Here is a 114,274-nt window from a genome sequence, read left to right as displayed (position 1 = left end):
CGCCATGGGCCTGATCGCCGTCGGAATTATCCTGAGCATTGTGGGCAACACGTCCGGCAACCAGGGACTGGCATTGGCATCGCTTCCGCTGATCGGCGTCGGCCTGCTCCTGCACGTTGCGGGGCTCGTGGTCCGCGGCCAGAAAATCCGCAAGGACTACAGGAAGTAAACCAACCCTTCGGGCCGATAGGGTTGGATCATGAGTATCAATCCGGACCTGCAGGGCCGAAGCTACCCTGCCGCAGAGGTATACGACGTCGGGCGCGAAAAGATTCGCGAGTTCGCCCAGGCCGTGAAGGCAACCAACCCCGCGCACTTTGACGTGGAGGCGGCCAAAGCCCTCGGACACAGCGACCTCGTAGCCCCGCCAACGTTCGCCATCATCGTCGCCCAGCGCGCAGACGCGCAGCTTGTCCAGGACCCAGAGTCCGGCATCGACTTTTCCCGCGTGGTCCACGCCGACCAGCGGTTTACGCACCACCGCGCCATTGTTGCCGGTGACCGTCTCGTGGCCGAACTGCATGTCGACGGCGTCCGGGCCATGGGTGGTGGGGCCATGATCACCACACGCTCCGAAATTTCCACCGAAGCGGGCGAAAAGGTCGCCACCACCACCTCATCCATCCTGGTCCGCGGAGAGGGACAGTAACCATGAGCCTCACATTCGAAGAACTTGCTGTTGGCCAGGAAATCGGTACCCGCAGCATCGACGTCACCCGCCAGGACCTGGTCAAGTACGCGGGGGCCTCGGGCGACTTCAACCCGATCCACTGGAACGAAGCCTTCGCTACCTCGGTTGAACTGCCCGGAGTTATTGCGCACGGCATGTTCACCATGGGAGCCGCAGTGCAGCTGGTGAGTGACTGGGCGGGCGACCCGGCCGCCGTCGTCGATTACCAGACCCGCTTCACCAAACCAGTCCTGGTCACGGACACCACCGGCACGGACGAACCCGGCGCTGTCATCGACGTCACCGGCGTGGTGGGAGCCCTCGACGCCGACGCCCGCACCGCACGTATCGACCTCACTGTCGTCGCCGGCGGACAGAAAGTCCTCATGAAGTCGCAGGCGGTCGTGAAGGTCTCTTGAATCAACCGAACCCTTCCCCGCAACGCGCCACTGCGACCCAGATGCTCCAGTGGCGCGTCGCTGTCCTGACGTCCTATGCGGCCAGCGGCGTTGCGTTCGCCACGTGGGTGTCGCGGCTCCCGGCGATCCGTGACGGACTGAACCTGACCCCCGGCGGCATCGGGCTTCTGCTCATGTGCATGACCGTGGCGTCGTTCATTTCGATCTCCGCATCCGGGCTCATCGTGCTGCGGCTCGGGCCCAAACTCACCAGCTGGATTGGAAGCTGCATGGTGGGGGCGGGCCTGGTCACCGTTGGGGTCGGGGCGTCCATCGCGGCGAACCCCGCGGTTGTTGCCACGGGTTTGGTGGTACTGGGCCTTGGCACTGCCAGCTGGAATACGGCGTCCAACGTCGAAGGCGCAGCCATGGAGCGGGCTCTGGGACGGCACGTCATGCCGCACCTCCATGGCGCCTTCAGCCTCGGTACTGTCGCGGCTGCGGGGTTTGGTGCCTGGGCCGCCGCCGTGCACCTGGCCGTGTTCTGGCATTTCCTCATCGCGGGCGTCGTAGTGACGGGCTCCGTGGTGACCGCAGGATTCTTCTTCCGGGCCGAGAAGACTGCGGCGCCGGCCCGTGCTCCGCGTCCGGAGGAAACCGATACTTTCCAGGACCCTTCTACTGGACCGTTGCCCATTATTACGGCGGAAACCGGGACCGCGGCTGCACCACTGGACAACAAACGGCTCGTGGCCCTTGCTTGGCGTGACCGTCGAACGCTGCTGATCGGCGTACTGGTCCTCGGCCTGGCATTGGCCGAAGGGGCTGCTGGAGACTGGGTGGCTTTGGCACTGTCCGACGGCTACGGCCAATCGGACGCGGCAGGAGCGGTTGGCTACGGACTGTTCGTGACGTTCATGACTATTGGACGCTTCGCCGGCACCGTCATCCTTGACCGCTTTGGGCGGGTAGTGGTGATGCGCTGGTGCTCGGCCACCGCCGTCGTGGGTCTGGCGCTTTTTGTCTTTTCTCCGGCGCCTTGGCTTGCTTTCGTGGCGCTGGCTGTGTGGGGCCTCGGTGCCTCGCTGGGGTTCCCGGTGGGAATGTCCGCCGCAGCTGATGACCCCGTGCACGCTGCCGCCCGCGTTTCCGTCGTCTCCACCATTGGCTACGGTGCGTTTCTGTGCGGACCGCCGCTCCTTGGCCTGCTGGCCGAACACTTTGGCATCCTCCACTCCCTGCTTGCACCTCTTGTGATGCTGGTTGTCAGCTTCTTCCTGGCTCCCCTCGCCGGCCAAACCACAAGGAAGTCCATGGAGCCCAACGAAGCCCGTTAGGCTTGATTGGTGACCCAGACGCTGCTTTCCGAATTGACCACCGCCGCTGTTGGCGGCCCCGCAGGAAACTTTGTGGAGGCCCGCACCGAGGCTGAAATCATCGACGCCGTACGGTCGGCTGACGCTGCAGGCGAAAAACTCCTCATCATCGGCGGCGGATCCAACCTCCTGATCTCGGACGACGGCTACCCCGGTACAGTCCTGAAGATCGCATCCGAAGGGTTCACAGTGAACTCCGAGGACAGCTGCGGAGGCGTGTCGGTGGTGGTACAGGCCGGCCACAACTGGGACGCCCTGGTCCAACACGCCGTCCTGCACGCATGGTCCGGCTTGGAAGCACTGTCCGGCATTCCGGGTGCCACAGGAGCTACGCCCGTGCAGAACGTGGGAGCTTACGGTGCCGACGTATCTCAAACCATTGCGGCCGTGCGGACCTGGGACCGTGAACGCAACGCCGTGCAGACCTTCACCAACTCCGAGCTCAAGTTCGGATACCGCGACTCCATCCTCAAGCAGACCACGGTGGAGGGCTCGCCACGCTACGTGGTCCTGACAGTCGAGTTCCAGTTGCCGCTGGGTCGGATGAGTGCCCCTATCCGGTACGCCGAGCTGGCCCGGGTGCTGGGCGTGGAGGCAGGCAAGCGCGCCTACTCCAACGATGTCCGCCGTGAAGTCCTCCGGCTCCGGGCCTCCAAGGGAATGGTACTGGACGCAGAGGACCGGGATACCTACTCCACCGGCTCCTTCTTCACCAACCCGATCGTGCCCGCAGAGCGCGCCGCGGGGCTGCCCGCGAACGCACCGCAGTACCCCGCCGGAACGGATGGACTGGTGAAGCTCTCCGCCGCCTGGCTCATCGACCAAGCCGGGTTCGGGAAGGGCTTCGGGCTTGAAGAGGGCAGTGTTTCCGGGGGTCGGGCGTCCCTGTCCACCAAGCACACGTTGGCCATCACCAACCGTGGTTCAGCCTCAGCTGCGGACATGGTGGCGATCGCGCGCGAGGTGCGGGCCGGCGTCGTCGAACGTTTTGGTATTGAGCTGCACCCGGAGCCGCTGTTGATCGGTGTGTCCCTCTAAGGCGCGTTCGCTGGAGGGCTCCCGGGGATCTTGCCCCTCGGCGGTCCTAGCGTGTTCGCCGCTCGGCGATCGGCAGGACCTTGTTGAGCAGCAAGAACGTCAGCCCGCAGCTGATGGAGCCGAGAAGGAATATCTGGCTGAACGCGATGCTCTGGGGCGAGGGACCACTCGGCATGAACAGCCCGGCTGCAGCGAAGCCCACCAAGCCCAGGAGCATGACGACGGACCCGAGCAGGAAGCTGCGGACCTGGGCGGCCGCGGCCGGGTAGAACCACGGCTCGGGGGCGTCATCATCACGATCGGACACTGGCTGGCTGGCCGCAGCCGTTCCAATGAGGAGCGCGGCCGTAGCCGTTGCGACCAGACTGACGGTTTGGATGGCCTGCATCGATGGAGAAAGGCTGACGCCGGTCCCGACGGCCACGATCAGCCCGGCACCAAGTCCAACGAGCGTGCAGAACCAGCCGGCGGTAGCCAACCACCGGCTCATCGGCCGCACGAACGGAGCGAGGTCACCAAAAAGCATGAACTCATCCTAGGTTCCCCTGCTGGGTGACGGCTGGGAGGCACGGCAAGGTTCCCTGTGCCCGAACGCGCTCTTAGGATGAAGCATGCCTACACCGCTGACTCCCCGCGTCATGGGCCGGCTCCGGCTCGCCAGCCAGGGCCTGCTGGCCGGAGGCTTCCCCGGTATCGCCGACGCTGTCCGCTGGATGACCGCCATGCAGGCCCAGGATCTGGGAATGGCTTTCTGGGCTGTGGGGCAACGCGTGCCCGGTATTGCGGCCTCGGACGTCCGCGCAGCGCTCGACGCCGGGACGGTGGTTCGTTCCTGGCCCATGCGCGGGACCCTGCACCTGCTGGCACCCGAAGATCTGCGCTGGATCCTGGGGATCACCAGCGGTCGGCTGGCAACCGTCGTGGCGGGGCGGCACCGCGAACTGGCCATCACTTCCGACGACATCAGCCACTGCCGGGACATAGCGTACAAAACCGCCGAAGTCCTCAAGACAGGAGAGGGTGCCGCCGGGGCAACCCGCGAACAGCTGTTCACCGCTTTTGAGGAGGCTGGCCAGCCCACTACCTCCCAGCGGGGCATCCACATCCTGGGAACTTTGTGCCGCGAAGCGTGGCTGGTCCAAGGACCCATGGCGGCCTCTGGCGGAAAAGCCGGCGTCCAGCAACTGTTTGTACCCTTCGAGGACTGGATTCCGGAGTCCAGGGACCTGGGCCGTGAGGAAGGGATAGCCGAACTCCTCTTCCGGTACTTCCGGGGCCACGGTCCGGCGACCATCAAGGACTTTGCGTGGTGGAGCCAAGTGCCGCTCACCGAGGCCCGCGCTGCCTTGGCAGTTGTGCGGGACCGTTTGGTTGAGCTTCAATTCCGCGGAGCCAGCTACTGGCTGTCACCCCAAGCGGCAACAATGCTCGACGACGGCGTTCCCGGCTCCCGCTCGCTGCTGGCACTGCCTGGGTTTGACGAATACCTTCTCGGCTACCAGGACCGCAGCCTGGTTCTCGCCCCGGAGTACGCCGAACGGGTGGTGCCGGGGAAGAACGGCGTCTTCAAGCGCGTCATCGTGTCCGGGGGCGACGTAGTGGGGACCTGGGCCCGGACGACCTCCGGGAAGAACGCCGGGGTGGTCCCGGAACCGTTTGCAGGCGAGCTTGGTCCTGCCGCCGAGCGGGCGTTCCAGGCTCAGGGACGGGCGTACCTGAAGTTCATGGCGAGCTGAGGCCGGCCCGCTGTTCCGTTGCTGGGGGTAGGTCTGGGTGGTCCGTTGCCGGCCCGCTGTTCCGCTGCTGGCCAGCGACGTTGGAGCGGGTTGGCGACGGGTTTGGGTGGGGCGGTGGGCGTGGCTCGGGGGGTGGGCCGGGTGATCCGTTGCTGGCCCGCTGATTCGTTGTTGGCCAGCGACGTGGGAGCGGGTTGGCGACGCGTTTGGGTGGGGCGGTGGGCGTGGCTCGGGGGTAGGTCTGGGCGTGGGCCGGGTAATCCGTTGCTGGCCCGTTGTTCCGTTGTTGGCCAGCGACGTTGGAGCGGGTTGGCGACGGCTTTGCCGACGCAGCGGGATGCCGGCGCACTCCCTGGCACCCCGACTCCGATGAGCTGGTCGGGGTTGTCCACATACGGGAACTGACCCATGGTGGGCTATGTCCGCGCGCCCGGACGATGGACAGATGCAAACAAAGAAACTTGACCACCACATCTCCCGCTTCTGGCCCGGCACCCCGGTAGCGACAACAGCAGACTTGTCCGGACTCGGCTTTAGTGATCGGGTGCTCACAACTGGCGTCCGCTCCGGGAAACTGATCAGGCTTAGGCGTGGTGCCTACGTCAGGGCCCAGGATTGGCATCGGCGAAAGCCATGGGAACAGGACCTGCTGCGGATAGAGGCGCATCATCGTGGTGCGCGGACAACCAGTGTCTACAGTCATGCCAGTGCCGCCCGCTTGCACGGATGCTCGCCTTGGGACAGTGGGGCCCAGGTGCACGTGACCACACCGTTTTCCCCGTCCCAGGGGAGCTCTGGTGACGATGTTGTGGCCCACGGAGGTCCGCTGTCGGGTACTGAGATCGTCGAGGTGCTGGCCCCCTGGCAAAGGCCCATCCCGATCACCAGCCTTGAGCGCACCGTGGTGGACTGTGCACGGACCTTGGACTTTGAGCGGGCTCTGGTCATCGCGGACCAAGCTCTTCGAAAGGGTGCTGATCCGCAGGTTATGCGGAATTACCTCAGCACCGGAGCGATCACGCGGGGTGCCCGACGCTTGTGGCGGATCCTGGACGCCATGGATGGGAGGTCCGAATCGGTAGGGGAGACGCGCACACGTGCGCTTCTGGACCGGCTCGGCATCGTTGGCGCAGACCTTCAGGTAGAGGTCACGACGCCCACCGGAACCTACAGGGGAGACTTCGGCTGGAGGGACCACAAGCTCATCCTTGAGTTCGATGGTCGAGCCAAGTACTTCGACTACGCACCAACTGAGGACGTCATATTCCAGGAGCGGCGGCGGGAGAAAGCCCTTATGGCAATGGGCTGGAACGTCATCAGGATCGAGTGGGGAGACCTCAGCAGGCCCTGGGAGGTTGAGCGTCTGCTCAAAACCGCCTTGGCCAAGGCAGGAAGTCGAAAACCCGCTGTTCCGTTGCTGGGCAGCAACAGAACAGCGGGTTAGCGACGTTCGGGGCGGGCGGGTACTAGAGCTTGCCCGTCGCGATGTTGAGCATACGGCGGAGCGGCTCGGCTGCACCCCACAGGAGCTGGTCGCCCACGGTGAAGGCGCTGATGTATTCCGGGCCCATTTCGAGCTTGCGGATACGGCCCACGGGGATGTCCAGCGTGCCGGACGCAGCCACCGGGGTCAGGTCCGCCATGGAGGCTTCCTTGGTATTGGGAACAACCTTGGCCCACTCGTTGTCCTTGGCCAGAAGGTTTTCAATCTCGGTGACGGACAGGTCCTCACGCAACTTGAGCGTCAGTGCCTGCGAGTGGGAGCGCATGGCACCAATGCGGACACAGAGACCGTCCATGGCGATGTGGTCCTTGCCGGCGGTACCGTTTCCGGTGCCGAGGATCTTGTTGGTTTCTACGCCGGCTTTCCACTCTTCCTTGGATTGGCCGTTGCCGAGGTCGGCATCGATCCAGGGAATCAGGGAGCCAGCCAACGGGACGCCGAACTGGGTGGCGTCAACGCCGGTGCGCTGTGCCGCGAGGACCTTGTGGTCGATCTCCAGGATGGCGGAGGCGGGATCTTCCAGTTCACTGCTGACCTCGTTGTTGAGGGTGCCGAACTGGTTCAGGAGCTCACGCATGTGGCGGGCACCGCCACCGGAAGCGGCCTGGTACGTCATGGACGTACCCCACTCCACGAGGTTGTTCTTGAAGAGGCCGCCGAGGCCCATCAGCATGCAGGAGACCGTACAGTTTCCGCCGATGAAATCCTTCACCCCGCCGGAAAGGCCTGCGTCTATGACGTCGCGGTTGATGGGGTCCAGCACGATGATGGAGTCGTCGTTCATGCGCAGGGTGGAAGCAGCGTCGATCCAGAGGCCGTCCCAGCCACGGCTGCGGAGTTCACCATGAACCTGCTTGGTGTAGTCGCCACCTTGGGCGGTGACAATAATAGGCAGCTTGGCCAGCGTCTCAATATCGAACGCATCCTCGAGCTTGCCTGCCCCCTCAGCGAAGGACGGGGCGGCACCTCCTGCATTCGAGGTGGAGAAAAATACCGGGTTGATGTTGGCGAAGTCGTTCTCTTCCTGCATGCGCTGCATCAGGACGGAGCCGACCATGCCACGCCAACCGACCAGTCCAACGGACGGATTAGCTGCTGTAGTCATTCACCAAGTCTAAACTTTCGGAGCGGACTGCCGCTGTTGGTTACGTCACGGGCGGGACGCACGACGACGACACCCGGCCAGGCGGCCGTTCCAACCTCCACGCCCGCTTCCGGCTGGAAAGCTAGTTGCCGGCTTCATGCTCCTGAACCAGAGCAGCTTTGCGTGCCCGGACGGCGAAGAATGAGCCAAACGTGAATACCTGGGTCACGATCACCAGGATGATGATGCCCACGATCTTGTTTCCGCCCAGGATCATCGTCAGGCCCACGATGGCGGAGATCAGGGCAAAGAGCGGCAGCAGCATGTAGCCCAGCACGAACAGGGTTTCGGGTTTCTTCAGCATGCAGTCGTTCCTAGCGTTCGTTCCGGCGCCACGATGTGAACCGGTAGTTTGTACCATTTTTGGCGGTGAGCCAGCCCTCGGCCGGCGCCATGGTGTCAAAAGTCCAATCATCACCGAGTTCAGGCGCGAAAGTGTCGCCGTCGAAGTCGGCATCGATGATGGTGACCACTGCAAGGTTGGCGAGGTTCATGGACTGCTCGAAAATCTCTGCGCCGCCGATAATCCACACCTTCTGGCCGCCGGGCGCGAACTGGGATTCCAGGAGGGCCTCGTCAAGCGAGGAAACCACCAGTGCACCTTCTGCTTCTGGCGTGGAGGCCCATTCAGCGTTCCGGGTCACTACGATGTTGGTGCGCCCTGGCAAGGGGCGGTACTTCGCGGGGAATGACTCCCAGGTCTTGCGTCCCATGATGACGGGGTGACCGGTGGTGAGTTGGCTGAAGTGCTTCAAATCTTCCGGCAAGTGCCACGGCATGCTGCCGTCCTTGCCGATCACGCCAGCCTTGGTTTGGGCCCAGATCATTCCGATCCCGGTCAGGGCGGCAGCCGTCTCCTGGGTAAAGATGACGCCGGGGAGTTGCGCGGGAACGTCGGCGGAAGGCGTGCTCATACGGCGATCGGCGCCTTGATGGTGGGGTGGTGGCGGTAGTCCACAACCTCGAAGTCGTCCAGGGTGTAGTCGAAGATCGTGTCAGGTTTGCGGAGGATCTTCAGCTGCGGGTATTCGTACGGTTCGCGGCTGAGCTGCTCGGCAACCTGCTCCACGTGGTTGTCGTAGACATGGACGTCCCCACCCGTCCACACGAACTCACCGGGTTCGAGGCCCAACTGCTGCGCGACCATGAGCGTCAGCAGGGCGTACGAGGCAATGTTGAAGGGGACGCCCAGGAAAGTGTCCGCCGAACGCTGGTACAACTGGCAGGACAATTTGCCGTCTGCCACGTAGAACTGGAAGAACGCATGGCATGGTGGCAAGGCCATGTCCTTGAGCTCGGACACGTTCCACGCGGACACAATGTGTCGTCGTGAATCCGGGTTGCTGGCCAGGCCCTTCATGACCTCGGATATCTGGTCGATATGTCCACCGTCAGGAGTGGGCCAGCTGCGCCACTGGACTCCGTATACCGGCCCGAGCTCGCCGTCCTGATCCGCCCATTCGTCCCAGATGGAGACGCCCTGGTCCTGCATCCACTTCACGTTCGAGTCGCCGCGGAGGAACCACAGAAGCTCCACTGCCACGGACTTGAAGTGAACCCGTTTGGTGGTGATGAGGGGGAAGCTTTCGGCAAGATCGAACCTCAACTGACGGCCGAAGACGCTGCGCGTCCCGGTTCCGGTGCGGTCCGACTTGTGCGTGCCGTTGGCCATGACGTCGCGTAGAAGGTCTTCATAGGGGGTGGGGATACTCACGGGTCCAGCTTACTTTGCCGGGGCGGGTTGGCCATCACGGAGGTGGCATGTCGAGGGCGGGGAATAGCCTGGATAAGTCCCCTAACAGGGGTCACAGCGGTAATGACGGCGATCGCTGCCAGCACCATTCCGAGGGTAACCGCGGGGCTTGGCGCGAGCGGATAGATCCCCGTGGCGGGCACGAACAGCCGGTACCAGGCATCGCCTGAAGTCATGAGGAGAAGGGCCGATTGCCCGAGGCAGTAGGCGCTCAACGTCCTGATGATGCGGTACATGGAGATTGCCCTCAGGGCGGCGTCCAAGCCAGTGTCGCCGTCGTCTTCGGGAACACCACGACGTCGGCGGGCAGCAAGGATAGCAACGGCACCTGCCGCAGCGACCAGCAAGGTCCCGGTTACGGCAGCCGGCCATGTCGCCGCAGCGAATGGTTGCCCGGCGTGGATGGCCACGACGAAGGTGAGGGACGCAACGAACAGCAGCGCACTGGCCAACGCGAAATACGACAGCCCGCGGGATACTGGTCGTAACGGCCACCTGACGGGTGCCTCCAGGGTTCCGTAATTTCGTCCGATGAGAATGTCTCCTCCCCAAATGGTTGCCAGGAGGAATGCCGCCACCAGCCCCAGCGCAAGGGGTGCCACCCACGAATTTTGGGGTTGGGTCAGCGCGTACATTGCAACGAAACCCACGGCGGCCGCCAGCCTTCCAAGCATGCCGAGCGCAACGCCGATGCTGATGGTTAGCCGGGCTGCTCCGTGAGTTCCAGGGTGAGCACGGATGGCCCATACGCTGGTGGACTGCCCTGCAGTGCAGAGCGAAGGCAAGCGGGGAACCGGCCACAACAACATCACCAGCAGTACCGCCATATTGACCACGCCCAGGGCATTGAACCAGGACGATTGCCACGCGGATCCGGTTTCTGGTTGTGCCGCGAAATTCCCGGCAATGGTGGCAAGGCCGGCCGCAATGGTTGCCACCGTGCGCAGGAGGCGGTTGGCTGCGATGCCACGGAGTGTTCGGTCGTCGTCGGCGTCGAGCGCTTCCAGCTGGCGGCGGCGCCCGATCAACCACAGCAACAGCAGGGTGCCGGCGGCGAGAACCAGCAGCGCGCCTCCGAGCCACGCGGCCAGCTCCCAGCCCGGAATCCTGCCGTCCTGTCCTTGACCGTAGTATCCGGTGTCGACGTCCTGGGACTGTGGCGGGGTAGCTGAAGGGGCCACCGGGGTGTGTCCGGGAAGGGTGGCAACCCACGCTAAGACCACGGCCGTGAAGGCGAATATCGATGTGGTGGTCCAAGCGAGCCGTCGGGGGAGGAACTCCCAGCCCGGGCGTTCGGTAAACCTGCGTTGCCCCTTGGCCGCTGGATAGCTGGACTGGCCCAGGGCATGGATGGCGAGGCAGGCGAGGATGGGCCATGCCAGGGCGGTGCCGATCTGTTCAGGAGTTGCTTGAGCAGCCGGCACGGTCGTGTTTCCGGGCAGGATCCCGGCGTTCATGGCCCCTTGGAGCGAGCTGGCCATCCAGCCGATGATTCCCACCCAGAGCCCATGCGAGGCCAAGGACCGGGCATCGGGCTTTGACCACACCAGCATCCGAAGGAACAGGTACACCACGACAGCCCCGATACCCGGTCCCAGCACTGCAACCACAACAAGACCCCCAAGTCCTTGAAACGAAGTTCCTACGATTCGTCACAATGAGTCGGGGGTCAAGTCATACGTCAGTCGTCGAAGGGTTTGACCTGCTCCACGGAGACGATCTTCCGTTCGGCCCCCCGCGCTACCTGGCACACGATGACCTCGCCGGGGGCCAGGTACGGGTCCGCGCTTGGCAGGACTGCCCGCAAAGCCGAAGGCATGTGCTGTCCCAATTGCTTCAAAGCCGTAGGCAGTGCGGGTCTGTGCGTGCACACAGCTATGGGCACCTGTTTGTCGAACAACGACTCAACAGCGGCCGCAGTCTTTTTGGGGGAGCGCTGATGGTGGTGTTCCGTGAGGGCTTCCACCAGCTTCACCTTGGCCCCACTGGCTTTGGCGTAGGGTGCGATGGTGGCGACGCACCGCACCCACGGGCTGGTGACGACACGCTGGGGCTTCCACACGCCAAGGAGGCGCTGGACGGCCACAGCCTGGCGCTGGCCGGTTGCCGCCAGCGGCCGGTCACCTTCGGCCTTGGTCCATGAGGACCGGGGCTTTGCCTTGGCGTGGCGGATCAGGATCAAAGGCCACGTGTCCAGCTCGCCACGGACGTGCGCCTTTTGAAGGTATTCCAGTGGCTCCACGTCGCTCGGGTTGCTCAGGAATGTGGCGGCCCGGTCCGGGGTGCACCACATGACGCTGTCCACCTCTTTCCCATCAGGGCGCAGCTGCGCACCATTGACCTTGATGGCCCAGTACCGGACCACCTTCAGCCCGGCAGCCACGTGGTAGTGGATGGGTGGGAGCGGGATGCCCAGGGTGGCCTGAAGCCCGATCTCTTCCCAGACTTCGCGTGCGGCGCATTCGGGAACCGTTTCGCCGGCGTCGAGCTTTCCTTTGGGCCAGGACCAATCGTCGTAGCGCGGCCGGTGGATCAGGAGCACCTCAAGGGCACCCTTGTTGAGCCGCCAGGGGATGCCTCCGGCCGCAACAACGGCCACCGACTCGCCAGGGTGATCTGTTTGATCGGCCACGGGGGTATCGCTGTTCAACTGCTTCTCTACCGCCGTGCCGATGCTCGCTGCCGGGAACGCGATTCCAGGAGCCATGACTGCATATCCAACAGCGGTTTGCCGTCGGCGTCCAGGTGATGACGCGTCCAGTGGCCTTGGTTGTCCAGGTGCCAGCTCGCTGTTCCGTCGTCAACGTAGCGTCGCATCAGGTCCATGACCGTCGTAATGTCTTCCTTGCTTGCCAACTGCACCAGGGCCTCCACACGACGGTCCAGGTTGCGGTGCATCATGTCGGCCGAACCGATGTACACCACGGGCTCGCCACCGTTCCCGAAAGCGAATACGCGGGAGTGTTCCAGGAACCGGCCAAGGATGGAGCGGACGGTGATGTTCTCGCTGAGTCCCGGAACCCCGGGACGCAACGAGCAGATACCGCGGACGACGACGTCGACCTTCACGCCAGCCTGCGAGGCGCGGTACAGGGCATCGATGATCGCTTCGTCCACCATCGAGTTGACCTTGATCTGCACCAGGCCGGGGATACCTGCACGAGCATTGCGGATTTCGGTTTCAATCCGTTCCACCAACCCGGCACGCACCGAGCGGGGCGCCACCAGCAGCCTTTTGAACGTTGACTTGGGCGCGTAGCCGGAGAGCTGGTTGAACAGCTTGGACAGGTCTTCGCCGACCTGTTCGTTGGCGGTGAGCAGCCCCAGGTCCTCGTAGTACCGGGCGGTGCGCGGGTGGTAGTTGCCCGTTCCGATGTGGCAGTAACGGCGCAGGCCGTCCACCTCCTGGCGGACTACCAGCGACAACTTGCAGTGCGTCTTCAGTCCGACGATGCCGTAGACCACGTGCACGCCTGCCTGTTCCAGCTTCCGTGCCCAGGAAATGTTGGCTTGCTCGTCAAAGCGGGCCTTGATCTCAACCAGGGCCAGGGCCTGCTTGCCTGCCTCTGCGGCATCGATCAGGGCGTCCACGATGGGGGAGTCGCCGGACGTCCGGTACAGGGTCTGCTTGATGGCCTGCACCTTGGGGTCCGCCGCAGCCTGCTCCAGAAAGGCCTGGACCGAGGTGGAGAACGAGTCGTACGGGTGGTGCAGCAGGATGTCCCTGCGGCGCATCGCGGCAAAGACGTTGGCTGCCTTGGACGTTTCCGATTCGTTCAGGTACCGCGACGTGTGTGGCACGTGCTTGGGGTAGTGGAGGTCGGCGCGATCGATGCCGCTGATCGCTGACAGCCCACGCAGGTCCAAGGGTGCCGGCACGGAGTAGACCTCGGACTCCTCGACGCCGAGTTCACGGATGAGCAGTGCCTTGATGTTCGGGTTGATGTCCGTGGTGACTTCCAGGCGCACGGGAGGACCGAAACGCCGGCGCAGCAGTTCCTTCTCCAGGGCCTGGAGGAGGTTCTCGGCGTCGTCCTCTTCAACTTCGAGGTCCTCGTTGCGGGTGACGCGGAAAGTGTGGTGCTCCAGGACTTCCATGCCGGGGAAGAGCTTGTCCAGGTGCACGGCAATAACTTCTTCGAGGGCGATGAACCGGGCCACGCGTCCGGGGATGGCGCCGGCACGCGGACCGTCCACGGAGATCAGCCGGGGGAGCTGGTCCGGAACCTTGACACGGGCAAAGAGTTCCTTCTCGCTGACCGGGTTACTGACAATGACAGCAAGGTTCAGGGAGAGCCCGGAGATGTAGGGGAACGGGTGGGCGGGGTCCACGGCCAGCGGGGTCAGGATGGGGAAGACCTTCTCCTGGAACATGGCGCTGATGCGGTGGCGGGCATCCTCATCAAGTTCATCCCAGTGCATGATGTGGATGTGCTCGTAGGCCAAGGCGGGGCGGATTTGTTCAGCGAAGACCCGCGCGTGGCGTTCCTGCAGCTTGTGGGCCTCCTCGCCGATCTGCTCCAGTACCTCGATGGGGCTCAGCCCGGCGGGGGACGGGACGGCAAGCCCGGTAGCGATACGCCGTTTGAGGCCAGCCACGCGAACCATGAAGAACTCGTCAAGGTTGGAGGCAAAAATGGAGAGGAAATTGACGCGTTCCAGCAAGTAAAGGTCCGGATCTTCGGCAAGTTCCAGGACGCGGGAGTTGAACGCCAGCCAGCTCAGCTCGCGATCAAGGAAACGGTCCGGGGAGATGTCCCCTTCAGGCTCCAGGCTTGGTGCGAACTCAGGAATATCGATGCGGTCTTGTGTGGCACGCGAGGCCGGGACCTCCGATGATCCGAAGCGCGGAGGCAACGTAGCGCCCTTCGAGGTGGATCCGGCGGTGCCGACGGGGTCCGGCTGCATGGGTTTCTCCTAAGCTCAGGACAGGGTTTCCTCCCACATTACAAGCAATTCGGGTGCCCGAATCCAAGATGTCCCGGCATTCGCACCAGGTTAATCCTTGGCGACCGGACCGTACATGACATCGGTGTCCCATCGAACGAAGCCAAGCTTCTGATACAGGGCTACCGCAGCCTCATTGTCGGCGTCCACGTAAAGCATCACAGCGTGCAGGCCCTTCCCCTGGAGATAGGTGATTCCGGCCACGGTAAGGGCCTTGCCGAGGCCCATGCCTTGGGCTGCCGGGGTCACCCCCACCACATACACCTCGCCGATGGCCGGGTGCGGACCCTGCCGCGGATGGACCTTGGTCCAGTGGAAGCCCAGCAGTTCACCGTCGTCATTGGCGGCCAACAGGAAGCCTTGGGGGTCGAACCAGTCCTCGGACTTGCGGGCCTCAAGGTCCGCCAGAGTCATCGAACCTTGCTCGGGGTGGTGTGAGAACGCCGCCCGGTTGGCGTCGAGCCATGCCTGCTCATCCTGGCCCGGGACGAAGGCGCGCAGCGAGACCCCGTCCGGAAGGCCGGCGTCGGGCAGTGCAGAAGCAGAAGACATGAGCCGCATTTTCCACAGCTCACGCACCGGCCGATAACCGAAACGGGTGGCAAGCCCGGCAGCGGCTTCATGGTTTCCGTGGGACCAGGCGCTGATGCCGTCCAGGCTCCGCTTTTCCTGGAGCGCGGCCAGCAGCCGGCCCGCCACCCCTTGGTTGCGGTAGCTCGGGTGGACCGCCAGCTCCAGCACGCCGCTGCCGTCGGGGTCTTCAACCACGACGGCGATCCCCGCCAGATCTTCTCCGGTCGCCGGATCTGAATCCTCGTCAGGGGCATAGATGGCGAACGACAGAACGGAAGATTCACCCGAGTCGGCGCCGCGCAACATCACCAGGGTCTGCTCCGAGAGCGGAGGATTCCCATCGGATTCCTCCGCCGCAGCAGCAAGGGTGGTGAAGTCCTTGAGGAGTTCGGCGTCCAACGCGCCGTTGACGATCAAGACGGGCCAGTTCTCCGGATGCGCGTGACTCATGATGCAAGGCTATACGCCACGGGCAAACAGCGGGATTTGAAGTAACCGCTAAACAGGGATAGTCTCTATATCTCGTTCGGCTTTGCGGTAGCCCGCAGCAGTGAACGCGAGGGGGATCCACCAGTGGGGTGGCCTCGATACGTTCGACCCGTATGTCCTCCACAACAGAGCAAGGAAAAGGCTGGAATCCGCAGGGATTCCGGCCTTTTCTGTATCAGGTCCGCATCAAAACGTGCTCAGGCTTCGGAGAGTTCGTCGTCGGGAAGGCGAACCAACGTCAGCCGGTAGCCGACGTTGCGGACGGTGCTGATCAGGTTTTCGTGGTCCACGCCCAACTTGGCGCGAAGGCGCCGGATGTGGACGTCCACAGTCCGGGTGCCCCCGTAGTAGTCGTAGCCCCACACTTCGGTCAGCAGCTGTTGGCGGGTAAACACGCGCCCTGGGTGCTGTGCCAGGTACTTAAGGAGTTCGAACTCCTTGAAGGTCAGGTTGAGCGGTTGGCCGTTGACGCGCGCTGTGTAGCTCGCCTCATCAATAACGACGCCGGCCGCCCGGATCTCTGTCTGGGTTTCCTCTTCGCCGGTGACGGCCCGAGCCATGGCCAGGCGGATGCGGGCCTCGACCTCGGCCGGTCCCGCGGAGTCCAGCACGATGTCATCAACAGCCCACGCAGACGAGACGGCAGCCATGCCGCCTTCGGTGAGGATCAGCATCAGGGGTGCGCTGAGGCCGGTGGCCTTCAGCAACTGGGTCAGGGAGCGGGCACCCACCAGGTCTTTACGGGCATCCAGGAAGACGATGTCCGTGGGATCGGTTTCCAGCAAGGCTGTGGGTTCCGCCGGGAGGATGTGCACACGGTGGTTCAACAGTTCCAAGGCAGGCAGAATGTCCACCGAAGAGCCGGTGCTGTTCGTTAGGAGCAGGATGTGCGACATAGTTCCTCCAATGGGCTTTACGCGCATCATCGGGCGTCGAAACCGGAGTCTCACCGGTCGGTCACAGCACGCAGGCCGCCTCTTCCCGTTGTAACGGGATCAAGGCATACACTGTGCGCCGTTGAAGTCTGAGTATACCCACCTGGGCCCGGCCAGACAGGGATTCGTGACGGGCAGGGGGCGGAATTACGACATATTGGCCTGGGTTAAGGCAGGATTGTCGAGAGGTCGTAAGGCGCATCGGATTGAGGTCGGCACACAGTGAAGTCTTGGAGCATCGGGGTATTCGGACTCGTGGCGCTCGCAGCCATCGTGGCCAGCACCTTCGTTTCCCGGGAAGCCATGGTGGGCGTGGGCATCGTGGCCTCTGCAGCCGTGGGCATCGGGTGGCCGCATTTCCTGGCAGTTCCGGCCAAGAAGACCCTGGCTGCCGTCATTGGGCTTTCGGGTGTGGGGTCGGCTGTGGCCGCGGCTTACATGCCGGCACCGGGTTTCCTTGATGGCACGCCCGCTTTCGTGGCTTTGGGCGTCATGGCAGTTTTCGTTGTCCAGCTTGTCCGGGGCACGGGCCAGGCCCAACGCCTCGAGTCGACCCTTGGCTGCTGCGCCGGCGTCCTCCTGAACTGCCTCGGCGCAGGCTGGATTGCCGGTGCCCGTTTCAACGGGGTCAAGGAAATGGTCCTCGTGGCAGGGCTGAGCGCTGCGGTTGCCCTGCTGGTGGGAATCATCCGTTGGCCTGACCGTATCGTGGCCCCGCTCGGCGTGGTCATGGCGGCCCTGATGGGTCCGTTGGCCGGCCTTGTCTTCTCGGACATCGCAGTGCTTCCCGCAGCGCTGGTGGGTGTCGTCGTCGGATCGGTGCTGGTCAGCTTCCGGCGGATGACCACGTTGCGGCGCGGCCGGCTTAATCTTGCTGCCGCGATTGGCATGGGTGTCGCACCCGTATGGGCCGTGGGCGCCTTGGCTTACTTCATCGACAAACTTCTCATCTACTAACGGTTAGGATGGCATCATGTCTGTTCTCGCATATGAAATCTTCTTCCTCGTTCTCCTCGGCCTGGCAAGTGTCGCGATGGCATGGTTTGCCGGCTATGTCGTATACCGTCTGTTCCAGGGACAGAAGTAGGACCTTTGGTCCTGCAGTCCCAGCAAGGTTGCCGCTGTGCCTATTGAGATCCCAACTGACCTGACGCCTGAACTCGTCCCCCTTTCCTGGCTCATTGGTGAGTGGGAAGGCCGTGGACGGCTAGGCAGTGGAGACGAGGATTCCGAGCACTTCGTCCAGCATGTCTCCTTCACCCACAACGGCCTTCCGTACTTGCAGTACAGGGCCGAAACCTGGCTCAGTGACGACGCCGGCGCAAAGCTGCGCCCGTTGACGGTTGAGACGGGTTTCTGGGCCTTGGAGCGAAAGCTTGAAGAGGGCGACGGCGGCCCGGGACTGATTCCGGCCGACATCGTTCCTGTGCTCAAGACCGCGGACGAGGTGGAGGAGCGCCGGAACGACGACGGCGGCTTCGACATCTCGGTGTCGATTGCTCATCCCGGTGGCATCACCGAGCTCTACTATGGCCAGATCAAGGGGCCCCAGATCCAGCTCAGCACCGACATGGTGATGCGCGGGAGCCATTCCAAGGAGTACACCGCAGCTACCCGGATCTTTGGCCTGGTTGATGGCAACCTGCTATGGCGCTGGGATGTTGCTGCCAGTGGCAAGGCCCTCGAAGCGCACGCCTCGGCTTTCCTCAACAGGGTTTCCTGACAAGAGGTCTTCCTGACAAGAGGTCTCACTGTACGTTCCGCCCAGCAACCAGCAAAAGGAGCAGATAGTGAACACCAACCTCAAGCCCCAGGGCTACGAGGGCCTGAAGGCCGTCTTCTTCAATGGCACCCTTAAGCCTTCGCCGCAGTTGAGCAATACCGATGGCCTGATCAGCATCAGCCGCGCCATCATGGAAAAGCAGGGCGTTTCCACCACCCTCATCCGCACGGTGGACCACGACATCGCCAGCGGCGTCTACCCGGACATGCGGGAACATGGTTGGGCGACGGACGAATGGCCCGAGCTCTACCCCGCAGTGCGGGATGCCGACATTGTGGTGGTTGCCGGTCCTATTTGGCTGGGTGACAATTCATCGCAGACCAAGAAGCTGATCGAACGCCTGTATGCCCATTCCGGCGAGTTGAACAGCAAGGGCCAGTGGGCGTTCTACCCGAAAGTCGGCGGTTGCCTCATCACTGGCAACGAAGACGGTATCAAGCACTGCGCCATGAACGTGCTGTACAGCCTCCAGCACGTCGGCTTCACGATCCCGCCCCAGGCCGACGCCGGGTGGATCGGTCCCGTGGGTCCGGGCCCCAGCTACCTGGACGAAGGATCGGGTGGCCCCGAGAGTGATTTCACCAACAGGAACACCACGTTCATGACGTGGAACCTCCTGCACATGGCCAAGATCCTTCGGGATGCCGGCGGGATCCCCGCGTACGGCAACCTTCCGGCGGAGTGGAAAGCCGGCACCCGTTTTGATTTCGAGAATCCGGAATACCGCTAAGCCGCAAGGACTTCTACTACATATGACTTACAAGAGCCCCCTGTTGTCGCGCCCTGGCGCGGTCGAAGATACCGGCCTCGACGCCGGTGTCGCAGCGCATTACGGTGAACCCCTGCGGGAGCAGCGCGCCCTGGCGACCGGAACCGCCGTCGTCGATCTCTCGCATCGCGGGGTGGTGACTGTGTCCGGCCCGGACCGGCTCAGCTGGCTCAACACGCTGTCGTCGCAGCAGCTCACCAATCTGCAGGCCGGCGTCTCAAGCGAGTTGCTGCTCCTCAGTGTCCAAGGCCGCATTGAATTTGATGCCCGGGTCATTGACGACGGCGCGACCACTTGGCTGATCGTCGAGGCGGCAGAAGCAGGTCCCTTGGCCGAGTGGCTGAACAAGATGAAGTTCATGCTCCGTGTCGACATCGATGACGTCTCTGAGCAGTGGGCGGTGGTGGGTGCTACCAAGCCCGTAGAGCAGTTGTCGTCGAGCCTGGTGTGGGAAGATCCGTGGCCGCATGTCAGCCCGGGCGGCTATGCCTACAGCATCGTCCCGGAGGAGTCCCACCCGGGCCTCGAGCGGCCCTGGTTCGAGTACCTGGTGCCGTCCGCTGAGCTGGAACACGCCGTGGATGGTCTGCCGTTGGCGGGCGCGATGGCCGCGGATGCCCTCCGTGTTGCTGCGTGGCGGCCGAGGCTTGGCGCTGAGACTGACGAGAAGACCATTCCCCACGAATTGGATCTCCTCCGCACCTCCGTCCATTTGAACAAGGGCTGCTACAAGGGCCAGGAGACCATCGCGCGGGTCCATAACCTGGGGCACCCGCCGCGGCGCCTCGTGTTCCTGCAGTTGGACGGTTCGCAGCACACGTTGCCGGCAGTCGGCAGTGTCGTATTTGCCGGGGAACGCAAGGTGGGTACCCTGACATCTGTGGCGCAGCACTTCGAAATGGGGCCAGTGGCCTTGGCTGTCATCAAGCGGTCAGTGTCGGCTGAAGAAGCCCTGACAGTGATGGACGGTGACGAGTCTTACACCGCTGCCCAGGAAGTGATCGTCGCCCCCGACGCCGGCCAGGTCGTCGGGCGCCAGACCGGATTCCTGAAGGGACCCCACCGATGAGCCAACCCACCAACGCCGGTACCGAGGGCGGCGCAGACGACGACGCCTTGGCACTCGCCCACGCTCTGTTCGATGCTGCCCGTGAAGGAAACACGGACTTACTGAGGGGCTACTTGGATGCCGGTGCTCCGGCGAACCTGACCAATGCCGCAGGGGATTCCCTCTTAATGCTGGCCGCCTACCACGGCCACGACGAGGCCGTGCAGCTGATCCTCCATCACGGCGCTGACGTCAATGCGGCCAACGACCGCGGCCAGACCCCACTTGCCGGCGCTGTTTTCAAGGGCTACACCAGCGTCGCACGGGTCCTGCTGGATGCGGGTGCGGACCCCGACGCCGGTCGGCCCACCGCCCGCGAGGCTGCCGCGATGTTTGCCCGGGCGGAGATTCTGGCACTCCTGGGCTGAACCACCACTAGAACGGCCCGGTCGCCATGGCGGCCGGGCCTTCTTGCGCCCTACTATTCCACGTGGAATAGTTGTTGTGGAATATATGAGGGGAAGGCGCTGGATGCCCAAAGCTGCAGAATTGACGCCACTCGGTGTGGCGTCGTTGGCTCTTCTGGCCGAAGGGCCAATGCATCCCTACGAGATGTACCAGCTGCTCATGGCCCGCCATGAAGACCGGCTGGTCAAGGTTCGTCCGGGTACGCTGTACCACTCGGTCGGCCGCCTCGAGGAAAACGGACTCGTGGAGGCCACCGGAACCGAGCGGGAAGGTAACCGGCCCGAGCGGACGACGTATCGGATTACGGATGCCGGCCACCAGGCCTTGGACTCGCGGCTGCAGGCCATGCTGTCTACGCCCGTCAATGAGTATCCGGTTTTCCCCCACGCCATCGCCGAAGCCCACCACCTGCCGGCCCAGGTGGTGGCCGAATTGCTGGAACAACGGGTGGTGGCACTCACCGCCGACCTCGACTTCCTGCTCCATGCCGAGGACGTCGTGACTGGCAAAGGACTGGACCGTAAGTACTGGATTGATATCTCGTACCAACAGGCCATGCGCCGTACGGAGATTGCGTGGATCCGCGGTCTCCTCGAGGAGTTGAGCAGCGGGCAACTGCCCTGGGATGAACCCCGGCCAACTCCTGTCGAACTTTCAAACAAGCCTAAGGAATCCCTTGGAAAACGTAGCTAAACCGTGGCCCGCGCTGTGGTCACTCGTCGTGGGGTTCTTCATGATCCTCATCGACACCACCATTGTGTCGGTCGCGAATCCGCGCATCATGGAGGGCCTCAACACCGACATCAACGCCGTCATCTGGGTCACGAGTGCCTACTTGCTGGCCTATGCGGTGCCCCTGCTGATCACCGGCAGGTTGGGTGACCGGTTCGGTCCCAAAAACCTCTACCTGATTGGCCTGGTGGTGTTCACCCTGGCTTCCTTGTGGTGCGGCCTCTCGGGTGATGTCACCATGCTGATCGCCGCCCGTGCAGTCCAGGGGCTGGGTGCTGCCATGATGACACCCCAGACCATGGCCGTCATCACCAGGATCTTCCCGCCGGACCGTCGGGGTGCCGCCATGGGCCTGTGGGGTGCCACTGCAGGCATGGCAGTCCTCGTGGGCCCCATCCTCGGTGGTGTCCTGGTGGACAGCCTCGGATGGGAGTGGATCTTCTTCGTCAACGTTCCCATCGGACTCGTCGCCTTCATCCTGGTGACCCGTTTCGTGCCGAAGCTGACCACGCACAGCCACACCTTCGACGTCGTCGGCGTGCTGCTTTCCGCCGTGGGCATGTTCCTGCTGGTCTTTGGTATCCAGGAGGGACAGACCTACAAGTGGGGCACCGTTTCCGGTGTCATTTCGGTGTGGGGACTCATCATCACGGGACTTGTTGTGCTGGCCCTCTTTGTCGCATGGCAGTGGATTCTTGAGCGCCGCGGCGGTGAGCCATTGCTTCCGCTGGGCCTGTTCAAGGACCGGAACTTCTCGCTGGGCAACACCACCATCATGGTCGTTGGCTTTACTGTGACCGCGTTTCCGTTGCCTACTATCTTCTACTACCAGACGGTTCGCGGCCTGACGCCTACGCAGTCGGCGCTGCTCATGATCCCCATGGCCGTGATTTCCGGTGCGCTGGCGCCGTTCGTGGGCAAGCTGATCGACCGTGCCAACCCGCGGTGGTTCGCAGCCTTCGGCTTGCTGTGCTTGTCGGGTGCCTTGTTCTGGACGGCGTCCCTGCTGGGTCCTGATACGCCCATCTGGATGTTCCTTTTGCCGAGCGCTCTGCAGGGTGTTGCCAATGGCTTCATTTGGGGCCCGGTCTCCAATGCCACCACACGCAATCTGGATCCCCGCCAGGCTGGTGCTGGTTCAGGTGTCTTCAACACCACCCGCCAGATTGGCGCTGTACTGGGTTCGGCCGCTATCGCTGCCTTGATCCAATCCCGCCTGGCCGCGGAACTGCCGGCAGCACCGGCCGGTGCACCGGCCGGCGAAGCGTCCATGGGCGGCGTCCTGCCGGACTTCCTCCACGCAGGATTCTCGACGGCGATGAGCCAGTCAATCCTGCTGCCCGCCTTTGCCGTCCTGGTCGGCGCCATCGTGGCGTTGTTCTTCGCGAAGCCGAAGTCCGTATCAGGTTGGGGTGGCAAGGCTCCTGCACAAGCCGAGGAAGCGAACGCCGAACTCCAGAGCTAGCAGTGGTGTTCTTGTGCAGCTGACGTGCTCATTGGCGCTTCTTTGGGCCGTCAGCTGTACAAAACTTCCGCGAGGAGTCAGCCGAGCCGAACGCTTGCGTGGAGACCGCCCGTGGCGAAGCCAAGGTGGCGGGCCATCGCAAGTGCTCCGGTGTTGCTGACGTCGGACTTCCATTGGAGCGTAAGGCCAGCTGCGAGGGCTTCGTGGGCGGCGATGGAAGCAGCCAGTGTTCCCAGGCCGCGCCGGCGCCATGGCGGAGCAACCAGCACACCCATGTCGGCCAGTATCCCCTCCCACTCGGAGTAGGCTCCGCAGGCCACAGGCGTGGATTGCTCATCTGCCGGATTCATGATGGTGAACCGGTGTTCAAGGCCTTGGAGTCCCACTTCGTTCACGTCATCCGGAGGGCACAGCCCTTCCAGGAGGATGGCTTCGGGGTTGCCCGGCGAGACCATGAGGTCGTCCGAGGGCTGTTGGAGCGGCAGATCGTCGGCGAAGAACAAAGCCGACGATCCCAGTCCGTGCCCCCCATGTGAACGGGTGAGGGTCAACAGCGTCACATGCTGTGCGAGGTCCGTGTCCGGGATCCCTGCTGCCGCGTCCAGTGCCCATTGCGGTCCCACCAGGGCTGACACCCCGAACAACCGCAGAAACACAACGTCGCGGGCGGCCTCGTCCACACGGGTGATTCTGTGGGCAGGTTCTCCCGGGGCAGCCCCGGTAGAGGCGAGCCTGGCAGCGGCGGTGGCGAAAGCGTCGTCGTCGAGCCCTAAATGGCGAGCCCACGCCAGCTGGATAATTGCAGCGGACGTGGGCTCTAATGTCATGGATTCAGCCTAGCGGACTAGCCGAACAGCACTGACGCTTCGTCGTAGCGGTGCTGGGGCACAGTCTTGAGCTTGCCCAGGGCTTCCTCGAAACCGACGTGCGAGATGTCCGTTCCCTTGAGGGCGACCATGGTGCCCCAGCGGCCTTCAACCACGGAATCGATGGCGGCCATGCCAAGGCGGGTCGCCAGGACACGGTCATCGGCGGTGGGGACGCCGCCGCGTTGGATGTGGCCCAGGATCGTGGCACGTGTCTCGATGCCCGTGCGGGCCTCAATCTCGGGGGCGAGCTGGTCGGCGATGCCGCCAAGCCTCGGACGGCCGAAGGTGTCCAGGCCGCGCTCGGAGTGCGGGGATTCCATGTGGTCAGGTACGAAGCCTTCGGCGACAACCACCAGCGGGGCACGGCCGCGGTCGTGGGCTTCCTGGACCCACTCGGTGATCTGTTCGATGCTCGCCTTCTGTTCCGGAATCAGGATGGCGTGGGCACCGGCTGCCATTCCGGCGTGCAGGGCGATCCAGCCGACGTGGCGGCCCATGACCTCGGCGATCATGCAGCGGTGGTGGGATTCACCGGTGGTGCGAAGCCGGTCGATGGCCTCAGTGGCAATCTGCACGGCTGTGTCGAAACCAAAGGTGTAGTCGGTGGCGTCGAGGTCGTTATCGACGGTCTTGGGGACGCCGACAATTTTCAGGCCGGCATCCGTGAGCCGCTTGGCAGCAGCCAGGGTTCCCTCGCCGCCGATGGCGATGATCGCGTCAATGCCCAGGCGCTCCATGTGCGCCTTGATGACGTCCGGGCCGCCGCCGTTTTCGAAAGGATTGGTCCGGGAGGTGCCCAGGATGGTTCCGCCCTGCTTGGCGATACCGCGGACCATGGTGCGCGGGATGTCGATGACATCACCTTCAACAACTCCACGCCAGCCGTCGCGGAAACCCACAAACTCCTGGCCGTGGATCGCGATGCCTTTGAGGACTGCACCGCGGATTACTGCGTTGAGGCCGGGGCAGTCGCCGCCGCTGGTAAGAATGCCAATTTTCATGTTTGCTCACTCATGGCTTGGAGGAATACGTCAGAGCGCCACGCTGAGCTCCCCATGATTGTAGACGGGCATGTGGGGTGGGACACAAACGGTTACTTTTTAACCTGGCCGTGCGGTATTGGAAACGTGCCTGAAAACAAGCAGAAGCGCCCTGCCGGCAGGCAGGGCGCTTCTCTGCGATTCAGGCTATTACCTGGAACGCTGGCTGATGAAGGATTCGAGGGCGATTTTGCCCTGCTGGTCCGGCAGGATGAGCCAAGCCAGGATGTAGACCACGAATGCGGGCCCCGGGAGCAAGCAGAAGAGCAGGAACGCGACGCGGACGTACGCCACGTCCACGTTGAGCTTGGCTGCGATCCCTCCGCAGACGCCGCCCAGCCAACGCTGTGGCCCACGCTTCAGGCCGAAACCCCTGACGATGCTGAAGAACTTGTCCATGGCTACACACTTCCTTGTTGTGGATGCTTTGTCACGTGCACGGCCAAGTCACCGTGCCGAACTCTTTGATTTGGCTGAACCCTTGCGGGCGGACAAAAGGCCGCCGACTATCAATGCCGCACCGGCTCCAATCATGAGGCCGATCAGCACATAGGTGCCGTTCAGTGCCACCCAGCCAAGAGTGGAAACGACGATCAGGGCGGCCAAGGCGATGACGATCAAACCCCACACCATTGTTCCGATCCTGGCCTGGTGGGGCTCATCGTCGTCCTTGGGCTCCACCCGGTACGTGGGTTCCAGCGGTGGCGTCAAGGGAATCTGCTGGAGTTGAGGCTTGGGCACGGCCTGGGTGGGACGGGTTTCCTTGGGCAGGGCCTCCGTCGGTTGTGCGTCGCGTGCCTCTTCCGGCTGGTTGGTACCCATGTCAGTGTCCTTCCTGGATGGTCACGTTGCTGAACGTGCCGTCAATTTTCACCACAAGGTTGGCTCCGGGCTTTTCCGTGTTGTAGACGGTGGTGTCGTCCTGGAGGCGGCCACCGCGGTCCGAGCCATGTTCGTTGAGGTTGCCGAATGTCATGTCGGCTTGGACTTCCACGGGCACGTTGTCCGGGATAACAACGGTCACGTTGCTGGCGGTGGCGTCTACGGGGACCACCACTTCGGAGATCAGGGGCGCAGCCAGGGTCATATTGCTCAAGTCCAAGCGGCCTTGGGCTCCGGTGACATTGATGCCCTGGCGCGCCTGCTCCAGGCTGGTGGGTGTCCAGTTCACGTCGTGGAAGCTGAAGCGGTCGCCGTTCCGCGGAACCACGTTGAAGATTCCGCCGATGATGAGTGCCACGATTGCCAGGAATCCCAGGAACCCCGATGTCCGTCCACGGAGACCTGCCACCAGGATGCCGATGCCAAGGACTGCCGCACCCGTGGCCCAAACCACGGCGTTGGCGGAGCTGCCCAGCTCAATGACGTTGCCGGCGTCGAGCGCCTTTAACGTTCCGCCGGCCAGCAGCGCGGCTCCGGCAGAGACTGCGACGATCGCGGGACCGGGCCCTTTACGCTTCGGGGCAGCGGGTTTTGGCTGCCAGCCCTGCGGGGGAGTAGGTCCGTAGGGCGGACGCGGGTCCGAAGGGCCGAACGGGCCGGAGGGTGGAACGGGGCCCGAGCCGTAGCTGCCGGACGGATTCGGACGCCCGTGGTGCGTGGTGCCGGCTTGGGCCGGGCCGTAAACAGGAACGCCGGTGTTGGTCCCCGTCGCCGTCGCGGCGCTGTAAGTGGTGGGCGTGCCGTAGGCGGGCGAACTGCCCGGAGCCGTTGCGTAGTTTTGCTGCCCTACGGGCGGAGTCCCCTTCGACGCCTTATTGCGTTGGACCAGGAAGTAGATCAGGTAGAAGACGCCGCCCACCCAGAAGAGGGTCCAGAACAGGCCGGGCAGTCCATCCCATCCCCAGCCCCAGAAACCGCGCCCCAGGCCCGGCAGGCCGATGATGGTAGTGATCAGCGCGCCCGTCATGCCACCGGACCAGCGGCCCGCTGCAGCTTCCTGTACGTGGATCCGGCCATCGGGTTCCGGCAGGAGTGCCCAGGCAACGCCATAGAGGAGCACGCCCACGCCGGCAAAGAGCGCCAGGACAATGAAGATGCCCCTCACGATCAGGGGGTCGATGCCGAACCTGTGGGCTACGCCGCTCGCGACGCCGCCGATCCACCGGTCCGGACCGCGGCGGATGCCCTGGCTGCGGATCCAGTCGAAGAAGTTCTGCTGGGCAGGGGACGTGTCCCCGCTGGTGGGGGCGCCCTTTCCGCCCTCGGGACCCGTGCCCGCAGGAGCACCGGTGTAGGCACTGGAGCCGGACGGGCCGGCATTGCCAGGCGTTCCGGGTTCCTCTGGGTTCATGCTGTTCGCGTTCATACTTCGATCCTGCCGTTCCGTGCCCCGTGCCCTCTACTGGGGGATACCCTGAATGATCCCTGAGAGACCCCCGAACCACGCTGGTTTCCGGTTCGGGGCACCTGATCCGTGCTTGGATTGATACATGACAACCGCTGTACAACGTCCCGCGCTGGTTCGCAGCAGCGACCGCATGATCGCGGGCGTGTGCAGTGGATTGGCCGACCACCTGGGCTGGCCCGTCAAATACGTACGGCTCGGCATGATCTTGGCTTGCTTCGCCGGTGGGGCGGGCGTGGCCTTTTACGCGTGGCTGTGGACCATGGTTCCCACCGCGGATGAGAACGCCAAGCGCAACGCCCGCCGACCGGCGTCGTCCATTGCCCCGGCGGTGAGCCTGCCGCCCGTGCCGGTACCCGGCGTCGGCCCCGCCACTGCAGCGTACGACGCCGGAGGGTCGGCGACCGTGCCCGGTGACCGTTCTGCCGGTGGCACGGCTGCTGCCGGACCAACGGCCGGACCAGGGGATGGAGGTACCGCCAGCCCGGCTGGAGCACCGTATGGCTTCGGCGCTGCCTCCGCTGAAGACCGGTGGGGCGGGACAGCGCTGGCCTCGTGGTTCTCCTTCCGTCGGATCCAGTACGGCAAGGAAATCCTGTTGGGCGCCGCCTTGCTGCTGGTGGCGGCCATCCTGATCGCGCGCCAGTTCGGCGTGGACGTCCCGTTGGGGACGCTCATTCCGGCTGCGGCCATCCTGGGTGGTGCGGCGATCGCCTGGATGCAGCTGGACGAGACCCGCAGAGCCGGCCTGGTGGACAAGACGAAGGCCGACCAAGCCGGTGGCTGGGTTCGCTTGGCAGCAGGCCTGGCGCTGGTGGTGGCCGGTGTCCTGGTGATGGTGTCCGGCTCGGGTTCGTGGGAGCAAACGTGGCTGGCGCTGCTGGCATCCGTGGCTGTTTTGGGTGGGGTGGCCTTGGTGCTCCTGCCGTGGGGCCTGAAGTTTTGGAAAGACCTGGAAACCGAGCGCGCCGGACGGGTACGCGAGACGGAGCGGGCCGAGATCGCGGCGCATCTGCACGACTCTGTCCTCCAGACCCTGGCCCTGATCCAACGCCGGGCCGGTTCCGAACAGGACGTGGTGCGCCTGGCAAGGGCGCAGGAACGCGAACTCCGTGCCTGGCTCTTCAGCGACGCCGCCAAGGAATCCGGGCTCCTCGCCGACCGCATAAAATCCGTGGCGGCCGAGGTGGAAGATTCCCACGGCCAGGCGGTCGAGGTCGTAACAGTGGGGGATACCGCCATGACGGACCGGCATGAAGCCTTGGTCCAGGCTGCCAGGGAAGCGATGCTGAATGCGGCGCGGCATGGTGGCGGAACGGTCTCTGTGTACATGGAAAGCACGGCTGGCAGCACGGAGATTTTCATTAAGGATCGCGGCCCAGGCTTCGATCCGGATGCCGTCCCCGAAGACAGGTTGGGCGTGAAGGAATCGATCATCGGCCGCATGAAGCGGCACGGCGGTTCAGCGGTAATCACCAGTAGCAGTGCAGGCACGGAAGTCCGCTTGGCGCTCCCTTCGGCAACCGTGGAAGCCGGGGAACAACGGACCAGTGATGTTCGGAATGGAGAATCGAAGCAATGAATACCAACCCTGACAGTGACGCGGGACGCAGGGTGCGGGTGGTCATCGTGGATGACCACACCATCTTCCGCTCCGGGCTCAAAGCCGACCTCGACGAACGCATGGACGTGGTGGGCGAGGCCGGCACCGTGGAACAAGCCATCGCTGTTATCGCGGAGAAGCGCCCGGAGGTGGTGCTGCTTGACGTGCACCTTCCGGGTGGCCTGGGTGGGGGCGGCCGGGAAGTCATCGCCGGTTCGAACGCTCTGCTGGGTACCACCAGCTTCCTGGCCCTCAGCGTCTCCGACGCAGCCGAGGACGTGGTTTCCGTGATTCGCGCCGGCGCGCGCGGCTACGTTACCAAGACCATTTCGGGCAAGGAGATTTCCGACGCCGTGATCCGGGTGGCCGACGGTGACGCCGTCTTCTCGCCACGGCTGGCGGGCTTCGTGCTCGATGCCTTTGGGACGGCTCCGGCGGACATCGCGGACGATGAACTGGACAAGCTCTCTGCCCGGGAACTGGAAGTCATGAGGCTTATCGCGCGCGGTTACAGCTATAAGGAAGTGGCCAAGGAACTCTTCATTTCCATCAAGACCGTTGAAACGCATGTGTCCGCGGTCTTGAGGAAGCTGCAGCTCTCCAGCCGGCATGAGCTCACCAAGTGGGCGGCCGAGCGCCGCCTCCTCTGACGCTCTCTCACGTCCCGCCCCCTTGGGCCGAACGCTCTCTCACGTCCCGCCTGCTTAAACGCGAACGCTCTTCCACCCGCCGGGGTTGGAAGAGCGTTCGCCGTCAGGACGGACCGTTATTTGGCTTTACCCAGGAATTCCTGGATGCGGCGGACGCCCTCGGCGAGGTCTTCGTCTCCAAGTGCGTAGGACAGGCGGACGTAGCCGGAGGGGCCGAAAGCTTCGCCCGGAACGATGGCAACTTCAACTTCGTCGAGGATGAGCGCCGCCAGTTCAGCGGAGGTTTCCGGGCGGACAGGGCCGTTGGACGTTTCGAATTCCTTACCAAGCAGGCCCCGCACGTCAGCGTAGACGTAGAAGGCGCCTGTCGGCGTCGGGCATTCAACGCCGTCGATGGCGTTCAGTCCGGCGACAATCGCCTTGCGGCGGCGGTCGAAGGCCACCTTCATTTCGTCGACGGCGGTCAGCGGGCCCGTGAGGGCAGCGGCGGCCGCGACCTGCATGATGTTCGAAACGTTCGACGTCGCGTGCGACTGAAGGTTGGTTGCGGCCTTGATGACATCTGCCGGGCCGATCATCCAACCGACGCGCCAGCCGGTCATGGCATAGGTCTTGGCGACACCGTTGAGGATGACTACCTTGTCATCGAGCTCCGGGGCGGCAGTGGCGATCGAGGTGAACTCAACGCCGTCGTAGGTGAGGTGTTCGTAGATTTCGTCGGTGACCACCCACAGGCCCTTGGCCGCAGCCCACTTGCCGATCTCCGCAACCTGCTCCGGGCTGTAGACAGCACCGGTGGGGTTGGACGGAGAAACGAACAGCAAAATCTTGGTCTTGTCCGTGAGCGCCGCTTCCAGCTGCTCAATCGTCACCAGGTAGCCCTGCTCGGGGCCGGCGAAAACTTCCACAGGCACGCCGCCTGCGAGGCGGATGGCTTCCGGGTAGGTGGTCCAGAACGGGGTGGGGATGATGACTTCGTCGCCCGGGTCAACCAAGGTTGCGAAGGTGTTGTACACGGCCTGCTTGCCACCGTTGGTTACCAGGACCTGGGAAGGATCAACCTTGTAGCCGGAGTCCCGCAGGGTCTTGTCGGCAATGGCTTTCTTCAGCTCGGGAAGACCGCCTGCGGGGGAGTAGCGGTGGTACTTGGGCTGGCTGGCCGCTTCAATGGCTGCTTGGACAATGTAGTCCGGCGTAGGAAAGTCGGGTTCGCCCGCGCCGAACCCGATCACGGGACGTCCTGCGGCCTTCAATGCCTTGGCCTTGGCATCAACGGCAAGGGTGGCGGATTCGGCAATGGCGGAGATTCGCTGTGAAATGCGGGCGGCAGTTGTTCCGGCTGACATCTAGGTACCGTTCTTCGCAGGCAGCTCATGGGCTGGATGATGGGATTCGACGTAAACTACCTTATGCTGTTCTGCGGAGCTCCCGGGTGCCTGCCGGAGTTTGTGACTGATGTTGCTGGTCACAGGCTTTATCCAGGATCCGGAGGTGCTTGAACAGGCCGGTTCGACTATCGCGAAATTCTTGCGTAGACTGGTTCACCGGTGTTGAAAAGCACCGCAGGCTGAAGTGCGGCCTGAAACATGGATTCATTCCATAGGGTAGTGGCGCAATTGGTAGCGCAGCGGTCTCCAAAACCGCAGGTTGCAGGTTCGAGTCCTGTCTGCCCTGCGCAAGCTGTTCCGGCGGAAACGCCGGAACACGCGCAGCAACCATGGCTCTGATCAGAGTCGGGTCAACGACTTTGCAAGGTGAGTGAGGACCAGGTGACCGAAACAGCTGCCAGCAGCTCAAAGGGCCGTCCCGCCAAGAAAGCCGATCGCGGCTTCTTCGCCCGTATTGCACTCTTCGTCCGCCAGGTCATTGGTGAACTGAAGAAGGTTGTTGCCCCCACCCGCAAGGAACTGATCAACTACACGCTCGTGGTGCTGGTGTTCGTGGTCATCATGATGGTCATCGTCAGCCTGCTGGATATCGCCTTCGGGACCGGTGCCAGCTGGGTCTTCGGTGGGTCAGGCATCAAGGACCGCTAAGCGGATCTGTCCGCAAACTGTGTCAATTCCTCCGGATAGACAGGGTTTGCGGAATTGAGCCATTTAAATAGGCATGTTAGGCAATGAGGAAGCAGGAGACCAAGTGTCTGAGCAGGAGCTCGAGGTAAACGAGACTGAGCAGGAAGCAACTGACGACGCCGCAGCTGAAGCTGTGGAAGAGTCCGAGGTTGATTCCGCTGCGCCCGAATCTGCCGACGCCGACGATTCCGAAGACGCTTTCGAGGCTGACGTGGATGACGAGTCGGATGACGCATCCGCCGATGTCGAAGACGAGGACGACGCTGCGGAAGATTCCGACGGCGATGCCCTGGCTGCCGCTGCTGCTGCAGCACCCGTGGATCCCGCCGAGGAATTCAAGGGCAAGCTGCGCCGCCAGGAGGGTGACTGGTACGTCATCCACTCCTACGCCGGTTACGAGAACCGCGTGAAGGCCAACCTTGAGACCCGCATCCAGACCCTGGACATGGAAGATTACATCTTCGAAATCCAGGTGCCCATGGAAGAGGTTGTCGAGATCAAGAACGCGCAGCGCAAGGTCATCAACCGCGTTCGCATCCCCGGCTATGTCCTGGTCCGCATGGACCTGACCGACGCTTCCTGGGGCGCCGTCCGCCACACTCCCGGTGTCACCGGCTTCGTGGGCAACGCCCACAACCCGGTTCCGCTGCGCTTGGATGAGGTCTTCTCCATGCTCGCCCCGGTCTTCGAAGAAGAGCAGGCAGAGCAGGGCAAGCCGGTCAACAAGCAGAACCAGGCTCCCGTGGCCGTCGACTTCGAGGTCGGCGAATCTGTCATCGTCAAGGAAGGCCCCTTCGAGACCCTCCCGGCCACGATCTCCGAGATCAAGCCCGAGTCCCAGACCCTGGTGGTGCTGGTCTCGATCTTCGAGCGCGAAACCCCGGTGACGCTCGCATTCAACCAGGTCACAAAGATCTAGCTGATTCACAAATTTCGCTCCAGCCCTGCCTGCTTAGCAGTTCGGGAGCGGCCGGCCGCCTTGCCATGGCGGCCACCAACCTGGGACGCGCTCCTGTGTCCCAGGAAGCTATTGAGAGAAGGACCCTACATTGGCTCCCAAGAAGAAGGTCACCGGCCTCATCAAGCTGCAGATCCAGGCAGGTGCCGCTAACCCGGCTCCGCCGATCGGTCCTGCGCTTGGCCAGCACGGTGTCAACATCATGGAATTCTGCAAGGCGTACAACGCTGCAACGGAATCCCAGCGCGGAAACGTTATCCCGGTTGAAATCACGGTTTACGAAGACCGTTCCTTCACCTTCATCACCAAGACCCCGCCGGCTGCAGAGCTCATCAAGAAGGCTGCAGGCGTTGCCAAGGGTTCGGCTACCCCGCACACCGTCAAGGTTGCCAAGCTGACCCAGGCTCAGGTTGAAGAGATCGCTTCCACCAAGATGGAAGACCTCAACGCCAACGACATCAAGGCAGCTGCCCTGATCATCGCAGGCACCGCCCGTTCCATGGGCATCACGGTAGAGGGCTGATCCCAGCTTTCACCCGCCGGGCAACCGGCATTTGAACATTGAAATGTCGTGAGGATCCTTGCCGGATCCCATGACTGTGGCAGGACCCAGCGCGGTCCGCAGACCACAACTGCACAAGGAGAAACAGCAGCATGGCAAAGCGCAGCAAAGCATATGAGGCAGCCGTAGCCAAGATCGAGGCTGGCAAAATCTACGCCCCGGTCGAAGCTATCAACCTCGCGAAGGACACCAACCCTTCCAAGTTCGACGCAACCGTTGAGGTAGCTTTCCGTTTGGGCGTTGACCCGCGTAAGGCCGACCAGATGGTTCGTGGCACCGTCAACCTGCCGCACGGCACCGGTAAGACCGCCCGCGTCCTTGTTTTCGCAACCGGTGACAAGGCTGAAGCAGCAATCGCTGCCGGCGCCGACTTCGTTGGTTCCGATGACCTGATCGAAAAGATCGCAGGCGGCTGGACCGACTTCGACGCCGCAGTGGCAACCCCTGACCTCATGGGCAAGGTTGGCCGCCTCGGTAAGGTCCTCGGCCCGCGTAACCTCATGCCGAACCCGAAGACCGGTACGGTTACCCCGGACGTCACCAAGGCTGTCAACGACATCAAGGGCGGCAAGATCGACTTCCGCGTCGACAAGCACTCCAACCTTCACTTCATCATCGGCAAGGTGTCCTTCGACGCCAACAAGCTGGCCGAGAACTACGCAGCTGCACTGGAAGAGGTGCTTCGTTTGAAGCCGTCCGCTTCCAAGGGCCGCTACATCCAGAAGGCTACCGTTGCCACCACGTTCGGTCCGGGCATCACCGTTGACCCGAACGTCACCAAGGTCCTCACCGAAGCGTAAGCTTCAGGAGCCCTTGCTCTGAACATGAAGGACCGTCCGGCTTAGCCGGGCGGTCCTTTTGTTGTCATGCCTGTTCCTTGCGGGAGGTGGGCCGTAGGCTGTGGTGCGTGTCGACGTCGAACATTTCAGCACGTGGGGAGCTGTCCGTAGAACGGATCGCCGTCCCCAAGAGTCCCGCGGCCGGTGGGTCGGCCGACTTCAGCGCTTTCCAGCAGTTGGCGGAAGCCCACGAATTGGAGCTGTGGGGCAACCTGGACCGCTGCGCCACCTTTGCCGAGGCGGTGCTCTTCTGGCAGGGCAACAGCTACGAAGGACGGCAGGTTTTCCTGGCCCGCCTGGACGGCACCGTTGTGGGTAGTGGAACCCTGACACTGCCCTTGAGCGAGAACACGACGACGGCGGGCGTGGACGTCGTGGTCAGCGCGCCTTATCGGCGGCGTGGCTTTGGGTCGCTGATCCTCAAAGAATTGGAGGGCATTGCGAGGGGACGGGGACGTGTGTCCTTCGATGCGTATTGCGGTGCGCCCATTCAGCTTGTAGCGCCTGGCACGGAAGTCCTGGAGTCGAAATCGGGTGCAGGTTGCGTGCCCTTGAACGCTGCGGCAACCCGGTTCGCCCTGCACCACGGCTATTCGTTGGAACAGGTCGAAACGAGCAGCCTGCTGCCCTTCCCGGCGCCGGAAGCACTGCTCCGGAAGTGCGAAGCGGAAGTGGCGCCCAAAGCATTGGGCTACAGCCTCGTAACGTGGCGGGGGAGCTGCCCGGAGGACCTGGTGGACACCTTTGCCAGGCTCAAGGGCTTGATGAGCACAGAGGTCCCGATTGCCGGGTTGGGCTGGGAGGGTGAAGAGTGGGACGCTGCGCGGGTGCGCCAGGACGAAGTCACATGGCAAGCAAGTGGTGGGGACTCGCTGACGGCGGCGGCCCGGCACGATGCCACGGGTGAACTGGCAGCCTACACGGTTCTCACTTACCGTGACGCGAGGCCTGCCGTGATCTACCAGGAGGACACCTTGGTGGCTCCGGGACACCGCGGGCATGGCTTGGGAATGATGGTGAAGATCGCCAACCTGCGGAGCGCCAAGGACTCCTGGCCGGACGCCACATCGGTGTTGACATGGAACGCCAATGAAAACCGGCATATGCTGGCCATAAATATCGCCCTGGGATTCAAGCCCTCCGGCTTTGAAGGCGAATGGCAGAAACGGCTGGGATGACTGTAGACGAGGCGAAGACCGTTCAGATCGAGCAGCTGTGGGTGCCTGACACCCTGGACAGCCCTGATGCCAATGATTTCCTGGCCGCCGTGGAAGTTGGGCGCAGGGTCCGCATGGAGACATGGGGGAGTGACGATCTCGCGTACACCCCCTTGGAGAAGCTGCTGGAGTTTTCCGATCCTTACGAGCGCCAGATCATCCTGGTGGCCAAAGTGGACGGCGACATTGTGGGCACCGTGGATATTGCCTTGCCCCTGGCGGACAACATGGACCTGGCCGAGTTCACCCTGGACATCCTTCCTGAGTTCCAGAGCCGCGGCGTAGGACGCCAGTTGTTGGAAGCAGCCGAGGAGCTGGCGCGGGCCGAAGGCCGCACCATGGTCCTGGTGGACACCAACCACCCGGCCACATCCCTGACGGAGATTCCCGAGGACCAGCTGATCCCCGGCAGTGGTGCGGGCTTCGTTCCGGTCAGCAGCCGTGAGGTGGATTTCGCGAAACGGGCCGGCTACACGCTGCAGCACATCGAGCAGTTCAGTTCCTGCATTCTGCCGCTCGATTCCAAACTGGCGGCCACCCTCCAGTTGGAAGCAGACGAGGCCAACGGCGGACGCTACGCACTGCACCACTGGACGGACCGGTGCCCTGAGCCCTGGTTGGAGGCCGTTGCCGCCTTGGAGAACGCCGCCGGGGAGGTGGTCCGCGACGACGAGGACAGCGAAGCCCCCGGTCTTGAACCCACGGGCATGGTGTTCGATCCCGTCGTCCTGCGGGAGACCGAGGACGCAGCATTGGCGCAGGGCCGGCGAACGGTGGTGACCGCCGTCGAGCACCTGGAGAGCGGACGCATCGTGGGCCTGACCACCATCAGCGTCCTGGCGCACCGCCAGGATGTGGTGTTCCAGGACGACACACTGGTCCTGCAGGAACACCGGGGCAACAAGCTGGGCCTGCTGATCAAGGTGGCAAACATGGAAAGGCTCAGCGAGCAGTTCCCTGATGCCCGGGTGATCTACACATGGAATGCGCCCGAGAACCGCTACCTCCTCACAGTGAATAAGCAGCTTGGATTCGCGACGGCGGGTGTTACGGGTTTGTGGCAGAAGGAACTTCCGGGGCGGGCATCCGGAGCAACGACGTCCGACTAGGCAGCCCCCGATTTGGTTTGCTGCACAGTCTCCCGTAATCTTGAAGTACCAAAGACCGTCGGTTGATGGGAATCCACTCTTTCGAGCTCAGCTCAATTCTGCAGCTGCGCCCCTGAGGCACAAGTGAATTCCTTGACGAAGGACCCTGAACATAGGGCGGCCGGCGCAGGTGAACGAAGCAAGTCTCCATGGATCAAACCATGTTGAGCCAAGCCCCGTGCATCTGCGCGGGGCGTTTTTAGTTTTAGCTCTCGTGAGCGGGGACCCGGAAGACCGGCTTTTATCCCCGGAAGGAGGGTTATGACAACGCCTAGCAAGGTCTCCGCAGTTGCAGAGATCACCAACGATTTCAAGGAATCGAACGCGGCTGTCCTGACCGAATACCGCGGGCTCACTGTTGCACAGCTCAAGGAACTGCGTGTTGCACTCGGCCAGGACACCAAGTTCTCGGTCGTCAAGAACACCCTGAGCGCCATTGCAGCCAAGGAAGCTGGAGTTGAAGCATTCAACGATCAGCTTGCCGGCCCCACTGCAATCGCCTTCATCAAGGGTGACGCTGTTGCTGCTGCAAAGAGCCTGACGGACTTTGCCAAGGCCAACAAGCAGCTGGTCATCAAGACCGGCGTCTTCGAAGGCAAGGCATTGGACGCAGCAGGAGTTGCCGCACTGGCAGCCCTCGAGTCCCGCGAACTGCAGCTTGCCCGCGTTGCTGGTGTCCTCAAGGCTCCCGCATCCGCTGCTGCACGCATCATCGACGCTCTGCGCCTCAAGCTTGAAGAAGAGGGCGGCGCATCTGCACCGGCCGCTGAAGAAGCCCCGGCCGCCGAAGAGGCTGCAACAGAGGAAGCTCCGGCTGCTGAAGAAGCACCGGCCGCTGCCGAAGCTGCAACCGAAGAGAACTAAGTTCTCCCCTCAATCAAACTCTGGTGCCTGGACCGGTTTAGCCCGGATCCGCACCAACTAATGGAAGGACGCCACCATGGCGAAGCTCAGCAACGAAGAGCTCATTGAAGCTTTCAAGGAACTGACCATCATCGAGCTCTCCGAGTTCGTCAAGCTCTTCGAAGAGACCTTCGAAGTTACGGCTGCTGCTGTTGCAGTTGCTGGCCCCGCTGCCGGCGGTGCTGCTGAAGCTGCTGAAGAGAAGACTGACTTTGACGTCATCCTCGAAGCTGCTGGCGACAAGAAGATCGCAGTGATCAAGGAAGTTCGCGCCATCACCTCCCTCGGCCTCAAGGAAGCCAAGGACCTGGTTGACAGCGCACCGAAGGCTGTTCTCGAAGGCGCCAACAAGGAAGCTGCCGAGAAGGCAAAGGCTCAGCTCGAAGAAGCTGGCGCAACGGTTACCCTCAAGTAACTCGTTTTGCTTGTGGAAGCCCCGTTCGGTTCGCCGGGCGGGGCTTCCTGCTTTAAGCACCAACGCGGGGTCACTTGCGGCCCATCCCCAGGGGGATTTACCGGCCGTAAGTGACCCCGCGTTGACCTAGGAAGGTTCGCTGATGTCCGCCACGGTCGCCCCGAGTGCCGCAGTAAGCGAGTCGGCGTCCACGAAAGCGCTGCGGCCATGCGCGCCCGCGCCCATAGAGATTCGACGCCCCGTGATGGTGGCGTCGGCGTACACCGGCCACGCGGTGGTACTGCCCAAGGGCGTAATGGTTCCGCGTTCGTAGCCGGTGGCAGCCAAAGCGATGTCGGCGTGGGGGAGCGAGAGCTTGTTGACGCCCACCAATGCGCGCAGCTTCGGCCAGGAAATCTGGCGATCCCCAGGAATGAGGGCGAACAGGAAGCTCCCATCGCGGTGTTTGACCACCAGCGACTTCACGATGTCCGCGGGGCTGATGCCCAGGATGCCAGCCGCCTCTTCGAGGCTGCGGGCAGCGGGACGTTCGACGACGTCGACGTCCAGTCCGCGGGCGGCGGCATCCTTTAGGAAGCGCTCGGCTCCGTCCATCACGTTTTCAGACATGCTGTCTCCTATCAGTCGCGGTACAGGAGCAAGGCCTCGCCCTGCCCGCCGCCACCGCACAGGGAAACGGCGGCTTTGCCCGTCCCCCGGCGCTTGAGTTCGTGGGCTGCGTGGAGGGCCAACCGGGCACCGGAGGCGCCGATGGGATGCCCGAGTGCGATGGCGCCGCCGTGGATGTTGCACTTTTCCAGGGGATAGCGGAGGTCCTTCAAAGACTGGACAGCCACTGAACCGAACGCTTCATTGATCTCGATGAAGTCCAGGTCCTCTGCCGTCCACCCCGCCCGCTTCAGCGCCTGGGCGATCGCATTGGACGGCTGGGAGTGCAGGGAATTGTCAGGTCCGGCCACCTGGCCCGGCTTACCGACCACGGCCAGGTACTCCAAACCGTTGTCCTCGGCGAAGCGGCGACTTGCCAGCACCAGTGCGGAGGCGCCGTCGGACAGGGGAGAGGAATTGCCGGCTGTGATGGTGCCGTCCGTGGCGAAGGCTGCCTTGAGGGGTGCCAACGTTTCCACGGTGGTGTTCGGCCGCACTCCTTCGTCCGTGGTGAGGACCACCGGATCGCCCTTGCGCTGCTTCACGCTGACCGGAGCGATTTCGACGTCGAACGTCCCGTCTGCGATGGCCGCGGCGGCCCGCTGGTGTGAAGCGGCCGCGACCTCGTCCTGGGAGGTGCGGTCAATGCCGAGCGTGACGTTCTTGGTTTCGGTGGAAAGACCCATTGACTGGCCATCGAAGGCATCGGTGAGGCCGTCGTGGGCGGCGACGTCCAGGGCCTGGATGGCTCCGTAGGTCCATCCCTGCCGGGAACCCGGCAGGAGGTGGGGAGCGCGGCTCATGGATTCCTGGCCACCGGCAACCACCACTGTCGCGTCCCCGCTGCGGATCATGCGCGCAGCATCGATCACTGCGGTCAATCCGGAGAGGCACACTTTGTTGATGGTTACGGCCGGGATGTTCCACCCGATACCTGCGGCGATGGCGCTCTGGCGGGCCGGATTCTGTCCGGCGCCGGCCTGCAGTACCTGGCCCATAATGACGGCGTCCACCTGTTCGGCTTTCGCGCCGCTGGCTGCCAAGGCGGCTGTTATGGCGTGCGCACCAAGGTCGACGGCGGTGAATCCCGCCAGTTGCCCGTTGAGCCGACCCTGTGGGGTTCGGGAAGCGGCAAGAATGACAACATCATTGTCGTCAGCGGAGTTGGTCATGGTCTCTCTTCCGATCCGGGAGTGGTGTAGCAAGGCTATCGCGGGCAAGCGTGAGCCTACTCCCTTCAACGAAGGCGCCCATCAAGGCATTCCTTGCGCATCATGCGGGGGCATGTAGGTGCCTTCAGCAACGGTGCTTGCAATCCCGGACGATCTGGGGTAGACAGGAAGGCTGTTTTCCCGTATTGTAGATATTTGCGTCTTCCCTGTTAACCTTCAGCCTTCATATAGCGGTGGGCTTTACCTCTCAGCTGCGTCATTGACGTGCCGTTCCTCAACGTGCACGGCCTTGCGCAGGCTGGGTCCGGGTCATATAGCGGAACCGGAACAAGTATCCTGCGGAGCACTCCGCGGAATGCAAACGGGGGAGATCTGAAAACGCCTGAAGGTCTGTGGAAGGATCCCTCTTGGTCGCCTCGAGCACCTCTAATAACGAAACCGCTAACACGGCAAGCACCGATGGTGCCACCCGCCGCCTCTCATTCGCAAAGATTCACGAACCCCTTGATGTTCCGAATCTTCTCGCCCTGCAGACTGACAGCTTTGACTGGCTGGTCGGAAACGAACGCTGGCAGGCGCGGGTAGCGAAGGCTGTCGAGGAGGGCGACCTCAGCGTCGCCACCACCTCCGGACTTGCCGACATCTTCGAAGAGATCTCCCCTATCGAGGACTTCCAGGGCACCATGTCCCTGAGCTTCTCCGAGCCGGAGTTCGCTGACCCGAAGTACACCATGGCCGAATGTAAAGACCGTGACGCCACCTACTCGGCCCCGCTGTACGTCAAGGCCGAGTTCATGAACAACAACACGGGCGAAATCAAGCAGCAGACCGTGTTCATGGGCGACTTCCCCCTCATGACCGAGAAGGGAACGTTCGTCGTCAACGGCACCGAGCGTGTCGTCGTCTCCCAGCTGGTCCGTTCGCCGGGCGCCTACTTTGAGCGCACCGCAGACAAGACCAGTGACAAGGACATCTTCACCGCGAAGATCATCCCGTCCCGTGGCGCATGGTTCGAACTCGAAATCGACAAGCGCGACCAGGTCGGCGTTCGTCTTGACCGTAAGCGCAAGCAGTCGGTCACGGTTCTCCTGAAGGCCCTCGGCTGGACCGAAGGCCAGATCCTGGAAGAGTTCGGCCAGTACGACTCCATGCGTGCAACGCTGGAGAAGGACGCCACCGAAACCCGCGAAGACGCCCTTCTGGACATCTACCGCAAGCTGCGTCCGGGCGAGCCGCCCACAGTCGAGGCTGCCCAGTCCCTGCTGGACAACCTGTACTTCAACGCCAAGCGCTACGATCTGGCCAAGGTTGGCCGTTACAAGATCAACCGCAAGCTCGGCATCGACCGCTCCCTTGGCGACAAGGAAGCTTCGGTCCTGCACGTTGAAGACATCGTTGCCATGATCAAGTTCCTCGTTGCGCTCCACGCCGGCGAGAAGACCCTCATGGGCAAGCGCGATGGCCAGGACCACGAGCTCCGCGTCGACATCGACGACATCGACCACTTCGGCAACCGTCGCATCCGCGCCGTTGGCGAACTGATCGAGAACCAGGTCCGCACCGGTCTGTCCCGTATGGAACGCGTTGTTCGCGAACGCATGACCACGCAGGACGTCGAGGCCATCACGCCGCAGACACTGATCAACATCCGTCCCGTTGTTGCAGCCATCAAGGAGTTCTTCGGAACCTCCCAGCTGTCGCAGTTCATGGACCAGAACAACCCGCTCTCGGGTCTGACCCACAAGCGCCGCCTGTCGGCACTTGGCCCGGGTGGTCTGTCCCGCGACCGTGCAGGCATGGAAGTCCGAGACGTTCACCCGTCCCACTACGGACGTATGTGCCCCATCGAAACCCCTGAAGGCCCGAACATTGGTCTGATCGGTTCGTTGGCTTCCTACGGCCGCATCAACCCGTTCGGCTTCATCGAGACGCCGTACCGCTTGGTGTCCAACGGTGTTGTCTCGGATGAGGTCCAGTACCTCACCGCCGACGACGAAGCAGAGGTCCTGATTGCACAGGCCAACGCTCCGCTGGATGCTGACAAGAAGTTCTCCGAAGAGACCGTCCTTGTCCGTGCCCGTGGTGGTGGAGGCGAGCCCGTCCTGGTTCCCGCAGGCGAGGTCCAGTTCATGGACGTTTCCCCGCGCCAGATGGTGTCCGTGGCAACGGCCCTTATTCCGTTCCTTGAGCATGACGATGCAAACCGCGCACTCATGGGTGCCAACATGCAGCGCCAGGCTGTGCCGCTGGTCCGTTCCGAGGCACCTTTCGTGGGTACCGGCATGGAACGTGCAGCCGCCGTCGACGCCGGTGACGTTGTCATCGCGAAGAAGGCAGGTGTGGTTACCGAGGTTTCCGCCGAGCTCGTTGTGATGATCAACGACGACGGCACCGAAACCAACTACCGCATCAACAAGTTCGCCCGTTCCAACCAGGGCAACTGCTACAACCACCGCGTCCTGGTCAACGAAGGCCAGCGCCTGGAAGTTGGCGGCATCATCGCTGACGGTCCCGCAACGGACCAGGGTGAGCTCGCCCTCGGTAAGAACCTGCTCGTGGCATTCATGTCATGGGAAGGCCACAACTTCGAGGACGCCATCATCCTGTCCCAGCGCATCGTCGCTGAGGATGTTCTTTCCTCCATCCACATCGAGGAGCACGAAATTGATGCCCGCGACACCAAGCTTGGTGCCGAGGAAATCACCCGTGACATCCCCAACGTGTCCGAGGAAGTCCTGGCAGGCCTGGACGAGCGCGGCATCATCCACATCGGTGCCGAGGTTGAAGCCGGCGACATCCTGGTAGGCAAGGTCACCCCCAAGGGTGAAACCGAGCTGACCCCGGAAGAGCGCCTGCTGCGTGCCATCTTCGGTGAGAAGTCCCGCGAAGTCCGTGACACCTCGCTGAAGGTGCCCCACGGCGAGTCCGGTACGGTCATCGGCGTGCGCGTCTTCGACCGCGACAACGACGACGAACTGCCCCCGGGCGTGAACCAGCTGGTCCGCGTCTACGTTGCAGCCAAGCGTAAGATCACCGACGGCGACAAGCTCGCCGGCCGTCACGGCAACAAGGGTGTTATCTCCAAGATCCTGCCGATCGAGGACATGCCCTTCCTTGCAGACGGTACCCCGGTGGACATCGTCCTGAACCCGCTTGGTGTTCCGGGTCGAATGAACGTTGGCCAGGTCCTGGAAACCCACCTCGGTTGGGTTGCCAAGACCGGTTGGAAGATCGAAGGCGAGCCGGAGTGGGTCAAGAACCTGCCCAACCTGCCCCGTGAAACCGGCCAGACCACCGTTGCCACCCCGGTGTTCGATGGCGCCCGTGAAGAAGAAATCACTGGCCTGCTTGACTCCACCAACGTGACCCGTGACGGCGACCGCCTGATCGATTCCTCCGGCAAGACCCGTCTGTTCGACGGCCGCTCCGGCGAGCCGTTCCCGGACCCGATCTCCGTCGGTTACATGTACATCCTGAAGCTCCACCACCTGGTGGACGACAAGATCCACGCGCGCTCCACCGGCCCGTACTCCATGATCACGCAGCAGCCGCTGGGTGGTAAGGCACAGTTCGGTGGCCAGCGCTTCGGTGAAATGGAAGTGTGGGCGCTCGAAGCTTACGGTGCCGCCTACACCCTTCAGGAACTCCTCACGATCAAGTCGGATGACATCCATGGCCGTGTGAAGGTCTACGAAGCCATCGTCAAGGGCGAGAACATCCCTGAGCCTGGCGTTCCCGAGTCCTTCAAGGTCTTGATCAAGGAAATGCAGTCGTTGTGCCTGAACGTGGAAGTTCTTTCCACGGACGGAACCACGATCGAAATGCGTGACTCTGATGACGCAGTCTTCACGGCTGCGGAAGAACTGGGCATCGATCTGTCTCGTGCAGAGCCCAGTTCCGTAGAAGAGGTTTAGCAGCGGTTCCGGCGGGCGGTGATCAACCACTGTCCGCCGGAACAGCTCCCTCTTCCCGTAACCAAGACTTCAGAATTTAGAGAACAAGAGAGAACAGGGACCATATGTCCAGCGAATCCTCCTTCGGCCTCATGCAGATCGGCCTCGCCACCGCGGAAGACATCCGCGGATGGTCTTACGGTGAGGTCAAGAAGCCGGAAACCATCAACTACCGCACGCTCAAGCCTGAGAAGGACGGCCTTTTCTGCGAGAAGATCTTCGGACCGTCCCGCGACTGGGAGTGCTACTGCGGTAAGTACAAGCGCGTGCGCTTCAAGGGCATCATCTGCGAGCGTTGTGGTGTGGAAGTTACCCGCGCCAAGGTACGCCGTGAGCGCATGGGCCACATCGAACTGGCCGCGCCTGTAACCCACATCTGGTACTTCAAGGGCGTTCCCTCGCGCTTGGGCTACCTTTTGGACCTGGCACCGAAGGACCTTGAGAAGGTCATCTACTTCGCTGCCTACATGATCACCAGCGTTGACACTGAAAGCCGTCACGCCGAACTGCCGAACCTCCAGGTCGAGCACGACCTCGAGAAGAAGCAGATGATCGACAACCGCGACAGCGACATCGCCACGATCGCCCGCGACCTTGAGGACGAGCTTGCCCGTCTTGAAGGCGAAGGCGCCAAGGCTGCCGACAAGAAGAAGGCCCGCGACTCTGCCGACCGCCAGATGGCGAACGTCCGCAAGCGTGCCGACGCCGACATCGAGCGCCTTGAGCAGGTCTGGGACCGCTTCAAGAACTTGAAGGTCGCGGACCTCGAAGGTGACGAGGGCCTGTACCGCGAACTCCGCGACCGTTACGGTCTGTACTTCGAGGGCTCCATGGGCGCCGAGGCCATCAAGAAGCGCCTTGAGACCTTCGACATGCAGGCTGAAGCTGAGTCACTGCGCGACACCATCCAGAACGGCAAGGGCCAGCGCAAGACGCGTGCCCTGAAGCGCCTGAAGGTTGTCAACGCGTTCCTGACCACCAACAACAGCCCGCTCGGCATGGTTCTCGACGCCGTCCCGGTGATCCCGCCGGAACTGCGCCCGATGGTCCAGTTGGACGGTGGCCGCTTCGCGACCTCCGACCTCAACGACCTCTACCGTCGTGTGATCAACCGCAACAACCGACTCAAGCGCCTGCTTGACCTGGGTGCTCCGGAGATCATCGTCAACAACGAGAAGCGCATGCTTCAGGAAGCTGTTGACAGCCTCTTCGACAACGGCCGTCGTGGCCGTCCGGTCACGGGTCCGGGCAACCGTCCGCTGAAGTCCCTGAGCGACATGCTCAAGGGCAAGCAGGGTCGTTTCCGCCAGAACCTCCTCGGCAAGCGTGTTGACTACTCCGGCCGTTCGGTCATCGTCGTCGGCCCGCAGCTGAAGCTGCACCAGTGTGGCCTGCCCAAGCAGATGGCCCTGGAGCTCTTCAAGCCGTTCGTGATGAAGCGCCTGGTTGACCTCAACCACGCCCAGAACATCAAGTCGGCAAAGCGCATGGTCGAGCGTTACCGCCCGCAGGTCTGGGACGTGCTGGAAGAGATCATCACCGAACACCCGGTGCTGCTCAACCGTGCACCTACCCTGCACCGCCTCGGCATCCAGGCCTTCGAACCGCAGCTTGTGGAAGGCAAGGCAATCCAGCTTCACCCGCTGGTTTGTGGCGCCTTCAACGCTGACTTCGACGGCGACCAGATGGCAGTTCACCTGCCGCTGAGCCCGGAAGCCCAGGCCGAAGCACGCATCCTGATGCTGTCCTCGAACAACATCCTGAAGCCGTCCGACGGTCGTCCGGTGACCCTGCCTTCGCAGGATATGATCATCGGCCTGTACCACCTGACCACCAAGCGCGTCGGTTCCGCCGGCGAGGGCCGCATCTTCTCCTCGGTTTCAGAAGCGATCATGGCGTACGACGCCCGTGACCTGCACCTGAACTCGCAGATCAAGATCCGCCTTGACGACTTCGTGCCGTACGCAGGCTGGGAAGCTCCGGAAGGTTGGGAGCCCGGTCAGCCGGCTCTCGTTGAAACCTCCCTGGGCCAGGTCATCTTCAACCAGACGCTGCCCGAGGATTACCCATGGGTTGAGGCTGTTGCCGACAAGGGCGAACTGTCCCGGATCGTCAACGACCTCGCTGAGCGCTACCCGAAGGTTGTCACGGCTGCAACGCTGGATAACCTGAAGGACGCCGGCTTCTACTGGGCCACCCGTTCGGGTGTCACGGTTGCCATCTCCGACATCGAGGTTCCGGCTTCCAAGCCGGGCATCCTTGCCGGTTATGAAGGCATGGCTGCCAAGATCCAGGGCCAGTACGACAAGGGCCTGATCGACGACGACGAGCGTCGCCAGGAACTGATCGAGATCTGGAACAAGGCAACCAACGAGATCGCCCAGGCGATGCGTGACAGCCTGTCCCCGATGAACACCATCAACCGCATGGTGTCCTCCGGTGCACGTGGTAACTGGATGCAGGTCCGCCAGATCGCGGGTATCCGTGGTCTTGTGGCCAACCCGAAGGGTGAGATTATTCCTCGCCCGATCAAGTCCTCCTACCGCGAGGGCCTGTCGGTTCTGGAATACTTCATCGCCACGCACGGTGCCCGTAAGGGTCTGGCCGATACCGCTCTCCGTACCGCCAACTCGGGTTACCTGACCCGTCGTCTGGTGGACGTTTCGCAGGACGTCATTGTCCGCGAAGAGGACTGCGGTACCGAGCGCGGTCTGGTCACCCCGATCGCCGTGCCGGACGCCAATGGTGAACTCGTCATGGACGAGAACGTCGAGAACAGCGCCTACGCACGTACGCTGGCTGTCGACGTCGTCGATGCCCAGGGCAATGTCCTGGCTGCCGGCGGCACCGACTGCGGTGACGTTGTCATCGACCAGCTGCTTGCTGCAGGCATCACCGAGGTCAAGGTCCGCTCCGTGCTCACCTGTGAGTCCAAGGTCGGTACCTGTGCACTTTGCTACGGCCGTTCGTTGGCTACGGGTAAGACCGTGGACATCGGCGAGGCCGTGGGCATCATCGCCGCACAGTCCATCGGTGAGCCGGGTACCCAGCTGACCATGCGTACGTTCCACACCGGTGGTGCTGTCTCCGCCGGTGGTGGCGACGACATCACCCAGGGTCTGCCCCGTATCCAGGAGCTCTTCGAAGCCCGTACTCCGAAGGGTGTCGCACCGATTGCTGAAGCAGCCGGCCGCATCACCATCGAAGAGTCCGAGCGCCAGATGCGCCTGGTTATCACTCCGGACGACGGTTCCGAAGAGATCGCATACCCGGTGCTGCGCCGTTCCCGCCTCCTCATCGAGGATGGCGAGCACGTCAGCGTCGGCCAGAAGCTGATCAACGGTCCGGTGGACCCGAAGCAGGTTCTGCGCATCATGGGCCCGCGTGCTGCACAGAAGTTCCTCGTGGACGAAGTACAGGGCGTTTACCGCAGCCAGGGTATTGGTATCCACGACAAGCACGTCGAGGTTATCGTCCGCCAGATGCTGCGCCGCGTGACTGTCATCGAGTCCGGCGACTCCGACTTGCTCCCCGGTGAGCTCGCAGAGCGTGCCCGCTTCGAGGACGAGAACCGCCGCGTCGTGTCCGAGGGCAAGGCACCGGCTTCCGGCCGTCCGGAACTCATGGGTATCACCAAGGCTTCCTTGGCTACCGAGTCCTGGCTGTCGGCTGCTTCCTTCCAGGAAACCACCCGCGTCCTGACGCAGGCGGCCATGGAAGGCAAGAGCGATCCTCTGCTCGGCCTCAAGGAAAACGTCATCATCGGTAAGCTCATCCCGGCTGGTACGGGTCTGCCCCGCTACACAGAGGTCACTGTGGAGCCGACGGAAGAAGCGAAGGCAAGCCTGTTCACGGGCCCCAGCGCTTTCACCGACTTCTCCTATGACGCCCTGGGCGGCGACGGTGCTCCCGAGTTCCACGCCATCCCGTTGGATGACTACGATCTCGGCAACGACTTCCGCTAAAAAGCGGTTGTCAGCGCTTTGACGGTCGGGTCCCGCACTTTCGAGTGCGGGACCTGACCCGTTTAACCCGCCTTCCGCTGGGGTGACCCGGGGGAGTGGAGGACGACGGCGGCTGCCGGCTTCCGCCGTCGTCCTCCATACACCCGATTAAGGCGCCAGATCAAGCCGTGCTAGACTTTTGGTAATTGTTCTGTGTGGCAGTGGATGAAGGCCGCCGCAGCATCATTTTGGTTTTGTTCTCATGGTGCTGGGTGGAGCCTGTTTCCGGGTTGCGGGCAACATGCGCAACGAATGCCGCACTTTTGCACGCCTACCGGAGTTTCGGCCGGCTGCACGAGCAACGCCAAAGTTCCCACGTTTACACCGGCTGGCGCCGTTGTGTGGGGGCAGAGATCAAACAACGGAGAACACGAAAGTGCCTACGATTAACCAGCTGGTCCGCAAGGGCCGCACGCCGAAGGTCTCCAAGACCAAGGCTCCCGCGCTGAAGGGCAGCCCGATGCGCCGCGGTGTTTGCACCCGCGTTTACACCACCACCCCCAAGAAGCCGAACTCGGCTCTGCGTAAGGTGGCACGTGTGCGCCTCAACGGTGGCGTTGAAGTTACCGCCTACATCCCCGGTGTTGGCCACAACCTCCAGGAGCACTCCATCGTGCTCGTCCGTGGTGGTCGTGTGAAGGACCTTCCGGGTGTCCGCTACAAGATCGTCCGTGGCGCACTCGACACCCAGGGTGTCAAGAACCGCAAGCAGGCCCGCAGCCGTTACGGCGCAAAGATGGAGAAGAAGTAATATGCCTCGCAAGGGTCCGGCCCCGAAGCGGCCGCTAGTTTCCGATCCCGTTTACGGCTCCCCGTTGGTCACGCAGCTGATCAACAAGGTTCTGGTTGACGGCAAGAAGTCCACCGCAGAGCGCATCGTTTACGGCGCACTCGAAGGTGCACGTGCCAAGTCCGGCGGCGACCCCGTTGCCGCCCTCAAGAAGGCCATGGACAACGTCAAGCCTTCCCTTGAGGTGCGTTCACGCCGTGTTGGTGGCGCCACCTACCAGGTTCCGGTTGAGGTCAAGCCGGGCCGCTCCACCGCCCTCGCTCTGCGTTGGCTCGTGGGCTACTCCAAGGCCCGCCGGGAGAAGACCATGACCGAGCGTCTCCAGAACGAAATCCTGGATGCGTCCAATGGTCTTGGTGCCGCTGTGAAGCGTCGCGAAGACACCCACAAGATGGCCGAGTCCAACAAGGCCTTCGCACACTACCGCTGGTAAAACTTCCCGGACGCCGCCGGCTCAACAGAGTCGGCGGCGAACGTGTAGTCCATCCGAAAGGGAGACCCCGTGGCACAGGACGTGCTTACCGACCTTAATAAGGTCCGCAACATCGGCATCATGGCCCACATCGATGCCGGCAAGACCACCACTACCGAGCGCATCCTGTTCTACACGGGTGTGAACCACAAGATCGGCGAAACGCACGACGGCGCTTCGACGACTGACTGGATGGAACAGGAAAAGGAACGCGGCATCACCATCACGTCTGCCGCCGTGACCTGTTTCTGGAACCAGAACCAGATCAACATCATCGACACCCCGGGCCACGTGGACTTCACGGTTGAGGTTGAGCGCTCCCTGCGCGTCCTCGACGGTGCAGTCGCAGTGTTCGACGGCAAGGAAGGCGTGGAGCCGCAGTCCGAGACTGTTTGGCGCCAGGCTGACAAGTACAACGTTCCGCGTATCTGCTTCGTCAACAAGATGGACAAGCTGGGTGCTGACTTCTACTTCACCGTAGACACCATCATCTCCCGCCTCGGTGCCAAGCCGCTGGTCATGCAGCTGCCCATCGGTGCCGAGAACGACTTCATCGGTGTCGTCGACCTCCTCGAAATGCGTGCCCTGGTTTGGCCTGGCGACGCTAAGGGTGACGTCACCATGGGTGCTTCCTACGAAGTACAGGAAATTCCGGCGGACCTCCAGGCCAAGGCCGAGGAGTACCGTGCGCAGCTCGTTGAGACTGTGGCCGAGTCCTCCGAAGAGCTCATGGAGAAGTACCTCGAAGGTGAAGAACTCACCCTCGAAGAGATCAAAGCCGGCATCCGCAAGATGACCATCAACTCTGAGCTCTACCCGGTCTTCTGTGGTTCAGCCTTCAAGAACCGCGGCGTTCAGCCGATGCTGGATGCTGTTGTCGACTTCCTGCCGAACCCGCTCGACGTCCCGCCGATGATCGGTCACGATCCCCGCGACGAAGAGAAGGAACTGACCCGTAAGCCTTCTGCAGACGAGCCGTTCTCGGCACTCGCCTTCAAGATTGCTGCGCACCCGTTCTTCGGCCAGCTGACCTTCGTCCGCGTGTACTCCGGTCACGTCGAAGCCGGCGCCCAGGTTGTTAACTCCACCAAGGGCAAGAAGGAACGTATCGGCAAGCTGTTCCAGATGCACGCCAACAAGGAAATGCCCGTTGAGGGCGCTACCGCCGGCCACATCTACGCAGCTATCGGTCTGAAGGACACCACCACGGGTGACACCCTGTGCGATGCCAACAACCAGATCGTCCTCGAGTCCATGAGCTTCCCGGAGCCCGTGATCTCGGTTGCCATCGAGCCCAACACCAAGGGTGACCAGGAGAAGCTCTCCACGGCCATCCAGAAGCTCTCCGCTGAGGACCCGACCTTCCAGGTTTCCCTCAACGAAGACACGGGCCAGACCATCATCGCCGGCATGGGCGAGCTCCACCTGGACATCCTGGTGGACCGCATGCGCCGCGAATTCAAGGTCGAGGCAAACGTGGGCAAGCCGCAGGTTGCTTACCGCGAAACCATCAAGCGCGCCGTCGAGCGCCTTGACTACACGCACAAGAAGCAGACCGGTGGTTCGGGTCAGTTCGCAAAGATCCAGATCGCGATCGAGCCCATGGACACCGCTTCAGGCGAGCTGTACGCGTTCGAGAACAAGGTCACTGGTGGCCGCGTTCCCCGCGAGTACATCCCGTCCGTTGACGCCGGTATCCAGGATGCACTGAACGACGGCGTCCTGGCCGGTTACCCGGTTGTCGGCATCAAGGCCACGCTGATTGACGGCGCGTCCCACGACGTTGACTCCTCGGAAATGGCGTTCAAGATCGCTGGGCGTATGGCTTTCAAGGAAGCTGCACGCAAGGCGAACCCTGTTCTGCTCGAACCGCTGATGGATGTTGAGGTCCGCACACCTGAGGAATACATGGGTGATGTTATTGGTGACCTGAACGCCCGCCGTGGCCAGATGCAGTCCATGGAGGACGCAGCAGGTGTGAAGGTTATCCGTGCACACGTTCCGCTGTCCGGCATGTTCGGCTACATCGGTGACCTGCGGTCCAAGACCCAGGGTCGCGCTGTGTACTCCATGACGTTCAACAGCTATGCGGAGGTCCCGAAGGCAGTAGCCGACGAGATCATCCAGAAAACCCGCGGCGAGTAATCTCCCGGTAACGGATGCAATTCCGGTCCCGGGAAGGCATCTAAGCGTATGAGGTGGGGCTGCAGCGGAAGCTGCAGCCCGGCCCCTGCGCAAACAGGCTCTAGGAACTAAGATTGGTTCCTGAATCTGCAATTTCACCAAAACCAAGCCCCCAAGTAGACTTGCTAAAGTTTCTGCCGCGAAAAGCGCGGCCGAGGAGCACTTCACTTGAAATCGTTCTAGGAGGAACCTGTGGCAAAGGCAAAGTTCGAGCGGACTAAGCCGCACGTCAACATCGGCACCATTGGTCACGTTGACCACGGTAAGACGACGCTGACTGCCGCCATTTCCAAGGTGCTGTACGACCAGTACCCGGATCTCAACGAGCAGCGCGACTTCGCGTCGATCGACTCCGCTCCGGAAGAGCGCCAGCGCGGTATTACCATCAACATCTCCCACGTGGAGTACCAGACCGAGAAGCGCCACTACGCACACGTAGACGCCCCCGGTCACGCTGACTACATCAAGAACATGATCACCGGTGCTGCCCAGATGGACGGCGCAATCCTCGTGGTTGCCGCAACCGATGGTCCGATGGCTCAGACCCGTGAGCACGTTCTGCTCGCCCGCCAGGTTGGTGTTCCCTACCTGCTGGTCGCACTGAACAAGTCCGACATGGTTGATGACGAAGAACTCCTCGACCTCGTCGAAATGGAAGTTCGTGAGCTCCTGAGCTCGCAGGGCTTCGATGGCGATGAGGCTCCGGTTGTTCGCGTTTCCGGCCTCAAGGCTCTGGAAGGCGACCCGGTTTGGGTCAAGTCCGTTCAGGACCTGATGGCAGCTGTCGACGAGTCCGTTCCGGACCCCGTACGTGACCGCGACAAGCCGTTCCTGATGCCGATCGAAGACGTCTTCACGATCACCGGTCGTGGCACCGTTGTAACGGGCCGCGCCGAGCGTGGAACCCTCGCCATCAACTCCGAGGTCGAGATCGTCGGCATCCGCCCGGTCCAGAAGACCACGGTTACCGGTATCGAGATGTTCCACAAGCAGCTCGACGAAGCATGGGCCGGCGAGAACTGTGGCCTCCTGCTCCGCGGTCTCAAGCGCGACGATGTCGAGCGTGGCCAGGTTGTCGTCAAGCCGGGTTCCATCACCCCGCACACCGACTTCGAGGCTAACGTCTACATCCTCTCCAAGGACGAAGGCGGACGTCACAACCCGTTCTACTCCAACTACCGCCCGCAGTTCTACTTCCGCACCACGGACGTAACCGGCGTTATCACCCTGCCGGAAGGCACGGAAATGGTTATGCCTGGCGACAACACTGAGATGACCGTTGCGCTCATCCAGCCGATCGCTATGGAAGAGGGCCTCGGCTTCGCTATCCGCGAAGGCGGCCGCACCGTTGGTTCGGGACGTGTCACCAGCATCATCAAGTAGTTTCTGCTTGTAGATCAGTGACCTTCCGGCCCAGCCGGTAGTTACGCACAGGAAGAGCCCCACCGCTTCTGCGGTGGGGCTCTTCTTTGCTATGATTTCTCTAACGAATGGATAAACGCGGCGGGATCGAGGCCGACAGATCTAAGGACCTTCCATGAATGGATTGCTCGTTTTGGTGCTCCTGGCAATGACCGGGGCGATCGCCTATGCCCTGGGGCTTAGGAGTGGAAGCAAGAGCCGGTCGCCTCATCCCGGCAGCAATGACTCCTCGGGAACGGATCCGGTTGCCGGACCGGATGCCTACCGCGCGGGCTACCTGGCCGGGCACATGGCGGGCTGGCGTGACGCCGAAGCCCGTCGGGATCCTGCCGCAGAGACGACCAAGCAGGTACCGGACCCCCACGTTGGGGCTCCGTTTCCAAGAGTCAACCCAACGCCGGCGATGCCTCTGCAACCGCCGACCTCCGACACAGGTCCGTATTCCATGGTTCCGCCGGCGCCCCGGCAGCAGGGGCCCTACCAGCCCGCACCCCAGCAGCAAGCGACACGCCAACCCGTCGTTGCCAGGGTCCAGCAGGCACCTGTCCCTCGGGAGACGCCGGAAGCTGCGGCAGCCCGCAAGGAGAAGCGGGACCAGCAAAACATCAACATCACGCTCTATGTTGCAAGCCTTTTGCTGGTAGCTGCGGGTGCCTTGTTTGTAGGTACGAGCCTGCCGGGAGTTTTCCGCTTCATGGGTATCTGGTTCATCACGGCTCTCTTCTACATCGCCGGACTCATCATCCACGCCAAGGTTCCCCGGCTTCGTCCGGCCGCTGTGGCTTTCGTAGGAACGGGGCTGGCACTCATCCCGGTGACGGGGCTGGCGATGTACAACTTCGCCCTTCACGATGGTCCGGCAGCCTGGTTGGTGACGTCGTTGTTGGGCATGGCGATCTACTCCTATACCGCCGTTCGGCTGGATAACAAGGTCCTGGCATTTCTTTCCCTCAGTTTTGTCGTCTCTACGGCCTGGTCAGGTGTTTCCGTCCTTGGGGGTGCCCTGGTGTGGTACTTCATCGCGATGATCGGGGTGGCCGTCCTGCTGACTTTGGGTGCGTTGTTGCGTCCGCGTTGGATACCGCCCCTCTATATCCGTCCGCTGATGATGCTGCATCCGTTCGTGGTGCCAGCGGTCGCCGTAGCTGTGACAGTGACACCGGCGCTTCTGTCGAGAGGCGAGTACGCATTGGTCATGGCCGTATGTGGCACCTACTTCACGGTGATGGCCTTTGTGCCCGGCGGAGTTTTCCGGCTTCAAAACGCCTATGCTGCCCGGCTCGCCTTCACTTTGGCGCTGCTGGGAGTTGTGTGGGACCTGTCTGAGGACGTAAGTCTGGTGATGTTCGCTGCCGTTGTTTGCCTGGGCGTCCAGTCGCTGGGGATCGCGTTCGCGGGGGAGAGGCTTGCCCCGCGGTTCTGGTGGAACGATGCCGTGTCGTGCTTGGGCTTGCAGCTGGTGACGGCAGCAGCCCTGACGGTGGTCCTGGGAATCGGTGAGTTCGATCTTGCCCCTTACCTTCCACTGTTTGCCGCGATGCTGACCGCCATGGTGGTGGGGTGGAAGGCAGGCGGCCGTGTGGAGTTCGCGCCGGGGGTCGTCGCGGCTGTGGCCCTGCCCTTCATGGGGGTGCTGGGCTCGTGGGCCCTCTCAGGCCTCCTGATTTCTGCCGGGTTGTACTGGTTCCTCCGGGGTGCCATTCAACCGGGTGCATTTCGCGAGCACTTGATTCTTGCCGGACGTATCGCCCTGACGCTGGGTGCGCCCGCAGTGGCGGCCGGCATCTTTGAAGAGAGCACCAACCAGGTTGCTGCCTCTTTGCTGGCGTTCGTCGGTGCCGCCGTCCTTCAGCAAGTAGCCAATGCCCTCCTGATGGGAGGGGGAGTCCGGCTCTTGGCGCCGTGGGCGTCGACCGCAGCCTTCGGCGGTTCCGGGATGGCGGGGCTACTGATCCTGCCGGTAGTCGATCACGTGGCAGGACGGCCTGCCGTGGTCACGGCTGTCTACTTGGTCCTGCTGGCAGGCGTCGCCTCCGGATCCTTGCTCTTCCGTCGGGACGCTGAAGGTGACGGTTCGCGGCGACCGGCTATGTGGGAGTTCCTTGCCCCGGGTGCGGTCTTCGTCGCCGGGGTGGTGGGCGCGATGTCGGTGTCCCTCGCCCTGGGCAACGTGGTCCTCCTGGTCGGGATCGGGTATTTCTGCCTGACTGCTTTGAGGCTCGCCCCGTCCTTGCATCGTCAGTGCTACTGGTGGCTGGCCCGGGCGTCGGCTACTTTGCTGGCGGCATCAGCAACCTACGACGCCACTCGCGACAACGGAGGCTTGCGGATAGCAGGGGAGATGCCGTCGGTTGCGGTTGTCGTCGTCGCCATGGGCGCACTTCAGCTTGCCCTCCCGCTTCTGCCGGGCATGCGCCGACGCTACCCGCAAGCTTCCATGGCTGATGCAGGGGTCGTCCTGACAGTCATGGCTGCCGCCACCTCGATCCTGACGCTCGCAGGCAGCGTAGGACTCCTTCCAAAGCATGGGTGGCAGCCAGGGTTTACAGCAACGGCCACGGCCTTGGCCGCTGTTGCCTGCGGAGTGGTGCTTCGCCGCAACTCCGCCGCATGGATCTTCGCCCCGGTGTCCCTGGCACTGCTTTTGGCCCTTCGGATGGCGAATATCCGTGACGTCGAAATACTCTTGGGCATCTTCGCGGCGTACTGCGGATACATGGTGTCCGTTGTCCGTGAGCGTCGGGCCCGTGGGGGATACCTGTTGGGTGTCCGTGTCCTTGCGACCGCGTTCGCGGGCGTGGTCGCGGCCGATGTCTCTGACTCTGCCACGACCGTGTCCTTGGTGATCGCCTTTACCCTGGTGCTCCAGCATGTGGCTGGGCTGACCGTGCGCAGCCGGGGTACCGATGTCGCCTTCCAGCAGTTAACGGTGTGGGCCACCCTGGGTGTTCAGCTCGCCCTCCCGGTGGGTTACCTGCTGATGCGGAATTTCGACGGCGGTGGCCGGTGGGTGGTCCTTGTCGAGTTGGCGCTGGTCCTGGCCTGTGCCGCGATTGCCTGGCGTTACCTCAAGGTGCCTGGCTCAGAGTACTTCGTCATCGCTGCCGCGGGACTCGGCGTGGTCCTCGCTGGCCCTGCCGCCCGTTTTCCCACCGCGACCTGGTTGCATCAGCCCCTCCTGGACAAGTACCAGGTGCCCATGGTGCTGCTTGCGTTGTCCACCCTGAGCACCGTGGTGCGGTGCATCTTCGTCGCCCGGGGGTCCGGCGCCCCTGCCTCTGAGCAGGGGAGGGGCCGATGGTTCTGGCTATCCGCGGCACTGGGTTTCGTCGTTGCCGGCGGCTTGTTCTCGATCGGCGTCTCGCTGTCCCTCACCGGACTGTCGATGCTGGTCCTGGCCTTGGCGCTCTTTGCCGCCTCACACATCGAGAGGGTCCCGTCCCTCTACGCTGCGGCGGCGCCGGCTGTGCTGGTGGGCTCGATATTCACCGTCGATGGTTTGCTCGATGGACACCCCGCGGGTGTCTGGGCCGCATTCATGCCTTGGCTTGTGGGCGGGGTTGGCTCGTCAGTCCTCTTGTACTCCGCGAAACTTTTCGGAGGCCGGGAGGTTGCCGGCGTGCTCTGGCGCCGTAACGCGTTGGCGGGGACCGCCGTCGTCGGCTTGGTTTCGGCTGCAGCGGTGGGCCTGCTACGGGACGGGACGGCCTTGGCCGGAGCGGCACTGGTCATCGCGGCGGGTGTGCTGGTGGTTGTTGAAATTCCGTACAACAAATGGCTGGCCGCTGAGGTGGCGGGGGTGCTGTCGGTGGCCGCTTTGCAGCGCGCGCAGCTGTTTGTGGACAGTTCCCGGCCCGACTGGTTCTGGGCGATGCAGTGGTACGTGATCGCCTTGGCTGTTCTGGCAGGACTGCGCTACTTCAAGGGGCAACGGAGCGACGGACTGCTCCGGCTCTGCGTGGCAGCAGGTTTGTTGTCGGTGACATCCTTGGGCACGATCTTCGGCGGCACTCCGGCCCAGCAACTCTATGTGCTGGTAGCGCACGTGGTCCTTCTTGCAGTTGGCCTGCTCCTGGCCGAACGGGTCATCGTGTGGTGGGGCGCAGTCGGCGTTGCGCTCAGTATCATGTGGGCGCTGCGTTCTTACGCCTTTGCCATGCTGGCCCTCGTTGCGCTGGGGCTGATTGTGTTGGCGGTCTGGCGGCTGAACAAGCGACCCCACGCTGGTGTGGCGGACGAAGGCCCGAACAACAACCCGGGTGATGTCCCGTCGCAGGCCAAGGACGGAATCCGATAATGTTGCAGTCTACGGAGAGGAGCCACGCATGGAATTCCTGATATTCCTCGCAGTCGTTGCAGCAATTGGTGGCGGTGTGGTCTGGGGACGGAAGAACTTCCGCAACGAAATCGACCGGGCCAAGCGCATCAGGCGCGCCAACAAGAACAACCGGTAACGCCCTACCACTGCTATTTAACCGCCGCGGGCTATATCCCGTGGGCCCGGGCACGACCCAGGGCGCGGTACCAATAGAACGAGCTCTTGGGGGTCCGCTCCAAGGTGTCAAAATCCACGTGCACCAGTCCAAAGCGCTGGGAGTAGCCGGCCGCCCATTCAAAGTTGTCCAGTAACGTCCACACGTAGTAGCCGCGAAGGTCTACGCCCTCAGCTATGCCGCCTGGGCCTGTTGCCGTCAGGGCGTGACCCAGGTGCTCGGCGAGGTAGGCGATGCGGTTGGTGTCCTCGAGGGGCCCGTCCACATGGGCAGGTTCGGGGAAACTTGCTCCCCCCTCAGTGATGAACAGGGGTGGCAGCGCGTCGCCGTAGCGGTCCTTCATTTCACGCAGAAGCAAGGCAAGGTATTCCGGGGCCACCGGCCATCCGAAACCGGTGGTCTCGTATTCCTGGTATGCGGCCAAATGGAAGGGAACCTTGGCCATCTCGGGTGACGTTCCCGTGGGGATTTCGGCTGGACCCGGGCCAGCGGCAACCTTGACCGGGTAGTAGTAGTTGAGTCCATAGAAATCCAGGGGTTGGCTGATGATCTCCATGTCTCCGTCCTCCACGGTGCCCAGCGAACGGAACCATGGCCTCATGGGCCACGGCGGTTTCGGGTAGGTGCCCAGCAGGAGGGCGTCAGCATAAATGCGGTTGAGGATGTGGTCCAAAGCTTCGCTCATCAAACGGTCGGGAAGGCTGTTCGAAGCCGGCTGCACAGGGGAGTGCATATTCGACACCCCGATCTGTCCTTTGACCCCTGAGCTTCGGAGCGCCTGTACCGCAAGGCCATGACCCAAGAGCTGATGGTGCGCCGCAGGCAGGGAGTCGAACAAAAGCTGCAGGCCCGGGGAGTGGACGCCCAACGCATACCCCTGCACTGTCACAGACACGGGTTCGTTGATGGTCACCCAACGATCCACCCGGTCGCCAAAGCGCTCTGCCACGGCCGCGCAGTAGACGGCGAAGCGTTCGGCCGTTTCCCGATTCATCCAGCCACCGGCGTGCTCAAGTTCAAGCGGGGTATCCCAGTGGTACAGCGTGGCCATGGGGGAGACCCCGGCGGCCAGCAGCTTATCGATCAGGCGGTCGTAGAAGTCCAGGCCCCTTGGGTTGACGGCGCCTTTCCCGCCTGGCTGGATGCGCGGCCATGACAGCGAGAACCGATAGGAATCCACCCCGAGCTCCTGCATCAGGCTGATATCCTCATCCGAGCGGTTGTAGTGGTCGCAGGCTATGGTGGGGGAGCCGCCGTCGACAATTGCCCCTGGCTTCTCCGCGAAGGCATCCCATCCTGACGGTCCCCGACCGTCCGCGGTCAGCGACCCCTCGATCTGGAATGCGGCTGCCGCGACGCCGAGCACGAAACCCGGACGGAGGCGGGCGGCGAGATCCTCCACCGAACCTTGATCCTGGACCGTCATGTCCCAATTTTCCTCAGACATGGGTGGCCGGGCAATGGCCTTTGCAGCGCCGATTGGCCTTTGCCCCAACTTTCCGCCATACTGGATGAGTTGTTCAAGCGCTTCTTCGTGTCCCGATCCGGATAATGCCGGGTGTCAGGGTCCAGGTCGAAGCCCAAACATAACCCTGAACCCCATGGAATGCGGTCGAGTCGGCGTGGAAATCGCGACACGCCCGACCGCGGGGGTCGGTGCGCCGGCAGGTTGAGGAACCCGTAATATCCGGATTCAGCTTGTGCGGCGTGTGGTGGTAAATCCTCAAACGCCTCGGCGGCCACATCAACAGGTAAGTAAACAGAGCAGCCCTAACTAGAGCAGCACTAGCTGAAAGAGAGTCAGGCGACATGGCGGGACAAAAAATCCGCATCCGGCTGAAGTCATATGACCACGAGGTCATTGATGTTTCAGCGCGGAAGATCGTTGAGACGGTCACGCGCGCAGGCGCAACGGTAGTCGGCCCGGTGCCGCTGCCCACGGAGAAGAACGTTTACTGCGTTATTCGCTCTCCTCACAAGTACAAGGACAGCCGTGAGCACTTCGAAATGCGTACTCACAAGCGTCTGATCGACATCATCGACCCCACGCCGAAGGCCGTTGACTCGCTTATGCGTCTCGACCTGCCTGCCGACGTGAACATCGAAATCAAGCTCTAGGGAGGTGCTGAGAGACTATGACCGCAACCCGTAACGTAAAGGGCCTGTTGGGCACGAAGCTCGGCATGACCCAGGTCTGGGACGAGAACAACAAGCTCATCCCGGTAACTGTCGTCCAGGCTGACTCCAACGTCATCACCCAGCTGCGCAACGCAGAGGTAGATGGCTACGTCGCCGTCCAGATCGGCTACGGCCAGATCGATCCCCGCAAGGTCACCAAGCCGCTGGCTGGCCACTTCGAAAAGGCTGGCGTCACCCCTCGTCGCCACGTCGTCGAACTGCGTACCGCAGACGCTGCATCCTACGAGCTGGGCCAGGAGCTCTCTGTTGAGATCTTCGAAGCCGGCCAGAAGATCGACGTCGTCGGCACCTCAAAGGGTAAGGGCTTCGCCGGTGTTATGAAGCGTCACGGCTTCCACGGCGTTGGTGCTTCCCACGGTGCCCACAAGAACCACCGTAAGCCTGGCTCCATCGGTGGCGCATCCACCCCGAGCCGCGTCTTCAAGGGCCTGAAAATGGCCGGCCGCATGGGCGCCGAGCGTCACACCACGCTGAACCTCACGGTTCACGCTGTTGACGCTGAGAAGTCGCTGCTCCTTATCAAGGGTGCCGTCCCCGGTGCCCGCGGCCAGGTCGTACTCGTACGCACCGCCGTGAAGGGAGCCTAGTTAAATGACTAGCACTGTCAAGGTAGACCTGCCTGCAGAGATCTTCGACGTTCAGACCAACGTGCCGCTGCTGCACCAGGTCGTCGTCGCACAGCTCGCTGCCGCACGCCAGGGTACCCACAAGACGAAGACCCGCGCCGAGGTTTCCGGTGCAGGTCGCAAGCCGTTCAAGCAGAAGGGTACCGGCCGCGCCCGTCAGGGTTCCATCCGTGCTCCTCACATGACCGGCGGTGGCGTTGTCCACGGTCCGACCCCTCGTGACTACAGCCAGCGCACCCCCAAGAAGATGAAGGCTGCTGCACTCCGCGGCGCCCTGTCTGACCGCGCCCGCAACGGCCGCATCCACGTCATCGCTGAACTGGTAGCCGGCACCAAGCCGTCCGCCAAGGAAGCACTGGCTTCGCTGCGCTCCGTCACCGAGCGCAAGAACCTGCTCGTCGTAATCGAGCGCGCCAACGATGTTGCTGCACTGTCCGTGCGCAACCTCCAGGATGTTCACGTTCTGTACGCAGACCAGCTGAACACCTACGACGTGCTCATCTCCGACGACGTGGTCTTCACCAAGGCTGCTTTCGAGGCGTTCGTCGCTGACAAGGCAAAGAACGAGGAGGCCTCCAAGTGAGCGTAACCACCATCAAGGACCCGCGCGACGTCGTGCTTGCACCCGTCGTGTCGGAAAAGAGCTACGGTCTGATCGACGAAGGCAAGTACACCTTCCTGGTGGACCCTCGCTCGAACAAGACCGAGATCAAGCTGGCCGTCGAGAAGATCTTCTCGGTCAAGGTTGACTCGATCAACACCATCAACCGTGCCGGTAAGCGCAAGCGCACCAAATTCGGCTGGGGACAGCGCAAGAGCACCAAGCGTGCAATTGTCACCCTCAAAGAAGGCACAATCGACATCTTCGGCGGTCCGCTCGCGTAGCGGAGACCACTTTAACGAGGAAATAAATTATGGGAATCCGTAAATACAAGCCGACTACCCCGGGCCGTCGTGGCTCGAGCGTAGCCGACTTCGCTGAAATCACGCGATCGACTCCGGAAAAGTCGTTGCTTCGTCCGCTGCACAAGACTGGCGGCCGTAACAACTCCGGTAAGATCACCACCCGCCACAAGGGTGGTGGGCACAAGCGCCAGTACCGTCTGATCGACTTCCGTCGTCACGACAAGGACGGCATCAACGCCCGCGTTGCCGAAATCGAGTACGACCCGAACCGTACGGCTCGCATCGCACTCCTGCACTACGTTGATGGCACCAAGCGTTACATCATCGCTCCGAACAAGCTGTCCCAGGGTGACTTCGTCGAGGCTGGTCCCGACGCTGACATCAAGCCGGGCAACAACCTGCCGCTGCGCAACATCCCGGTTGGTACCGTAATCCACGCAGTTGAACTGCGTCCGGGTGGCGGCGCCAAGATGGCACGTTCCGCAGGTGCTTCGGTACAGCTCGTTGCAAAGGAAGGCCGTTTCGCCCAGCTGCGTCTGCCCTCCGGCGAAATCCGCAACGTTGACGTGCGCTGCCGCGCAACCGTCGGCGAGGTCGGCAACGCCGAGCAGTCGAACATCAACTGGGGTAAGGCCGGCCGTATGCGCTGGAAGGGCGTTCGCCCGACCGTCCGTGGTGTAGCCATGAACCCGGTTGACCACCCGCACGGTGGTGGTGAAGGTAAGACTTCCGGTGGACGTCACCCGGTCAACCCGAACGGCAAGCCCGAGGGCCGTACCCGCCGTCCGAACAAAGAGAGCGACAAGCTTATTGTTCGTCGCCGCCGTACTGGCAAGAACAAGCGATAGGAGCCTGGACACATGCCACGCAGCCTGAAAAAAGGTCCTTTCGTTGACCAGCACCTCTTTGTGAAGGTCGCACGGGAAAACGATAAGGGCACCAAGAACGTCATCAAGACCTGGTCCCGCCGTTCGATGATCATCCCCGACATGCTCGGGCACACGATCGCCGTACACGACGGACGCAAGCACATCCCGGTGTTTGTCACTGAGTCGATGGTCGGGCACAAGCTCGGCGAATTCGCTCCCACGCGGACATTCCGCGGCCATGTTAAGGACGACCGTAAGGGCAAGCGCCGCTAAGGCGCCTGACTTTACGTCTTAGACGAGAGAAGGAAAGCAATGGAAGCCAAGGCTATTGCGCGTCACATCCGCGTAACGCCTATGAAGGCCCGGCGCGTCGTCAACCTTGTTCGTGGTAAGCAAGCGAATGAGGCTCTGGCAATTCTGAAGTTTGCCCCCCAGGCAGCTTCGGAGCCGGTATTCAAGGTACTTCAGTCGGCAATGGCCAACGCACGTGTCCTCGCGGACCGTGACGGCGTTGCATTCGACGACAGCGACCTGTTCATCAGCGAAGCATTCGTTGATGAAGGCCCGACCATGAAGCGGTTCCAGCCGCGTGCCCAAGGCCGCGCCTACCGCATCAGGAAGCGGACCAGCCACATCACTTTGGTCGTGGCAACCCCGGAGAAAGAGGAGGCTCGCTAAGTGGGACAGAAAGTAAACCCGCACGGGTTCCGACTCGGTATCACCACCGACCACGTTTCGCACTGGTTCGCTGACAGCACCAAGCCCGGACAGCGCTACAAGGACTTCGTCCGCGAGGACATCAAGATCCGTCAGCTCATGTCCACTGGCATGGAGCGCGCCGGCATCGCCAAGGTCGAAATCGAGCGCACCCGCGACCGTGTCCGCGTGGACATCCACACGGCACGCCCCGGTATCGTTATCGGCCGCCGCGGCGCTGAAGCAGACCGCATCCGCGGCGAGCTCGAAAAGCTCACCGGCAAGCAGGTTCAGCTGAACATCCTCGAGGTCAAGAACCCCGAGATGGAAGCACAGCTTGTTGCCCAGGGCATCGCTGAGCAGCTGACTTCCCGCGTGGCTTTCCGCCGTGCGATGAAGAAGGCAATGCAGTCCGCGCAGCGCGCAGGTGCCAAGGGCATCCGTGTTGCTTGCTCGGGCCGTCTGGGTGGCGCAGAAATGTCCCGCTCGGAGTTCTACCGCGAAGGCCGTGTGCCCCTGCACACCCTCCGCGCGAACATCGACTACGGCTTCTACGAAGCCAAGACCACCTTCGGCCGTATCGGCGTAAAGGTTTGGATCTACAAGGGTGACGTCACCGCCAAGGAACTGGCTCAGCAGGCAGCTGCTGCTCCGTCCCGTGGCCGTGCAGGAGACCGTCCGGGCCGCCCGGGTGGCGACCGCCGTCGTCGTAACGACCGTCCGGCAGCTGAGGCAGCACCTGCTGCCGTTGAAGCACCGGCCGCTGAAGCTGCTGCACCCGCAGCAGAAGGAGGACAGGCTTAAATGCTTATCCCACGTCGAGTCAAGCACCGTAAGCAGCACCACCCGGGTCGTTCCGGCGCTGCTACGGGTGGCACCAAGGTCAGCTTCGGTGAGTACGGTATCCAGGCTCTCAGCCCGGCATACGTAACCAACCGTCAGATCGAGTCCGCCCGTATCGCGATGACCCGCCACATCAAGCGTGGCGGTAAGGTCTGGATCAACATCTACCCGGACCGTCCGCTGACGAAGAAGCCTGCTGAAACCCGCATGGGTTCCGGTAAGGGTTCTCCGGAATGGTGGGTCGCAAACGTCAAGCCGGGCCGGGTTCTGTTCGAACTCTCCGGTGTCAATGAAGAGGTAGCTCGCGAGGCCCTGCGCCTGGCAATCCACAAGCTGCCGTTGAAGGCACGCATTGTGCGTCGCGAAGGTGGTGAATAGAAATGGCAGTAGGGTCGAAGGATCTCGCACCCGCACAGCTGGACGGTTTCGACAACGAGCGTCTCGTTGAAGAACTCCGCAAGTCCAAGGAAGAGCTGTTCAACCTGCGTTTCCAGTCCGCCACCGGACAGCTGGAGAACCACGGTCGCCTGCGCGCGGTAAAGAAGGACATCGCACGCATCTACACCGTTCTCCGTGAGCGCGAGCTGGGCATTCGTGCCGAGGTTGCCGCACCGGTTGTGGAAGCCAAGGAAGAAAAGAAGTCCAAGAAGGCTGCCAAGGCTGAAAAGGCCGAGGTTGAAGCTGGAGAGGACGCCAAGTGAGCGAGAAGGAAACTGTGACGGAAGCAGCAGCCAGCGCTGAACAGCGCGGTTACCGTAAGACGCGTCGCGGCTACGTTGTCTCTGACAAGATGGAAAAGACCATCGTTGTTCAGGTTGAAGACCGCGTGAAGCACGCTCTGTACGGCAAGGTTATTCGCCGCACCTCGAAGGTCAAGGCTCACGACGAAGAGAACACCGCCGGCATCGGCGACCTCGTTCTCATCTCTGAGACCCGCCCGCTCTCCGCTACCAAGCGGTGGCGCCTGGTGGAGATCCTCGAAAAGGCAAAGTAAATCCGACGCCGGGCATCGCCTGGCAGGATTCAACGGAAGGCCCGTATTCCCTTGGGAATGCGGGCCTTCCCGCGTTGGCCCTCGGTTCGGATTCGATCCGTAAACGTGCTAGGATATTGAGTTTGTATGGCGCCACTTGTGCGTCGTCCACTACCTCGTAAACAATCGTGCCGCTGCATACTGCCCCGCGCAGAGTTTTCTGCAAGGGAAGCTGATGCTTGTGGCACGGGCGTTTAGGCCTGTTCTGGCAAAATCCAGGCAGGTCAAGAGACACCCCGATCAACCGTTCCGCAAGGCTCATTCCGTATGCATGATTTCGGTCTGAGAACCGGCGCGACGCAAGGAGTAGAAATTGATTCAGCAGGAGTCGCGACTGAAGGTCGCCGACAACACGGGTGCTAAGGAAATCCTTACCATTCGCGTTCTCGGTGGATCTGGCCGTCGCTACGCAGGCATTGGCGACGTTATCGTCGCAACCGTCAAGGACGCTATCCCTGGCGGCAACGTAAAGAAGGGTGACGTCGTCAAGGCTGTCATCGTTCGTACCAAGAAGGAACGCCGCCGTGCGGATGGTTCCTACATCAAGTTTGACGAAAACGCAGCTGTGATCCTGAAGAACGACGGTGACCCCCGCGGTACCCGTATCTTCGGCCCGGTTGGTCGTGAACTTCGCGACAAGAAGTTCATGAAGATCGTTTCGCTGGCCCCGGAGGTGCTTTAGTCCATGGCTAAGATCAAGAAGGGTGACCTCGTTCAGGTCATCACCGGCGCCAAGCAGGAACGTGGCGGAGACCGCGGCAAGCAGGGCAAAGTCCTGCGCGTATTCCCGGACACCAACCGCGTGTTGGTAGAGGGCATCAACCGCGTCACCAAGCACACCAAGGTCGGTCAGTCGCAGCGCGGCACCAAGACCGGTGGCATCGAGGTCGTTGAGGCCCCGATCCACGTCTCCAACGTTGCTTTGGTTGACCCGTCGACCAAGAAGCCGACCCGTGTTGGTTTCCGTCTCGACACCGTTGAGAAGGATGGTCGTTCCAAGACTGTCCGTATCCGCGTGTCCAAGGCCACCGGGAAGGACATCTAATGAGCGAGACTCTCGAGACTCCAGTGAAGATCGTTCCGCGTCTGAAGACCAAGTATGCAGAGACCATCAAGAAGTCCCTGCAGGACGAGTTCAACTACGCGAACGTGAACCAGGTTCCCCGCCTGGTGAAGGTTGTTGTGAACATGGGTGTTGGAGATGCCGCCAAGGACTCCAAGCTGATCGACGGCGCTGTCCGCGACCTCACCCTGATCACCGGCCAGAAGCCGCAGGTAACCAAGGCCCGTAAGTCGATCGCACAGTTCAAGCTGCGCGAAGGCATGCCCATCGGTGCACACGCTACCCTGCGTGGCGACCGTATGTGGGAATTCGTGGACCGTCTGGTTTCGCTGGCACTGCCGCGTATCCGTGACTTCCGCGGCCTCAACGGCAAGCAGTTCGATGGCAACGGCAACTACACCTTCGGTCTGACCGAGCAGGTTATGTTCCACGAAATCGACCAGGATTCCATCGACCGCGTTCGCGGTATGGACATCACGGTCGTTACCACTGCCAAGACCGACGACGAAGGCCGCGCGCTGCTCAAGGCGCTTGGGTTCCCGTTCAAAACCGAAAACTAACTACGTGACAGGTCCGTCCGCGTTTGTTCTTGAGACCAAGCGCAGCGGAAACCGGTACGAGGAAGGGCTATAGCCCAAATGACTATGACAGATCCTGTCGCAGACATGCTTACGCGTCTGCGCAATGCAAACTCGGCATACCACGACACCGTGTCCATGCCGTACAGCAAACTGAAGGCACGCGTTGCCGACATCCTGAAGGCCGAGGGCTACATCGCCGGCTGGAAGGAAGAGGAAGCTGAGGTTGGCAAGAAGCTGACCATCGACCTCAAGTTCGGTCCCAACCGCGAGCGTTCAATCGCTGGTGTCCGCCGCATCTCCAAGCCGGGTCTCCGCGTTTACGCGAAGTCCACCAACCTGCCGCACGTGCTGGGTGGCCTGGGTATCGCAATCCTGTCCACCTCTTCCGGCCTCCTGACTGACAAGCAGGCCGGTAAGAAGGGCGTGGGCGGCGAAGTCCTCGCGTACGTCTGGTAACGGGAAAGGAAGAGAATAATGTCACGTATTGGACGTCTCCCCATCACCGTTCCTGCCGGAGTTGAGGTCAAGCTCGATGGCTCCGTCATCAGCGTCAAGGGATCCAAAGGCGAGCTGAGCCACACTGTGGCCAGCCCGATCGAGGTCTCCCTCGAAGAGAACACTCTCACGGTCACCCGCCCGAACGACGAGCGCAACTCGCGTTCGCTGCACGGCCTGACCCGCACCCTGATCGCCAACATGATCCAGGGCGTTACCGAGGGCTATGAGAAGAAGCTTGAAATCGTTGGTACCGGTTACCGCGTTCAGGCCAAGGGTTCTGACCTGGAGTTCGCTCTGGGCTACAGCCACCCGGTCAACGTCTCTGCACCCGAAGGCATCACCTTCGTAGTAGAGGGTCCGACCAAGCTCTCTGTTGCGGGTATCAACAAGCAGCAGGTCGGCGAGGTTGCTGCCAACATTCGCAAGCTGCGCAAGCCCGACCCCTACAAGGGCAAGGGTGTCCGTTACGCCGGCGAAGTCATCCGCCGCAAGGTCGGAAAGGCTGGTAAGTAAACCATGGCCATCGCAATTAACAAGAAGCGTTCGAACAAGAGCAAGTCTGCTGCACGCAGCCGTCGCCAGCTTCGTATCCGCAAGCGCATCAGCGGCACGGCTGTACGTCCTCGTCTGGTCGTCAACCGCTCCGCACGTCACGTATTCGTCCAGGTTGTCGATGACAGCAAGGGTGTAACCGTGGCTTACGCTTCCACCCTGGAAGCTGACCTTCGCGCATTCGACGGAGACAAGACTGCAAAGGCCAAGCGCGTCGGCGAGCTCGTTGCCGAGCGTGCCAAGGCTGCAGGCGTCGAGGCTGTTGTCTTCGACCGTGGCGGTAACAAGTACCACGGCCGCATCGCCGCCGTCGCTGACGGTGCTCGCGAAGGTGGGCTGGCACTGTGACCGCTGAAAACAACGAAAAGGACATTCAGGTGACTGAAGCTGTAGCTGCTGAAGCAACTGAGACCGCACCCGCTGCCGATGACCGCCGTGGCGCTCGTCGCGGCGAGCGTGGCGACCGTGGCCAGGGCCGCGGCGACCGTGGTGGCCGTGGTGGCCGCGACGGCGGTCGTGAAGCCGAGAAGAGCCAGTTCGTAGAGCGCGTTGTCACCATCAACCGCGTTGCCAAGGTCGTCAAGGGTGGTCGTCGCTTCAGCTTCACCGCACTCGTCGTCGTCGGTGACGGCAACGGTATGGTCGGCGTCGGCTACGGCAAGGCCAAGGAAGTTCCCGCAGCAATCGCGAAGGGCGTTGAAGAGGCCAAGAAGTCCTTCTTCCGCGTTCCCCGCGTTGGCAGCACCATCCCGCACCGCGTGCAGGGTGAAGCTGCTGCAGGCGTCGTCCTGCTGCGTCCGGCTTCCGCCGGTACCGGTGTTATCGCCGGTGGTCCGGTCCGCGCGGTATTGGAGTGCGTGGGTATCCACGACATCCTCTCCAAGTCGCTCGGTTCTTCCAACGCGATCAACATCGTTCACGCGACCGTTGCCGCTCTGAAGCAGCTCGAAGAGCCCGCTTCCGTGGCTGCCCGCCGTGGCTTGCCGCTGGACGAGGTTGCTCCTGCTGCTCTGGTGCGCGCGCTCCAGAACCAGAAGGCAGGTGTTTAGTCATGGCTAAGAACCTGACTCCCTCCGACGCCCAGTTGGAGATCACCCAGATCAAGGGCGTCATCGGCGCCAAGCAGAACCAGATTGCGACCCTCCGGTCCCTCGGCCTCAAGCGCATCGGACACACCGTTGTCCGTACCGCTGACGCCGTGACCGTTGGCATGCTCAACACGGTTCCGCACCTCGTGAATGTAGAGGAGGCGAAGTAATGGCAGAGAACAAGACCGCCGCAGAGGCTGCTGAGAAGCAGAACGCTCTGAAGGTCCACCACCTGCGTCCCGCCCCGGGTGCCAAGACCGCCAAGACCCGTGTTGGTCGTGGTGAAGGCTCCAAGGGTAAGACCGCTGGTCGCGGTACCAAGGGTACGAAGGCCCGCTACCAGGTAAAGGCTGGCTTTGCCGGTGGCCAGCTGCCGCTGCACATGCGCCTGCCGAAGCTGCGCGGCTTCAAGAACCCGTTCCGGGTTGAGTTCCAGGTTGTAAACCTGGAGAAGCTCAACGAGCTGTTCCCGGAAGGTGGCGCTGTCACCGTTGAATCCCTGGTTGAGAAGGGTGCCGTTCGCAAGAACCAGCCCGTAAAGGTGCTGGGCACCGGCGACATCACCGTCAAGGTTGACGTCACCGCCCACGCATTCTCCGCCAGCGCGACGGAAAAGATTGCTGCAGCAGGCGGAAGCACCACTGCTCTCTAAGAGCCAGTGGGGCGAAAGCCCGTTGTAAAAAAATCCCGGTATGCGGGGCTTCGGCCCCGTATACCGGGATTTTTTTGCCTGATTGTGGACTCTCGATTATTAAGACGGCGTCACCAGCGGTTAGACTCGGTTGTTGGGTTTCATTGAGCCCCATCACATCCTTGTACTTTCTACTCAGGAGGACGCTTGCTAAGCGCATTCGGCCGGGCGTTTCGGACGCCTGATTTGCGACGCAAGTTGTTGTTCACGCTGGGAATCATCACAATCTTCCGCTTGGGAGCTTTCATCCCCTCGCCTGGTGTGAACTACCAGAATGTCCAGCAATGCTTGAACAACGGTGACACCTCGCAGGGCATCTACCAGTTGGTGAACTTGTTCAGCGGCGGCGCGTTGCTGCAGGTATCGATCTTTGCCCTGGGCATCATGCCCTACATCACGGCGAGCATCATCGTGCAGTTGCTTCGGGTGGTTATTCCCCGGTTCCAGCAGCTCTACGAGGAAGGTTCCTCCGGGCAGTCAAAACTGACGCAGTACACCCGGTACCTCACCATCGCTCTCGGCTTGTTGAACGCCACCACTTTGGTGTCGCTGGCCCGATCCGGACAGTTGCTGCCGGGCTGTAACCTGCCCATCATTCCCGATGAGAGCATCATTACCACCCTCCTGCTGATCATCACGCTGACTGCAGGCACCGGCCTCATCATGTGGATGGGCGAGCTCGGCACCGAGCGCGGCGTCGGCAACGGCATGTCCCTCCTGATCTTCACCTCCATCGCTGCCGGCTTCCCCCGTTCACTGGGTTCCATCTGGGAGACCAAGGGCCCCGGAACGTTCTTCATCGTTCTTGCCATTGGACTGCTGACTGTGGCTCTGGTGGTCTTCGTGGAGCAGTCCCAGCGCCGTGTCCCGGTCCAGTACGCCAAGCGTATGATCGGTCGACGCACCGTGGGTGGGACCAGCACCTATATCCCCATCAAGGTGAACATGGCCGGCGTCGTGCCTGTCATCTTTGCTTCCTCCATGCTGTACCTGCCGGGCCTGATCTCGCAGTTCAACCAGCCCAAGCCGGGGGAGCAGATTGCTACATGGGTCGAGTGGATCAACAACAACCTCACCCGTGGCGACCACCCCATCTACATGGCGCTCTACTTCGCCATGATCGTGTTCTTCACGTACTTCTATGTAGCCATCACCTTCAACCCTGAAGAAGTGTCGGACAACATGAAGAAGTACGGCGGGTTCATTCCGGGCATCCGGGCGGGTAAACCGACCGCGGACTACCTGCAGTACGTGCTTTCCAGGATCACTCTTCCCGGAGCCTTCTACCTTGGCTTCGTGGCGTTGATTCCGCTGGTCGCACTCGTCCTGATCAATGCCAACCAGAACTTCCCGTTTGGTGGCACATCAATCCTGATCATGGTGGGTGTTGGCCTGGAGACCGTCAAGCAGATTGATGCGCAGCTACAACAACGTCACTACGAAGGGCTTTTGCGATGACGAGAATGCTGATCATTGGACCTCCCGGTTCGGGTAAGGGTACGCAGGCCGAGCGCATTTCCGAGCGCCTCGGCGTAGTCGCCATCTCCACCGGCGACATCTTCCGTGCCAACGTCAAGGGCGAAACCCCCTTGGGCATTGAGGCCAAGAAGTACATGGACGCCGGCGATTTCGTTCCGGACAGCGTCACGAACAACATGGTTCGCGACCGCCTCGGCCAGGACGACGTCGAGAACGGCTTCCTGTTGGACGGCTACCCGCGCACAACGGCGCAGGTTGACTACTTGGACCAGATCCTCGCCGAGGGTCAGCAGGAGCTCGACGTCGTGCTCCAGCTGACTGCCGACGACGAAGAACTGGTTGCCCGCCTTTTGGGCCGTGCCAAGGAAACCGGCCGCTCCGATGACAACGAGACTGTGATCCGACACCGTCTTGACCTGTACCACGAGCAGACCGAAGCCGTCGTAGCCAAGTACTCCGAGCGTGGCATCCTGACACAGGTTGATGGCATCGGCGGTATCGACGAAGTTACCGACCGTGTGCTCACGGCGATCGAGTCGGCCAAGGCTGTCTAGCAGTACGTTCTCCACATAGCCGGATTACCGGCATGGGAGTGATGGGTGGGTCCCGTACCGTTTGGTGTGGGGCCCACCTTTTTCGTTCCCTGTCATGGGGTGGGTGCCAGCCAATTTCGGTCCTGCCCACGGATACGGGAAAATAATTGAAGCACGGGGCCAGGCGGGTCCCACCAGCAACCTTCCAAAGGAGAACATGGCGTTCGGTCAGCCCCGTATTGAATACAAGTCCAACGAGCAAATGCGCACCATGCACCAGGCAGGCCTTGTGCTGAGCCGTGCCCTGGACGCTGCCGTTGCGGCGGCTAAGGCCGGAGTCACCACCAAGGACCTGGATGATGTATTCGCCGCAGTCCTCAACGAGGCCGGCGCGAAGTCGAATTTCCTCGGATACCACGGCTTTCCGGCCACCATCTGTACCTCGGTGAACGAAGAAGTTGTTCACGGTATCCCGGGGGGCCGTGTCCTGCAGGACGGCGACATTATCTCCATCGACGGCGGCTGCATTGTGGACGGCTGGCATTCTGATTCCGCGCGGACAGTGATCGTTGGAACCGCGGATCCCGAAGACCAGCGCCTCTCCGATGTCACGGAGGCCGCCATGTGGCGTGGAATCGCTGCCTTGGCCACCGGAAAGTTCGTGGGGGACATCGGCAACGCCATCGACGACTACGTATCGTCTGTCGAAGGCAAGCCCCTCGGCATCCTCGAAGACTATGTAGGCCACGGTATCGGGTCTGAAATGCATATGGCGCCCGACGTGCTGAACTACAGGACCAACCACCGCGGCCCGAAGATCCGTCCAGGCCTGTGCCTTGCCATTGAGCCGATGCTGGTTCGCGGGGACATTGAAACCGCAACCCTCGACGACGACTGGACAGTGGTCACCACCGACGGCAAGCGCTCCTGCCAATGGGAGCATTCAGTAGCCGTACATGAAAAGGGCATTTGGGTCCTGTCTGCCCCGGACGGCGGAGCAGCGCAGCTGGCGCCGCTCGGCGTCGTGCCTGTCCCCATCCCGTAGCTGACATAAGAAGAGAGCCGGGCTGCTGAAGCAGCCCGGCTCTCTTCATGCTCGGCGGAGTTTATGCCTTCAGTTTAGGCTTGACGTCCTTGGTGTAGATGCCCTCGAGCGTCTTCTTCAGCTCCGTCATGGTGGCCTGCACATCGCCCTGCTGCGTGAGGATCTTCGCAGCAGACTTGGCCATTTCCTGGTCCGCACCCGGAAGGAAGACCCTTGCGTTGTCCTGGACCTTGGTGGCTGCGAGCTGGTCCATGGCGATCTTGATCTGCGGCGTGGTGGCCAGGACGGTAGACATGTCCGCGGATAGCCGCGTAGGCATGTAGCCGGTGGCAGCGGAGAACGCAGCCGTGTTCTCGGGTTCGGTCATGAACTTGAGGAAGGTTGCAGCGGCCAACTGCTCTTCCTTGCTGATCCCGCTCGGAATGCCCAGCCCCGCGCCTCCTGTCGGGCAAACGCCACTGGTAACCTGGGGACCGCCGGGGAGGAACCCGACGCCGACGTTGAACTTGGCAGCCTTCAGGACACCCAACAGGGAGCCGGTGGAGGAGATGGTCGACGAGGTAAGGCCGGCGGCGAAGTCGTCAGCAGCTTCCTTGGACGAGACGCCAGCCCATCCGTCTTTGTAAATGGAGTCTTGCGCCCACTGCAGGGCAGCCACGGATTCCTTGGAGTCGCAGGTGATGTCCCAGTCCCTGGACCAGCTTCCGCCCCAGCCCCACAGGTTGTTCTGCAGGGTCCAGCCGGCGTAGCCAGCCAACGCCGGGTAGATGTAGGCGTACTGGGCGCCGGAGCTTGCCTTCAGCTTGGGTGCCCACTCAGCGAATTCCTGCCAGGTTGCAGGAGCACGGTCCGGAAGTCCTGCGGCTTTGAAGTGGTCCTTGTTGTAGTAGAACAGCGGGGTGGACCGGCCGTAGGGCAGGGCCCACTGCTTGTTGTCGTACTTGTAGTCGTCAACGAGGGACTTCTGGAAATCGTCGATCTTGATGTCCAGCTGCTTCACGAGTCCGTCAAGGGGAATGATGCTGCCGTTGGAGAAGTAGCGGAACCACCACACGTCGGAAAGGACCACCAAGCCGGGGAGCCCGGTCTTGGCCGCCTGCGACGTCTGGAACTTCTGGGCAATCTCTTCGTAGTTCGCCCCAGCCGTGACCAGGTTGACCTTGATGTCAGGGAACTTGGCGTGGAACTTGTCGATGATGGCCTTTTCCACGTCCTGCGACTTGCCCGGGTGGTTGGTCCAGAAATCGATGGAGGCGGCAGGCTTCACGCCGCTGAAGTCGATCGTTGCGGGGTCGACGGCGTCTGCCGTGCCCGCCGTCGAGGGTCCACCACATGCGGCGAGGGCCGCTGCTCCGGCTCCGAGGCCTGCAAGTCCCAGGAAATGTCGGCGGTCAAGGTTGGTGCGCATGGTGCTTCCTTTCAATAACGTACTTCGATGCGATTGGTGCGGTGGGAGAATCAACCGGTGACGCTTCCCTGCGTCAGGCCGGCAACGATGTAGCGCTGGAGTGCGGCGAAGACCAGCAGGATCGGAACGATCACCAGGACGGCCCCGGCCATGAGGATTCCCCAGCCTGCTCCGTTGCTTTCGGAGTTCTGCAACAAGGTGAGCCCCACTGGCAGGGTCATGGTTTCTGGACGATCGGTGATGATGAGCGGCCAAATGTAGTCATTCCATTCGCTGACCACTGTCACCAATGCCACGGTCGCGATGGACGGTACCGACACGGGCACGATGATTTGCCACAAGCGTCGCCAATGGCCGGCGCCATCGATCTCGGCCGCTTCAAGGATCGACGGCGGAAGGGTCAGGAAGTGCTGCCGAAGGAGGAAAGTACCAAAGGCAGTGCCGAGTCCCGGAAGGATGATGCCCCACAGGGTGTTCTTGCCTCCCATGCCCGCAATGAGGATGTAGTTGGGCAGGATGGAAACCTGCGCCGGAACCATCAGGGCCACCAGGATCAGGACGAAGATGACGTTCTTGAACGGAAAGCGCACGAACACCAGGGCGTAGGCGGTCAGGATCGCCAGGATGACTTTGACGGTGGAACCAACCACTGTGACTATCAGGCTGTTCGCGAAAAATTGGGCGAACGGAACCGTCGTCATGGCTGTGGCATAGTTCTCCAGGTTCAAGGAATCCGGCAGGATTTTCAGGTCCATGGTGACGATTTCGCCCGGTTGCTTGAAAGAGCTGAGCAGCATCCACAGCAATGGCAGGGCCACCACCAGCGTGGCGACGATCAGCGGAACGTAGCCCGCGGCGACTGTCTGGAGAAGGTTCGCAGGCGACAAGGGCCTGTGCCGACGGTCCGGCTCAGCGTCCTGCTGGGAAACGACGACGGCGGCTGGTGACGGTGCGCTCATGAGTAGTGGACCTTTCGCTCAACGAACCGCAGTTGGAGGACCGTGATGATCAGCAGGATGGCGAAGAGGATCACTGAGATCGCCGCGGAGTAGCCCGCCCTGTTGTAGGCGCCGAAAGCCTGGAGGTAGGCCTCGTAGATCAACGTGCTGGTGCCATTGCCCAGCGGTGTCATGATGCGGATCAGGTCGAATGCCTGCAACGAACTCAGCATGGTGGTGATCAGCAGGAAGAACGTGGTGGGGGAGAGCAACGGCAACGAAATGCTGAGGAACCGTCGTATTCCGTTCGCCCCGTCGAGGGCTGCGGCTTCCATGACGTCCCGCGGAAGTGACTGCAGCCCGGCCAGATAAACCACGGCGCAATAGCCCAGGTTTTTCCAGACGTAGACAATGATGACCATCACCAACGAAAGCTGGGGATCGTTGATCCACTGCGGGCTCTGCTGACCGAGCCCACGAAGGATCCAAGCCAAGACACCGTAACCGGGATCGAAGATGAACAACCACACCAAACCGACACCCACCCCGGAGAGCACGTACGGCGCAAACACCGCGGACCGGGCCAACGTGGTGCCGCGAACCTTCGCATTCAACGCCAAGGCAACCAGCAAGCCCAGGACCATGGAGCCGCCCACCGTAACAAGCGTGAAGACCGCCGTGGTGCCGAGGACTTTCGAGGCGTCCTCGCCGGTGAAGAACGTGACGTAGTTCTGCAGCCCAACAACCGTGGCTGAAGCAGAGCCCAGCGTCCAATCCAACGTGGAGTAGTAGATGTTGTTAATCAGCGGCCAGTACGTAAAGGTGCCAATCAGCACCAGGTTGGGAAGGGCCATGGCCAGGAAGACAACAAAGTCCTTGCGGCTTCGGCCGGACCAGCGCCGTCTCTCCCGGTTTCTCCCGGGCGTCGCAACCGGCGGGGCGGGGGCCGATGTGTCCGGGCCGTCCGCGGGCGCGGTGCTGCTCTTGTGAATCAAAGGGGCAGTCATGGGTCACTAACGTTCTCGGGTGATTGAGGGGGTTCGCCAGCGCCCGGACCGGGGCGGCGAAGACAGGCCTAGCTCACCACACCGAAGTGGCCTGTCGGGACCAAAAAGGCATCCCTGAGTGATAGTTGTCTGACACTTCCCAACCCGTTTACGTGGTGTTCCCCGCAAGTTCGTATTTGAGGCTCAACTCCCAGTTCCAGTCCAGGGCGAGGCGTTGCCCAGGCCGGTGGAGAATGGAGCCATGAATGCGATCACCGATGTTGCGGGCGTACGGGTTGGTCATGTGCAGAGGGTCGGGAATGGGTGGCTGTCCGGGGTGACCGTGGTGCTGCCGCCGCCCGGAACCGTGGGGTCGGTGGATGTTCGCGGTGGAGGGCCCGGGACGCACGAGACCGACGCTTTGGATCCCACCACGTTGGTGTCCACCGTTGATGCCGTGGTGTTGACTGGTGGCAGCGCCTTCGGGCTGGTCTCCGCGGCGGGCGCCCAACGCTGGTGTGAAGAACAGGGGCGTGGCTTCGCCGTCCCGGGAACCGTGGTGCCAATTGTTCCGGCCGCAGCGGTCTTCGACCTCGGGCGTGGTGGCGACGTACACGCACGGCCCGACGCTGACATGGGCTACCAGGCAGCTGCTGCGGCGTTCGCCTCCGGTGACCATGCCGACGTCGGGCGTGGAAACGTTGGTGCCGGCACGGGCGCCGTTGTTGCCCGCGGACAGTACAAAGGTGGGGTGGGTACGTCCTCGATCGAACTCGACGGCGGCGTGATTGTGGGGGCCATCGCCGTGGTGAATGCGCTGGGTTCGCCCCGGTTTGGGCCTGCGGACCTGCAGCCCTCTGCGCGCTCGGTCGTTCCTCCCTTAGACGCGCGCGGCCGGGCTCCAGGCCCGCAGGCCGAGGACCAGCCAGCGCAGGCAGAACAGCCGGGCCTGAACACTACACTCGTCGTGATCGCTACGAATGCCGTGCTGGATGTGGCCGAGTGCAAGCGGACCGCATCTGCCGGGCATGCAGGGCTTGCGCGGGCGCTGGATCCGTCTCATACCCTCGCTGACGGTGACACCGTGTTCGCGTTGGCGACTGGCGCCGTCGGGCTTGACCGCAGTACTGAACAGGCGCGGCAAGTCTCGCTGATTACGCTCCAAAGCGCCGCGGCGGAAGCCGTTCGGCTGGCGATTCTCGACGGCGTCCTGGCCGCGGAAAGCGTCTCGACGCCGGCGGGTGACTTCCCGGCCTATCGGCCGGCGGGGGAGTGACGGGCTGCGATACGTGCGCTACCATTGTCGGATTTAACTTTCCGGCTCCATTGGCGTAGAGTTATTTGTTGGTTGTCTGTGCAGCCACGCCCTTTTTAGTGTCGTGGTTCCAAGGGAGCCAAGCAAACAAAAAACGTCCGCTGGACCTTCGGTGCCTACTGGAGGACGGTGGCAAACAACAGTTAGCGGAGGATATGGCCAAGAAGGACGGGGTCATTGAGATCGAGGGCGTTGTGACTGAGGCGCTGCCCAATGCGATGTTTCGTGTTGAGCTCACCAACAAGCACGTCGTTCTCGCACACATCTCTGGGAAGATGCGACAGCACTACATTCGAATCCTCCCCGAGGACCGGGTAGTGGTTGAGCTGAGCCCATACGACCTCACACGTGGTCGTATCGTCTACCGCTACAAGTAAATTGCTGGGCGGCAGGCAATAGTGCCAAGCCGCTCCAGCAGATCAACTGCAAAACACGCAAAGGAACGCCATGAAGGTCAAGCCGAGCGTCAAGCAGATCTGCGACAAGTGCAAAGTGATCCGCCGTAACGGCCGGGTCATGGTGATCTGCGAGAACCCGCGCCACAAGCAGCGCCAGGGCTAATTCCCCTTCCGGGAATCAGCGCCCGCAAGGGCAAACCTGGGTTGCTAGCCCACGCAAGTAAATAAAGGCAGCACAAGCTGTGCCAGGACTGCATTACAGAGCCTGGTCAGCGAACCCCCGGTCGGAGGCTGGGGCCACACGGAACGTGTGGGTGTACTGCCTACGACCTCCGGTTTATTCAAGGAGTACCGCCACTATGGCTCGTCTCGCTGGCGTAGACATTCCCCGCGAAAAGCGGTTGGAAATTGCGCTTACTTACATCTACGGCGTGGGCAAGACCCGTGCACACGAAACCCTGGCTGCCACCGGCATCAGCGCTGACGTTCGCGTCAAGGACCTGACTGACGCCGAGCTGGTCCAGCTGCGTGACTACATTGAAGGCAACTACAAGGTTGAGGGTGACCTTCGCCGCGAGGTAGCCGCTGACATCCGCCGCAAGGTTGAGATCGGCAGCTACGAAGGCCTGCGCCACCGCAAGGGCCTGCCCGTACGCGGACAGCGTACGAAGACCAACGCACGTACCCGCAAGGGTCCGAAGCGCACCGTCGCCGGCAAGAAGAAGGCCGGACGTTAATCCCTCGGGATTGACCTGGTTTTCCCCCGATAACTTTCTGTAGGAGAAACAATGCCCCCGAAGACTCGTGGAGCGGTTCGTAAGCCGCGTCGCAAGGATAAGAAGAATATTGCGCTTGGCCAGGCGCACATCAAGAGCACCTTTAACAACACCATCGTGTCCATCACGGACCCGAACGGTGCTGTCATCTCATGGGCTTCCGCCGGTGAGGTTGGCTTCAAGGGCTCCCGTAAGTCCACCCCGTTCGCTGCCCAGATGGCTGCCGAAGCTGCTGCAAAGCGCGCTCAGGAGCACGGTCTGCGCAAGGTTGACGTATTCGTCAAGGGCCCGGGATCCGGACGCGAAACCGCAATCCGTTCGCTTCAGGCCGCTGGCCTCGAGGTTGGCTCCATCCAGGACGTCACCCCCAGCGCCCACAACGGTTGCCGCCCCCCGAAGCGTCGCCGCGTCTAATTAGGTCTTCCCTGCCTGACCGGCCGGGCCTGCTGTGGATGGTTTTCCGTCCATAAGCATGGCCCGGCTGGTCAGGCTGGAAACCGAAGCCGATTTCCACCACCTGTGTTGCGTCATATAGCGGATGCTCGCCGAAAGGAAACCTAAGTGCTCATTGCACAGCGCCCCACCCTGTCCGAAGAAGTTGTATCCGAGAACCGCTCCCGTTTCATCATTGAACCGCTGGAGCCGGGCTTCGGCTACACCCTCGGAAACTCCCTCCGCCGTACCCTGCTCTCCTCCATCCCCGGTGCCGCTGTAACCAGCATCCGGATCGATGGCGTGCTGCACGAGTTCACCACGGTTCCGGGTGTCAAGGAAGATGTCACCGAGATCATCCTGAACATCAAGAACCTTTCGGTTTCCTCCGAGCACGATGAGCCGGTTGTTGCTTACCTGCGCAAGCAGGGCCCCGGAGTCGTCACCGCCGCGGACATCGCTCCGCCGGCCGGCGTCGAATTCCACAACCCGGATCTGCACATTGCCACTCTGAACTCGAAGGGCAAGTTCGAACTCGAACTGACCATCGAGCGCGGCCGTGGCTACGTTTCGGCAGCTCAGAACAAGTCCGGCGACTCCGAGATCGGCCGTATTCCGGTTGACTCGATCTACTCGCCGGTCATGAAGGTAACTTTCCGCGTGGAAGCTACCCGTGTTGAGCAGCGCACCGACTTCGACAAGCTCATTGTCGACGTCGAGACCAAGCAGGCAATCGCTCCCCGCGATGCTGTTGCTTCCGCAGGTACCACCCTGGTGGAACTGTTCGGTCTGGCCCGTGAGCTGAACACCGCAGCTGAAGGTATCGAGATTGGCCCGTCGCCGACGGACGCTGCCCTGGCAGCCGACATGGCTCTGCCGATCGAGGATCTGGACCTCACGGTCCGTTCCTACAACTGCCTCAAGCGTGAGGGCATCCACACCGTGGGTGAACTCGTTGCCCGCTCCGAGGCTGACCTGATGGACATCCGTAACTTCGGTGCGAAGTCCATTGACGAGGTCAAGGCAAAGCTCGTCGAACTGGGTCTGTCCCTCAAGGACTCCCCTCCCGGTTTCGATCTCGCAGCCCGCGCCGCAGCCATCGAAGAGGACGACGCCGCGTTCAGCGACGACGAGCTCTAAACAGCAGATCTTGGCCACTGGTCCAGCAATGGGCCTGACTGGCTTACACAACAGGAGAAATAACTATGCCTACCCCCACTAAGGGTCCGCGCCTCGGAGGCGGCCCGGCTCACGAGCGCCTGATGCTCGCGAACCTGGCAGCTGCTCTGTTTGAGCACAAGCGCATCACCACCACGGTTACCAAGGCCAAGCGCCTCAAGCCGTACGCAGAGCGTCTGGTCACCTTCGCCAAGCGTGGCGACCTCGCTTCCCGCCGCCGCGTTCTCGGCCTGATCAGCGACAAGGGCGTTGTCCACGAGCTGTTCACCGACATCGCCGGCGCCGTTGCCAACCGCGATGGTGGCTACACCCGCATCACCAAGATCGGCAACCGTAAGGGCGACAACGCTCCCATGGCTGTCATCGAGCTCGTTCTCGAGCCGGTTTCCCCGAAGCAGGCCGTTGTTGCTGAAGCAACCAACGCTGCTGCCAAGGCTGCTCCGGCTGCTGAAGCTCCGGCTGCCGAGGAAGAGGTCGTAGAGACCGAAGCTGCTGAAACCGAAGAAGCTCCGGCTGCTGAGGCCGAGGCTACTGAAGCTGAAGCTGCTGAAACCGAAGAGGCTCCGGCCGCTGAGGACAAGAAGTAATTCACTGAATTCTTCACAGTAGACTTAAGTCTATGAACGAACGAAAACCCGCTGCCCCCGTTATGGGGGGCGGCGGGTTTTTGCGTGTCCGGCTGGATCTCTCGTACGACGGCGGCCCTTTCAGCGGGTGGGCACTTCAGCCTGGTCTTCGCACGGTGCAGGGGTCGCTTGAGGAGGCACTGACGCTCCTGCTGCAGCGGCCCGTCCGCGTGACGGTTGCCGGCAGGACTGACGCCGGGGTCCATGCCCGTGGGCAGGTAGTTCACCTGGACCTGACCGAAGCCGAGTGGCTGGCACTGCCGCGAGGGCACGAACTCGATCCCGCCGTCGCGCTTTTGCGTCGTCTCCGTGGTGCGTTGAGCCGGATTCTTGGCGACCTGACCGGCGCTGTGGAGGTGCACGACGCCGGCCTGGCGCCTGAAGGTTTCGACGCCCGCTTTTCTGCGTTGTGGCGGAGGTACAGTTACCGGATTGCCGACGGTCCGGAGCGGTGGGACCCGGTCCTTCGAAGCATTACCCTGTGGCACAAGTCTGCGGTGGATGTCTCCGTGATGAACCACGGGGTGCAGGCACTGCTGGGACTCCAGGATTTTAGGTCCTACTGCAAACCCCGCGAAGGTGCCACGACAGTCCGTGAGCTGCAGAAGTTCTCCTTTGAACGGGGGAGCGACGGGGTCATTGTCGCGACCGTCCAGGCGGATGCCTTCTGCCACAACATGGTGCGCTCACTGGTTGGTTCTGCCCTGAGGGTGGGCGAGGGACTGGAGTCTCCCGAGTGGCTGCATGCCAGGCTTCTGGAACGAAAACGCGACGCCAAGTCCGTCCTTGCTGCGCCCCACCCGCTGGTGCTGGAAGAAGTCGCCTACCCCTCGGACAGCGAGCTGCTGGCACGGGCCGAACTGACGCGGGCGCGCCGGGAGTAGTTTCTCCTGTAGCCGCCGTTGGGTCTTAGCAGCTGAGTGAGCCTTTGAGGACTTTGCCGGTCCAGGTGTTGGTGCTGCCGGGGACTTTGTAGTAGCCGCGGATTTCGTAGGTCCAGGTTCCGATGACTTCGTAGCCGGAGGTGTAGGTTTTGCCGGCCGCTTTGCTGAGGTCGCCGGTGAATTCGAGGTTGCCGGAGCGGTCGAAGATTTTGATGTCGTGGTAGTTGGCGTTGGCCACGGTGCTGAACGAGTTCACGGTGACGGTGGCGCGGATCCCGAAGGAACACGTCATGGTCACGTTCGCGGCGGCCGGGACGGCGAGGCTCGCGGCGGTGTACTGCGGGGTGGCGCGCTCGACGTCGGTGAACGCGGCGAACGCTGCGGTGGGTGCTGCGATGAGGCCAAGGGCCACGACGGCGGCGATCACCAGGGTGCGCAGGAAGCTTGTCCGCGTGGTCATGGTGATCGCCCTCCTTCCGTGCCGGTTACGTGTGCTGGTTTTACCTGGTGGTGGTGTTACTTGGTGCTGTTACTTGGTGGTTTCGGTGCGTTGGGTGCCCGTGAAGGAGAAGCCGATGGTGGAGGTGGCGCCTTGGAAGGTGTCGCCGGCGGTGGTGGGGAACGCGGTGGTGACTTTGAGGTTGTCGGTCTTGTTCGAGGTCAGGGAGGTCAGGTTGTTCAGGGCCTTGTTCGCTGCGATCACAGGGCCGGAGGCCAGGACGGTGGTTTTGGTGCCGGTGCAGGTGTAGGGGGCTGCGGATCCGGTCCAGGCAACACTGCAGTTTTCGATGGTCAGCTGCAGGCCGTTGGTGGTGTCGGTGGTGAGCAGGGATCCGGTGGCGCCTGCGGAGGTGGTGAGGGTGACGTTGTTCAGGTCAGAGTTGCCGGTGTTGGCCAGGGTGACGAGCTTTTCGACTTTGTCGCCGGGCAGCAGGCCCGCGACGGGGACGTTGAGGGTGTTGTTGGCCCCGGTGCCCAGGGCGATAGTGACGGTGCCTGCGGTGACGGCCTGTGAGGCGGAGGTCGAGGAGGTGAACGCTCCGTAGGTTCCCATGCCGGCGACGGCGGCTGCGGTGCTGACCAGTGCGACGGAAGCGAGGATCTTGCCGGAGGTGGTCTTGAGGCTGATGGCCATGGGAATCAGTGTCCTTTCAGTGGGCCACCGCTACCGGCCGGCCTGGTCGTTTGCCGGCCTGTGTGGCTGACAAGAACTACTGTGCCGGGACCGGATCAAGAACCAATCCTGCAAACCGTCAACACTTCCTCAGGAAAACCTCAAGACACCCGCGAACCCTTTGCTGGATCGCAAGGTGTTGGGCAGACCCCCTCCCGGCTCTGGGTACCGGAAGGGGGCCCTATCGGCCGCCGTGGTCTGATCCACGGACGACCGGTCTTGAGGCGCTTGTTCAGATAGCCGGGATCATTCCGGCAACCTGATCAAGCGGGAGCTGGTGCTGATGGCGTTGACGGCCGATGCGAAGATGGGTCCCATCTCAGCGCCGGTTGCCGCGCAGAAGAAGTAGTCGCCGTCGGCGTTCTCGGTTGCCCTTAGCGCTGGCGTCGAGCAGTCGTTTGAGGCTGTGCTGGGAACGCCGGCAGATTTGGGTGAGGCCGCAGAAGCCAGGACAGTGCGGACCAAGTCGCTGCCGCTGCCGTTGCATCGGGCTGAGTTTGCATCACCAAATGCCACCGTGATGATGAGCAGCCCTTCGTTCTTGGCGTTGGTAGCAACGGCCTTGAGATTGTTGCAGGCCGTGGTGCCGTTGGAGCTTCCGAGTTCGGAGGTGGTGTTCAAATCCGTGGAGCCGCCGGTCACGTTCTCCTCGTTCGGTTCGCCGTCGGTTTCCAGGATGATGGCTTTCTTGGCCGGAGTTGAGCGCGTGGGCAGAGAGCTCAAATTGTTCGATGACTTACCCAACACGTATCGTGCAGCCGACTTAAGAGGTGCCGCCAGATAGGTCCCGGTGCCGGACGAGGACAAACAATTGAGGCCGCCCACAAGGGTGCTGCTGCTGTTCAAGGGCGGAACGCCGCCCGGTGTCGCAGGCGTATTTGTATAGTTGTTGGAGAACGGCACGGGCAGCCAGGGCCCGTCTGTCCGTGAGGTCGACGGAGAAGTAACACACGTTCCCGGGCTCGTTTTGCTGCGCCCGATGGTACCCAGGGCAACGTATTGCTGTTCCTTGGTCATGGTTTGCAGAGTGCTCTTGATGCCGGCAACCATCGCGTTCCGGTCCGCGTCGCTCATGCTTCCGGTCCGGTCCGCGACCATCACGATGTCCATGGGGTTTGGTATTTGGGCTCCACACGACCCCTTGCAGGCCGTGGAAGCCAATGAGCCCGTATTGCCGTTGTTCACTCCGATCACGGGAGCGAAGGCAAAGGGCACGTCCTTGGCTGCCGTCACGATGATGGTGTTGCACGTGTGCCCGCCGCCCGGCACGCAGGGAATGGAGCACAGCTTTTCGTCACACTTGGCCCCAGCAGTGGTGCCTGGATCGCACACATTGGGGACCTGGCCGCTGACCACGGTCTTCGATGCTCCGGATGATGCCACGAGGCACCGGAAGGAAACACTGGGATTCGCCTGGGGATCGTTGGACTTGGCATAGGCCACTGCGGCGGCTTGGGCCGCGGTGGGGTCGTTCGGCAAGGACCCAGCACCTGCGAGGGCTGCCGCGTCCAGGGCGTTGCTGAGATCCTGGCGCTCGTACGCCAGCTTCCCGAAGTCAAGGGCAAGAGCCAAGGCTGCGAACAGCAAGGGGACCAAGAGGGCAAAGATGACAATGGAGGCGCCGCGCTCTTCGGAGTCATGCATTCGTCGTTTCAGGCCGCGCATGTTCCACCGGTCCAGTTCTTGGAGCCTGAAGTCACCGTGGCGGTGCCTTCCATCTTCATGACGTATTTGGTTTCGGAGTAACTGTTAAGCATCCAAGAGAAGAAACCGCTGACGGAGCGCTGCGGGTAGCGAACGCAGACCACCAACTTCCCTGGCGCTCCACCCGTGGTGTCGACAACAAACTTTGTCTGGAGCTTGGTGGCGTCCAGGTTTCCCCTTGCGCTGTTCACGGACGCAATCACGTCACCCTGCGTTATGCCTTGGCGGGCTCCCTCACGAGCTGCTGCCTGAATGCCGATGTTTTCGCTGTAGAACAGGCCAAAGTCGATGACCCCCAAGAGCATGGTCAGCAGCAGGGGAAGAATGATGGCGAACTCCACCACTGAGGCACCCCTCTGATGATCGTCGCGCTTAGACGGGTTGCGTCTGCATGACCTGGACATCGGACTCTCCTTTGGCTTCAGAGCTTGGCGAACGTGCTGATGGCGTTGATAACCGCAGGGCCAAGAATGATGATGAAAAGCGGGGGAAAAATGAAAAGAATCAAGGGAAAGACCACAGCCACCGGAAGCTTCATCGCCTTTTCCTCGGCCCGGAGCCGCCGCTTGATCCGCATCTGCTCGGCCTGTGGCTTCAGGATCCTGGCAATCGACAATCCTTGGATATCGGCTTGGACGATTGCTCCGACAAAGCTCCGGACGTCCGGCACCGTGCACCGCTCTGCCAGGGCTTTGTAGGCTTCCTTCCTGGAGCGGCCGGCCTGGATATCCTGCAGCGTTCGGACAAGTTCGTCAGCCAGGGGGCCGTTTCCGCTTGCCCCGACCCTCGACAACGCTGCTTCGAATCCGAGGCCCGCCTCAACCGAGACCAACAGTTGGTCGAGCACGTTGGGCAAGTCCTTTTGGATCCGCGCCTGACGCTTGGTTCCGTTGTTGTACACGAGCAGGTCCGGGAGGAAGTAGCAGGCCGAAGCAAGCGCCAACGTGAGCAGGATTCCTTGTGGGGAACGGGTGCCGCCAAGGAGCAGTGCGGCCAGACCGCCACCCAAAGCTGCGAGTGGCTTGATGGCAAGGAGCCTATCGAGTGGCATGGAGGCCGGCCGTCCGGCGTTGGCGAGAATCCGGTCCAGACGGGTTATGTACTTGTCCGGCGTCAGGCTCCTGGAGAGCCGAAGAAGCAAACCCGGCCCTTTGGAGCGTGCCTTCGCCTGCTGTTGCGCCACTGCGTTGAGACGTGTCCGGATCAACCGCCCGGAACTGCGGTCGACGGCGACCAGCGACCATGCGAAGTAGGAAGCTGGGAGAATCACGGCGGCGATCATCAGCCAGACGAAAGTAGTCATGCTGGCAACCTCCTAGAACTCGATCTTGACCATGCGGCTGATCCAAAAGGATCCAATGGCCATCATGATGACCCCAAGGACAATGAACACCCAGCCCAGCAAAGACTGGGTAAGTACGGCCATGTAGCCCGGGTTGGCGATATTGAGGAAACCTGCGACGACGAAGGGCAGCGCAATGAGGATGTAGGCGGAGAATTTGCCTTCGGCTGCCAGTGCGCGAACCTGCCCCTTGATTTGTGCCCGCTCCCGGACAGTCTCGCCAACGTGGTCCAGGACGCCGGCCAAATCGCCACCTACCTCGCGGTTGATTTCGATGGCTTGGCTCAGCCATTCGAAATCCTCGCACTGCATCCGCCGGCCAACATCGGCCATGGACTCCGATACCGGCCGCCCTACCCGGTTCTCGTTGACGATCCGGGCGAGTTCCTGGGACATGGGGGCCGGCATCTCCAAACTGGCGCTTTGCAGGCTCTGGGTGATGCCGTGACCGGCCCGCAAACTGCCGGAAAGAGCCAGCAGCATATCGCTGAGTTGGTTGCCGAAGGCCGTCCTGCGCCGGCCGGTCCGCACTTTGACGATGAGAAGTGCCGCGAGGGGCGAGAGGAAGGCGAAGACCACGGCAAGGATGAACCCGTGGAGCAGGAAACCCATGAGGCCGGTCACCAGGCTGCCGATGAGGATCAGGACGGAGAACTCCGAGGGCTTGCTGGTGATCCCGGCGTCGTTGAGTGCTTCGAGGCCAAAGATGCCACCCCCTGCCCGGCCCGCCCGTCGTTCCGCAGCGGAAACGGTCGCACCACCGGGCTTGGCGGTTACCTGCGTTCCGGTGTCCGGAGCCGATGGCCGCCGCCTGCTGACATCTATGTCCTGGTAGCTGGGCCTGAGGGAAACAAACAAGACCAGCAGAACAGCCACCAGGATCGCCGCCGCACCGACAAGGAGCACATAGTCCGGAACCATGAGGCTCACCGCCCTGTCTTCTGCGGAGCCGGCATGAAAATGTTCGGCGGAAGGTAGGTGCCCATGTTCGCGAGTTTCTCCACGAATCGGGGTCGGATGCCGGTAGGAACCGTTCGTCCGACGAACCTGCCTTCCGAGTCCACCCCAGCGGCATAGTCAAAGGTAAAGCAGTCCTGAAGCGTCACAACATCGCCTTCCATCCCCAGGACCTCGGTGATGTGCGTGACGCGACGCGTCCCATCCTTCAGCCTGCTGAGTTGGACGATGATGTGCACCGCACTGGCGATCTGTTCCCGGATGGCCCTGAGAGGGAGCTCCATGCCGGCCATGAGTACCAAGGTTTCCATGCGTGCCACCGCGTCCCGCGGCGAGTTGGAGTGGACTGTGGAGATTGAGCCGTCATGGCCGGTATTCATTGCCTGGAGCATGTCCAGTGCCTCGCCGCCGCGAACTTCACCGACCACTATCCTGTCTGGTCGCATGCGAAGGGAGTTTCGGACCAGATCCCGGATGGACACAGCGCCGCGGCCTTCGGTGTTGGCGGGCCGGCTCTCCAGCCGGACCACATGGCTCTGCTGGAGTTGGAGTTCCACCGCGTCTTCGATGGTGACGATCCGTTCCTCCTCGGGGATGAAGGAGGACAGGACGTTGAGGAGCGTGGTCTTGCCGGTGCCCGTACCGCCGGAGACGATGACGTTCAGGCGGGCCTTGACGCACGCATCCAGAACCTGGGCCATGTCCGGAGAGATCGAATCGAAGCGGACCAGGTCTTCAACGGTCAGCGGCACCGCGGAGAACTTCCGGATGGTGAGGGACGGGCCGTCCACTGCCAGTGGGGGAATGACGGCATTGACGCGCGATCCATCCTGCAAGCGCGCGTCAACCAGGGGAGAGGACTCGTCGATGCGCCGGCCGATGCGGGAGACGATGCGCTCAATGACCCGCCGCAAATGTGAGTCCGAGCTGAACGTAGTGCCCGTCGGATGCAGGCGGCCGGCGCGCTCTACGTAAATGCTCCGCGCCCCGTTGACCATGATTTCGGTGACCAGAGGATCATCCAACAGCTTCTGGAGTGGGCCCAGGCCCAGAACTTCATCCACAATCTCCCGGATGAGCCGGCGTCGTTCCTCCGGAGTGAGGGGGACTTGCTCGTCGTCGATGAACTCGCTGAGGGCCTCACGGACCATCCTGCGGACGTCGCCTTCGTCGAGGGATGAATCAGTGATCCGGCTTCCAAGACGGCCGGTGATGTCCTCGGCGGCGCGTTTCTTGATTCCGGCAAGAGCATCGGTGGAGCCCTTCCGGGGAGTGTCGGTGACATGCAGGGAGGAAACACTTCCGGTGTCTTCGTGCGCCGATTGGCCCAAGGCGGTGGCTCCCGACATCGTAGTTCCCTCGGGGGAAATGCGGGCCGCTTCAAGACGGTTGATGAGGCTCATGACACTGCCACCCTTCTGCGGGAATTCTTGGATTCGACCTGCATGGACCCAGCCGCCATTTTTTCCACGAGAGCCTTGAGGCCCTTCCCCACAGGATCGCGCCGCCCGGACTGGAGCATCGGGATGCCGGCATTGGTGGAGAACGGAACAGCCCGTGACTGTGGGAGCACCACGCCTACCGGCAATCCGACGGTGGCTTCGACGTCCTTGACCGTGAGGCCGCTTCTCTTGTCCGCGAAGTTGAGGACAAGGGTGTTTGAAGGCGGCAACAGATCCAGCTGCCGCAATACGTCCAGTCCGTGATTGAGGCCGCGGATGCTCGGGATATCCATGCCGCAAACCCAGACTCCGTCGGTGGCCAGTTCGAGCACGGCCAAGACCACATCTCCCAAACCAGGTGAGGTGTCCAGAATGACGTACGGGAATTCCAACGACAATTGATTGATCAGCGTGGCGACCTGGGCCGGCTTGATGAGATCTGCGTCGGCCGGTCGCAGCGGAGCGCACATGGCGTATGCGCCACTCGGGTGGGGGGTCAGGAAAGCCTTCAGCACCATGGTGTCTGAGGATGCTGCGCCGGAAACGGCGTCGTTGATGGTGTAGTTCGGTTCCAGTCCGAGTCCGGACGCGACGTCGCCAAACTGGAGATCAAGGTCCACGATGACCGCCCCCATGGGCGCGGTCTTGGCCAAGCCGACAGCGAGATTGGTGGACACTGTGGTCTTTCCTACACCGCCCTTCGGCGACATGACTGAGATGACGCGGCCGCGGGATTGTGCTTGATGGGAATCATCGCTTCCGGCGTGCTTGCGCCCCTTGGCAGTCATTGAGGCCCGTTCCAGCGCCAGGCTCAGTTGGGAGAGGTCGCCACCGGGATCAATGACGTCGCGAATGCCTGAGCGTAGCGCTGCCAACGTCAGTTCAGTGTTGGATGGAGCGGCCAGGACCACCACAATCTCCGGGTACCCGGCATCCAGCCCGTTCGCCAGCCTGAGCCAGTGCTCGGTGAGGACGTCAGGGCCTATCACCAGGACGTCGACCGGCCCGCCCACGTTCCGACTCAACACATCGGCCGGTGTCCCGTCGGCGCACCCCGCACTGAGAACCTGGAATTCGTGTGCTGAATCAAGGGCCAGAGCCAGCCCCTGTTCGAAGTCAGCTGATCCGGTGAGGGCCAGGAAGCGGCTCATTGGAAGATCCCGTTGGTGCTCACAGCGGTCTTGGTGCCCTCCGGCGTGGTGGCCGATTGCTTGGTCAGCCAGATGTTGCCGGTCCTGGCACTCAGGATCACCTTTGCAGCGTCGGTGGAATTGCGGGCCAGCGTCACGAAGGACGATCCGCTGGGAACAGCAGAGGTGCCTTCTGCCGTAGTTTCAGCAGGCGCTGGTGCTTGCTGGACAGCGGTGACCAGAACCTTGTCGAACACCAATTGGGTATTGGCGATCTGCTGGTTGGCCGGGTCGGTCAAGGTGACGAACAGACCCACGAGATCGCCGGCACGAAGGGTGCCGCCAACGACGCTTTCAGGCGGAAGGACGATGGTGACCTCCTGCATGCCCTCCGGTACGGGAACAGACCCCGGAGTAATACGTTCGCTGGGGTTAATGAGCCTGCTGCCCAGGAGTTGCTCGCCGGGTTCCAAAGCAACAGAGGTCACCTTCCCGCTGCCAAGATCAAGCGAAGTCAGGGCGCCATCGGCTTTTGCGGTACTCGGCATGGGCCGGAGCCGGATGTAGGAGCTGAGCTCCTGAACAGTTGTGCCGGCGGGAACCGGCTTTTCCACAACGACCACGTCAACAGGATCCAAGGATGCCTGTGCCCTGCGGTCAGCATTGGATACGTAATTCACCAACAACACTGTGCCGATGATCGCCAGGACAAGCGCAGCGATGCCCCCGATTAATCGCGATTTCATGATTGTTTCCTCACCTTGAACACCTCAATAGCTTCTGGTGCACGGGAAGTAGGATCAGCGGCCCATCCCCGTTACGACTCTGCCGGCCGTCCCGTTGGGGAGGACAACCGGCAGAGGGACTGTCTGGTGACGAGTAGTCAGCTTCGAACGGCTACGGCAGTTTCCCGTTGATCGTGGTGAATGCCTCGTTAAGATTCGTTCCGAGCGCCCCGACGGCGATGATGATCGCAACTGCGATCAGCGCAACCATGATGCCGTACTCGACGGCGGTTGCACCCTTCTCTTCGTTGGTGAAGCGATCCTTGACGCCGGCGACGAAGGCCATCATGTTGAACATAAGAGTGTTCATTGTAAAATCCTTCCCAGATTTTTGTTTATGAAAATTGCCGAGTTATAGGTCCAGCAAATTATCGGAATTTGCTCGATTCCCGAACTACCCCCATGTAGCTTTTAGCGGTTCGGAATTCGATAAGACAAGAATTGCTTCCCGGGAGTGCGTTGAACAATGCGTAGTCGTACTCAAATTTCACGGGGGCCTGATTGCGGGTACTCGATGCCGGCAAGGGAGGTACTCAGTTTTGAGGGAGAAGCGGGCCGTGGACTACTCGGAAAAAACAGGGTGCTTAGCAACTTCAGGCAGCTCGAGGGCAGGGTTCAGCACTAAAAGTCGTCAGTACTCGTAAAGCTAGTTGAGGAGAAGGATGACGCCCACGGCCGCGCTCAGCATTGCCGGCCCGTGGGCTGTTTCCCGTGGCTTTTGGCGGTTTCCCATGCGTAACATCAGCACCGTCAGTACCCCGCCCACCACGAACCCCAGCAGGGCGCCGTAGAAAAGCTGCTGCCATCCCAAGTAGCCCAAGTACAGCCCGAGGGGTGCTGCGAGCTTCACGTCGCCCATTCCGATGCTTCCCGGTGAAAAAAGTCCCAGAATCAAGTAGCAGGCGAACAAGATGGCCCCACCGGCAAGGGCCCGGAGCAGGTCGCTCCACGCAGGAGCGAGGGTTGCGGCGGCCGTCAGAAGGCACGCACCGCCGCCCAATAAGCTCAGGACCAGTCGATTCGGCAGCAAATGCAGCGCGAAATCAATACGGGAAAGCTGTACCCCTAAAAGCGCCAGGAAAAGAAATGCCGGCAATTCGGCAGAAAAGCCAAACCGCCACGCGAGCAAGCCAAACAGCAAGGCGGTGAGTGCCGCCGTCGTGATCCGGACCTTGGGGGAGGGGAGTCCGCCAAGCCGCGGCAGCCAGGCGTGGATGAGGGACTCGGCCAGGGGGCTCAACAGCAGACCGGACAGGGCAAGCAGGAGCGGCAAGGCAAGTCCATCGGTCACGTGTTCCCCCTCATTAACACAGGTACGCCCCTGTGCGGTAACCCCATTTTGACCCGGGCGCCCCGTTGAAGGTATTGTTTAGAGTCGTTGTGCGTGTCCTATCTCGATGACACATGCCTTTTGGGGGATCCAGTTGCAGGATCGCTAACTCCTGAGGCATTTCGAGATCCTGGGATGACTGGTACATAGAGCCCTCACCTCTGCTCCGGTAGCGCATACATAGTAGGTACACGCCTTATTGCGTGTCGCCTAAAACATGAACGCCAGAACAAGAACGAGGCAAAACCGTGCGTACGTACACCCCGAAGCCCGGCGATATCAACCGCCAGTGGCACGTCATTGACGCCACCGACGTTGTCCTTGGTCGTCTTGCCAGCCAGACCGCAACACTGCTGCGCGGAAAGCACAAGCCGACCTTTGCGTCCCACATGGACATGGGCGACTTCGTCATCATCATCAACGCTGAAAAGGTTGCCCTCACCGGCGCCAAGCTGGAGCAGAAGCGCGCATACCGCCACTCCGGTTACCCGGGCGGCCTGACCTCCGTCAACTACGCCGAACTGTTGGAATCCAACCCGGTTCGCGCTGTTGAGAAGGCCATCAAGGGCATGCTCCCCAAGAACTCCCTCGCAGCTCAGCAGCTGGGCAAGCTCAAGGTCTACGCAGGCCCGGAGCACCCCCACGCTGCACAGCAGCCGAAGACTTTCGAAATCACCCAGGTCGCCCAGTAGTCCTGGCCACCAACCAACTTTTCATTACAAGGAGAACCGTGGCTCAGAACGAAGAACTGACCGCCGAAGCCGTCGAGGCCGAGGAAACCCTCACCAGCTACACCTCTGAAAGCAGCGCCGCTGCTGACGATGCTCCCAAGAAGGAGCGCCCGGCACTGACCGTTGCCGGCGCAGCTGTTGGCCGCCGCAAGGAAGCCGTTGCACGCGTTCGCGTCGTACCGGGCTCCGGCAAGTGGACCATCAACGGCCGCACGCTGGAAAACTACTTCCCGAACAAGCTGCACCAGCAGGACGTCAACGAACCCTTCAAGATCCTTGACCTTGAAGGCGCCTACGACGTCATCGCCCGTATCCACGGCGGTGGCATCTCCGGCCAGGCCGGTGCACTGCGCCTCGGTGTTGCTCGCTCGTTGAACGAGATCGACGTCGACAACAACCGCGCAACCCTCAAGAAGGCCGGTTACTTGAGCCGTGACGCCCGCGTCATCGAGCGCAAGAAGGCTGGTCTCAAGAAGGCACGTAAGGCTCAGCAGTACTCCAAGCGTTAATTCGCTGCACGAAAGCCCGTTCCGCCACTGTGGCGGGGCGGGCTTTCGCCGTTTAAGGCGGCCCACGGGCGCCTGGATTGGGGTTCCAGTGTGACTCTCCGATGCGTCCCTGAACTGATGGCGTCCCGTCGTCGTCTAAACTTGAGCCGATGTCTAGATTATTTGGAACAGATGGCGTGCGCGGTCTCGCGAACGGATTGCTTACTGCTGAGCTGGCTATGCAGCTTGCCCAGGCCGCCGCCGTCGTACTCGGCCATGACCGCGCAACCAACGGCAAGCGGCCCCGCGCCGTCGTCGCCAGGGACCCCAGGGCGAGCGGTGAGTTCCTCGCCGCGGCCGTCGAAGCAGGGCTTTCCAGCTCCGGCATCGACGTCTACGACGCCGGTGTCCTGCCGACCCCCGCCGCCGCTTACCTGGTTGCAGACCTGGACGCTGACTTTGGGGTCATGCTCTCGGCCTCCCACAATCCCGCGCCTGACAACGGGATCAAGTTCTTCGCCCGTGGCGGCCAGAAGCTCCCCGACGACGTCGAGGACGCCATCGAGGCCCAGCTGGGTCAGGAGCCGCAGCGCCCGGTAGGTGCCGACGTCGGACGCATCCAGCGGTTCTCCGACGCCGAAGACCGTTACATCGTCCACCTCCTTGGAACCCTGCCCAAGCGCCTTGACGGCCTGAAGGTCGTTCTCGACTGCGCCCACGGTGCAGCCAGCGGGTGCTCGCCGCAGGTGTTCAAGGACGCCGGTGCCGAGGTTGTGGTGATTGGTGCTGAACCGGATGGCCTGAACATCAACGAGGGCGTCGGGTCCACCCATCTGGGCCCGCTGAAGGAAGCTGTTGTAAAGCACGGAGCGGACCTCGGCATTGCGCACGACGGCGACGCCGACCGCTGCCTGGCGGTGGACCACGAAGGCAACGAGGTGGACGGTGACCAGATCATGGCGATCCTGGCCCTTGCCCTCAAGGACTCAGGGAAGCTCAAGGACAACGTCCTGGTAGCCACAGTCATGAGCAACCTTGGCCTCAAAATCGCCCTCCGCGAAGCCGGAATCACCATCCTCGAAACGGCAGTGGGCGACCGCTACGTGCTTGAGGGAATGCGCGACGGCGGCTACAACCTCGGTGGCGAGCAGTCCGGCCACGTGATCTTCTCCGACTACGCAACCACGGGCGACGGTGTCCTGACCGGCCTCCAGCTTGCAGCGCAGGTAGCCCTGACCGGCCGCAGCCTCAAGGAACTAGCCACTGCGATGACCAAGCTCCCGCAGCTCATGATTAACGTCAAGGGCGTGGACAAGGCCCGTGCAGGTACCGATGAAGGCGTTGCTGCTGCGGTTGCCGCTGCGGAACTCGCATTGGGTGAGACCGGCCGCGTGTTGCTTCGCCCGTCCGGTACCGAAGCCCTGGTGCGCGTCATGGTGGAGGCCGCCGACATGGAAACTGCTGAGCGGATCTGTACGGGTCTTGCAGCTGTTGTCCGCGAACGATTGGGCGCTTCCAGCGAATTGGCCGTCTAAGAAACGAAATGGCCCGCTCCCTGATTCATCGGGGAGCGGGCCATTCTTCTTTAAAACACAAACACTTAGAGGTAGTCCGGCGCCGCTTCGAGCCCGAAGTACTCCTCCAAGGTGGCGATACCGCGTGCCGCCATATCCGTTGCCGCTTCCACGCCGACGTAACGCAGGTGCCAGGACTCGTAGAAGTAGCCGGTGGTTTCGTGGAACATCCACGGGTACCTGACCACGAAGCCGAATTTGCTTGCGTTGGCTTTGGCCCACACGGCGGCGGGCTGTTCAGCGAAACACGGCTGGAAGCTGCAGGCGCCCCCACCGTCGCCGATGTCGAAGGCCCAGCCTGTTTGGTGTTCGGAGTGTCCGGGGCGGGCGGATGCGCGGTCGGCGGCTGTTTGTCCCGTGCTGGCGACATAGCCGTTGTAGGTGGCTACTTGGGTGGTATAGGAGCGGTAGCCCGATGCCAACGTCATGATGACGCCCTCCGCGGCTGCGGCGCCGAACATCTTCTCTGCGGCAGCCGCCGTCGTGCTGTTGACCAATGACGCTTCGCCGCTGACGGCGAGCCGGATGTTGGGTTGCACGAGATCCGCGGGAACGAAGTTCTGCGGGTTCAGCGGCCGGTGCTTGTTCACGACTACCCAGGGGCTGGTCGGGTCGGTGAGGGAGAATCGTGGGGCGGCAGCGCTCGACGGCGTGGCGCTGGGTAGCGGAGTCGCCGCGACGTCGGTGGGGGTGACGGCAGGCGACGCGGACGTGGCCGTCACGGTGGGGCTCGGAGATCCAATGGGGGTATCGGCCGCAGCGGTTGAGGGCGTGTTGCTGGCCGGCGTGCAGGCTGACAATGCGAGCAGCCCGGCGCCGGATGTGAGCAGGCCTGTAAAGGCCCTGCGGCTTGGTTGCTGGATGGCCAAGGGATCAGACCTTCCGGAGGAGCATACGGCGGATTGAGTGGTCTGCATCCTTGGTGAGCACCAGTTGGGCCCGTCCACGGGTCGGCAGCACGTTCTCCTCGAGGTTCGGCTCGTTAATTCGCTTCCAGATGCCGCGCGCCGTCGATTCGGCGTCGTCGTCGGAGAGCGTGGCATAACGGTGGAAGTAGGATTCGGGCTGCGCGAAAGCCGTACTGCGGAGCTTGCGGAAACGGTCCACGTACCATTCCTCGATGTATGAGGTTTTGGCGTCCACATAGATGGAGAAGTCGAAGAAATCGCTGACGGCCAATCCCTGCTTGCCGTCCATGCGGGGACGCGCCGGAGCCAGAACGTTCAGGCCTTCGACGATCAGGACATCGGGACGCCGGACCACGACTTCCTTACCGGGCACGATGTCGTACGTGACGTGCGAGTACCAGGGCGCGCGTACTTCCTCCGCACCTCCCTTGACCTCCGAAACGAAGCGGAGGAGCCCGCGGCGGTCGTAGGACTCGGGGAAACCCTTGCGTTCGAGCAGGTGGCGCCGTTTCAGCTCAGCCAGGGGGTAGAGGAAGCCGTCAGTGGTGATGAGTTCCACATTGGGCGTACCGGGCCAGCGCCTGAGCATTTCCCGGAGCACGCGGGCGATGGTCGACTTGCCTACGGCAACGGAACCTGCGACGCCGATGACGAAGGGAGTGCGCTGTGTCTGCTCGCCCAGGAACGTGGTGGTGGCGGCGTGGAGTTGGTGGGAAGCCTGCACGTACAGGTGGAGAAGCCGCGAAAGGGGTAGGTAAACTTCCCGGACTTCCTTCATGTCGAGGGGGTCGCCGAGGCCCCGGAGACGGAATATGTCCTCTTCGTTGAGGGGCTGCTCCATCTGTGCTGCAAGCCTGGACCAGGTCTGGCGGTCCAGCTCAACAAACGGGGAAGCGCCGTCGCCATTAGCTTCGGTGCGTTGCAAAGTCACGCTCATGATTCTGCCCTCCGCGGGGCGGATCAGGAAATGCGCGACGACGGGAGGGTGAATTATGAGTGACCTGGCTCTCGTCATATAGCCTAAGAGCTGGGACGTCCCACATCAGTTGTTTGCATGAGCCGCTAAGCTTGAGCCCATGTGTGGAATCGTAGGCTATGTTGGCAATTCGTCCCGTAAGGCAGCTGGTCACAGCGCCCTGGACGTCGTTGTGGAGGGGCTGCGTCGTCTTGAGTACCGCGGCTATGACTCCGCCGGCGTCGCAGTGGTGGCTGACGGCACCATCTCGTCCCGTAAGAAGTCCGGAAAACTGAGCAACCTGATTGGCGAGCTCGAAGCAAACCCCATCCCGGAGTCCCTGACCGGCATCGGTCACACCCGCTGGGCGACGCACGGCGGACCAACCGACCGTAACGCGCACCCGCACCTCTCCGACGGCGGCCGCTTGGCCGTGATTCACAACGGCATCATTGAAAACTTCGCCGAGCTCAAGCAGGAGCTCCTCGGCAAGGGCGTCACCTTCGAATCGGAAACCGACACCGAAGTAGCGGCTGCACTCATCGGCGACATCTTCCGTACCCAACTCAACGACGGCGGCAGCCTCACCGAGGCCATGCGCCTCGCCTGCCAGCGCCTTGAGGGTGCCTTCACCCTCCTGGCCGTCCACGCGGACCAGCCCGACGTCGTCGTGGCCGCCCGCCGCAACTCCCCGCTGGTCGTAGGCCTGGGCGAGGGCGAGAACTTCCTCGGCTCCGACGTCTCCGGCTTCATCGACTACACCCGCCGTGCCGTGGAACTGGGCCAGGACCAGATCGTCACCATCTCGGCTGATTCGGTGGAGATCACCGACTTCTTCGGCGCACCGGCCGAAGGCAAGGAATACCACGTTGACTGGGACCCGGCATCGGCAGAAAAGGGTGGGTTCAACTCCTTCATGGAGAAGGAAATCCACGACCAGCCTGACGCCGTAGCGCAGACCCTCCTGGGACGTTCGGACCTTGACGGCAAGCTGACCCTGGATGAGCTCCGCATCGACCCGGAGCTGCTTAAGCAGGTCAACAAGATCATCGTCCTCGCTTGCGGCACCGCGGCCTACGCCGGCCTGGTTGCCAAGTACGCGATCGAGAACTGGTGCCGCATCCCCACGGAAGTGGAGCTCGCACACGAGTTCCGTTACCGCGACCCGATCGTCGATTCCAACACGCTGGTGGTCTCCATCAGCCAGTCCGGCGAAACCATGGATACGCTGATGGCCGTCCGCTACGCCCGCGAACAGGGCGCAAAGACCATTTCCATCTGCAACACCAACGGTTCCACCATCCCGCGTGAATCCGACGCCGTGCTCTACACGCACGCAGGCCCGGAGATCGCCGTCGCGTCCACCAAGGCGTTCCTGGCGCAGATCACTGCCGCTTACCTGTTGGGCCTGTACCTGGCCCAGCTGCGTGGCAACATCTTCTCCGGCCAGATCAAGGACGTCCTCGCGGACCTGTCCAAGATCCCGGCCAAGATCCAGCACATCCTGGACAACGCAGGCCCCCTCCGCGAGCTCGCCCGCAGCATGAAGGACGAAAAGTCCGTCTTGTTCCTGGGCCGCCACGTAGGCTACCCGGTAGCCCTCGAAGGTGCCTTGAAGCTCAAGGAAATTGCGTACATCCACGCAGAAGGCTTCGCAGCCGGCGAGCTCAAGCACGGCCCGATCGCCCTGATCGACGACGGCCAGCCCGTCTTCGTCGTGGTGCCGTCCCCGCGTGGCCGCGACTCCCTGCACTCCAAGGTCGTCAGCAACATCCAGGAAGTCCGCGCACGTGGCGCCCGCACCCTGGTGATTGCCGAGGAAGGCGACGAGTCGGTCAAGGACTACGCAGAGCAGGTGTTCTACGTTCCTGAGACGCCCACCCTGTTGATGCCGCTGCTCACCACGGTTCCGCTGCAGATCTTTGCCGCTGAACTTGCCGGTGCCAAGGGTTACGACGTCGACCAGCCGCGTAACCTTGCCAAGAGCGTGACCGTAGAATAACGGCATGATTGTTGGCATTGGCGTAGACGTCGTAGACATCGAACGGTTCGGCAAGCAGCTGGAGCGGACCCCCGGCCTCCGGGACCGGTTGTTTGTTCCCGCGGAACGCGAGCTCAACACCCGCTCTTTGGCTGCCCGGTTCGCGGCCAAGGAAGCCGTGGCCAAGGTGCTCGGCGCGCCTGCGGGAATGAACTGGCAGGACTGCTGGATCGGGCTGGACGAAAACGGGCCTACCGTTCAGGTCAAGGGCACGGTACTTGCCGTGGCTGAGGCCAAAGGCGTCAAGCGCTGGCACTTGTCCATCAGCCACGACGGCGGCATCGCTACGGCCACCGTTATTGCCGAGGGCTAGGGCAGGCATAACAGAACAATGATCAGCGCCTTCACCGGACAACAGATCAGGGATGCGGAACAACCGCTCCTGGACTCCGGTGAGGGCGCTGTTCTTATGCAGCGGGCAGCCTACGGGCTGGCGCAAGAGGTAGTCCGGCAGGTCAAAAGGAAACGCAAGCTGAGCGGCGCCAGCGTCACGGTCCTTGCAGGCAAGGGAAACAACGGTGGAGACGGTCTTTTCGCCGCAGCCTTCCTTGCCGGTCGCGGAATGCGCACGACGGCGGTCCTCGCCGCCCCGGAAGTCCATCCCGGGGCACTGGCTGCTTTTACCGCCGCCGGTGGTCGGACCCTGCGCCTGGAGCCCGGGAACGCCGAGGAACTCGCCGTCATGTGCGCCGGCGACGATGCAGTCATCGATGCCCTGCTTGGTACGGGGGCCCGTGGAGGCTTGCGTGGGGCTGCAGCCGAGCTGGTTGCTGCCTTGCAGGAACTGCGCCCCTCCCTGGTAGTAGCCTGCGACCTTCCCAGTGGACTGGACGCAGCTACAGGGGAAGTCCACTGGCCCGTGCTGGATGCGGACGTGACGGTCACTTTCGGCGGCATCAAGGCCGGCCTGATGACTGACCCGGGGGAGGGCTGTGCGGGTCGGGTTGAACTGGTGCCAATCGGCATCGAATCCGGGCTTGGTTCCGTGAGCCCGGAGCTGCGACGCCTCACTGCCGGCGACCTCGGACCCCTGCTTCCGACACCGGATCGCCGCGCGCACAAGTACTCACGGGGTGTCCTTGGGGTGGTGGCAGGGTCTGCCCGGTTCGCTGGTGCCGCCGTCCTGAGTGTCCACGCTGCAGCACTTGCCGGTGTGGGCATGGTGCGCTACCTGGGCCCGGACACCGCAGCGAAGGCTGTGCTGGCCCTGACCCCTGAGGCCTTGTGGGAGTCCGGCGATCCTGGTCGCGTCCAGGCCTGGGTGCTGGGGCCAGGGGTGGATGGGGATGAACAACTGCGGCGCGCCGGGGACGCGGCGAAGAAAGCCATGGAAGCCGGATTGCCCGTGGTGGTTGATGCCGGAGCGCTGGGCGTCCTGCCGGACCGTTGTCCGCCACATTGGATCCTGACACCGCACGCGGGGGAGCTGGCCTCCCTGCTCGATTCACTTCCGGCCATGGGTGAGATCGCAGTGACCCGCGACGACGTGGAAGCCCGCCCACTGCATTTCGTACGGCTGGCCGCCGAACTGACCGGCGCCACGGTGCTGCTGAAGGGTGCCACCACACTGGTGGCCTCGCCGTCGGGCGTTGTTTTCAGTCAATCGGAGGGCACGGCGTGGATGGCCACCGCCGGGAGCGGTGATGTCCTGGCCGGCGTTTTGGGTGCCTTGGTGGCGCAGTCCGCCGGGGAGATCAGGGACGACGACGGCGCATATGCCGCCTTGGGCCTGGACCAAGCCGACCGCTGGGCTGCTGTGGCGGCCGTGGCGGCGAGCATCCATGGCAGGGCAGGAGCCAACGCATCTGCCATTTTTGACGGTGGACCCATTACAGCCTCAGCGATCATGAACGCCGTTCCAGCCGTCATTGGTTCGCTCAGCGCGGAATACGACCACACAAGACCCTAAGGTTACTGTCGTTGTCGGGGTTCTCTGTAGTCTTGCAACAGTTGTTCGCATCATCAAGAGGAGAACGCATGGAAGTCTGGCCCGGATCGGCTTATCCGCTGGGTGCCACCTTTGACGGCACCGGCACCAACTTCGCGCTGTTTAGCGAGAAGGCCGAAAAAGTGGAGTTGTGCCTCTTCGACGACGACGGCGGGGAAGTCCGCGTAGACGTCACCGAGGTTGATGGTTATGTATGGCACTGTTACCTGCCGCAGGTTCAACCCGGGCAGAAGTACGGATACCGCGTGCACGGGCCCTACGACCCCGACGCCGGTAACCGATTCAACCCCAACAAGTTGCTCCTTGATCCCTACGCCAAGGCTGTCCACCGGCAGATCGATTGGGACCCATCATTGTTTTCCTACAACATGGGTGACCCGGAGTCCCGGAATGACGAGGACTCCGCCGCGCACATGATGCTCGGTGTGGTGATCAACCCGTTCTTCGACTGGGACGGCGACAAGCTCCCGCGGATCCCGTACCATAAGTCCGTCATTTATGAGGCACACGTCAAGGGCCTGACCCAGACCCATCCGGAGGTGCCCGAGGAGCAACGCGGCACGTATGCGGGCGTTGCCCACCCCGCCGTGATTTCACACCTGCAGAAGCTCGGCATCACAGCGATCGAGCTCATGCCCGTGCACCAGTTCGTTAACGACGGCATCCTGCAGGACAAAGGCCTGAGCAACTACTGGGGCTACAACACCATCGGGTTCTTCGCGCCCCACAACAGCTACAGCTCCAAGGGCGATACCGGGCAGCAGGTCCAGGACTTCAAAGCCATGGTCCGCGCACTGCACAGCGCCGGCATCGAAGTGATTCTTGACGTCGTGTACAACCACACGGCCGAAGGCAACCACTTAGGACCCACCCTCTCCTTCAAGGGCATCGACAACTCCGCGTACTACCGGCTGGTGGAGGACGACCAGAAGTACTACATGGACTACACGGGCACCGGAAACTCGCTCAACGTTCGCAGCCCGCACTCCCTCCAGTTGTTGATGGACTCACTCCGCTACTGGGTCACCGAAATGCACGTTGATGGCTTCCGCTTCGACCTCGCGTCCACCCTGGCACGCGAGTTCTACGATGTAGACAAGCTCTCCACGTTCTTCGAACTCATTCAGCAGGACCCGGTTGTTTCCCAGGTGAAGCTCATTGCCGAGCCTTGGGATGTTGGCCCGGGCGGCTACCAGGTGGGTAACTTCCCGCCTCAGTGGACCGAATGGAACGGCAAGTACCGCGATACCGTCCGCGATTTCTGGCGGGGCGAGCCCTCAACCCTGGGCGAGTTTGCTTCCCGCCTCACGGGATCGGCAGACCTTTACGAGCACTCCGGACGCCGGCCCTACGCCTCGATCAACTTCGTCACGGCACACGATGGCTTCACGTTGATGGACCTTGTGTCCTACAACGAGAAGCACAACGAGGCCAACGGCGAGGACAACAACGACGGCGAATCCCACAACCGCTCATGGAACTGCGGCGAGGAAGGGCCCACCGAAGATCCCACAGTGCTTGCGCTGCGGGCACGCCAGCAACGCAACTTCATTGCATCCCTGTTCCTCTCACAGGGTGTACCGATGCTGCTCCACGGGGATGAGCTTGGGCGGACCCAGAACGGCAACAACAACGGGTACTGCCAGGACTCCGAGCTCACGTGGATCAACTGGGACAACGTGGACCAGCCGCTGATCGAATTCACGGCGGCGGTGAGTGCCCTGCGCGCCAAACACCCCAGCCTGCGCCGCAGCCGCTTCTTCGACGGACGCCCGGTCCTCCGTGGCGAAGGTGAGCGGCTACCGGATATCGTATGGCTGGATGCTGACGGCACCACCATGAGCCCGTCCGACTGGGACGAAGCCTTCGGCCGCTCCGTGGGCGTGTTCCTCAACGGAGACGGTATCAATGGCCGCGACACCCAGGGCCGGCGCATCACTGACGTCAACTTCCTGCTCTACTTCAACGCCGACCAGGAAGACGTGGACTTCCAGATCCCCTCCGATGAGTACGCACCTGCTTGGGACGTCATGATTGACACTGCAGGGCAGGGCGCCGAAGCCGGCGTCATCAAGCCCGAGCAGCACCTGAAGGTCAGCGGCAAGTCCCTGGTGGTCCTCCGCGCCCACAGCACGCCCGAGGTTGAGCCCGATCATTCCGTGGCTGCTTCCCTGGCCGCGCTGACCCAGACCAGCACACCGGAAACGGCGTCCATCACTGCTCCTGCAGTAACGTCCTTGCCTTTCGACTACAAGGGGGAGGGACCCGGCACGCCGGAGAGCGGACAGGAAACCGGCGCTGAGGCTGAGCCGGCTTCAGAGGAGGACCAGGCGTGAAGACTCCCATCTCCACGTATCGGCTGCAAATCCGTCCAGGCTTCACCCTCCAGGATGCAGCCGGCCTTACCGGCTATCTGCGCTCTTTGGGAGTCGACTGGGTCTACGTCTCGCCGATCCTGACAGCCGAAGAGGGTTCCGACCACGGGTACGACGTCACCGATCCGTCAAGCGTGGATGCCTCCCGCGGCGGCCCTGAGGGGCTCGACGCACTGGCCCGGTCAGCCCGCGAACAGGGCCTTGGCATCCTGGCTGACATCGTGCCAAACCACATGGGAGTAGCTTCACCCAAGCAAAACTCCTGGTGGTGGCAGCTCCTGAAGGAGGGTCAGGGTTCCAAGTACGCCGAAGCCTTCGACGTCGACTGGGACTTTGGCGGCGGCAAGATCCGTATTCCCGTGTTGGGCAGCGATGACGACCTCGACGAACTCAGGGTCGTTGACGGTGAACTGCGTTACTACGATCATGCCTTTCCGCTGGCAGAGGAAACTTACGCCGAAGGTGACAGTCCGAAAGATGTGCATGCCCGGCAGCACTACGAGCTGGTCGGCTGGCGGCGTGCCGATGCCGAGCTGAACTACCGGCGATTCTTCGCGGTCAACACGTTGGCTGGCGTGCGGGTCGAAATCCCTTGGGTTTTCGATGAAGCGCACCAGGAAATTGTCCGTTGGTTCCGTGAGGGCCTGGTTGACGGGCTGAGGATTGACCACCCCGATGGCTTGGCTGATCCGGAGGGCTACCTGGCCAGGCTGCGGGAGGCTACCGGCGGGGCATACCTGCTGGTAGAAAAAATCCTTGAACCGGGCGAACAGCTTCCGGAGACCTTCGACTGTGAAGGCACCACGGGCTACGACGCACTGGCTGATGTGGACCGTCTATTCGTAGACCCTACGGCCGAGGAGTACCTTGACTCCCTGGACGCCAGGTTGCGTGGAACGGATGCGCCCGCTGACTACCACGCCATGATCCGTGGGACCAAGCGACGCATTGCCGATGGGATCCTGCGCTCCGAGATACTGCGGCTGGCGCGTTTGGTTCCTGAATCCCTGGAACTTCCCCACGGGAAGGTCGCGGATGCCCTCGCTGAGATCATTTGCTGCTTCCCGATCTACAGGACTTACCTGCCTTACGGCGCCAAGGTCCTGAGCCAGTCCATAGAAGAAGCAGCACGGCACCGCCCGGATCTCGACACCGTACTGCGTCGCTTGGAGCCACTGCTACTTGATGAATCCGGCCCGCTGGCCCGGCGTTTCCAGCAGACCTCCGGGATGGTCATGGCCAAGGGCGTGGAAGACACTGCGTTCTTCCGCTACACCCGGCTGGGGACGCTCACGGAAGTGGGAGCCGACCCTACCGAGTTCTCAATCCCCGCAGGGGTTTTCCACGAGCGCATGGCACGTCGTCAACAGCTCCTGCCGTTGTCGATGACCACGCTGAGCACGCACGACACCAAACGGAGCGAGGACGCCCGCGCCCGGATTTCGGTTATTTCGGAGGCTGTTCCGGAGTGGGAGTTGTTCCTGGGAACGGTTCAGCAACTCGCTCCGATTCCGGACGGCCCCCTCGCAGCGTTGCTATGGCAGTCAATCGTCGGGGCCTGGCCGGCTGACCGTGAACGCCTGCAGTCCTACGCCCTGAAAGCGGCGCGGGAAGCAGGAAACTCGACCAACTGGACCGATCCAAATGCCGAGTTCGAACGACACCTGGCTGCCGCCGTCGACGCCGCTTTTGATGTCCCCGAAGTTGCGGCCGCGCTGGACAACTTCGTGGCCGAGCTTGAACCCTTCGGGACGTCGAACTCGCTGTCGGCGAAGCTGATCCAGCTGACCATGCCCGGCGTCCCGGACGTCTACCAGGGCACGGAATTCCGGGATGGTTCGCTGACCGACCCGGACAACAGGCGGCCAGTGGACTTCCAGGCCCGCATCGCGGCACTCGCCGAGCTGGACGCCGGTGCCAAGCCGGCGTTCACGGAGGAATCGGCCAAGCTGCTGGTGCTCTCCCGCGCCCTGAGGCTGCGCCGCGATCAGCCGGAGCTGTTCGCCGGCTACCTGCCGGTGGCAGCACGGGGACCGGCAGCTGGCCATGTGGTGGCCTTCGACAGGGGAGCGGAGAAGCGGGGAGCCCTCACGGTTGCCACGCGGCTGCCCAGACGGCTCGAACGTGATGGCGGGTGGCGGGACACCGTCATCGACCTCACGGTGGACAGCACCGACCAACTGACTGGTGCGTCCTACAGTGCCGGGGCTGTGCCGGTTGCCCGGCTGCTGGAGCGTTACCCCGTGGCACTGCTGGTGCCTGCCACCTGATTCCGGAACGACCAACGTCGTCACTGCAATGCACGCTTGAACACCTAAAGGGAGCATGATGCTGGAGCACGCTGCTGGGAAAAACCGCTATGACGTCTGGGCGCCGAACGCTGGTTCGGTGCGGCTGGTCGCAGGCGGTCAAGAGTACGACATGGAACAACAGCACGACGGCGCGGCCACCGGTTGGTGGCGCGCCCCGGCTGAAGCGGTGGCACAGGGAGCGGACGGTGACTCCTACGGTTACCTTGTGGACGGGGAAGGTCCATTCCCGGACCCCCGTTCCCGCCGGCAACGCGAAGGTGTCCACGGCCTGTCGGCGATCTTCGATCCCGACGTCCACCAATGGCAGGACGCCGGGTGGAAGGGCAAGACACTCAAGGGCTCAGTCATTTACGAGCTGCACCTGGGCACCTTCACCCCGGAAGGGACGCTGGATGCGGCCGCCGGGAAACTGGACTACCTTGTGGACCTTGGCGTGGATTTCATCGAGTTGCTGCCGGTCAACGGCTTCAACGGTGTCCACAACTGGGGTTACGACGGCGTCCTTTGGTACGCCGTGCACGAACCATACGGCGGACCCGCGGCATACCAGCGGTTCGTCGACGCTGCCCACGCAGCAGGTTTGGGCGTCATCCAGGACGTTGTCTACAACCACCTTGGACCCAGTGGAAACTATTTGCCCAAGTATGGCCCGTACCTGAAATCGGGGGAGGGCAATACCTGGGGTGACTCCGTGAACCTGGATGGTCCCGGCTCGGACGATGTCCGCCGCTACATCCTGGAGAACGCAGAAATGTGGCTCCGCGATTACCACGTGGATGGGCTGCGCCTGGATGCTGTTCATGCCCTGCGCGACGAACGGGCCGTCCACATCCTGGAGGACTTTGGGGCGTTGGCGGACCGGATCGAAGCCGAGACGGGTATTCCCAAGACACTGATCGCCGAATCGGACCTGAACAACCCGCGCCTCATCTACCCGCGCCAGGACAACGGATACGGCCTGGAGGGACAGTGGAGCGACGACTTCCACCACGCGGTGCACGTCAACCTCAGCGGCGAAACCACCGGTTACTACTCGGATTTCGACTCCTTGGCTGTGCTGGCCAAGGTCCTGGAACATGGCTTCCTGCACGATGGCAGCTACTCCAGCTTCCGCGGGCGGCACCACGGCCGACCCATCCGGCATGACCTGGCACACCCGTCAGCACTGGTGGTTTGCCTGCAGAACCACGACCAAATCGGGAACCGGGCAATTGGCGACCGACTCACCGCGTCGCTGTCCTTCGGGAAACTGGCCATTGGTGCCGTGCTGACCATGACGTCCCCCTTCACGCCCATGCTGTTCATGGGTGAGGAATATGGCGCGTCCACACCCTGGCAGTTCTTCACCTCGCATCCGGAACCGGAGCTGGGCAAGGCCACAGCCGAAGGCCGGATCAAGGAGTTTGAACGCATGGGATGGGACCCTGCGGTAGTTCCCGACCCCCAGGACCCGGAAACGTTCCAGCGCTCCAAGCTCAAGTGGGAGGAAGCAGAAGAGGGAGACCACGCCCGCCTGCTGCAGCTGTACAAGGATTTGGCACAGCTGCGCCATAACACCCCGGAACTGGCGGACGGCGGATTTGGAGATACATCGGTTGAGTTCGACGACGACGAACGCTGGCTGCAGATGTCCCGCGGCGATGTACGGGTTGTCTGCAACTTCGGGGACGAAGCACTCGCGACACCCCTGGACGGCTCTGTGCTGCTGGCCACCGACCACGAAGCAGCCCTGGACGACGGGACGTTGACGCTTCCTGGCGGTAGCGCCGTCGTCGTGCGCGTCAACTGACCTCGCCTGACCCGAGGGTGACGGCGCCCACATAGCGGACGCGCCGTCACCCTTGGATCGGGCAGTGGCAGGATAGAACGTATGACTTATTCGGCTGCGGAGAACCGCTACGAGACCATGCCCTACCGCCGCGTCGGACGCAGTGGACTAAAGCTTCCCGCCATCTCGTTGGGCCTCTGGCACAACTTCGGCGACGACAAGCGGTTCGACGAACAGCGCGCCATCCTGCGCCGTGCGTTCGACCTGGGGGTCACCCACTTTGACCTAGCCAACAACTACGGACCACCCGACGGTTCCGCCGAGACGAACTTCGGGCGCCACCTCAAAGACGACTTCAAGCCGTACCGGGACGAACTCATCATCTCCACCAAGGCCGGTTACTACATGTGGCCCGGACCCTATGGTGAGTGGGGTTCCCGCAAGTACCTGATCTCCAGCCTTGACCAGTCGCTGGAACGGATGGGCCTGGACTACGTGGACATCTTCTACAGCCACCGTCCCGATCCTGAGACGCCTCTGGAAGAGACCATGGGGGCACTGGACTACGCAGTCCGCTCCGGCAAGGCCCTCTACGCCGGCATCTCCTCCTACACTCCGGAACAGACCATCGAGGCCGCCAGGATCCTGAAGGAACTCGGCACGCCGCTGCTCATTCACCAGCCCAGCTATTCCATGCTCAACCGCTGGACGGAGAATGGCTCACCCAACCTCTATGAGGCACTGGACCAGGTGGGAGCGGGTTCCATCGCTTTCTCGCCCCTCGCCCAGGGGATGCTGACCGACCGGTACCTCAACGGTGTCCCGGCGGATTCCCGCGCCGCCAAGGAAAGGTTCCTCTCCGAGTCCGCGCTGACGGAAGAAAAACTGGACCGTGTGCGCGGACTCAAGGCGATAGCCGAAGGACGTGGGCAAACCCTGGCCCAGATGGCGATTGCGTGGATCCTGCGCGAGCAGCCGAAGGGCTCGCCCGTGACCTCTGCGCTCGTGGGGGCGTCCAGCGTTGCGCAGCTCGAGGACACCCTTAGCGCTATCAACAACCTGGAGTTCAGCAAGGACGAGCTGACGGCGATCGACGAGTTCGCTGTGGAATCCGATATCAACCTCTGGGCGCAGAAGTAGTCCTGGCAACTGACACAAACAGCTGGGACCGGGAAAGGAACAAAACCGGCCCCAGCTGTGTTGGTTACAATGCAAGTGTGCGCCGAATGGCGCCGTGCCAATCAGCCGCTCTCTGACACGGTCAGGGACCCGCCTGGCACCTGAGGTTATTTCTCAAAGGAGTTCCGTGTCTTCACATCCGATTCGTGTTGCCATTGTTGGTGTAGGAAACTGCGCCGCATCGCTGGTCCAAGGTGTCCAGTACTACCGCGACGCTGACCCGAAGGCCACGATCCCGGGTCTGATGCACGTTGAGTTCGGTCAGTACCACGTCAATGACGTCCAGTTCGTCGCTGCTTTCGATGTCGATAGCAAGAAGGTTGGACTGGACCTGGCCGACGCCATCGGTGCCAGCGAAAACAACACCATCAAGATCGCCGACGTCCCGGCCACCGGTGTCACCGTCCAGCGCGGCCACACCCTGGATGGCTTGGGCAAGTACTACCGCGAGACCATCGTCGAAGCCCCCGAAGAGGCCGTGGACATCGTCGCAGCCCTCCGTGAAGCCAAGGTTGACGTCATGGTGTGCTACCTGCCCGTGGGCTCCGAGCAGGCCGCGAAGTTCTACGCCCAGTGCGCCATCGACGCAGGCGTCGCATTCGTCAACGCCCTGCCCGTCTTCATCGCCGGCACCAAGGAGTGGGCCGACAAGTTCACCGAGGCCGGTGTTCCGATTGTTGGCGACGACATCAAGAGCCAGATCGGTGCCACCATCACGCACCGCGTCATGGCCAAGTTGTTCGAAGACCGCGGCGTCACCCTGGACCGCACGTACCAGCTGAACGTCGGTGGCAACATGGACTTCAAGAACATGCTGGAGCGCGACCGCCTCGAGTCCAAGAAGATCTCCAAGACCCAGGCCGTGACCTCCAACGTCGAGGCTGAGTTGCACGCCGACGATGTCCACATTGGACCGTCCGACTACGTTGCCTGGCTCGACGACCGCAAATGGGCTTTCGTCCGCCTTGAGGGCCGCAACTTCGGCGACGCACCTGTCTCCCTGGAGTACAAGCTTGAAGTATGGGACTCCCCGAACTCGGCCGGCGTGATCATCGACGCCATCCGCGCTGCCAAGATCGGCCTGGACCGCGGCATCGGCGGCCCGCTGCTCTCCGCTTCCAGCTACTTCATGAAGTCCCCGCCGGAGCAGTTCAACGACGACCTCGCCCGCGAGAAGGTTGAGGCTTTCATCCGCGGCGACATCGAGCGCTAAAGCCCTCAACAAGCGCCCCCGCACCTGGTGAACAACACCTGGGAGCGGGGGCGCTTGTCGTTAAGCATGCGTTTGTGCCAGAGACTAGAAGAGGCCCGTGGGGTTGCCGTCGGCGTCGACGTCCATCCGCATGGCCGCCGGCTCCTTGGGCAGGCCGGGCATGGTCATCACCGCACCGGTCAGGGCCACAATGAACCCTGCGCCGGTCTTGGGGATCAGATCCCGTACGTGCACTTTGAAACCCTTGGGCGCGCCCAGCCGGGAGGCGTCGTCGGTGAAGGAGTACTGGGTCTTGGCCATGCACACGGGCAGTCCTGACCAGCCGTTCTTCTCGATCTCGGCGAGGCGTTTGAGCGCCGGTACGGAAAAGTCCACGCCGTCCGCCCCATAGATTTCCTGGACAATGGTTTGGATCTTTTCCTCGACGGAGAGCTCCAGCGGATACAGATGGTGGAAGTCCGAGGGCCGTTCCAGCGCGGCGGCTACCTTGGCTGCGAGCTCATCACCGCCGTCGCCTCCGCCACCGCGCCCCCAGACGTCGGCGACGGCTGCGACCACGCCTTCGGCTGCGCACCAGGCCAGGAGCCAGTCCAGTTCTTCGGGAGTATCAGAGGCGAACCTGTTGATGGAGACCACGGGGGAGATGCCAAACTTTGCCACATTGCCGATGTGCCGCTTCAGGTTCTCCACTCCGGCTGCCAGAGCCTCGACGTTGGGCTCGTTGAGCCGGTCCTTGGGAATCCCGCCCTGCATCTTGAGCGCGCGGATGGTCGCAACAATGACGACGGCGGAGGGTGCCACATCTGCGATGCGCGCCTTGATGTCCATGTATTTTTCGGCGCCAAGGTCTGCCCCGAACCCCGCCTCGGTGACGACGATGTCTGCGAGCTCCATGGCAGTGCAGGTGGCGATCAGCGAGTTGCAGCCGTGGGCTATGTTCGCGAACGGGCCGCCGTGGACCAGTGCCGGGGTGCCCGCGATGGTTTGGACCAGGTTGGGCTTGATGGCGTCCTTGAGCAGCATGGTGAGCGCGCCCTCCACGCCGAGGTCGGCGACGGTCACCGGGGACCGGTCGAAGGTGTAGCCGAACGTAATGCGACCGAGCCTGCTTCGCAGGTCATCCAGATCCGTGGAAAGGCAGAACACTGCCATGATTTCGGAGGCGACGGTGATGTCGAAGCCGTCTTGTCGGGGCACTCCTTGTGCCGGTCCGCCAAGCCCGATAACGACCTCCCTCAGCGCGCGGTCGTTCATGTCCAGCACCCGTTTGAAGGTCATCCGGCGAGGATCGATGCCCAGGGCGTTTCCCTGGAAGATGTGGTTGTCCACCAAAGCCATGAGGGCGTTGTTGGCCGACGTCACGGCATGGAAATCCCCGGTGAAATGCAGGTTGATGTCGTCCATGGGCAGGACCTGGGAGTAACCCCCTCCCGTGGCTCCGCCTTTCATCCCCAGGATTGGGCCAAGCGAGGGCTCACGCAGGGCGATCATCACGTTGTTTCCGGCCCGTGCCAGGGAATCGGCGAGCCCCACGGTGGTTGTTGATTTGCCTTCGCCCGCCGGGGTGGGTGACATGGCCGATACCAGCACCACTTTGCCCGGTTTCCTGCCCTGGGGGAGTTGCAGCTTGGCCGGATTGATCTTGGCCTTGTAGGGCCCGTACAACTCAAGGGCGGCCACAGGGATTCCTGCCCGCTCGGCGATCTGCTCGATGGGCAGCATGGTGGCTTTGTGGGCGATTTCCAGGTCACTCAGGACCTTCTGTTCAGACATCGTTGTCCTTCGGCTGTGGCCATACAGGGTGCTGTGGGCCGGGCGTACTTGCGCTGTGCGCGACAATCTACCAGCACCGTTGAGCCAAACAGGCGAGGACTCAGCGCCTGGGGACCAACAAACCGCTGACTGCTTCCCGGTAGCTCTCCAGGGTGATCGCGGCCGTTCGCTGCCACCCGAATGACTCGGCATGGGTGGCGGCAAGCCTTCCCATGCCTTCGCGGGTCTGGACATCGTCGTAGAGGTCTTCCAGGGCGTCCGCCCAGTCCGAGGGGTCGTGCCCATCCACCAGGAGTCCGGTGCGGCCGTCGGAAATGGCGCGGGAGAGGCCGCCGACGTTGGTGGCAACGACGGGTGTGCCACACGCCTGTGCTTCCAAGGCGACCAGGCCGAACGACTCGCTGAAGGAGGGCATGACCACGACATCGGCGGAGCGGAACCAGCTGGCCAACTCGGGAGCCACCACCGGCGGCCGGTGGGTGACGACGTCGTCGAGCCCGGCATCGTGGATGATCTGCTTGAGGTTGAAGTCCTTCGATCCGCTCAGGGATCCCAGGATGGTCATTTCGAGGTCGATGTCCGGGCGTCGCCGACGAAGGATTCCGGCGGCCTTCACGAACACCTGCGGACCTTTGAGCCGCTGGATCCGGCCCGCGAAGAGGATATGGAAACTGTCCGGGCGCACCCCCCGGAGGGCGCGGGATTTCCTGCGGAAGGACGGTGTGAAGACGTTCAGGTCGACCCCGGGCGGTGCAATGTCGATGCGGTCGCGGTCCGCCCCGTAGTGGGAGACGAGTTCCTCGGCCTCCGCGGGGGTGTTGGCGACCAGGCGGGCTGCGCCGTCGACGATCCTTTGCTCGCCTTCTTCCCGTCGACGGGGTTCGGGGCGCTCGCCGGACTGCAGCACCAGGTTCTTGACCTTGGCCATGGTGTGCATGGTGTGAACCATGGGAACGCCCCAAAGCTCCGACAGTTCCAGCCCTGCCACCCCCGACACCCAGTAGTGGGAGTGGATGGCATCGTAGCGGCCGTGCAGTTGTTGGTGCCGGATCCGGTCTATCTCGCCCACCATCTGGTGGAGGAGCTCGGGCAGCTCTTCTTTGGGAATTTTCCGGCGGGGTCCCGCCATGACGTTGTGGACGCAGACACCTGGCCCGGGATGCTCGACGGCGGGCTGGTTGGCTTTGGTGGAGCGCGTGAAGATTTCCACTTCCACGCCTGTCTCAGCCAAGGCCATGGCCAGGGCGCGCACGTAGACGTTCATTCCGCCGGCGTCCCCGGCGCCGGGCTGCTCCATGGGGGAGGTGTGCAACGACAGGAATGCCACGCGACGAATCAATGGCATGGCATTCCTCCTGACAAGACGGGGCAAATGCTGTTTGCCCTGCAGAAAACACTACTCCTGCCTGCCATGGCCGAGCTGAAGCAACCCCGCTATGTGGACAACGCTGCTAGCGTGGCCGCTGTGACCGATGAACAGACTTTCGATATTCGAGAAGCAACAGCAGCGGACTGGCCCGGCATCTGGGCCGTGCTGGAACCCGTTATCCGGGACGGTGAAACCTTCACCTGGGACCGTGACACCCCGGAAGAGACAGCGCGGGCCAAATGGTTCAAGGAGGCTCCGGGACAGACCTTCGTGGCCGTCGACCGGGGGAGCGGCGAGGTGCTGGGCACCGGCGAATTCCATGCGAACCAGGGCGGTGGTGGCAGCCACGTGGCCAACGCCGGGTACATGGTGGGGGCCAAGCACTCCGGCAAGGGCATTGCCCGGGCCCTGTGTGCGTACTCGTTGGCGGAAGCCAAGGCAGCCGGCTTCTACGCCATGCAGTACAACGCCGTGGTGGAGAGCAACGTCCGCGCGGTCTGGCTCTGGCAATCCATGGGATTCACCATCCTCGCCACCGTGCCTGAAGCGTTCAACCACCCCGAGATCGGGTACGTCGGACTGCACGTGATGTACCGGAAACTCTAGGACCACAGAAACTTTAGGACCACAGCCCCCGCAGTTCCCGGAAAGCCTGCTCGTACCGATCCAACAGTTCCTTCCCCAGTGATGCGGAACCCACCAGCGGATGGGCCGCGAAGGCCCGTACGGCGGATTCCCGGTCGCCCTCCCTGACAGCACGAATGGTCAGTTTCTCCACCTCCTTGACGCGTTTCATCAAAGTGAGGAACTGCCTGCCGGGACGCTCCTGCGCAAGCGGCAGGGCGCCGTCGGGCGTTACCTCGCAGGGAACCTCGACGACGGCGTCCCCGGGAAGGCCGGGCACCGCACCATCCGCTGTGGCCGGGCCACCGGCGGCAGACACCGGAGAGTTGGGAACGTTCAGGATCAACTGGGTCCTCCCGCCCCCGAAAAGGGCTTTCATGAGGGCCAGCGCCACCCGCTCGTAGCCGCCACCGGCCAGGTCTTCCTCATCCCGTTGTTCGCCGTGGGTGCGGGCTTCGGCCAAATAGCCTTCCTCCCGGGACCGTCGAGCGGCATCCCACAGCGCGTAGGCGTGGTCGGAGCCCACCAACGCCGGGTACAGCGAGCGTTGCTGCTGGTGGATGGAGGTGCCCCGGGTTTCCTGTTGGGCCCTGATGGCGTCAGTGGCCTGCGCGGTTCGGTAGTAGTAGTAAAGGTATTCGTTGGGAAGGCAGCCGAGCCTCTTCAGGACCTTGCGGCCGAACAGCCGGCCCTCTTCCATGGACCCAAGGGCCCTCTCGTCGTCGAGCAGGCCGGGCAACAGGTCAGTCCCGTCCGGAGCCAGCCGGTATAGCCAGCCGAGGTGGTTCAGCCCAAAGTAGCCCACGCCGTCGAGCATTCCGTCCTTCAGCGGCGCCCCTGCGGCGCGGGCCGCCCGCTGCACCAGGCCGCCAGCGGAATCGCAGATCCCGATCACCCGCCCGCCCAGCACTGGACGCAGCGCCTCGGTGACCATCCCGGCGGGGTTGGTGAAATTGATCAGCCACGCATCCGGACAGTGGCGACGCATGGCCTCTGCCAGTTCAAGCATCCCGGGAATGGAGCGCAGCGCATAGGAAATACCACCCGCCCCGGTGGTCTCCTGCCCCAACAGACCCAAGTCCAGGGCAACGCGCTCGTCGGCGATCCGGCCCGCCGTTCCGCCGGGGCGCATCGCCGCGAACACCACATCCGTACCTTCAAGTGCCTGTGCCAGGTCCGTTGAAACCACGACGTCGGGCCGGGAACCCGCCGCGGTGGGCATGTCGCGGAGTACGGCCTCAATGGCCGCAACCCGCAACGGGTCGACGTCGTAAAGCACCAGTGAGTCCACAAGCCCCGCGAAGGGGCCCGCGCACAACGCCCTGTACACCAGGGGAACCCGGAATCCGCCACCACCGGCGATCATGAGCCGCATGGTCCGAGTCTATGCAGCCCGGAGGGTGCAGCGTAGTCTGCCGTGCATGGACGCTATGCCCCAGCGACGATACGATCCCCTTGCCGCCGTCAGGTCTGACGGCGATCACCAATGCGACCTCCTTCTGACCGGCACGGTGTTCCAGGACATTATTTTCACGGGCTTGCCGCATGCACCTGAACCCGGCACGGAAGTCTGGAGCGAAGGCATGGGAAGCTGCCCGGGCGGCGTGGCCAACCAGGCCATCGCCGCCGCAAGGCTGGGACTGCGGACCAACCTTGCCGCGACCTTCGGGGACGACGGCTACGGCGACTACAACTGGCAGATATTGGAGAGCCAGGAACACGTGGACCTGTCCCTGTCCAGGAGAATTCCAGGCTGGCACTCTCCGGTCACGGTGTCCATGTGCGTGAACCAGGACAGGTCCATGGTGACCCACGGCCACCCGGCTCCCATCAGTGCATCCGAACTGATGGGGCAGCCACCCAAGGCGCTCGCCGCCGTCGCGGACCTCGGCGAGGAACTGGAGCCGTGGATGATGGCCGCGAAGACAGCGGGAACCAAACTCTTCGGCGTCGTGGGGTGGGACCCCACCGGTGAATGGTCCGAGCGCCGGCTCGAACAACTCGGGAACTTCCATGCCTTCCTGCCCAATGCGCCCGAAGCGATGGCGTTCACCGGCAAGGCAGACCCGTGGGCTGCCCTGTACTCGCTGGCCGACAGGGTGCCCGTCGCAGTGGTGACCCTTGGGCCGCAAGGAGCTGTGGCAGTGGATTCGGAAACCGGGGAAGAGGAGTGGGTTCCGTCCCTGCCGGTTTCTGCTTCCGACCCTACGGGCGCCGGGGATTGTTTTGGGGCGGCCTTCATTGTGGGCTGCCTTGCGGGATGGACGCTGGGGGACAGGCTGCGCTTTGCGAACCTCTGTGCCTCGCTGGCAGTCCAGGAAGTCGGAGGATCGCTGGCTGCGCCCGGATGGGGTGACATCGCCGATTGGTGGCACCGGGCAAACGCGCGTAAGGAGCGTCAATCCAGCCAGTGGGTCCGTCGCTTCGCGTTCCTGGAACCGATCGTCAAGGACATCCCGGCGGAGGCGCAACGGCGGGCACGCGCCACCATCGCGCACCTCTCCGACGCGCAGTAGCCACAAAGCCACCCTCCGCGGCCCACCGCAGTTAACCCGAATTCACTGGCACCACTAGAATCTCTAGGGTGACTTACGAAGCAGCAGCAGATATCGGGATCGGATCCAAGGCCTCCGTAACAAGGTCGGCCCTGCTGGAACGTTCGGCTGTGATCGATCTCGACGCTGTGCGGCACAATGTCCGCCAGTTCGTCGCCATCGCCTCGCCGGCCTCCGTGATGGCGGTGGTCAAGGCTGACGCCTACGGCCACGGTGCCGTCCAAGTGGCCCGCGCCGCCCTCGACGCCGGAGCGGCCTGGCTCGGTGTGGCGCACATTTCCGAGGCGCTCGCCTTGCGCGCTGCCGGGGTGGATGCGCCGCTGCTGGCTTGGCTGCACACCCGCGAAAGCAACTTCCAAGC

115 protein-coding genes and 1 tRNA gene (2 of these 116 running past the window's edge) are annotated in these 114,274 nt (G+C 62.5%); 78 read left to right on the top strand and 38 right to left on the bottom strand.

Annotated features, from left to right (window positions below):
- The 5 genes in view from LRQ04_RS01130 to LRQ04_RS01110 are tightly spaced (at most 41 nt apart) and all read left to right on the top strand, a layout consistent with a single transcriptional unit that may run on beyond the window.
- On the top strand, positions 1-169 hold the 3' portion of the coding sequence (locus LRQ04_RS01130) for a DUF3188 domain-containing protein (protein WP_211712085.1). It extends 56 nt beyond the left edge of the window; 169 of the gene's 225 nt are visible here — the last part of the coding sequence; the start codon falls outside the window, past its left edge; its stop codon occupies positions 167-169.
- Positions 170-199: 30 nt separating this feature from the next.
- A complete protein-coding gene (locus LRQ04_RS01125; RefSeq protein WP_211712086.1) occupies positions 200-649 on the top strand; it encodes a MaoC family dehydratase N-terminal domain-containing protein in 450 nt (149 codons plus the stop codon).
- 2 nt (positions 650-651) lie between these two features.
- On the top strand, positions 652-1,089 hold the full coding sequence (locus tag LRQ04_RS01120) for a MaoC family dehydratase (RefSeq protein ID WP_235517164.1): 438 nt from the start codon (positions 652-654) through the stop codon (positions 1,087-1,089).
- Between the two features lie 41 nt (positions 1,090-1,130).
- Entirely contained in the window at positions 1,131-2,405 is a 1,275-nt protein-coding gene (locus LRQ04_RS01115) for a sugar MFS transporter (protein WP_235518605.1), read from the top strand.
- 9 nt (positions 2,406-2,414) lie between these two features.
- Positions 2,415-3,482, top strand: coding sequence for a UDP-N-acetylmuramate dehydrogenase (locus LRQ04_RS01110; RefSeq protein ID WP_235517163.1), 1,068 nt, complete (start codon positions 2,415-2,417; stop codon positions 3,480-3,482).
- Between the two features lie 46 nt (positions 3,483-3,528).
- On the opposite strand, the gene LRQ04_RS01105 is transcribed toward LRQ04_RS01110, so the two are convergent.
- Complete coding sequence (locus LRQ04_RS01105) at positions 3,529-4,008, bottom strand: hypothetical protein (protein ID WP_235517162.1); 480 nt, start codon at positions 4,006-4,008, stop codon at positions 3,529-3,531.
- Between the two features lie 85 nt (positions 4,009-4,093).
- On the opposite strand from LRQ04_RS01105, the gene LRQ04_RS01100 reads away from it, so the two are divergent.
- The gene (locus LRQ04_RS01100) at positions 4,094-5,218 is read left to right on the top strand and encodes a winged helix DNA-binding domain-containing protein (protein WP_235517161.1); all 1,125 of its coding nucleotides are present in this window, start codon (positions 4,094-4,096) and stop codon (positions 5,216-5,218) included.
- Between the two features lie 760 nt (positions 5,219-5,978).
- Positions 5,979-6,662 (top strand): endonuclease domain-containing protein, encoded by a 684-nt coding sequence (locus tag LRQ04_RS01095; RefSeq protein WP_235517160.1) that lies wholly within the window; start codon positions 5,979-5,981, stop codon positions 6,660-6,662.
- A gap of 22 nt (positions 6,663-6,684) precedes the next feature.
- Here LRQ04_RS01095 and asd read toward each other — a convergent pair whose 3' ends face one another.
- The 9 genes from asd to LRQ04_RS01050 all read right to left on the bottom strand — a co-directional run bounded on the left by asd (position 6,685) and on the right by LRQ04_RS01050 (position 16,524).
- Positions 6,685-7,827 carry an aspartate-semialdehyde dehydrogenase gene (gene asd / locus LRQ04_RS01090; RefSeq protein WP_235517159.1) on the bottom strand — a complete coding sequence of 381 codons (1,143 nt, stop codon included), beginning with the start codon at positions 7,825-7,827 and terminating at the stop codon, positions 6,685-6,687.
- Between the two features lie 121 nt (positions 7,828-7,948).
- A complete protein-coding gene (locus LRQ04_RS01085) occupies positions 7,949-8,170 on the bottom strand; it encodes an NF038396 family protein (RefSeq protein ID WP_235517158.1) in 222 nt (73 codons plus the stop codon).
- 10 nt (positions 8,171-8,180) lie between these two features.
- Positions 8,181-8,780 carry a dihydrofolate reductase gene (locus tag LRQ04_RS01080; RefSeq protein WP_235517157.1) on the bottom strand — a complete coding sequence of 200 codons (600 nt, stop codon included), beginning with the start codon at positions 8,778-8,780 and terminating at the stop codon, positions 8,181-8,183.
- A complete protein-coding gene (locus LRQ04_RS01075; RefSeq protein WP_235517156.1) occupies positions 8,777-9,580 on the bottom strand; it encodes a thymidylate synthase in 804 nt (267 codons plus the stop codon). The genes LRQ04_RS01080 and LRQ04_RS01075 overlap by 4 nt, the downstream gene beginning before the upstream one ends.
- On the bottom strand, positions 9,577-11,229 hold the full coding sequence (locus LRQ04_RS01070; protein ID WP_235517155.1) for a hypothetical protein: 1,653 nt from the start codon (positions 11,227-11,229) through the stop codon (positions 9,577-9,579). The genes LRQ04_RS01075 and LRQ04_RS01070 overlap by 4 nt, the downstream gene beginning before the upstream one ends.
- 71 nt (positions 11,230-11,300) lie before the next feature.
- A complete protein-coding gene (locus tag LRQ04_RS01065) occupies positions 11,301-12,269 on the bottom strand; it encodes an NUDIX hydrolase (RefSeq protein ID WP_235518600.1) in 969 nt (322 codons plus the stop codon).
- Positions 12,270-12,277: 8 nt separating this feature from the next.
- Positions 12,278-14,527, bottom strand: coding sequence for an RNA degradosome polyphosphate kinase (locus LRQ04_RS01060; RefSeq protein WP_235517154.1), 2,250 nt, complete (start codon positions 14,525-14,527; stop codon positions 12,278-12,280).
- Positions 14,528-14,617: 90 nt separating this feature from the next.
- On the bottom strand, positions 14,618-15,589 hold the full coding sequence (mshD, locus tag LRQ04_RS01055) for a mycothiol synthase (protein ID WP_235517153.1): 972 nt from the start codon (positions 15,587-15,589) through the stop codon (positions 14,618-14,620).
- Between the two features lie 236 nt (positions 15,590-15,825).
- A complete protein-coding gene (locus LRQ04_RS01050; protein ID WP_090817688.1) occupies positions 15,826-16,524 on the bottom strand; it encodes a response regulator transcription factor in 699 nt (232 codons plus the stop codon).
- Positions 16,525-16,785: 261 nt separating this feature from the next.
- On the opposite strand from LRQ04_RS01050, the gene LRQ04_RS01045 reads away from it, so the two are divergent.
- The 7 genes from LRQ04_RS01045 to LRQ04_RS01015 all read left to right on the top strand — a co-directional run bounded on the left by LRQ04_RS01045 (position 16,786) and on the right by LRQ04_RS01015 (position 22,828).
- Entirely contained in the window at positions 16,786-17,520 is a 735-nt protein-coding gene (locus LRQ04_RS01045; RefSeq protein ID WP_235517152.1) for a permease, read from the top strand.
- Positions 17,521-17,686: 166 nt separating this feature from the next.
- Positions 17,687-18,286 (top strand): FABP family protein, encoded by a 600-nt coding sequence (locus LRQ04_RS01040; protein WP_235517151.1) that lies wholly within the window; start codon positions 17,687-17,689, stop codon positions 18,284-18,286.
- A gap of 67 nt (positions 18,287-18,353) precedes the next feature.
- Positions 18,354-19,076: a flavodoxin family protein gene (locus tag LRQ04_RS01035; protein ID WP_235517150.1), complete on the top strand. Its 723-nt coding sequence runs from the start codon at positions 18,354-18,356 to the stop codon at positions 19,074-19,076.
- Positions 19,077-19,098: 22 nt separating this feature from the next.
- Entirely contained in the window at positions 19,099-20,184 is a 1,086-nt protein-coding gene (locus LRQ04_RS01030) for a folate-binding protein YgfZ (protein ID WP_235517149.1), read from the top strand.
- Positions 20,181-20,591 (top strand): ankyrin repeat domain-containing protein, encoded by a 411-nt coding sequence (locus LRQ04_RS01025; protein WP_235517148.1) that lies wholly within the window; start codon positions 20,181-20,183, stop codon positions 20,589-20,591. The genes LRQ04_RS01030 and LRQ04_RS01025 overlap by 4 nt, the downstream gene beginning before the upstream one ends.
- Before the next feature lie 103 nt (positions 20,592-20,694).
- Entirely contained in the window at positions 20,695-21,324 is a 630-nt protein-coding gene (locus LRQ04_RS01020) for a PadR family transcriptional regulator (protein ID WP_235517147.1), read from the top strand.
- Positions 21,308-22,828, top strand: coding sequence for a DHA2 family efflux MFS transporter permease subunit (locus LRQ04_RS01015; protein ID WP_235517146.1), 1,521 nt, complete (start codon positions 21,308-21,310; stop codon positions 22,826-22,828). The genes LRQ04_RS01020 and LRQ04_RS01015 overlap by 17 nt, the downstream gene beginning before the upstream one ends.
- A gap of 77 nt (positions 22,829-22,905) precedes the next feature.
- Here LRQ04_RS01015 and LRQ04_RS01010 read toward each other — a convergent pair whose 3' ends face one another.
- The 5 genes from LRQ04_RS01010 to LRQ04_RS00990 all read right to left on the bottom strand — a co-directional run bounded on the left by LRQ04_RS01010 (position 22,906) and on the right by LRQ04_RS00990 (position 27,045).
- On the bottom strand, positions 22,906-23,655 hold the full coding sequence (locus LRQ04_RS01010) for a GNAT family N-acetyltransferase (RefSeq protein ID WP_235517145.1): 750 nt from the start codon (positions 23,653-23,655) through the stop codon (positions 22,906-22,908).
- 17 nt (positions 23,656-23,672) lie between these two features.
- Entirely contained in the window at positions 23,673-24,698 is a 1,026-nt protein-coding gene (locus LRQ04_RS01005; protein WP_235517144.1) for an ATP-dependent 6-phosphofructokinase, read from the bottom strand.
- Positions 24,699-24,887: 189 nt separating this feature from the next.
- On the bottom strand, positions 24,888-25,136 hold the full coding sequence (locus LRQ04_RS01000) for a PspC domain-containing protein (RefSeq protein ID WP_235517143.1): 249 nt from the start codon (positions 25,134-25,136) through the stop codon (positions 24,888-24,890).
- A gap of 48 nt (positions 25,137-25,184) precedes the next feature.
- A complete protein-coding gene (locus LRQ04_RS00995; protein ID WP_235517142.1) occupies positions 25,185-25,559 on the bottom strand; it encodes a hypothetical protein in 375 nt (124 codons plus the stop codon).
- 1 nt (position 25,560) lies between these two features.
- A complete protein-coding gene (locus LRQ04_RS00990; protein WP_235517141.1) occupies positions 25,561-27,045 on the bottom strand; it encodes a PspC domain-containing protein in 1,485 nt (494 codons plus the stop codon).
- 124 nt (positions 27,046-27,169) lie between these two features.
- Between LRQ04_RS00990 and LRQ04_RS00985 the strand changes: the two genes are divergently transcribed.
- Together LRQ04_RS00985 and LRQ04_RS00980 are read left to right on the top strand one after the other, a co-directional pair.
- Positions 27,170-28,666, top strand: coding sequence for an ATP-binding protein (locus tag LRQ04_RS00985; RefSeq protein ID WP_235517140.1), 1,497 nt, complete (start codon positions 27,170-27,172; stop codon positions 28,664-28,666).
- A complete protein-coding gene (locus LRQ04_RS00980) occupies positions 28,663-29,337 on the top strand; it encodes a response regulator transcription factor (protein ID WP_235517139.1) in 675 nt (224 codons plus the stop codon). The genes LRQ04_RS00985 and LRQ04_RS00980 overlap by 4 nt, the downstream gene beginning before the upstream one ends.
- A 116-nt stretch (positions 29,338-29,453) precedes the next feature.
- Here LRQ04_RS00980 and LRQ04_RS00975 read toward each other — a convergent pair whose 3' ends face one another.
- Positions 29,454-30,683 carry a pyridoxal phosphate-dependent aminotransferase gene (locus LRQ04_RS00975; protein ID WP_235517138.1) on the bottom strand — a complete coding sequence of 410 codons (1,230 nt, stop codon included), beginning with the start codon at positions 30,681-30,683 and terminating at the stop codon, positions 29,454-29,456.
- Between the two features lie 255 nt (positions 30,684-30,938).
- Between LRQ04_RS00975 and LRQ04_RS00970 the strand changes: the two genes are divergently transcribed.
- The 9 genes from LRQ04_RS00970 (at position 30,939) to rplL (ending at position 37,454) form a co-directional block, all read left to right on the top strand.
- Positions 30,939-31,011 (top strand) — tRNA-Trp (locus tag LRQ04_RS00970).
- Between the two features lie 80 nt (positions 31,012-31,091).
- Positions 31,092-31,373, top strand: a complete 282-nt coding sequence (gene secE, locus LRQ04_RS00965) for a preprotein translocase subunit SecE (RefSeq protein WP_235517137.1) — start codon at positions 31,092-31,094, stop codon at positions 31,371-31,373.
- A gap of 103 nt (positions 31,374-31,476) precedes the next feature.
- Positions 31,477-32,331, top strand: a complete 855-nt coding sequence (gene nusG, locus LRQ04_RS00960; RefSeq protein WP_235517136.1) for a transcription termination/antitermination protein NusG — start codon at positions 31,477-31,479, stop codon at positions 32,329-32,331.
- Positions 32,332-32,461: 130 nt separating this feature from the next.
- Positions 32,462-32,893, top strand: coding sequence for a 50S ribosomal protein L11 (rplK, locus tag LRQ04_RS00955; protein WP_011775609.1), 432 nt, complete (start codon positions 32,462-32,464; stop codon positions 32,891-32,893).
- Positions 32,894-33,024: 131 nt separating this feature from the next.
- Positions 33,025-33,732, top strand: coding sequence for a 50S ribosomal protein L1 (rplA, locus tag LRQ04_RS00950; RefSeq protein WP_235517135.1), 708 nt, complete (start codon positions 33,025-33,027; stop codon positions 33,730-33,732).
- A 107-nt stretch (positions 33,733-33,839) separates the two neighbouring features.
- The gene (locus tag LRQ04_RS00945) at positions 33,840-34,949 is read left to right on the top strand and encodes a GNAT family N-acetyltransferase (RefSeq protein WP_235517134.1); all 1,110 of its coding nucleotides are present in this window, start codon (positions 33,840-33,842) and stop codon (positions 34,947-34,949) included.
- Positions 34,928-36,097: a GNAT family N-acetyltransferase gene (locus LRQ04_RS00940; RefSeq protein WP_374198914.1), complete on the top strand. Its 1,170-nt coding sequence runs from the start codon at positions 34,928-34,930 to the stop codon at positions 36,095-36,097. Before LRQ04_RS00945 ends, LRQ04_RS00940 begins: the two co-directional genes overlap by 22 nt.
- 300 nt (positions 36,098-36,397) lie before the next feature.
- Positions 36,398-37,000: a 50S ribosomal protein L10 gene (gene rplJ, locus LRQ04_RS00935; protein WP_235517132.1), complete on the top strand. Its 603-nt coding sequence runs from the start codon at positions 36,398-36,400 to the stop codon at positions 36,998-37,000.
- Positions 37,001-37,076: 76 nt separating this feature from the next.
- Positions 37,077-37,454 carry a 50S ribosomal protein L7/L12 gene (rplL, locus tag LRQ04_RS00930; RefSeq protein WP_018776695.1) on the top strand — a complete coding sequence of 126 codons (378 nt, stop codon included), beginning with the start codon at positions 37,077-37,079 and terminating at the stop codon, positions 37,452-37,454.
- A 126-nt stretch (positions 37,455-37,580) separates the two neighbouring features.
- Here the strand turns inward: rplL and LRQ04_RS00925 are convergent, their stop codons facing one another.
- Positions 37,581-38,063, bottom strand: coding sequence for an aminoacyl-tRNA deacylase (locus tag LRQ04_RS00925; protein ID WP_235517131.1), 483 nt, complete (start codon positions 38,061-38,063; stop codon positions 37,581-37,583).
- Positions 38,064-38,074: 11 nt separating this feature from the next.
- Complete coding sequence (locus LRQ04_RS00920) at positions 38,075-39,274, bottom strand: acetyl-CoA C-acetyltransferase (protein WP_235517130.1); 1,200 nt, start codon at positions 39,272-39,274, stop codon at positions 38,075-38,077.
- Positions 39,275-39,681: 407 nt separating this feature from the next.
- Here LRQ04_RS00920 and rpoB point away from each other — a divergent pair, with 407 nt between their 5' ends.
- The 8 genes from rpoB (at position 39,682) to LRQ04_RS20560 (ending at position 56,553) form a co-directional block, all read left to right on the top strand.
- Entirely contained in the window at positions 39,682-43,188 is a 3,507-nt protein-coding gene (rpoB, locus tag LRQ04_RS00915) for a DNA-directed RNA polymerase subunit beta (RefSeq protein WP_235517129.1), read from the top strand.
- Between the two features lie 104 nt (positions 43,189-43,292).
- Positions 43,293-47,192, top strand: a complete 3,900-nt coding sequence (locus LRQ04_RS00910; protein WP_235517128.1) for a DNA-directed RNA polymerase subunit beta' — start codon at positions 43,293-43,295, stop codon at positions 47,190-47,192.
- A 415-nt stretch (positions 47,193-47,607) separates the two neighbouring features.
- Positions 47,608-47,982 carry a 30S ribosomal protein S12 gene (rpsL, locus tag LRQ04_RS00905; RefSeq protein WP_009358312.1) on the top strand — a complete coding sequence of 125 codons (375 nt, stop codon included), beginning with the start codon at positions 47,608-47,610 and terminating at the stop codon, positions 47,980-47,982.
- A 1-nt stretch (position 47,983) separates the two neighbouring features.
- Positions 47,984-48,454, top strand: a complete 471-nt coding sequence (gene rpsG, locus LRQ04_RS00900) for a 30S ribosomal protein S7 (protein WP_003803829.1) — start codon at positions 47,984-47,986, stop codon at positions 48,452-48,454.
- 69 nt (positions 48,455-48,523) lie between these two features.
- The gene (gene fusA, locus LRQ04_RS00895) at positions 48,524-50,638 is read left to right on the top strand and encodes an elongation factor G (RefSeq protein ID WP_235517127.1); all 2,115 of its coding nucleotides are present in this window, start codon (positions 48,524-48,526) and stop codon (positions 50,636-50,638) included.
- 231 nt (positions 50,639-50,869) lie between these two features.
- Positions 50,870-52,060 carry an elongation factor Tu gene (tuf, locus tag LRQ04_RS00890; protein WP_167263535.1) on the top strand — a complete coding sequence of 397 codons (1,191 nt, stop codon included), beginning with the start codon at positions 50,870-50,872 and terminating at the stop codon, positions 52,058-52,060.
- A 154-nt stretch (positions 52,061-52,214) separates the two neighbouring features.
- Positions 52,215-56,396 (top strand): hypothetical protein, encoded by a 4,182-nt coding sequence (locus LRQ04_RS00885; RefSeq protein ID WP_235517126.1) that lies wholly within the window; start codon positions 52,215-52,217, stop codon positions 56,394-56,396.
- A gap of 28 nt (positions 56,397-56,424) precedes the next feature.
- Positions 56,425-56,553 carry a hypothetical protein gene (locus LRQ04_RS20560; protein ID WP_255773628.1) on the top strand — a complete coding sequence of 43 codons (129 nt, stop codon included), beginning with the start codon at positions 56,425-56,427 and terminating at the stop codon, positions 56,551-56,553.
- 31 nt (positions 56,554-56,584) lie between these two features.
- Here LRQ04_RS20560 and LRQ04_RS00880 read toward each other — a convergent pair whose 3' ends face one another.
- Positions 56,585-58,018: a GH1 family beta-glucosidase gene (locus LRQ04_RS00880; protein WP_235517125.1), complete on the bottom strand. Its 1,434-nt coding sequence runs from the start codon at positions 58,016-58,018 to the stop codon at positions 56,585-56,587.
- A gap of 383 nt (positions 58,019-58,401) precedes the next feature.
- Between LRQ04_RS00880 and rpsJ the strand changes: the two genes are divergently transcribed.
- From rpsJ to map, 23 genes are all read left to right on the top strand, one after another.
- Entirely contained in the window at positions 58,402-58,710 is a 309-nt protein-coding gene (gene rpsJ, locus LRQ04_RS00875) for a 30S ribosomal protein S10 (RefSeq protein WP_003803825.1), read from the top strand.
- A 17-nt stretch (positions 58,711-58,727) separates the two neighbouring features.
- Positions 58,728-59,378 (top strand): 50S ribosomal protein L3, encoded by a 651-nt coding sequence (gene rplC / locus LRQ04_RS00870; protein WP_211712127.1) that lies wholly within the window; start codon positions 58,728-58,730, stop codon positions 59,376-59,378.
- Positions 59,379-59,382: 4 nt separating this feature from the next.
- Positions 59,383-60,000 carry a 50S ribosomal protein L4 gene (gene rplD, locus LRQ04_RS00865; RefSeq protein WP_235517124.1) on the top strand — a complete coding sequence of 206 codons (618 nt, stop codon included), beginning with the start codon at positions 59,383-59,385 and terminating at the stop codon, positions 59,998-60,000.
- Complete coding sequence (gene rplW / locus LRQ04_RS00860) at positions 59,997-60,302, top strand: 50S ribosomal protein L23 (RefSeq protein ID WP_011775593.1); 306 nt, start codon at positions 59,997-59,999, stop codon at positions 60,300-60,302. Before rplD ends, rplW begins: the two co-directional genes overlap by 4 nt.
- A gap of 29 nt (positions 60,303-60,331) precedes the next feature.
- Complete coding sequence (gene rplB, locus LRQ04_RS00855) at positions 60,332-61,171, top strand: 50S ribosomal protein L2 (RefSeq protein ID WP_011775592.1); 840 nt, start codon at positions 60,332-60,334, stop codon at positions 61,169-61,171.
- A gap of 12 nt (positions 61,172-61,183) precedes the next feature.
- Positions 61,184-61,465: a 30S ribosomal protein S19 gene (gene rpsS / locus LRQ04_RS00850; protein WP_011775591.1), complete on the top strand. Its 282-nt coding sequence runs from the start codon at positions 61,184-61,186 to the stop codon at positions 61,463-61,465.
- A 39-nt stretch (positions 61,466-61,504) separates the two neighbouring features.
- Positions 61,505-61,870, top strand: coding sequence for a 50S ribosomal protein L22 (gene rplV, locus LRQ04_RS00845; protein ID WP_018776683.1), 366 nt, complete (start codon positions 61,505-61,507; stop codon positions 61,868-61,870).
- Positions 61,871-62,692 (top strand): 30S ribosomal protein S3, encoded by an 822-nt coding sequence (gene rpsC, locus LRQ04_RS00840; RefSeq protein ID WP_011775589.1) that lies wholly within the window; start codon positions 61,871-61,873, stop codon positions 62,690-62,692.
- Entirely contained in the window at positions 62,693-63,109 is a 417-nt protein-coding gene (rplP, locus tag LRQ04_RS00835) for a 50S ribosomal protein L16 (RefSeq protein ID WP_003803795.1), read from the top strand.
- 2 nt (positions 63,110-63,111) lie between these two features.
- The gene (gene rpmC, locus LRQ04_RS00830) at positions 63,112-63,432 is read left to right on the top strand and encodes a 50S ribosomal protein L29 (protein WP_014922387.1); all 321 of its coding nucleotides are present in this window, start codon (positions 63,112-63,114) and stop codon (positions 63,430-63,432) included.
- Positions 63,429-63,725: a 30S ribosomal protein S17 gene (gene rpsQ, locus LRQ04_RS00825; protein ID WP_142938371.1), complete on the top strand. Its 297-nt coding sequence runs from the start codon at positions 63,429-63,431 to the stop codon at positions 63,723-63,725. Before rpmC ends, rpsQ begins: the two co-directional genes overlap by 4 nt.
- Positions 63,726-64,077: 352 nt before the next feature.
- Positions 64,078-64,446, top strand: coding sequence for a 50S ribosomal protein L14 (gene rplN / locus LRQ04_RS00820; protein WP_003803789.1), 369 nt, complete (start codon positions 64,078-64,080; stop codon positions 64,444-64,446).
- A 3-nt stretch (positions 64,447-64,449) separates the two neighbouring features.
- On the top strand, positions 64,450-64,809 hold the full coding sequence (gene rplX / locus LRQ04_RS00815; protein ID WP_141281625.1) for a 50S ribosomal protein L24: 360 nt from the start codon (positions 64,450-64,452) through the stop codon (positions 64,807-64,809).
- A complete protein-coding gene (gene rplE / locus LRQ04_RS00810; RefSeq protein ID WP_235517123.1) occupies positions 64,809-65,387 on the top strand; it encodes a 50S ribosomal protein L5 in 579 nt (192 codons plus the stop codon). The genes rplX and rplE overlap by 1 nt, the downstream gene beginning before the upstream one ends.
- A gap of 78 nt (positions 65,388-65,465) precedes the next feature.
- Entirely contained in the window at positions 65,466-65,864 is a 399-nt protein-coding gene (rpsH, locus tag LRQ04_RS00805; protein WP_142938374.1) for a 30S ribosomal protein S8, read from the top strand.
- A gap of 18 nt (positions 65,865-65,882) precedes the next feature.
- Complete coding sequence (gene rplF, locus LRQ04_RS00800; protein WP_018776680.1) at positions 65,883-66,419, top strand: 50S ribosomal protein L6; 537 nt, start codon at positions 65,883-65,885, stop codon at positions 66,417-66,419.
- A 3-nt stretch (positions 66,420-66,422) separates the two neighbouring features.
- A complete protein-coding gene (rplR, locus tag LRQ04_RS00795) occupies positions 66,423-66,806 on the top strand; it encodes a 50S ribosomal protein L18 (protein WP_167263521.1) in 384 nt (127 codons plus the stop codon).
- A 29-nt stretch (positions 66,807-66,835) separates the two neighbouring features.
- Entirely contained in the window at positions 66,836-67,507 is a 672-nt protein-coding gene (gene rpsE, locus LRQ04_RS00790) for a 30S ribosomal protein S5 (protein ID WP_204814929.1), read from the top strand.
- Between the two features lie 2 nt (positions 67,508-67,509).
- Positions 67,510-67,716 (top strand): 50S ribosomal protein L30, encoded by a 207-nt coding sequence (rpmD, locus tag LRQ04_RS00785; RefSeq protein ID WP_026539814.1) that lies wholly within the window; start codon positions 67,510-67,512, stop codon positions 67,714-67,716.
- Positions 67,716-68,198, top strand: a complete 483-nt coding sequence (gene rplO, locus LRQ04_RS00780; RefSeq protein WP_211712130.1) for a 50S ribosomal protein L15 — start codon at positions 67,716-67,718, stop codon at positions 68,196-68,198. The genes rpmD and rplO overlap by 1 nt, the downstream gene beginning before the upstream one ends.
- A 186-nt stretch (positions 68,199-68,384) precedes the next feature.
- Positions 68,385-69,695 (top strand): preprotein translocase subunit SecY, encoded by a 1,311-nt coding sequence (gene secY / locus LRQ04_RS00775; protein WP_235517122.1) that lies wholly within the window; start codon positions 68,385-68,387, stop codon positions 69,693-69,695.
- A 5-nt stretch (positions 69,696-69,700) separates the two neighbouring features.
- Positions 69,701-70,270 (top strand): adenylate kinase, encoded by a 570-nt coding sequence (locus LRQ04_RS00770; RefSeq protein ID WP_235518597.1) that lies wholly within the window; start codon positions 69,701-69,703, stop codon positions 70,268-70,270.
- Positions 70,271-70,466: 196 nt separating this feature from the next.
- Positions 70,467-71,294 carry a type I methionyl aminopeptidase gene (gene map / locus LRQ04_RS00765; RefSeq protein ID WP_235517121.1) on the top strand — a complete coding sequence of 276 codons (828 nt, stop codon included), beginning with the start codon at positions 70,467-70,469 and terminating at the stop codon, positions 71,292-71,294.
- A 61-nt stretch (positions 71,295-71,355) separates the two neighbouring features.
- Here the strand turns inward: map and LRQ04_RS00760 are convergent, their stop codons facing one another.
- The 3 genes from LRQ04_RS00760 to LRQ04_RS00750 are packed head-to-tail and all read right to left on the bottom strand — an operon-like array spanning position 71,356 to position 74,647.
- On the bottom strand, positions 71,356-72,702 hold the full coding sequence (locus tag LRQ04_RS00760; protein WP_235517120.1) for an ABC transporter substrate-binding protein: 1,347 nt from the start codon (positions 72,700-72,702) through the stop codon (positions 71,356-71,358).
- Positions 72,703-72,752: 50 nt separating this feature from the next.
- Positions 72,753-73,661, bottom strand: coding sequence for a carbohydrate ABC transporter permease (locus tag LRQ04_RS00755; RefSeq protein ID WP_235517119.1), 909 nt, complete (start codon positions 73,659-73,661; stop codon positions 72,753-72,755).
- Positions 73,658-74,647, bottom strand: a complete 990-nt coding sequence (locus tag LRQ04_RS00750; RefSeq protein ID WP_235517118.1) for a carbohydrate ABC transporter permease — start codon at positions 74,645-74,647, stop codon at positions 73,658-73,660. The genes LRQ04_RS00755 and LRQ04_RS00750 overlap by 4 nt, the downstream gene beginning before the upstream one ends.
- Before the next feature lie 241 nt (positions 74,648-74,888).
- Here LRQ04_RS00750 and LRQ04_RS00745 point away from each other — a divergent pair, with 241 nt between their 5' ends.
- The 8 genes from LRQ04_RS00745 (at position 74,889) to truA (ending at position 80,236) form a co-directional block, all read left to right on the top strand.
- Entirely contained in the window at positions 74,889-75,902 is a 1,014-nt protein-coding gene (locus tag LRQ04_RS00745; RefSeq protein ID WP_235517117.1) for a P1 family peptidase, read from the top strand.
- A 194-nt stretch (positions 75,903-76,096) separates the two neighbouring features.
- Positions 76,097-76,318: a translation initiation factor IF-1 gene (gene infA, locus LRQ04_RS00740; RefSeq protein ID WP_011775571.1), complete on the top strand. Its 222-nt coding sequence runs from the start codon at positions 76,097-76,099 to the stop codon at positions 76,316-76,318.
- Positions 76,319-76,388: 70 nt separating this feature from the next.
- Positions 76,389-76,502 carry a 50S ribosomal protein L36 gene (gene rpmJ / locus LRQ04_RS00735; RefSeq protein ID WP_011775570.1) on the top strand — a complete coding sequence of 38 codons (114 nt, stop codon included), beginning with the start codon at positions 76,389-76,391 and terminating at the stop codon, positions 76,500-76,502.
- 196 nt (positions 76,503-76,698) lie between these two features.
- Entirely contained in the window at positions 76,699-77,076 is a 378-nt protein-coding gene (gene rpsM / locus LRQ04_RS00730) for a 30S ribosomal protein S13 (protein ID WP_011775569.1), read from the top strand.
- Positions 77,077-77,127: 51 nt separating this feature from the next.
- The gene (gene rpsK, locus LRQ04_RS00725) at positions 77,128-77,529 is read left to right on the top strand and encodes a 30S ribosomal protein S11 (RefSeq protein ID WP_014922380.1); all 402 of its coding nucleotides are present in this window, start codon (positions 77,128-77,130) and stop codon (positions 77,527-77,529) included.
- Between the two features lie 147 nt (positions 77,530-77,676).
- On the top strand, positions 77,677-78,687 hold the full coding sequence (locus LRQ04_RS00720; RefSeq protein WP_011775567.1) for a DNA-directed RNA polymerase subunit alpha: 1,011 nt from the start codon (positions 77,677-77,679) through the stop codon (positions 78,685-78,687).
- A 65-nt stretch (positions 78,688-78,752) separates the two neighbouring features.
- Positions 78,753-79,313 (top strand): 50S ribosomal protein L17, encoded by a 561-nt coding sequence (rplQ, locus tag LRQ04_RS00715; protein ID WP_235517116.1) that lies wholly within the window; start codon positions 78,753-78,755, stop codon positions 79,311-79,313.
- A 32-nt stretch (positions 79,314-79,345) separates the two neighbouring features.
- Positions 79,346-80,236, top strand: coding sequence for a tRNA pseudouridine(38-40) synthase TruA (gene truA / locus LRQ04_RS00710; protein ID WP_235517115.1), 891 nt, complete (start codon positions 79,346-79,348; stop codon positions 80,234-80,236).
- 25 nt (positions 80,237-80,261) lie between these two features.
- Here the strand turns inward: truA and LRQ04_RS00705 are convergent, their stop codons facing one another.
- The 11 genes from LRQ04_RS00705 to LRQ04_RS00655 form a co-directional block, all read right to left on the bottom strand.
- Positions 80,262-80,696, bottom strand: coding sequence for a SipW-dependent-type signal peptide-containing protein (locus LRQ04_RS00705; RefSeq protein WP_235517114.1), 435 nt, complete (start codon positions 80,694-80,696; stop codon positions 80,262-80,264).
- A gap of 69 nt (positions 80,697-80,765) precedes the next feature.
- Positions 80,766-81,371: a TasA family protein gene (locus LRQ04_RS00700; protein ID WP_235517113.1), complete on the bottom strand. Its 606-nt coding sequence runs from the start codon at positions 81,369-81,371 to the stop codon at positions 80,766-80,768.
- A gap of 285 nt (positions 81,372-81,656) precedes the next feature.
- Positions 81,657-83,054, bottom strand: coding sequence for a pilus assembly protein TadG-related protein (locus tag LRQ04_RS00695; protein WP_235517112.1), 1,398 nt, complete (start codon positions 83,052-83,054; stop codon positions 81,657-81,659).
- 8 nt (positions 83,055-83,062) lie between these two features.
- A complete protein-coding gene (locus LRQ04_RS00690; protein WP_235517111.1) occupies positions 83,063-83,518 on the bottom strand; it encodes a TadE/TadG family type IV pilus assembly protein in 456 nt (151 codons plus the stop codon).
- A gap of 17 nt (positions 83,519-83,535) precedes the next feature.
- Entirely contained in the window at positions 83,536-84,417 is an 882-nt protein-coding gene (locus LRQ04_RS00685) for a type II secretion system F family protein (protein WP_235517110.1), read from the bottom strand.
- Between the two features lie 12 nt (positions 84,418-84,429).
- Positions 84,430-85,377, bottom strand: coding sequence for a type II secretion system F family protein (locus tag LRQ04_RS00680; RefSeq protein WP_235518594.1), 948 nt, complete (start codon positions 85,375-85,377; stop codon positions 84,430-84,432).
- Positions 85,378-85,382: 5 nt separating this feature from the next.
- Positions 85,383-86,816, bottom strand: coding sequence for a CpaF family protein (locus tag LRQ04_RS00675; RefSeq protein WP_235517109.1), 1,434 nt, complete (start codon positions 86,814-86,816; stop codon positions 85,383-85,385).
- Positions 86,813-88,006: an AAA family ATPase gene (locus LRQ04_RS00670; protein WP_235517108.1), complete on the bottom strand. Its 1,194-nt coding sequence runs from the start codon at positions 88,004-88,006 to the stop codon at positions 86,813-86,815. Before LRQ04_RS00670 ends, LRQ04_RS00675 begins: the two co-directional genes overlap by 4 nt.
- Complete coding sequence (gene cpaB / locus LRQ04_RS00665) at positions 88,003-88,731, bottom strand: Flp pilus assembly protein CpaB (RefSeq protein ID WP_235517107.1); 729 nt, start codon at positions 88,729-88,731, stop codon at positions 88,003-88,005. The genes LRQ04_RS00670 and cpaB overlap by 4 nt, the downstream gene beginning before the upstream one ends.
- Positions 88,732-88,882: 151 nt before the next feature.
- The gene (locus tag LRQ04_RS00660) at positions 88,883-89,080 is read right to left on the bottom strand and encodes a Flp family type IVb pilin (protein ID WP_235517106.1); all 198 of its coding nucleotides are present in this window, start codon (positions 89,078-89,080) and stop codon (positions 88,883-88,885) included.
- A gap of 336 nt (positions 89,081-89,416) precedes the next feature.
- Entirely contained in the window at positions 89,417-90,061 is a 645-nt protein-coding gene (locus tag LRQ04_RS00655; RefSeq protein ID WP_235517105.1) for an A24 family peptidase, read from the bottom strand.
- Between the two features lie 287 nt (positions 90,062-90,348).
- Here LRQ04_RS00655 and rplM point away from each other — a divergent pair, with 287 nt between their 5' ends.
- The 3 genes from rplM to glmM all read left to right on the top strand — a co-directional run bounded on the left by rplM (position 90,349) and on the right by glmM (position 92,854).
- A complete protein-coding gene (gene rplM / locus LRQ04_RS00650; RefSeq protein ID WP_011775554.1) occupies positions 90,349-90,792 on the top strand; it encodes a 50S ribosomal protein L13 in 444 nt (147 codons plus the stop codon).
- A 38-nt stretch (positions 90,793-90,830) separates the two neighbouring features.
- Positions 90,831-91,340: a 30S ribosomal protein S9 gene (gene rpsI, locus LRQ04_RS00645; protein ID WP_235517104.1), complete on the top strand. Its 510-nt coding sequence runs from the start codon at positions 90,831-90,833 to the stop codon at positions 91,338-91,340.
- Positions 91,341-91,489: 149 nt separating this feature from the next.
- Positions 91,490-92,854 carry a phosphoglucosamine mutase gene (glmM, locus tag LRQ04_RS00640; protein WP_235517103.1) on the top strand — a complete coding sequence of 455 codons (1,365 nt, stop codon included), beginning with the start codon at positions 91,490-91,492 and terminating at the stop codon, positions 92,852-92,854.
- 65 nt (positions 92,855-92,919) lie between these two features.
- Here glmM and LRQ04_RS00635 read toward each other — a convergent pair whose 3' ends face one another.
- Positions 92,920-93,762, bottom strand: a complete 843-nt coding sequence (locus tag LRQ04_RS00635; protein WP_235517102.1) for a D-alanyl-D-alanine carboxypeptidase family protein — start codon at positions 93,760-93,762, stop codon at positions 92,920-92,922.
- Positions 93,763-93,766: 4 nt separating this feature from the next.
- Positions 93,767-94,738, bottom strand: a complete 972-nt coding sequence (coaA, locus tag LRQ04_RS00630; RefSeq protein WP_211711187.1) for a type I pantothenate kinase — start codon at positions 94,736-94,738, stop codon at positions 93,767-93,769.
- 139 nt (positions 94,739-94,877) lie between these two features.
- On the opposite strand from coaA, the gene glmS reads away from it, so the two are divergent.
- The 8 genes from glmS to LRQ04_RS00590 all read left to right on the top strand — a co-directional run bounded on the left by glmS (position 94,878) and on the right by LRQ04_RS00590 (position 107,592).
- Entirely contained in the window at positions 94,878-96,758 is a 1,881-nt protein-coding gene (glmS, locus tag LRQ04_RS00625) for a glutamine--fructose-6-phosphate transaminase (isomerizing) (RefSeq protein WP_235517101.1), read from the top strand.
- 4 nt (positions 96,759-96,762) lie between these two features.
- Positions 96,763-97,110 carry a holo-ACP synthase gene (locus LRQ04_RS00620; RefSeq protein ID WP_235517100.1) on the top strand — a complete coding sequence of 116 codons (348 nt, stop codon included), beginning with the start codon at positions 96,763-96,765 and terminating at the stop codon, positions 97,108-97,110.
- Between the two features lie 18 nt (positions 97,111-97,128).
- The gene (locus LRQ04_RS00615) at positions 97,129-98,706 is read left to right on the top strand and encodes an NAD(P)H-hydrate epimerase (RefSeq protein ID WP_235517099.1); all 1,578 of its coding nucleotides are present in this window, start codon (positions 97,129-97,131) and stop codon (positions 98,704-98,706) included.
- A 68-nt stretch (positions 98,707-98,774) separates the two neighbouring features.
- Positions 98,775-101,081 (top strand): glycogen debranching protein GlgX, encoded by a 2,307-nt coding sequence (gene glgX / locus LRQ04_RS00610; RefSeq protein WP_235517098.1) that lies wholly within the window; start codon positions 98,775-98,777, stop codon positions 101,079-101,081.
- Positions 101,078-103,390: a malto-oligosyltrehalose synthase gene (treY, locus tag LRQ04_RS00605; RefSeq protein ID WP_235517096.1), complete on the top strand. Its 2,313-nt coding sequence runs from the start codon at positions 101,078-101,080 to the stop codon at positions 103,388-103,390. Before glgX ends, treY begins: the two co-directional genes overlap by 4 nt.
- Positions 103,391-103,448: 58 nt before the next feature.
- Complete coding sequence (gene treZ, locus LRQ04_RS00600) at positions 103,449-105,221, top strand: malto-oligosyltrehalose trehalohydrolase (protein ID WP_235518584.1); 1,773 nt, start codon at positions 103,449-103,451, stop codon at positions 105,219-105,221.
- 81 nt (positions 105,222-105,302) lie between these two features.
- The gene (gene mgrA / locus LRQ04_RS00595; protein ID WP_235517093.1) at positions 105,303-106,340 is read left to right on the top strand and encodes an L-glyceraldehyde 3-phosphate reductase; all 1,038 of its coding nucleotides are present in this window, start codon (positions 105,303-105,305) and stop codon (positions 106,338-106,340) included.
- A gap of 166 nt (positions 106,341-106,506) precedes the next feature.
- Positions 106,507-107,592 carry an inositol-3-phosphate synthase gene (locus LRQ04_RS00590; RefSeq protein WP_235517087.1) on the top strand — a complete coding sequence of 362 codons (1,086 nt, stop codon included), beginning with the start codon at positions 106,507-106,509 and terminating at the stop codon, positions 107,590-107,592.
- An 84-nt stretch (positions 107,593-107,676) separates the two neighbouring features.
- On the opposite strand, the gene LRQ04_RS00585 is transcribed toward LRQ04_RS00590, so the two are convergent.
- Positions 107,677-109,365, bottom strand: coding sequence for a formate--tetrahydrofolate ligase (locus tag LRQ04_RS00585; protein ID WP_235517085.1), 1,689 nt, complete (start codon positions 109,363-109,365; stop codon positions 107,677-107,679).
- 100 nt (positions 109,366-109,465) lie between these two features.
- On the bottom strand, positions 109,466-110,710 hold the full coding sequence (gene mshA / locus LRQ04_RS00580) for a D-inositol-3-phosphate glycosyltransferase (protein ID WP_235517083.1): 1,245 nt from the start codon (positions 110,708-110,710) through the stop codon (positions 109,466-109,468).
- 111 nt (positions 110,711-110,821) lie between these two features.
- Here mshA and LRQ04_RS00575 point away from each other — a divergent pair, with 111 nt between their 5' ends.
- Positions 110,822-111,340: a GNAT family N-acetyltransferase gene (locus tag LRQ04_RS00575; RefSeq protein ID WP_235518583.1), complete on the top strand. Its 519-nt coding sequence runs from the start codon at positions 110,822-110,824 to the stop codon at positions 111,338-111,340.
- Positions 111,341-111,353: 13 nt separating this feature from the next.
- Here LRQ04_RS00575 and LRQ04_RS00570 read toward each other — a convergent pair whose 3' ends face one another.
- Positions 111,354-112,733, bottom strand: a complete 1,380-nt coding sequence (locus tag LRQ04_RS00570; RefSeq protein WP_235517082.1) for a 6-phospho-beta-glucosidase — start codon at positions 112,731-112,733, stop codon at positions 111,354-111,356.
- Positions 112,734-112,779: 46 nt separating this feature from the next.
- Here LRQ04_RS00570 and LRQ04_RS00565 point away from each other — a divergent pair, with 46 nt between their 5' ends.
- Positions 112,780-113,874, top strand: a complete 1,095-nt coding sequence (locus tag LRQ04_RS00565) for a carbohydrate kinase family protein (protein WP_235517079.1) — start codon at positions 112,780-112,782, stop codon at positions 113,872-113,874.
- A 68-nt stretch (positions 113,875-113,942) separates the two neighbouring features.
- Positions 113,943-114,274, top strand: partial view of an alanine racemase gene (alr, locus tag LRQ04_RS00560; RefSeq protein ID WP_235517077.1) — the 5' end (the start) only. It continues 919 nt past the right edge of the window; 332 of the gene's 1,251 nt are visible here — the first part of the coding sequence; the start codon lies at positions 113,943-113,945; its stop codon lies beyond the right edge, outside the window.

The sequence above is a fragment of the Paenarthrobacter sp. AR 02 genome (assembly GCF_021538675.1).
GTDB lineage: Bacteria > Actinomycetota > Actinomycetes > Actinomycetales > Micrococcaceae > Arthrobacter.
Note: the sequence above shows the minus strand (reverse complement) of the source record. Positions and strands in the feature narration are given on the sequence as shown.

Coding starts and splice junctions, on each gene's coding strand:
- rpsH (WP_142938374.1), top strand. CDS start 65,466: ATGACTATGACAGATCCTGTCGCAGACATGCTTACGCGTCTGCGCAAT.
- rpmD (WP_026539814.1), top strand. CDS start 67,510: ATGGCTAAGAACCTGACTCCCTCCGACGCCCAGTTGGAGATCACCCAG.
- mshD (WP_235517153.1), bottom strand. CDS start 15,589: ATGAGTCACGCGCATCCGGAGAACTGGCCCGTCTTGATCGTCAACGGC.
- rpsG (WP_003803829.1), top strand. CDS start 47,984: ATGCCTCGCAAGGGTCCGGCCCCGAAGCGGCCGCTAGTTTCCGATCCC.
- mgrA (WP_235517093.1), top strand. CDS start 105,303: ATGACTTATTCGGCTGCGGAGAACCGCTACGAGACCATGCCCTACCGC.
- map (WP_235517121.1), top strand. CDS start 70,467: ATGGCGTTCGGTCAGCCCCGTATTGAATACAAGTCCAACGAGCAAATG.
- rplB (WP_011775592.1), top strand. CDS start 60,332: ATGGGAATCCGTAAATACAAGCCGACTACCCCGGGCCGTCGTGGCTCG.
- LRQ04_RS00585 (WP_235517085.1), bottom strand. CDS start 109,365: ATGTCTGAACAGAAGGTCCTGAGTGACCTGGAAATCGCCCACAAAGCC.
- LRQ04_RS00675 (WP_235517109.1), bottom strand. CDS start 86,816: ATGAGCCTCATCAACCGTCTTGAAGCGGCCCGCATTTCCCCCGAGGGA.
- rpmJ (WP_011775570.1), top strand. CDS start 76,389: ATGAAGGTCAAGCCGAGCGTCAAGCAGATCTGCGACAAGTGCAAAGTG.
- truA (WP_235517115.1), top strand. CDS start 79,346: ATGAACGAACGAAAACCCGCTGCCCCCGTTATGGGGGGCGGCGGGTTT.
- LRQ04_RS00885 (WP_235517126.1), top strand. CDS start 52,215: ATGAATGGATTGCTCGTTTTGGTGCTCCTGGCAATGACCGGGGCGATC.
- glmM (WP_235517103.1), top strand. CDS start 91,490: ATGTCTAGATTATTTGGAACAGATGGCGTGCGCGGTCTCGCGAACGGA.
- LRQ04_RS01085 (WP_235517158.1), bottom strand. CDS start 8,170: ATGCTGAAGAAACCCGAAACCCTGTTCGTGCTGGGCTACATGCTGCTG.
- rplO (WP_211712130.1), top strand. CDS start 67,716: ATGGCAGAGAACAAGACCGCCGCAGAGGCTGCTGAGAAGCAGAACGCT.
- LRQ04_RS20560 (WP_255773628.1), top strand. CDS start 56,425: ATGGAATTCCTGATATTCCTCGCAGTCGTTGCAGCAATTGGTGGCGGT.
- LRQ04_RS00995 (WP_235517142.1), bottom strand. CDS start 25,559: ATGGGTACCAACCAGCCGGAAGAGGCACGCGACGCACAACCGACGGAG.
- LRQ04_RS00990 (WP_235517141.1), bottom strand. CDS start 27,045: ATGAACGCGAACAGCATGAACCCAGAGGAACCCGGAACGCCTGGCAAT.
- LRQ04_RS01030 (WP_235517149.1), top strand. CDS start 19,099: ATGACTTACAAGAGCCCCCTGTTGTCGCGCCCTGGCGCGGTCGAAGAT.
- rplJ (WP_235517132.1), top strand. CDS start 36,398: ATGACAACGCCTAGCAAGGTCTCCGCAGTTGCAGAGATCACCAACGAT.
- LRQ04_RS00750 (WP_235517118.1), bottom strand. CDS start 74,647: ATGACTGCCCCTTTGATTCACAAGAGCAGCACCGCGCCCGCGGACGGC.
- LRQ04_RS01125 (WP_211712086.1), top strand. CDS start 200: ATGAGTATCAATCCGGACCTGCAGGGCCGAAGCTACCCTGCCGCAGAG.
- LRQ04_RS00685 (WP_235517110.1), bottom strand. CDS start 84,417: ATGACTACTTTCGTCTGGCTGATGATCGCCGCCGTGATTCTCCCAGCT.
- LRQ04_RS00925 (WP_235517131.1), bottom strand. CDS start 38,063: ATGTCTGAAAACGTGATGGACGGAGCCGAGCGCTTCCTAAAGGATGCC.
- LRQ04_RS01120 (WP_235517164.1), top strand. CDS start 652: ATGAGCCTCACATTCGAAGAACTTGCTGTTGGCCAGGAAATCGGTACC.
- LRQ04_RS00695 (WP_235517112.1), bottom strand. CDS start 83,054: ATGCATGACTCCGAAGAGCGCGGCGCCTCCATTGTCATCTTTGCCCTC.
- rplP (WP_003803795.1), top strand. CDS start 62,693: ATGCTTATCCCACGTCGAGTCAAGCACCGTAAGCAGCACCACCCGGGT.
- LRQ04_RS01005 (WP_235517144.1), bottom strand. CDS start 24,698: ATGAAAATTGGCATTCTTACCAGCGGCGGCGACTGCCCCGGCCTCAAC.
- LRQ04_RS00700 (WP_235517113.1), bottom strand. CDS start 81,371: ATGGCCATCAGCCTCAAGACCACCTCCGGCAAGATCCTCGCTTCCGTC.
- cpaB (WP_235517107.1), bottom strand. CDS start 88,731: ATGAAATCGCGATTAATCGGGGGCATCGCTGCGCTTGTCCTGGCGATC.
- LRQ04_RS00755 (WP_235517119.1), bottom strand. CDS start 73,661: ATGAGCGCACCGTCACCAGCCGCCGTCGTCGTTTCCCAGCAGGACGCT.
- LRQ04_RS00620 (WP_235517100.1), top strand. CDS start 96,763: ATGATTGTTGGCATTGGCGTAGACGTCGTAGACATCGAACGGTTCGGC.
- LRQ04_RS00940 (WP_374198914.1), top strand. CDS start 34,928: ATGGCAGAAACGGCTGGGATGACTGTAGACGAGGCGAAGACCGTTCAG.
- LRQ04_RS00975 (WP_235517138.1), bottom strand. CDS start 30,683: ATGTCAGCCGGAACAACTGCCGCCCGCATTTCACAGCGAATCTCCGCC.
- LRQ04_RS01100 (WP_235517161.1), top strand. CDS start 4,094: ATGCCTACACCGCTGACTCCCCGCGTCATGGGCCGGCTCCGGCTCGCC.
- LRQ04_RS00745 (WP_235517117.1), top strand. CDS start 74,889: ATGAATGCGATCACCGATGTTGCGGGCGTACGGGTTGGTCATGTGCAG.
- rpsK (WP_014922380.1), top strand. CDS start 77,128: ATGCCCCCGAAGACTCGTGGAGCGGTTCGTAAGCCGCGTCGCAAGGAT.
- LRQ04_RS00570 (WP_235517082.1), bottom strand. CDS start 112,733: ATGCGGCTCATGATCGCCGGTGGTGGCGGATTCCGGGTTCCCCTGGTG.
- LRQ04_RS01050 (WP_090817688.1), bottom strand. CDS start 16,524: ATGTCGCACATCCTGCTCCTAACGAACAGCACCGGCTCTTCGGTGGAC.
- rplF (WP_018776680.1), top strand. CDS start 65,883: ATGTCACGTATTGGACGTCTCCCCATCACCGTTCCTGCCGGAGTTGAG.
- rplL (WP_018776695.1), top strand. CDS start 37,077: ATGGCGAAGCTCAGCAACGAAGAGCTCATTGAAGCTTTCAAGGAACTG.
- LRQ04_RS00980 (WP_235517139.1), top strand. CDS start 28,663: ATGAATACCAACCCTGACAGTGACGCGGGACGCAGGGTGCGGGTGGTC.
- rpsM (WP_011775569.1), top strand. CDS start 76,699: ATGGCTCGTCTCGCTGGCGTAGACATTCCCCGCGAAAAGCGGTTGGAA.
- treZ (WP_235518584.1), top strand. CDS start 103,449: ATGCTGGAGCACGCTGCTGGGAAAAACCGCTATGACGTCTGGGCGCCG.
- LRQ04_RS01060 (WP_235517154.1), bottom strand. CDS start 14,527: ATGCAGCCGGACCCCGTCGGCACCGCCGGATCCACCTCGAAGGGCGCT.
- rplD (WP_235517124.1), top strand. CDS start 59,383: ATGACTAGCACTGTCAAGGTAGACCTGCCTGCAGAGATCTTCGACGTT.
- LRQ04_RS01000 (WP_235517143.1), bottom strand. CDS start 25,136: ATGGACAAGTTCTTCAGCATCGTCAGGGGTTTCGGCCTGAAGCGTGGG.
- glgX (WP_235517098.1), top strand. CDS start 98,775: ATGGAAGTCTGGCCCGGATCGGCTTATCCGCTGGGTGCCACCTTTGAC.
- LRQ04_RS00615 (WP_235517099.1), top strand. CDS start 97,129: ATGATCAGCGCCTTCACCGGACAACAGATCAGGGATGCGGAACAACCG.
- coaA (WP_211711187.1), bottom strand. CDS start 94,738: ATGAGCGTGACTTTGCAACGCACCGAAGCTAATGGCGACGGCGCTTCC.
- rplX (WP_141281625.1), top strand. CDS start 64,450: ATGGCTAAGATCAAGAAGGGTGACCTCGTTCAGGTCATCACCGGCGCC.
- LRQ04_RS00690 (WP_235517111.1), bottom strand. CDS start 83,518: ATGTCCAGGTCATGCAGACGCAACCCGTCTAAGCGCGACGATCATCAG.
- LRQ04_RS01025 (WP_235517148.1), top strand. CDS start 20,181: ATGAGCCAACCCACCAACGCCGGTACCGAGGGCGGCGCAGACGACGAC.
- LRQ04_RS01115 (WP_235518605.1), top strand. CDS start 1,131: ATGCTCCAGTGGCGCGTCGCTGTCCTGACGTCCTATGCGGCCAGCGGC.
- LRQ04_RS01105 (WP_235517162.1), bottom strand. CDS start 4,008: ATGCTTTTTGGTGACCTCGCTCCGTTCGTGCGGCCGATGAGCCGGTGG.
- LRQ04_RS00770 (WP_235518597.1), top strand. CDS start 69,701: ATGCTGATCATTGGACCTCCCGGTTCGGGTAAGGGTACGCAGGCCGAG.
- rplA (WP_235517135.1), top strand. CDS start 33,025: ATGGCAAAGCGCAGCAAAGCATATGAGGCAGCCGTAGCCAAGATCGAG.
- LRQ04_RS00565 (WP_235517079.1), top strand. CDS start 112,780: ATGGACGCTATGCCCCAGCGACGATACGATCCCCTTGCCGCCGTCAGG.
- LRQ04_RS00760 (WP_235517120.1), bottom strand. CDS start 72,702: ATGCGCACCAACCTTGACCGCCGACATTTCCTGGGACTTGCAGGCCTC.
- LRQ04_RS00880 (WP_235517125.1), bottom strand. CDS start 58,018: ATGACGGTCCAGGATCAAGGTTCGGTGGAGGATCTCGCCGCCCGCCTC.
- asd (WP_235517159.1), bottom strand. CDS start 7,827: ATGACTACAGCAGCTAATCCGTCCGTTGGACTGGTCGGTTGGCGTGGC.
- glmS (WP_235517101.1), top strand. CDS start 94,878: ATGTGTGGAATCGTAGGCTATGTTGGCAATTCGTCCCGTAAGGCAGCT.
- LRQ04_RS00920 (WP_235517130.1), bottom strand. CDS start 39,274: ATGACCAACTCCGCTGACGACAATGATGTTGTCATTCTTGCCGCTTCC.
- rplR (WP_167263521.1), top strand. CDS start 66,423: ATGGCCATCGCAATTAACAAGAAGCGTTCGAACAAGAGCAAGTCTGCT.
- LRQ04_RS01020 (WP_235517147.1), top strand. CDS start 20,695: ATGCCCAAAGCTGCAGAATTGACGCCACTCGGTGTGGCGTCGTTGGCT.
- LRQ04_RS01080 (WP_235517157.1), bottom strand. CDS start 8,780: ATGAGCACGCCTTCCGCCGACGTTCCCGCGCAACTCCCCGGCGTCATC.
- rpmC (WP_014922387.1), top strand. CDS start 63,112: ATGGCAGTAGGGTCGAAGGATCTCGCACCCGCACAGCTGGACGGTTTC.
- LRQ04_RS00670 (WP_235517108.1), bottom strand. CDS start 88,006: ATGAGCCGCTTCCTGGCCCTCACCGGATCAGCTGACTTCGAACAGGGG.
- LRQ04_RS00705 (WP_235517114.1), bottom strand. CDS start 80,696: ATGACCACGCGGACAAGCTTCCTGCGCACCCTGGTGATCGCCGCCGTC.
- mshA (WP_235517083.1), bottom strand. CDS start 110,710: ATGCCATTGATTCGTCGCGTGGCATTCCTGTCGTTGCACACCTCCCCC.
- LRQ04_RS00680 (WP_235518594.1), bottom strand. CDS start 85,377: ATGGTTCCGGACTATGTGCTCCTTGTCGGTGCGGCGGCGATCCTGGTG.
- rpsS (WP_011775591.1), top strand. CDS start 61,184: ATGCCACGCAGCCTGAAAAAAGGTCCTTTCGTTGACCAGCACCTCTTT.
- LRQ04_RS00660 (WP_235517106.1), bottom strand. CDS start 89,080: ATGAACACTCTTATGTTCAACATGATGGCCTTCGTCGCCGGCGTCAAG.
- infA (WP_011775571.1), top strand. CDS start 76,097: ATGGCCAAGAAGGACGGGGTCATTGAGATCGAGGGCGTTGTGACTGAG.
- rpsJ (WP_003803825.1), top strand. CDS start 58,402: ATGGCGGGACAAAAAATCCGCATCCGGCTGAAGTCATATGACCACGAG.
- LRQ04_RS00910 (WP_235517128.1), top strand. CDS start 43,293: ATGTCCAGCGAATCCTCCTTCGGCCTCATGCAGATCGGCCTCGCCACC.
- rplV (WP_018776683.1), top strand. CDS start 61,505: ATGGAAGCCAAGGCTATTGCGCGTCACATCCGCGTAACGCCTATGAAG.
- rplC (WP_211712127.1), top strand. CDS start 58,728: ATGACCGCAACCCGTAACGTAAAGGGCCTGTTGGGCACGAAGCTCGGC.
- rplQ (WP_235517116.1), top strand. CDS start 78,753: ATGCCTACCCCCACTAAGGGTCCGCGCCTCGGAGGCGGCCCGGCTCAC.
- LRQ04_RS01010 (WP_235517145.1), bottom strand. CDS start 23,655: ATGACATTAGAGCCCACGTCCGCTGCAATTATCCAGCTGGCGTGGGCT.
- rplE (WP_235517123.1), top strand. CDS start 64,809: ATGAGCGAGACTCTCGAGACTCCAGTGAAGATCGTTCCGCGTCTGAAG.
- LRQ04_RS00985 (WP_235517140.1), top strand. CDS start 27,170: ATGACAACCGCTGTACAACGTCCCGCGCTGGTTCGCAGCAGCGACCGC.